Source organism: Flagellimonas hadalis (genome assembly GCF_007785775.2).
GTDB lineage: Bacteria > Bacteroidota > Bacteroidia > Flavobacteriales > Flavobacteriaceae > Flagellimonas > Flagellimonas hadalis.
The window spans coordinates 1-88,783 of the sequence record NZ_VNIK02000015.1 but is presented as its reverse complement, the minus strand read 5'-3'; the positions used below and the strand labels follow the sequence as shown (position 1 = coordinate 88,783).

Sequence of the window (88,783 nt, the reverse complement as noted above, 5' to 3'; positions counted from 1 at the left end):
TCAGGACGACTTCCCGAAAGATCCCTCCGAGGACTCTGATGTAGATGGTGATGGAATTGGCGACAATGCCGATGATGATGACAATAATGATGGCGTGACCGACACCGACACCGATGGCGATGGTCTTGGCGATGAAGTTGACAATGACGATGACAACGACGGTATTCCCGATGATCAGGATGACTTCCCTACTGATGCCAATGAAAATACCGACACCGATGGTGATGGGATTGGGGACAATGCCGATACCGATGATGATGGCGATGGATATTCCGACGATATCGAAGAGGTAGAAGGGACCAATCCAAAGGATCCCAACAGCACCCCATTGGACACCGATGGTGATGGTCTGCCCGATAGCATGGACGACGATGATGACAATGATGGTGTTTTGGACGGTGATGATTACTTCCCGACCAGCGATGAACCCAAACTCGTTCCGGCGCAAGCCTTTACACCCAATGGGGACGGAAACAACGATGCGTGGGTCATCCCGGGCATAGACAATTACCCCAACAATAAGGTTTCCGTTTACAACCGATGGGGGCATGAGGTCTTTGCGACAAGGTCATACAAAAATGACTGGGAAGGCTTCTACAAAAGCAGGAACGAAAAACTTCCCGCCGGCTCCTATCTCTATATCATCGATTTGGGAGATGGCAATGCCCCGTTGCAAGGCTGGATTTTCATCAACTACTAAAAACGACAAAAACAGAATCAAAGACATGAATATCATACATAAAATACAGATTTTGATAGTTGCCATGGTACTCTGTTCCACAGTCAGTGGCCAGCAGGACCCCAACTACACCTTTTACAGGTACAACATGAACATCTACAACCCTGCTTTTGCCGGTAGTTCCGAAGCCGCAGAATTTTCGTTGGGGGTACGTAGCCAATGGGCGGGCATTGAAGGTGCCCCTGAGAGCCAGAGCGCCATTTTTGGAATGCCCGTGGGCAGAAACTTGGGGCTGGGCGTGTCCATCCTCAACGACCGAACGTTCATTGAGCAACAGACATGGATGGCCATTGACATCTCCTATCACATCCAATTGGACGGGGAGCATCAACTTTACTTTGGCCTCAAGGGAAGTGCCAACTCCTATGATGCCAACACCAATGGCCTGATCACCTATGGTGTGGGACAGGATGGCTCGCTAATGGACTATGAGAGCAGGTTCACCCCCAATGTCGGCGCCGGGGTATACCTAAAGCACGATAGGTACTTTGCATCACTATCGGCACCCAAGTTGTTGACGCCCGATCGTCTTCAGGAACGCAATGGAAATGCCTATTTGGGCGTGGACCGCATGCACGCTTATCTAAGCGGCGGGTACACCTTTTTGTTGGGAAGGACATTGGACCTCAAGACCATGGGCATGCTACGCTATGTGGATGCTTCACCTGTATCGGTAGAGTTGACGGGCATGTTGGATTTTGGGGAGCGTTTTGAATTTGGTGCCAGTTATCGTCACGACGAGAGCATCAGCGGATTGTTCCTTTTCAACATTAGCCATGGCTTGAATCTGGGCTATGCCTATGAAACCTCCATCCAAAATTCCATCGATGGGTTGGACAACAATACCCACGAACTGTTCATGAGGTTAAAAATGTAACGATTTACCAAAATAGCAGCATCCAGGGTTTCAAACCCGGTGCGCCGCCAAACATACCAAAGGGCCACTCGGAATTTTCCGGATGGCCCTTATTTTTTCAAGAAAAGGGACAGATCATGACAACCGTCAATTGGAGAACCATTCCTATTTTTTACCTTGCACACCATCAACATTTTGAACCATGAAAGGAAATTTTTCCGCTTTGATAGAATCGGACCAATTGGTGCTCATCGACTTCTTTGCAGAATGGTGTGGCCCCTGCAAAATGCTTGCTCCCATCCTCAAAGAGGTGAAGGATGAACTGGGGGACTCGCTAAAAATCGTAAAGATCGATGTGGACAAAAACCAATCCCTTGCCGGCACCTATCAGGTAAGGGGCGTGCCCACCATGATGCTCTTCAAAAACGGCAAACAGCTCTGGAGACAGTCAGGAGTGCTCCAAAAAACAGAGCTGTTGCAGGTGGTGAGGTCCTATTTGTGATGCCCGATTGGTTTGGATTCAGGTACCTATTCGAACAAATGGATGACCAAAAAGGGGACTTTGGAATTGAAGGAAACTTTTTGGACCACTGGCTCACGGGTCAACCGCTCAAAGAAACCACGGTCCCGATTGATCATGGCCACCATTTGAATGTCCCCGTTCCCTTCCACCGTTTTTTGGATGGTATGGTAGATGGATGTGTCCTTTTCCACAGCCACAAAATCATAGGGCACCGATCTCAACTGTTTCTTGATGATATTTCTTGATGCCTCCTGCTCCGGGGTCAGTTCCTCCAAATTGCCCACAAGGGTTATGCTGATCTTGGAACCATGGAGTTTGGCAATCTGTAAAAGGGGTCTGAGTTCGTAGGCTTCAAAAAGATGCTCATATCCCGTGGCCAATAAAATGGTATCGATGTCACCTTCACTTTTGAAATCCTCGGGAACAGCAATTATGGGGCAAAAATCAATTTCCTTGATAATCTTGTACGTATTGCTCCCCATGAACACTTCCTTAAGGCCGGTTGCACCCTTGGTACCCATGATGATATAGTCCATACCTTTATTATAGACGGTCCTCCCAATGGCATTGACAAGGTTGTCCGCAATGGAAAGGGTCTCAAAAGTGTGTTCAGGGTTGCCATCCATCTCCTTCACCTGCTGCAAAACCTTTTCCAGGTCACGCTCCGATTGCTCCTTCAGCAAATGGAACAAACGGGTGTCGTTCGCCTGGCCCATTCTGGTACTCAGCCCAGAAGTACCCACTTGAAAGGCATTCAGGAGAAAGAAATCGCAGGGCACATCCTTGAAGAGGGTAAGCGCATATACGATCGCATTCCAGGCATTTTTTGAAAAATCGGTGGGCAGCACCACCTGTTTCTTATCCTTCTTTTTCATCTGTTCAAATTTTGCATTACCAAGAACGGTATCTTCAATTTCAAGCTCAAAAGGTCCACCGTGGACCGATAGAGCATATCCTCAAAAAAGGAATGTCGGGAGTTCACCATGACAAGCAGGTCGGCCCCTTTCTGCTCTAATTTTTCCAGAATGGCCTCTGCCCTGTTTTTGATGGGCATGGTTTCAAAATACAGATAGGATCGGGAAAGTGTGCCTTCCAAGAAACGTTTGTTGTCCTCTTGTCGTGGACTGAGTTCATCAAAATCCGTAATGTAAAGGCAGTGCACTTCCGATTTGAACTTACTGGCCAGATCGTCCAAAAGTTTCAGCTCCCTCCGCTTGTAAGGTAGCATGTAGTCGGTAGGAAAAAGGACAGACTTGGGCCGCCTATATTCAAAACCCTCGGGAACGGCCAGTACAGGACACTTCACATACTTGAACACTTCAATGGTATAACTTCCAAAAGTGGTCTTATGGTCACTGGTTCCCCCTTTGGTCCCCATGATCACCAAATCTATGTTCATTTCATCCACCACATCGTTTATCCCGTCCACCAAGCTGTCAAAACAGGCGATGGTCTCAAAATTGTGCAAAGGGTTCGGGGGCGTACCCATGATGGGTTCCAGCATTTGGTCCAGTTTCTTCTGTGTTTGCTCCCTTGTTTTCTTTTTGAGGGCATCCACTTCTTCCTTCGGATTGGCACCAAACTCCCCGTATACCTGTTCCGCATAGGCATGCAGGACAAAAAAACAGGCCCGCTCACATTTGTAGAGCTCTTGGGCATATTGGAGCGCTTGGAGCGCATTCGCTGAAAAATCTGTAGGGATCAATACGGTTTTCATTTCAATCACTGTTTCTCCAAAGATAGACGCGCCACTCCGGGCATAAAATGATATTGGTCAATCCAGTATCATAAAAAATTAACACTTGAACCCCTAAAATGCGGTTTGCGCCCTTGTATTGGTCGTTAAGCCATAACAAGTGGACGTTCAAAGGTTTCCTGTGTTAAAATACCCTTATCAAACTATACGGAACAATCGGTAAACTTTATCTTTGGCTGACACTATTTTAAAAAAAATAGTGCCACCATCCACCAAACCAAAATGAAAGTAAGAACTATAGTTTACATCCTATTTGTCATTGGAATAGGTGCGCTCATCGCCTACAGAATCAAATCCAATGCAGAAGTGGGGAAATCCGGCGGCGGCGGCCCCAGCATCCCCACAGTCTCCGGCATGGTCCTAAAACCACAGACCTTCAAGGACAACATTTCCATTGCCGGAACCTTGGAAGCCAATGAGCAGATCGAGATACGGAGCGAAGTATCGGGAGTCGTAGAGAGTATCAATTTCAAGGAAGGGAGCAAGGTGTCTCAGGGACAAGTGTTGCTAAAAGTAAACGACATTGAGCTACGTGCCCAGCTTTCCAAGGCACAGACTGCAAAAAAACTGGCCTCTGAAAATGAGCGAAGAGCAAAGCTCCTCTTGGAAAAACAGGCCATAAGCCAAGAAGAATATGACATTGCCAGCGCGGACTATCAATCGGCCAGTGCCGAAGCCGAGCTGATTGAAGCGCAATTGTCCAAGACCACACTTAGAGCGCCCTTTTCCGGGACCATCGGCCTAAGGGCCATTTCCAAGGGAACTTATGTGACCCCTACCAGCGTTATTGCCAAATTGGTCAATACCGACGAACTGAAGATCACCTTTTCCGTTCCAGAAAAATATGCCGCCCAAGTAAATGTGGGCACGGCACTGACCTTTACCACTTCAGATTCAAAGGAAGAATACAGTGCCACCATCTATGCGATAGATCCTGAAGTGGACATCACCACCAGGACCCTCAGGATGCGGGCCATCATGGACAATCGGGACAACAAGCTCTACCCTGGTGCCTATACCAGTGTCCAATTGCCTTTGGAAACAGTGGACAATGCCCTTTTGGTACCCTCTGAGGCATTGATCCCCGTACAAAATGGAAAGAAGATCTTTATCCTTGAGAATGGCAAGGCCAAGGAAGTGGATGTGGAAATCGGGGCACGTACCGGAAAAGTGGTACGCGTACTGACCAACCTTCATCCTGGAGACACCATACTTACCTATGGTGTGATGGCACTACAGAATGGTTCGCCCGTGCACGTTGTTCTTGAAGAACCCGAACCCTTGATCCAAGCGCCATGAGCCTCTCTACCATAAGTATCAAAAGACCTGTTCTCACCATTGTGATGAACATTTCCATTATTCTTTTTGGGATCATTGGCTATACCTTCTTGGGTGTTCGGGAGTTCCCGTCCATTGACCCTGCTGTGGTCTCCGTTCGCACCAGTTATTCCGGAGCAAATGCGGATATCATTGAATCCCAGATCACCGAGCCCTTGGAAAAGGCCATCAACTCCATTGATGGAATACGCAACATTACATCTTCCAGTGTTCAGGGTTCCAGTTCCATCACCATCGAATTTGAACTGGACAAAGACCTGGAAGCCGCCGCAAATGACGTGCGTGACAAAGTTTCGCAGGCCCTGCGGAGTCTTCCCGAAGATTTGGATGCCCCTCCCGTGGTTTCAAAAGCAGATGCCGATGCCGACAGGATCATTTCAATGACCGTTCAGAGCAACAACAAGAACATCCTGGAACTTTCGGACTATGCGGAAAATGTAATCGCCCAACGGATCGAGACCATTCCCGGGGTGAGCGGGGTGCAGATTTGGGGACAGCGTAGGTATGCGATGAGGCTTTGGATAGACCCCTTGAAACTGGCATCCTACGGACTCACCGTGGCCGATGTGCGTGCCGCACTTTTGGCCCAGAACATCGAATTGCCCTCTGGCAAACTTACAGGAGACAATACAGAGTTGAGCGTAAAGACCCTCGGAAACCTGAACACCGAGGAGGAGTTCAACAACATCATCATATTGGCCGACGGGGAAAAATTGGTACAGCTGAGCGATATTGGCCGTGCTACCCTTGAAGGCGAGAACATGGAGACCAAAATGAGCGACTCAGGACAGCCCATGGTCGCTGTTGCTGTGGTCCCACAGCCGGGAACCAACTACCTGGAAATTGCCAATGCCTTCTATGAAGAATACGAAAAACTTCAAAATGACCTTCCCGAAGATTTTAAACTAAATGTTGTCATTGATGATACGGTCTTCGTGAAAAGAGCCGTCACCGAGGTTGCGGAGACCATTTTGATATCCATCATTCTCGTGATCTTGGTCATCTACCTGTTCTTTAGGAACTGGTCCCTCGCACTGCGTCCATTGTTGGACATTCCCGTTTCATTGATCGCCACCTTCTTTTTTATGTGGATGCTGGGATTCTCCGTGAACGTACTTACCCTATTGGCCATCGTTTTGGCCACAGGACTGGTGGTGGATGACGGTATTGTGGTCACCGAGAACATCTATAAAAAAATTGAGGAGGGCATGAATCCCATAGAGGCGGCCATCAAAGGGTCCAACGAGATCTTTTTTGCGGTCATCTCCATCTCCATCACCCTTGCCGCGGTGTTCCTGCCCGTTATCTTCCTCGAAGGTTTTGTGGGCCGGTTGTTCAGGGAATTTGGTGTGGTATTGGGAACAGCAGTACTGGTCTCGGCCTTCGTTTCCCTTACGCTCACGCCCATGCTGAATGCCTATCTGACCAAGCCCGGGAAACAGAGCAGATCCAAATTCTATCAGGTCACCGAAAAATACTTTGTGGCCATGAACGAGTCCTACAAAAGTGCCTTGGAAAAGTTCATCCAGAAGAAATGGCTCAGCTTCCCCATTCTCATCGGATGTTTGGGATTGATCGTACTCTTCTATTCCCTACTTCAAAAAGAGACCGCGCCCTATGATGACCGTAGCTTTGTAAGCATGAACGTTTCGGCCCCCGAGGGATCGTCCTATGACTATATGGACAAACTGATGACCGACATCACCAAATTGATCAATGACTCCATCCCCGAAAAAAAGGTCAGCCTTATCTTGACCTCGCCCGGGTTTGGTAGCTCATCGGTGAACAGTGGGCGTGCCAATGTGGCTTTGGTAGACCCTAGCGAACGAGAACGTTCCCAACGTGAGATTGCCCAAGATCTAGGTCGCTGGTCCAAAGCCTTTGTTGGGGGAAGATCCAACGTTTCAGAACGACCCACTATTTCTGTGAACCGACGTGGTGGACCTCCGATCCAGTTCATCATCCAAGCAAAGAATTTTGAAAAACTACAGGAAAAAGTCCCTGAATTCATGGCCGAGGCAGAAAAAGACCCAACCTTCTCCTTTGTGGATGTGAACCTCAAGTTCAACAAACCTGAAATCTATGTGTCCATCGATAGGGAAAAGGCCCAAAGTCTTGGGGTTTCCGTTCGGGATGTGGCACAGACCCTCCAGCTATCCTTGAGCGGGCAACGCTTCGGTTACTTTTTGATGAACGGAAAACAATATCAGGTGATAGGTCAGTTCGACAAACAAGATCGGAACGATCCTACGGACCTCACCTCCATTTTTGTAAAGAACGACAAGGGGCAATTGATCCAATTGGACAATTTGGTCACCACCGAAGAACACAGCAGTCCACCACAATTGTTCCACAACAACCGATATATGTCTGCCACGGTTTCCGCCAACTTGGCACCGGGCAAGAGTATCGGTGACGGAATTGATGCCATGAACGCCATAAAGGAAAGGGTCTTGGACGATACCTTCACTACGGATCTTGGCGGTGAATCCCGCGACTTCGTGGAAAGTAGTTCCAATACAGCATTTGCATTTGGTCTGGCCTTCCTGTTGATCTTTTTGATCCTCGCTGCCCAGTTTGAAAGTTTTATTGACCCCATCATTATCATCCTCACCGTGCCCATGGCCGTTGCAGGGGCAATGTTCTCTCTGTGGCTGTTCGGTGAAACCTGGAACATTTTTAGCCAGATTGGTACCATCATGCTGATAGGTTTGGTGACCAAGAACGGTATCCTGATCGTTGAATTTGCCAATCAGCTACAGGAAGAAAACCAGGAACTATCCAAAATGGAGGCCATAATGAAAGCGTCCGTATCGCGATTGCGACCTATTTTGATGACCAGTCTTACCGTTGCCCTGGGTGCATTGCCCATTGCATTGTCGCTTGGCGCAGCATCCTCCAGCCGTACCGGTATGGGTGTGGTGATCATTGGTGGCACCTTGTTTTCCTTGGTACTCACCCTGTTCATCATCCCGGCACTGTATCTCATGTGGTCCAGAAAAAAAGTCATACGTCCTGAATTCAAAAACCTAGAAATTTCCTCACATGGGCATTAAAAAGCGAATAAGCATTTTTATATTCGTATTGAACGGCATTGCTTTGACCAATGCACAGGAAGTCCTTACGGTGCAAGATGCGGTCAAAATAGCTCTGGAAAACAATTTTCAGATAAAAACGGCCCGAAACGAACTGAAGATAGATGAGTTGGGCACCACTCCCGGACAGGCTGGAATGCTTCCCCAGGTCGGGGCCAATTTGGCCGATAACAACAGTATACAAAGTTTGACCCAAGTCCGTAACGATGGAACCGTTCAGGACCGGGACAATGTAAAGAACAGTAGTTTCAATTATGGTGTGGCCTTGGAGTGGACCGTTTTTGATGGTCTGCGTATGTTCGCCAACTACGAACAGTTGAAGGAAACCAAAAAACTGGGTGAAGCCGAACTGAAACAGGCCATATTGACCACCGTAGGCGAAGTCATGATCACCTATTATGACCTAGTCCAGCAACAGCAACAACTATCGGCCCTGGACAGTACCCTTATCATCTCGGAGCAGCGCGTGGAACTTGCCCAAAACCGATTTACCATAGGTAAGGCATCCAAACTGGAAGTACTGAACGCCCAAGTGGACCTCAATACGGACCAGACCCTGATGCAGCGCCAGCAGGAACTTTACAAGAACACCAAGACCCAACTGAACGAGCAATTGGCCCGTGACCTCAAGATCGATTTTAGGGTGATTCCTGAGATATTCGTGGACCAAAAACTGATTTTGGACGAACTGGAGGCCAAAGTAGCCGAGGAAAACCCGCAATTGCAGGCCGAAAAAATCAACAAGCGCATCAGTGAACTGGAACTGAAACAGATCAAGGCGGCCCGCTACCCGTCCATATTTGTGACCTCGGGGTACAACATTGGCAATTCCAAATCAGAGTTGGGCTTTGCCACAAGTTCGGACTCAAAGGGGTTCAGCTACGGTTTTGGAGCTACGCTTAACCTGTTCGATGGTTTTAACCAGAACAGGAACGAAAAAATGGGGAAAGTGGCCTTGGAGAACGCTGAAATTGCCATTGCCCAACAAGAACAGGCATTGACATCTTTGGTGAACACCACGTACCAAACCTATCTGACCAACATCAGCCTTATGGAACTCGAGGAAAGGAACGAGGCCATTGCCAAGGAAAATTTGGAAATCACCGTGGAAAAATACCGGATCGGCATCATTCCCACCATAGAGTTCAGAACGGCACAATTGAACTATATCAACGCCAGTGTGCGGCTCAGCAATGCTAAATTCCAGGCCAAACTCTCCGAAATTGTCCTCAAACAATTGGCCGGAAACTTGGAGATATAAAAATCAAAATTACTGCCTTGAATGCAGGGCATACAAAGTATCAGAACTAAGACCGCTGTGCTTTTGGAGTCAAAAAAATGGACTTTTGTCTTAATTCCAAAAGTCAGTTAGATGCCAATCTTCGGAAATTCCCGCAGATCAAATTCAAGTTTTGTCGGGTTGAGTGCAGTCGAAACCTATTGGTTTTGATACTGATTTAGTTCTCGACTGCACTCGAACCGAGGTTTATTAGTTTCCATTGAACCATACCATCACATAGATGACAATGGCCACTATCACCAAGGAAATGACAATATCCTTCCAGTTGTAACTGCTCTTGTTCTTTCTTTTTTCCTCTTCGGAAATGGTGGCATAGGTAAGGTTCCTCAGTTTTTCTTCCGAAGGGGCTTTCGTAGCATAGCTCACCACCACAATCAATACAATACAGAACAAGAAGAACCAAGAGGCGAAGGACAAAAAGTTCATATCGCCCAAAAGGAACCAAAAGCTTCCGGGGTCCAAAGATTCTTTTACCAATTCCAAAATGATCCGGAGTGCTCCCACGATAAATCCGACCACAAGTGTGACGAATGCGCCCTGGGCATTGATACGCTTATGGAATATCCCCAAAAGGAACACCGCGGTGATCGGTGGGGCTATGTAGGATTGCACACTTTGGAGGTATTCATAGAGCACTCCCGATATGTTGGCCATGATAGGGATCCAGATGATACCGATGATGACCACCACCACTGTAGCGATCTGTCCCGTCCTGACCAGTTTCTTCTCAGGGGTATTTGGCCTCAGTTTTTTGTAGATATCGACCGTGAACAGGGTAGAACATGAATTGAACACAGAGGCCAATGAACTCATCAATGCCGCCAACAGGCCTGCCGCGACCAGACCACGCAGTCCGGATGGCAAGAGGTTGCTCATCAAAACGGGGAAAGCTTCATCCGGGCTGTCCCAATGCAGTTCACCACGCATTTTCAAGGTCAGCGCTATCACGCCCGGGATCAAGAACAAGAAAACTGGGAAAAGTTTTAACAAGGCACCAAAAATGGTCCCTCTCCTACCCTCTTTAATATTCTTTGCCGTCAATGCACGTTGCACGATGTATTGGTCCGTACACCAATACCAAATTCCTGTGATCGTACTTGCAATCAACAGGGAAGGCCATGGAAAATCGGGATCGGAAGCGGAACGCCACATATTGAGGTATTCCGGGGTAACGGTCTCTTTCATGCTCTGCCACCCCCCTACATGGTCCAAACCGATGAGGGTAAGGGCAGCGGCGCCCACCACAAGTATAATGGCCTGAAGTGTTTCCGTATAAACTACTGCCCGCATTCCGCCCAGAACGGTGTAAACCCCTGTCAAGACCACCGTGGCAATGGCCCCGGTCCAAAAATCAATGCCCAACAAGGCAGAGACCACAATCCCACCCGCATAGATGGTCACCGATATTTTAGTGAGCACATAGGCCACAATGGAGAATACGGAAAGAATCCATCGGGCACGGGCATCAAATCGTTTTTCCAAAAATTCCGGCATGGTGAAGACCCCTGCCCGTGCATAGAAGGGTAAAAACACCCATCCCAGAATCAGCACCACCCATGCTTGTATCTCATAGATCAACATGGGCAAACGGTTCCCGGCTCCTGCACCTGCCAGTCCCACCACGTGTTCCGAGCCAATATTGGAGGCAAAAATGGAGGCCCCGACCACAAACCATCCCACGTTTCTGCCGGCAAGGAAATAATCTTCCGTGCTTTCTTTTTTCTTGCGTATCACCCAAACGGCAATTCCCAAAAGCACGACGAAGTAAGCGGATATAGTAATCCAATCAAAAGTATCCAATGTCTTCATGTCGTGCTTATTTGGTGGATAGTTTAAACAAAGTTCTGGAAGAATAGGTCTCCCCCGGATTCAGCCTAACAGAAGGAAAATTTTCCTGATTGGGGGTATCGGGATAGTGTTGGGTCTCCAGACAAAATCCTGATCTTTGCCCATAAGTACCTCCTTTTTGGGCGGGCAAGGTGCCGTCCAAAAAGTTTCCACTATAAAATTGGATGCCAGGCTCGTCAGTGTAAACTTCCAAAAAACGCCCTGTTTTGGGATGATATGCGGATGCCGCCAGGCCATAATTACCTGCTTCTTGATTGAGTACCCAACAGTGATCATATCCTTTGCCCAATTTCAACTGCTCATCTTCGGCATTGATCTCCTTGCCCATCAACTTGGGTTGTTTGAAATCGAACGGAGTCCCAGCGACCTTACGCAACTCCCCGGTCGGAATAAGGCCTGAATCCACAGGAAGATAGGCATCGGCATCCAAGAAAAGTTCGTGATCGAGTATGCTTTGGGTAAAATTTCCAGAAAGATTAAAATAACTATGCTGGGTAAGATTTAGGATGGTAGGTTTGTCCGTTGTGGCCTCGTAATATACATCAAGCTCATTGTTGGCCGTCAAGGTATAGGTGACCTTTACTTCCAATTTTCCGGGATATCCTTCTTCCCCATCTGCACTGGTATAGGTAAGCTCTAGGGAAGCGCCATCGGCGGTACTTTCCGCTTTGGCTTGCCAAACCACTTTGTCAAAACCTTTTTCTCCCCCGTGAAGGTGGTTTTCGCCATCATTGGTGGCAAGGGTATAGGTCTCGCCGTCCAATGTGAACTTGCCCTTGGCGATGCGGTTGCCATATCGCCCTATCAAAGCTCCAAAATAGGGGTTGCCGTCAAGGTATTGCTGCAAATCGTCAAATCCGAGGACGATATCCTCGTAGTTCCCTTCCTTGTTGGGGGCCGTCCAGCGGGTGATGATACCACCATAGGTGATCACATCGATTTCCATGCCTTTTGTATTCTTCAAGGTATATTTTTCCACTTTGGTGCCGTCCGGCATTTCGCCAAAAATGGTTTTTTGAATCGGGTCGTTTCCTTGTTCGGTCTTGACGGTTTCCATGCCTGATGGGTTTTCTTTTTTGTTCTCCTTGCAGCCCAAATTTAGAAGTGTTAGGAGAAAAACAAAACTAATAAGGGAAGGTTGTGCTGTCTTCATGATATTTAGATGGTTTGTTTGTTAATTTAGCCAAAGGTGTTTACATCACTTGCTGAAACAAGTGATAATAGGCTTCATTGGCATGCAATTGATCCTTGAAGCTTCTTATTTTGGTGTCCGCGTCAATGACCAAGAGTTCAATTCCGAAAATATCGGCAAAATCTTCCATATACTCGGTATTCAATGCTTGGGAATATACGGTGTGGTGCGCCCCGCCCGCATAGATCCATGCTGTTGCGGCAACATCCAGATTGGGTTTCGGGTCCCAAAGCACCCGTGCCACTGGAAGTTTGGGCAAATCGGCCATCGGCTCTACGGCTTCCACCTCGTTCACAATCAGGCGAAACCTGTTGCCCATATCCACCAAAGAAGCATTCATGGCACTACCTGCCGGGGAATTAAAAACCAGTCTTACAGGGTCTTCTTTGCCGCCGATACCCAACGGATGCACTTCGCAAGATGGTTTGGCATTGGCAATGGACGGACAAATTTCCAACATGTGGGAGCCGAGGACATAATCTTTTTGAGGGGTGAAATGATAGGTGTAATCTTCCATGAAAGAGGTCCCTCCTTCCAAACCTTCTGCCATCACTTTCATGGTTCTGGTCAAGGCTGCGGTTTTCCAATCGCCTTCGCCCCCAAAACCATATCCATCAGCCATCAAGCGCTGTACAGCAAGACCTGGCAATTGTTTCAGCGTCCCCAAGTTCTCGAAGGTATCGGTGAATGCTTTGAACCCGCCTTCAACCAAGAAGGTTCTTAGTCCCAATTCAATCTTGGCAGCCTCTACCAATGATTGCCGCTTTGCCCCATTTTTTTGAAGTGATCCCGACAAATTGTAGCTGGCTTCGTATTCCTCAATTAGTTGATCTACAGCTTTTTGGTCCAGCCTCCCAATAATGTTGGTAATGTCCGATGAATCGTAACCGTTCACTTCTACACCAAAGCGCATCTGCGCGGCCACTTTATCGCCTTCGGTCACGGCAACCTGGCGCATATTGTCCCCGATACGGGCCACTTTTAGGTGCATCAATTCATCGGCGCCCAACGCCACACGCGCAAAAACGCCCAGCTTTTGTTGTACTCTTTCACTTTTCCAGTGACCTACGACCACTTTTCGGTTCTTTCGCATTCTGGACATCATATAACCAAATTCTCGGTCCCCGTGGGCCGATTGGTTCAGGTTCATAAAATCCATATCAATGTTTTCCCATGGAATTTCGGCATTGAACTGCGTATGCAAATGGCATAATGGTTTGCTCAATATTCTAAGGCCTGCTATCCACATTTTTGCAGGAGAAAATGTATGCATCCATGTTACCACACCTATACAGGCCGGGGTATTGCTGGCTTCGCGACAAAGTGCCGTTATTTCATCCGGCGTGGTGACGATTGGCTTAAAAACCAAGGAAACAGGCAGTTTTCCCCCTTCATTCAATCCATCCACTATTTCTTTGGAATTGCTGGCCACTTGTTTCAAAGTTTCCGGTCCGTACAAATGTTGGCTCCCTGTTACGAACCAGATTTCTTTTGTAGTCATATTCATTGAACTGTAGTTTATTTATTGACCGTAATAGGCATTTTTACCATGTTTACGTTCATAGTGTTTTTTTATGAGTGATTCTTTTAATCTCGGTGCATCGGGATTGATCTGTAGGGTCAAATAGGCCATTTGGGCCACTGTTTCCAACACTTTGGTGTTATACACTGCCTTTGCGGCATTTTTGCCCCAAGCGAACGGACCATGGTTTCCGATCAGAACCATTTCCACCTCGTTGTAATCCAATTTTCTTTCCTTGAAACAATCCAAAATCTGAATCCCTGTGTTATGCTCGTAATTCCCCTCGATGAGTTCGTCCGCCAAAGGCGGGGCGCAAGGAATATCGTGGGTAAGATGATCGGCATGTGTGGTCCCGAAAATGGGGATGTCCAGTTGGGCCTGCGCCCAAGCCACGGAATACATGGCATGGGTGTGTGCCACTCCACCGATTTCTTTCCAGTTTTTGTAGAGATAACTATGGGTTTTGGTGTCCGACGATGGCCTAAGGTCACCCTCGACCACCTTGTTGTCATAATCCATGATGACTATATCTTCAGGTTGAAGCATTTCATAGGGCACACCGCTGGGTTTTATGGCAAAAACGGCACTGTCCCTGTCCACGGCACTTACATTACCAAAGGTATATATGACCAGCCCAAGGGCATTGAGTTCCATATTCGCTTCGTAGCATTCCTCTTTGAGCGATTTGTATTTTGAGCTCATGGTTTATTTTTTTTGTTGGTTTGTTCTTCCACAAAACTTCCAAGTTGTTTGTAGTCTTCCAATAATTTGGCATACACTTCCACTTGGGAAGATTGTGGGAAGTATTCTGCTTCAAAGTCACTTCCCATGACCTTGCTGGCCTCAATTACATTTTCATGGATTCCAGATGCCACGGCCGCATATATCGCCGCTCCCAGAGCGGGAGCCTGATCGGACTCCGCCACTTTGATGGGCATGTTGAGCACATTGGCCAAGGTCTGCATGATGAACGGGGACTTTCTCGCCACCCCACCGATACCGATCACGGTCTCGATTTTCACTCCTTCCTCTTCAAAACGGTCCACGATCATTTTGGAACCAAAACATATCGCATTGACCAACGACTTGAAAATATGGGGGGCCTTGGTGCCCAGTGATATTCCTGAAATGGCACTTTTCAACTCTTGGTCGGCATCGGGCGTTCTCCTACCGTTCACCCAATCCAAAGCTACCGGGACCACTTCAGACAAAGGAATGTTCTCGGCCTGTTCTGCCAAGCTGCGGATAAATTTGGATTCCACCTCAGCCTTAAGCTCTGCTTTTTGTTCTTCTGATAATATTTTGGAGTTTAAAACAAGGTTATCGATTGGCCACTGCAATACACTTTTGAACCATGCCAACACATCGCCAAATGCAGACTGTCCGGCTTCGAGACCAACCATGCCCGGAATTACCGAACCATCCACCTGTCCACAAATTCCTTTAACGGTTTTATCGCCAACAGCTTCGTTGGAAGACACCATAATATCGCAGGTAGATGTCCCCATGACCCTTACAAGTGCATGATGGTCCACTTTGGCACCTACTGCTCCCGCATGGGCATCAAAAGTTCCTACGGCAATGACCGTGTTGGTGGTCAAACCCAGTTTACTTGCCCATTCTTTATTTAGATGGCCTGCCACCTCATCGGAAGTATAGGTTTCATCATATAGGTTTCCGCGAAGCGATGCCAAATATGCATCCAGTTTTGCTAAAAATGCTGCATCGGGAAGTCCGCCCCAACTCTCGTGCCACATGGCTTTGTGCCCTGCTGCGCACCTACTTCTCTTGAATTTTTCTAGGTCTTTTTCATCGGCCAGCAGATAGGTGACATAATCACAATGCTCCATCCAAGTATGGGTGGCATCGATGACGGTTTTGTCCTCCCTGGCCACATGAAGTATCTTGGCCCAGAACCATTCCGAAGAATAGATCCCGCCTTCGTACTTGGTGTAATCCTCTCCACCCCAGCTTCTCGCCAACTCATTGATCTCGTTGGCTTCCTTCACGGCGGTGTGATCTTTCCAAAGCACCATCATCGCATTCGGGTTTTCCTCAAAGCCCGGCACCATGGCCAATGCCGTTCCATCCTCAGCTATTGGCATTGGGGAGGAGCCTGTGGTATCGATACAGATTCCCTTTACGGTTTCCGGGGAGACACCACTTTGCTTCATCACGGCCCGTATGGTATGCTCCAATCCTTCGATATGGTCCAATGGGTGTTGGCGGAACTGATTGATTTCCGGTCTGCAATATTTTTGTGCCCTCCATCTGGGATACCAAAATACTTCGGAGGCCAGCTCTGCACCATTTTTTGTGTCGATCAATACAGCCCTTACCGAGTCGGAACCATAATCCAGTCCTATTACGTATGCTTTCATTCTGTTGGTCAGTCTTCAAAAAGCATTTTTCAATGCTCGAGTGTTGTATATATAAATTTCTGTTTTTTAAGCTATTATTCTGTTTTTTCTTCTGCTTCCTTCACCGGCAACCACACTTTCATTTTACCCACTCCCCTATTGGACCAGGCATAATAGGGTATGGCGGTCAAATTATCGTTGGAAATGGTGTTTACGCCCCCCAATAGATCGGGCTGCATCTCCACCTTGAATTCTTCATTTGCGGTGAGTTGGATGTCATCAAATTGGCCTTTATTGTCGATTTCCTCTACCGCATACACTATGGGACCATATTCGAGTGACATTTTCCCTTTGTCTTCCTCCACTTTTGGATTGGCGATCACCTTTCGGACGGACATTGGAAATTCGAGTTCCACCTCATCCCCAGGTTCCCATATTCTGGTCACTGTAAAATAGCCTTTATCGACACCCTCTTCAAGCTTCTCCCCATTCAGGAAAATCTTGTTACCGGCTTCATCTTTGGATGCATAATGATACAAATCTCCCGGTAAGACTTCATTTCTGGCCCATCCGGGTATTCTAAGTTTGATGGTGAACTCACCTGCCTTTTCAGGTTTTACCGTGAGCTTTACCTTGCCATTCCAAGGGTAAGAAGTTTCTTGTTCCACCTCAACTTTATGATCATTGAGTTCGACTTTGGCAGTGTTGGCCGAATAAAGATTTACAAACAGGGTGTTATCGTCTTTGGAATATATCAAACCTGGCATAGCGGGAATAAAACGAATCACATTGGTGGGGCAGCAGGAACAATCGAACCAGTCTTTTCGGGTGCATGCCCCCTGATTGAATTTATACACCCCATCCGATTCCAACGCATTGGGATAAAAGAATTGTTGGCCATCTAGGGACAATCCAGAAATCAATCCATTATACAGTGTCCTCTCAATGACATCGAAGTATTTCACATCTCCTGTCAAATTGTGCAACCTATGGTTCCAGTATACATCGCCGATTGATGCGCAGGTTTCGTTGTAAGCGGTCAGGTTGGGCAATTCATAATTTTCGCCAAAGGCCTCCCCATCATGTTTGGCCCCTATTCCTCCTGTGATGTACATTTTTTTGTTCACCGTATTGTCCCAAAGGGCGTTTACCGCCTTTAGGTAGGCAGAGTCCTTCTCAATGGCGGCAATGTCCGTCATGGCGGCATACATATACACGGCCCTTACGGCATGGCCAACCACTTCATCTTGATCTACCACGGGCAGATGGTCTTGGGAATAGGCCCCAAAAAGTTCATGGTGGTCCGGTTTTCCCCTATGGTCCAAGAAATATTTGGCGAGGTCAAAATATTCCTTTTTTCCTGTGGCTTGATATAATTGGATCAGGCCCGTTTCAATGATCTGGTGTCCGGGAACGGCGGCAATTTTGCCCTTTCCTTCACCAAAGGTCTCCACCATCAGGTCTGCATTTTTGATGGCGATGTCCAAAAAGTTGCGTTTGCCCGTGGCCTTATAATGGACAGCGGCAGCCTCGTACAAATGGCCCGCGTTATAAAGTTCATGGCTTGCTTCCAAGGATTCCCAACGCTCGCCCTTGTCCACCTTTACCCAACTTGCCGGAGGTTTTGCGGGATTTATGGTCCGCCAAGTGGTCAAATAACCATCGGCTTCCTGCCCCACTTCTATGATGGTCACCAAGGAATCCAATAGCTTTTCCAATGTTGGATTGGGTGCGCTGATCAAGGAATTGGAGGCCCCTTCTATAATTTTGTAAACGTCTGTGTCGTCAAAAGGCATTACTCCCTTTGTCCCACCTTCCATTTTGCCTCCTGCAATCAGAAAGTTGTCGAAACGTCCCTCTTCCCTGCATTTTTCCAAGGCATATTCAATGGTTTTTTCTTGAACACGCTGTATGATCGGCAACCAGAATTCATCCTTGATCTTTACATTTTGAATGTTCACCGGTTCAATGGGATAACCGGATTCCGCATAGATCGTATCTTCGGCATCCGATGGCTTTTCCGCTTCTTTTTTGCATGATGCCACCATCACCAATACACTGGCGGCCATCCATATCAGTTTCTTCATCTGCGTTTATTTTCCTTCTAAAACAATTAGTGAATGTGCCGGGATGGTAAGGGAAATCTTCCCTTTTCTGAGTTTGGCATCCTTAAATTCCTTTGGTATCACTTTTTCTGGGTTGTCAAAGGAATTATGGTCCTGCAACTTGTCCGATGTCAAAATTTGTCCTTCAATATCCTTGATGTCCAAGTTGGGCATATCCAATTCCACAGCGATGTCATTTTCTGGGTCGATGTTTACCAAGGAAATATGTATTTTCCCCGTTTTGTCTTTCGATGCCGACACCGATATGGTCGGCAGGCCCCTGAACTGGCCATTCCCATCTATTTTTGAAGGCAACAATTGTGCATCCTGATGGACTTTGTACATGTGCATGACGTGATAGGTCGGAGTCTTTATCATTTTCTCCTTATCGGTGAGGATCACGGCCTGCAGCACATTGACCATTTGGGCCAAGTTGGCCATTTTCACTCGTTTTGCATGGTTGTTGAAGGTATTGAGCACCGTTCCGGCAATCATCACATCGCGGATGGTGTTCTGCTGGTAGAGCACCCCGTTCTTCACCTCGGGTTCGGCATCGTACCAACCGCCCCACTCATCCACAAAAAGGGCCACCTTGTTCTCGGGATCATATTTGTCCATGATCTCGATGTGCTTGGTGACATATTCTTCCATTTTCAGTGCCTGTTCCATCGACTTGAAGTAGATCTCATCATCAAAATTGACGGACGGCCCTTTGTCGGACCAATCAAAAACGGCATAATCGTGAAGGGCCACGGCCTCCATCAAATGATAAGGTACATTCTTCATCAAAGTCTCCGTCCAGTGGTAGTCATCTTCGGAAGCACCCGAGGCTATTCTGTAGATTTCCGTTTCCCCGGACCATCCGGGCATGAAAGTGGCGTACTGACGGTAGATGTCCGCATAGTATTCTGCGGTCATGTTTCCACCACACCCCCATGTCTCGTTGCCCACACCCCAGTATTTTACTTTCCATGGGGCTTCGCGGCCATTTTCCCGGCGCCAATCGGCCATGGGACTCACTCCATCATGGTTGGTGTACTGTACCCAGTCTATCAGTTCCTGCACAGTGCCACTGCCCACATTGGCAGAGAGGTAAGGTTCTGCCCCAAGCACCTCGCACAGGTTCAAAAAGTTATGTGTCCCAAAACTATTGTCCTCGGTAGTCCCGCCCCACCAACGGTTCACGATGGTCGGTCTTTCTTCCTTCGGCCCCACTCCGTCCTTCCAATGATAGGTATCGGCAAAACAACCTCCAGGCCATCTCAGGTTGGGGATGTTAAGTTCCTTTAGTGCCGCAATGATGTCATTCCGCACCCCTTCCGTATTGGGGATGGTCTTGTTTTCTTCACCAACGTACAAACCTTCATAGATGCAACGCCCCAAGTGTTCGGCAAAATGTCCGTAAATGTGCCTGCTGATCTGTGGAGACTGGGAATCCTCATTTATACTGATCATCACAGCCTGCTGTGCAACTATGTGTGATGACAATATCATGGTCAAAAGTAAGGTCAGGTATCTCATATAAACGATTTTTCAATGGTTGCAAAAGTCAAAAGGCCACTTATCGGCCATGGCCTTGAACTATAATTACTAAACTTAAATTCACCCAAATAGGTCAACCCAATATGCAAATGACCCCAATATTCAAGTGTTGTTTTTACATTTATAAATAAACAAAAGTTTGATGGTTAAAACAAATTTTATTTTAAATTTTATGTGTCGATTATACACCATCATTAAAATAATATAAACATCTCATTTTTAGCACAAAAAAAATTATCTGTTTTACAAAACCTGATCGCTCAACCATCTATATCGGATTTCATGTACCTTTTTGGAGTTTTTCATCAAAAGATATTTGTTTAAAAAATTTAGTTTTAGGACTTTAGCCCCATGGAAATACCCAAAGAAGCAGATTTGTCCACCGACATCAACAGGCAGCTCAATTTTTACCAAAAAGAGGATCAGGCCCTATTGGCCGTGGACTGTATTATTTTCGGTTTTGACAAGACCAACCTGAAAATATTGCTCATCAAACGGAATTTTGAGCCCGAAAAGGGAAAATGGTCCCTGATTGGCGGATTCTTGAAGAAAAATGAGAACCTGGACCAAGCTGCCACACGGGTGTTGAACACCTTGACCGGCCTGAGCGATATCTACATGGAGCAATTGTACACCTACAGCAAGCTGGACCGTGACCCAGGCCAACGTACTATTTCCGTATCCTATTTTGCACTGATCGATGTGGATTCGCACCAGTTCGATGGCATCCAGATCGAGTCGGCCCGCTGGTTCGACCTCAACGAGGCCCCCAGCCTGATCTTTGACCACGATGAAATGATCCAAAAGGCCATAGCCCGTTTGCGACGTAGGGCCATGACCATGCCCATCGGTTTTGAACTACTCCCTGAAAAATTCACCATGCGCCAACTCCAAAACCTTTATGAATCCATTTTGAACAAAAAACTGGACAAGCGCAACTTTATCAATAAGGTCAATTCTTTGGATGTCTTGGTAAAATTGAACGAGAAGGACATGACCGTTTCCCGAAAAGGAGCCTATCTTTTTGTTTTTGATAAGGAAAAATACAGAAAAAAGGTCGAGGAGGATGGATTCAGTTTTAAGCTCTGATGGTTCGCTCGAAAGCGTAATCAATTTTTAGCTCTTTTTGGTTCTGTTTGCTGCATCAATTCTTGGATTTTCTTTTCAGTCAAGGTATGGTCATATAGCCGCAAAGAGGCCATATGGCCAGAAAAATTCTCGCCCACATCCGATGCCCCTATGCGTATTTTGGCATTGGCTATCTGTGAGGCCAAGGTCATGACCTGGGAATTATCCAATTTGCCATCCACATATATTTTCTCGACCACCCCATCAAAAGTCAGTACGATATGGTGCCATTCATTGGGCAAGGGAAGATTGTTGTACTTCATATCAAAATGGCCATCCAAATGTGCAGCTGCGCCATAATGACCGCTATTGAAATGCAAAGCATTATAGGAATTGGCCAGATTGAACCTGAACCTATCGCACCATGAGAACAAACATTCCCCTTCTTTGGCTATTTGCGGGTTTTTTACCCAAGTGGCCACAGTGAAGGACCCGTTCCACTCCAAACTCTTTGGAACAGCTTGATCCAAAACTAGTGCTCCCTTGGTAAAATGAAATGCCTTTACTCCTTCCCCATCATCAGTTACACTGACCTGTCCTTCTTTTTCAAAATTTCCTCCAATGTTCCCTTTGTTGGGCAAACTTACAAAGTCTTGGCCCAAGGAAGCATCCTCGGCATCAATGGCCACCAATTTACCATTTGAACTTTTTGCGGCTGGTCCTTCTTTTGATGGTTTGCTTTGCAATGACAAAGGAATTTCAAACAGTGAACCAAATACCTTGATGTTCCAAACTGCTGCGTAAAGCCCGGTTTTTTCAACATCCAAGACCGTTAGTTTCAAATAACGGGCCCTGACCTCCTTGTCATCGACCATGGGACTTCCCGGTGTTTTGTTGCCGGAACGGTCTGCAAAAAGGTCCCAGTTTTGTCCATCCGCGGAATATTCCAGTTTGTATTGGTAATAGTACCCGGCAAACTCAAATTGCGTCATCACCCTTTTTATACGGGTCGTTTTTCCCAAATCAAGGGTCAAATGCTGTGGAAATGAATTGTCCCCAGCCTTCCACATGGTCGCATTGTGGTCGTCCGTGGCAAAAGAAGGCTTGTAGGCATAGTCGTACTGAAGGGATTGCAAATGGTAAAAGGAAGAGGCCGTGGACGTGGCTCCAAACGCCAAGTTCTTCGGAGCATTGGATTTTACCAAATATTGAAGGTCCTTGCTTCCCGGAACCACTTTCCGTATGGTGGAATCGTTTTCAAAGACCATTTCATCCACAGCAACTTGTCGGGATAGGCCACCCCTTGTCATGGGATAATCGTGTTTGTGATAGACGATGTAATACCTCCCATTTTCTTCCAGCACCGAATGGTGTCCCGGACCATGCACCGTTCCTTCTTCATTGGTGGACAAGATGGGGTTGTTCTCCCCTGGAACAAATGGCCCATAGGGTGTATCGGAATAGGAATACCTCACATTGTAGGTTTCATCATGGCAGGAGCCACCGGAGTACATCAAAATGTATTTGTCGCCTTTTTTCATCATATAGGCCGCCTCAAAAGGTTCTGGGGTCTCTCCCAAAGGAATGTTCTTCGCATTTTTGACCTTGGCCATACTCGTGTCCAATTCGCCTACGGCATATCCACCATTGTAATGCACCCAAGTGCCCCAATAGGCATAAATTTTACCATCGTCATCCTTAAAGAATTGGGCATCAAGAGACGGGAAACCTTTTCTGGGATAGTTGTGTGCGATTACCGGAGTATCTTCCTTGTTCAATTTTTCCCAAGGTCCCACAGGGGTATCGGACACATATCCATAGATATTGCACCCGGCCTGGCAATTGCCAAAATACAGGTAATATTTGCCATCATCGCCTTCGATAATATCCGGCGCCCAAAAATTCCTAAGGTTGACGGATTCCAAGGAGGGAACTTCCATGGTGCAATTGTACCAATGCCTGAAATCCTTGCTATACCAAACGGTAGGAACCCCGGATGCCAACATTTCATTATCTGTAGTGGCATAGATGTAATAGGTATCCCCAAATTTCTTGATGGTGGGATCGGCAAAATATCCAGGAAGAATGGGGTTTATCCTCTCCATGGGAAGCTGTCCCATCTTTTGCTGTCCAAAGGCATTTCCCCATGCCAAAATCAACAACAATATGTTCAGCACCCTATTCTTCATTCAATTCCCCGGCTTAATCCCTCTATTTATAGTTTGATTATAGTTTCTTTCTTGCTCAACTCAATCCGGTATGCCCCCCTCACTTTTTTGAAAGGAAGTTCAGCTTCGCTTCCGTCCACACGTAAATAAGCGTAAGGAGTATGCTCTGTCTTGCCATTCAAGGTCAAGGTCACTTCACCGGTCTTGTCATTGTAGGTCACTTTTTCAAACGAGCCTGCATCCAGGGTCAACCATAACTTTTTAGGCGCTATGAATATTTTTGATTTTGCGGCCGTGGTCAACTCCACTTCCACCTCATCCCCTTTTTGGGATAGATTTCCTCCAAAGGCCAACCACCCCAAATCCTCATTATTGGTGAGGTATGTGGCCTCGTTCATAGCGTAACCATAAAATCCTGGACCATTGTCTCCCGATAGATCATCTATACGCAATGTAGATGGATATGAATGAAATGCAGCCGGCATAAAACCATCTTGGGTAATATTTGAAATTGCCCCCAAAGCGCCGCCATATCCAACTTTAAGCAAATGAAAATCAGGACTTTTTCGATATGCCTCCAACACCGGAATAGCATTCATTCCACTACCGTAATGATGGATTTGCCGTTCAATGCGCGAGGTCTCCCCCGCTTTTCCTCCATATAGGAAATCCCAATACCTACGGGCATTACCATTATAGCCCCAGTGCGGCATGGTGGGCATATAGGCCAAAATGGCATTTAGGGTAACCTGTGCCTTGTGGTCAAAACCAAAGTAAGAACACCAGGTATAGACTTCCTCTTGACCTGTTGAATCCCATGGCATTTCACTGCCAAAAGGATAGTCCAGTGCTTTCCAGTGATCGGCTCGCTGTTTCATGGTGTTTTCCAAGGATTCTGCCATTTCTGCCAGTTCCTCTCGTTTTAAATCTTTTAAAATTTCCAGAAACACAGAACCTTCCATGTTACCAAATTGCGCATAGTAAGGTGCTAAATCCACCATGGCCATGGTAGTATGATAAGCGCGTTCCAAATACCACTTCCAATCATGGTTTTCAACCAGACCTTCGTGATACCTTGCCAATCTGTACATGACCCAATATGCAGCGGCCACATGCGGGTAATTGAAAGACCTTCCCGTATCGTTGGCATGCTTGTTGTCCCAAGCTGCCCATGTCTTATAATTTAAAGTATCGCTATATGTGCCTTTTGGCATTTTATCGGGCTCGTAATAAAACAAACTCTTCTTTACCCCATACTTTTCATCTCCGGAACTGTATTGCAATCCTCCCCAAAGGGTACTGTCAATAAACATTTCAAACTTTTCTATCTCGGATTTTTTAGGCTGAAGATGTTGCTTCATTATTGCAGTAAGCCAGCTACCCGCTCCCCCTTCGTCACTAAGGCCGGCGATCCAGACACGACCATCTTGGGTCACTTGTCTCTTGTTCCCATAATCATATGATATGACCGAGTATGTCCTATTAAATGGGTCACTCTTGTCATCGTACCATTGTTCGTTGAACAAGAATTCCCCTAAATTACCAACAACGTCTTTCCTTGCATCGATTACTTTGTAATTGATGCTCTGTTCCATTCCATCCGAATATGTAATAATGGCCCTGGCCCTGCCCCATTGTTTTCCTTCTATTTGATATTCTTTATAGTTTGATGCGGTAGTCCCCACCTCTGTAAACTCTATAGCTCCCTTGGGCTCAATGTGAATTGATTCGATCTCCTTGGAATACTTTAAAAACAGTTTTGCCCTGTCGCCCTTTGGCAACACATAACCGGGAACCCCGACTGCAACTGGATGCTCTTCCTTGACCAAGGTCTCCTGAATATTTTTGATCCCTTCAGAAAGGACAAATTTCAAAGAAAAGCTTTTAGTTTCCTTTGGTCGGAGTGTGAGCGAAGTAGGCTCGTTCCACTGCTCCACACCTTTCCATTCTTTATCTGCATAAGCTTTGCTATGGACCATCCACTCGTGAAAACCTTCAAAAACGATACTCTTGGGCGTTGGGTCGTCCAATAAGGGTCTGTACGCCTCAAATCCCATGTTCTCCTTGGGCAGTACCAAAAGTGCCGGGCCTCTTCCGCTCAGTCTTTTCACTTCCAGATAGCCGGCATCCTTTCCAATGTAGGGATCAAAAAATACGTTTTGCGCATGGGTCTCCGTCAATGACTTGCCTTCAAGAATATTGTTGAAGATCATCGGGATACCCAATGCCCCGATTTCCACAGGAGCATTTTGCTTGTTGGTAATCTCAAAGCGCATGACCAACTGATCATGGTCCAATTCATAATACCTTTTTACCGAAACAGGGATGTCATTGGGCAAGGTATTGGCCAAATCGGCAGCGGCAAGAATAGTGCCCGTTACTTCCAAAGGACTTACCTCTGCACGATGGGTAGCCGTGGAATACGATTTCCATGTTCCACTGGCATCCTTAATCCGAAGGTTGATGTCTCCCAAATGATAAAGACTGTCCTTGTCCCTAATCTCGAGGCGCTCCCCGGGGGTAAAATCAAAATAAGGTTCGCTATTGGGCCTGAGGGCGGCAACGGTCTGCGAAGCCTTGACCAATTTCAACTGAAAATCTGGGGTGCTGAATTTCTGATAGACATTGGCAACCCCCAAGGTCGATTCCCTATTTTCTACCTTGCTCCAATAAGTGCGTTGTGCTTTCATACCTGATATGATCATAAAAAAGCATACCAAGGCCAACCCATATTTGTTGTACTTCATTTTCATAACTATTTCTTTTGTTTTTAGCCCGTTTATTTCAGTGTAACATCCAAATAGACCGAATGACGCCCATAGGTTTCATAGAACGGTTTGAAGACCACTCCATCAATGGTAAACTCCAATGTTTTAGGGTCGCCTTCAATGGTCTTGCCAATATCGTTGGCATCCAAGGTCACTTTACGCCAATCGTTCCTGGCTTCAGGTTCTTGGGCCACCAATAGGATGGGGCCATAAAATAGACTGGCAATGTTCTGTTGGTCCATCACAGGGTCCAAATGGAACTGGAACGGCATTTGGATATCGACTGTGTCGCCATCTTTCCATTTGCGGCTCAAGGTCAGGTAAGTACCCGGTTGGGCCTCCACCTTTTCTTCTTTTCCATTCACTTTTACAAGAAAACCTTTGGTTGCCCACTGTGGCACTCTCAGGTTCAGGTCAAATTTTCCTTTGCCTTTGATGATCAATTGGGTTTGGTCCGCTTTCGGGAAAGCTGTTTTCTGTTGAACCGTAATATTTTTCTCTTCCCAGTTCAAGGTGGAGGGCACATAGAGGTTCACATACAGGGCATCTTCTTCCAAACTTTTGAAATAAATGGAATTTTGGAGTTTGGTGCTGCTCTCCAGAGCGGTACCGTTACAACAGGTAAACCCCGTCATATCGGCATTCCCAAATCTTTTCACTGAACCCGGTCTCAATGGCACGTGGTAGGTGTTTGCGGGGCTGTCCTCGGCCACGGAGGCAAGGATGTGGTTGTACAGTCCACGCTCGTAATAGTCCATCAACTCTGTCCTTTGATCAAAAAGGAAGAGGTTTTTGGTCAATTTGAGCATATTGTATGTCGCACAAGTTTCATTTTGCCCTCCTGCAGAAAACCCATTTTCGTACAATGAGGCCGGTTGGGCGATAAAGCATTCCGCATTGGTGGGGTTTCTCGCGCCAGCAACCCCGCCTATACTGTACATGTAATCGTTCTTCGCCTTGTACCAGAAATTATCCGCAACTTGATAATATTCAGGGGATTCGGAATCACGGTATATTTCCAGTGCCCCCACAATTTGGGGAATGTGCTGATTGGCATGCAAACCTCGGAACGAATCCACATTTTTGGCCAATCCGTGGGAATGTCCTGCATCACCAAAGAACATTTTGATGTTGTCGAACAATTGGGCCACCTTCAGGTAGCGTGGTTCATCGGTGATCCTGTCCAAACGGGCCATGGCCTCGTTCATGCCCCCGAACTCCCCTGCAATGTAGGTATTCCACATGCTGATCAAGGTCTCTGTGGGCACTTGGCTCAAACGGGCATAAACCCAATCGCCCATTCCCTTGGCAATTTCGAGGGCTTTCGTATTTCCGCTGACCTCATAAATGTCCATCAAACCGGCCAAAATCTTGTGTAAGGTGTAGTAAGGCGCCCAAACCTGGGTAGGCTGGGTACCGTACGTGGCCCCTTTTTCCAACATGATGAACTGATCGGGCGGATAGGCACTGATGAATCCTTTTCCCCAATTCCAGTAATCGGTACGGATACCATTTTCACTAATATCGGAATCATAGGTGGACTTGCCTGGACCCGGTGGAACCGCCGTTGGGTCGGCGACATGCTCCCCGCCAGATTTGGTGGGCTGTCCGGACATTTGGGACAATTGGTAGAGTACTTCCACCATATAGTCCATCTTATCAGCAAAATTGGCCTGCAATTCCTTGTCATAACCTGTACTGGCATACGCCTGTGCAAGGGCTGTGAGGTAGTGGCCCGTGGCGTGTCCCCGCAATTTGGTTTCCTGGCTGTCCCAGACCCCCAAGGGTTTTGCCCCTTCAGGCTGTTGTTGTCCAAAGGCATTTCGGAACATGTACAGAAAGTTATCCGGGTTGGTCTGCGCCAAGGTGTTTATAAACTTGTCACGATTTTCAATGAATTTTGTTTGTTGACCATGGGCATCGGTGTTGAGTGTCACTTGGTCCAACCCGAAAACATCCAATTTGAGGCTTGGCGTACCCGATTCCTTGCTTGCTTTAACAGTAACCCTGGCCTTGGGTTGAAAATCCGTACCGGAAACCTTACCTGCGACCACGTAGCTTCCAGGTTTTGAAACATCGGAATTGTCGGTTGGGGCCGGCCAAAGCACCCTTACTTTTGGACCTTCGATCCCATTTCGGTACCTACCTTGGACAAAGCGGGGCAATCTTGGCAAAAAGCCCACTTCTGTTTCGACCTCCACATCGGACACTGCCGTTAGATATGCATTATACAGTTGAGGGGTATTGGGGGCGAATTTCGGTAGATCGTTCTCTGGTTTTTCCCTTTGCGCCACGCCATCTCCCCCACGAAGGGCAATGTAGCGGATCCTGGCAATCTGTTTTTCGCTCAGGGGGGTCCGGTACAATCTAAAATCATGGATCTTGGCATTGAGGTAGGTGACACCGGATGCTATCGACTTTCCAATGTAGAGTTGGTTTTCATGGGTGAACAATTGCCCCAGTTCCATCTCCATGTTCTCCGCTTTTCCTACTTGCTCCCCGTTGATGTATGTGACCATGGATTTTGAAGGAATGTCCAGAACCACGGCAATATGTACCCATTGGTCAGTATCCATTTTTGTTGCAGGCGAATTTGCCTCGTATGCTTTTTTATCATCTTTGATGATAACGGCCTGAAACCCTTCTTTTTCCTTAGTGCCCAATGGTGCCACGAAAAGATGCGTTCTGTCGTCCTTTCCAAAATCAAACAACCGTTGGCCTGATGCTGTGGATTGCATATTCACCCAAGCGGTGATGCTCAGTGACTCTTCCCCTTCCAAAGATTCATCTGGAATTGAAACATAAGATTGGCCATCGCCTGGCAAAACCAGTACCCTACCGAACTTTTCATCCTCGGCAAACCTAACATTGGGGCCGTGAATTCTCCCATGCAAGTTGTTTCGCGACCAATCCTTGGCATCACCATCAAAAATGTACCTGGAAATCATTGCGGTCTCACCGATTCCATCCAAAATCTGATTGCCGCTCTGTGCTTGCAAACCGTTCAGGCCCAAAGCTCCATAACTCAAAAATGCACAAATGAATAACTTAGTTAGTCTCATAATAAAATCTTCTCCCTCTATAAAATTAATTGGTTTTCTTACCATAGATGACTTCCCATGAAGGCGGGTCCACTCCCATCAAGTGTTTCACAAAAAAGTCCTTGCGTTTACGTTCCCCAAAATCCCCTCCGGAGGAATGGCCCATTCCGGGTATGGTGACCAATTCAAAATCCTTGTTGGCCTTGATCAGGGCATTGGCAAACTGCATGGTGCTGGCCGGATCTACGTTGTCGTCCACCTCGCCCAAAATGAGCATGAGGTTACCGCCCATCCGATCTGCATTTTCTACGTTGGAACTGGCTGCGTAATGGGGGCCAATGGGATAGCCCATGAACTGTTCGTTCCACCAAATTTTGTCCATCCTGTTGTCGTGGCACCCACAGGAAGAAACCGCCACGTCATAAAAATCCGAATTGAAGACCAAGGCTGCGGCCGCATTCTGACCCCCGGCCGAAGTTCCGAAAATCCCCACTTTATCCGCATCCATGTAAGTGTATTTTTTTGCGGCTTCCTTGATCCATATCTTCCGATCAGGGAAACCGCCATCCTTCAAGTTTTGCCAACATATATCGTGAAAGGCCTTGGATCGGTTGGAAGTGCCCATTCCATCGATCTGCACCACAATAAAACCCAACTCGGCCAAGGAGGACATGGACCAATAATAGGCCCTGAAATCCTTGGGGACAAAGGAACTGTGGGGTCCAGCGTAAATATATTCAATGACCGGATAGGTCTTGTTGGGGTCAAAGGATGTCGGCCTGATGATGATGCCCCAAATATCGGTGATACCATCCCTGCCCTTTGTCGTGAAAACTTCGGGCGCGATCCATCCTTCTTTCAGCAAAGCGGAATGGTCCGCCTTTTGCAACTGCATGATGGTCTTGCCGTATTTTGATGATTTCAAAAGCGTTACAGGCGGTGCATCCACTCTGGAGAATTGATCCACATAATAGGCAAAATCCTCGGAAAAGGTGACGTCATGGTTGGCATTTTCCTTGGTGAACCGGGTGAGGTTCTTTCCGTCAAAACCAACTTTGAAGTAGTGCAGGAAGTAAGGGTCCTGATCTTTGTCCAGTCCACTTGCCGCAAAATAGACTTCCCTGTTCTTTTCATCCACATGGATGACCTCACGAACGACCCACTCACCTTTGGTGAGCTGTTTTTTCAACTGTCCGGTAACCCCATCATAAAGGTAGATATGGTTCCAACCGTCCCGTTCTGAAGTCCATATAATTTCCTTACCATCGGCCACATCGTATCGGTACTTTTTGCTGCTATAGTCAATGAAGGTGTCACTGGTCTCGTTCACCAAAACTTTCAGGTTCCCCGTCAAAGCGTCCACCTCAATCACTTTGTAGGCCTGATGACCCCGTTGGTTGTATTCAAAGGAAAAGGCGCGGCTGTCCTCCCTCCAATCGATTCGGTTCAGGCCAAATTGATGGCTGAATTCGTCCGTGGGGATTTGGATGTGCTTTTTGGAGTCCACCAAGAACAATTGCGGACTCTTGAAGGGAAGTTCATCCCCTGGTTTCAAATAGTCCCTGGATTGCAGTTTGGGCTGGAACTGATCTGCTGGACTGGATTCCACAAAATAGATTTTTCGGTCATCGCCCGGGCGCACTTTATAGGCCATGATTTTTTTGCCATCTGGGGACCATTTGATGTAACTCGAATAGAAAAAACCGGGCGCACCGTCATAACTCAGGCGGGTTTCCTCTTCGGTCTTATTGTTCTTGATGTACAGGTTGCTGTTTTTGATAAATGCGGTCATGGTGGAGTCTGGCGACATCACGGGCGGGTTGGTCGTTTCATCGAACTTACTGCCCCAATACCCCCTATTTTGGTCCCTATCACTTGGATTTGCATCAATAATGGTCAGCGTGTTGGTGCTTGGACTGTAGGAAATTTTCTTCTTGTCAAAAATGAACTTAATCTCTTCCATATCGGCATCAAACTTCAGATCGGCAATATCGATATGGTCCGCATCGATTTCTTTATCAAATGTTTCGGACAATAATTTGGCCAAGGCTGTATGGTCAAAACATGGTTGTTGCGTTTCACTGGAAGGGTCCACCCATAAGTATTCCTTTCCATCAGAAGTATTGTTCACATACCACAGCAATCCATTTTCCAACCAATGAAAACTGGAAGGCGAATTGATGACTTTGTCACGAAAGAGGGAATCGAGGGCAATTGCCTTTTTATATTCCGCTAAAGTTCCTTGGGCAAATGCTGCTCCCGAAGTTACAAGTATAAAAAATACACTTATTTTTTTGACAAAAAATCCCATAGTATACATAAGGTTAAAACTAGAGATAATCTCTTATTCCCCATCTGTTCATATTACCTTATACTGATACTATATTACCCTAAATGCTTCTTTGAGCGTGAAAAAAGGTGAGAATTGAACAGTACCTATTGGTCAATGGAACCGATCGGGGGAAAGTGGAGAAAGGTCGATCAAGGGTTTTGTATTTGCCACCTCTTGTGCCACCAACTTGCCGGTTATGGGGCCAAGGCTCCATCCCATCATGGCATGTCCCGATGCGATGACAAGATTATTATACTTGGAGGTTTTTCCAATATATGGCAATCCATCCGGGGATACCGGTCTCAATCCTGAAGTCGCCCTATCCTTTTCTGCTTGCAGTATCTCAACATTTTGATAATGTGTTTTTACCGCCTTTGCCAAGGCCTCGACCCGTTCTTTTTGGATGGTATCGTTGTTGCCGGAGAATTCCATCGTCCCGGCAAAACGTGTAAAGCCGTCCATTGGGGTGATTGCCATTCGGGCATCCACCAATATGGTCGGTAATGTAATGCCGGTGGGGCGCTCCACATCCATGCTATACCCCTTCCCGCCTTGGATAGGAACATTCAATCCCAAAGTGGATGCCAGTTTTGAGGTCCAGCTTCCACAGGCCAGAACAAATCCATCGGCCTCAAAAACCGTATTGTGGGTTTTCATGGCCACTATTTTTTTGCCCTCAACAATGACATCTTCTACCCTTTGCCCCATTCTGAACCGTACTCCCTGCAACTGCAACCAATCCTTTAGTTGCTGCATGAAATGGTGTGGGGTCATATGGGCGTCACATTTATAGTGTACCGCTCCCTTTACCTTGTCTGAAAAAACTGGTTGGATTTCGTGCAGTGCTTCTTTGGTAAGCACCGAAACATCCAGACCTTTTTTTATGGCCTGTTCGGCCACTTCGTGTTCCTCCTCTTCGGCCTTGTCCGAACAATAGGCCATCAGTACCCCTTTTCTTTCGTAATGGAAGTCAAAATGCTGGGCGGACAGCATTTCTTCGTACAAATCCCTACTCTTCAGGTTGAGTTCCATGAGCACAGGCATTGCTTTTTTTACTTTGGAATGGGTGGCCGATTTCTTGAAGAGCAAGGTCCATTTGAAGAATTCCACATCCCATCTGGGCTTGATGTAGAACGGACTGGAACTGTCCAGCATCCATTTGAGGCCTTGGGTGATGATGCCTGGGGCGGCCAAGGGTATAAAGTGGCTCGGGGTGATGTATCCTGCATTGATGTAAGAGGCCCCACTGGTCATATCGGTCTGGTCCAATACCGTTACCTCATACCCTTCCTTTACCAAATAATAGGCACTAAAAAGTCCGGAGATGCCTCCCCCCACAACAATCACTTTCTTCATTTTGGAACGATTTAAATCACTTGGAACCCGTGTGCGTACGGGTCGTCATCATCTATGATGATGTTGTTGTATCCTGTGACCTGGGCCCATCCTTGGATACTGGGCACAATGGCCATTTTGTCCGCCAATGTGGTTTCTTTTACCACCTTTCCAACAAACTTGCTTCCGATAAAACTTTCATGGATGAAAGGCTCCCCAACACCCAATTTCCCCTTGGCATACAATTGGGCCAAACGAGCGGAGGTCCCTGTGCCACATGGGGAGCGGTCGATGGCCTTGTCCCCGTAAAAAACGGCATTCCTCCCGGATGAGGTCGGGTCAATCGGATTTCCTGTCCAAAGCATGTGACTGACATCCCTGATGGTACTGTTTTCAGGGTGGATGAACATATCCGGGTATTTTTCATTGATCCTTTGTCGCACCACTTGGGAATACTGGATGATCTGTCCCGCAGAAAAATGGTGCACTCCCTTGAAATTTTGTTGGGGATCCACAATGGCATAATAATTTCCGCCATAGGCCACATCAAAAGTGATCTCTCCCAACTCGGGGCACTCCACGTTCAGGTTTTCGGCGGCCAGATAGGATTTCACATTGACCAGACGCACCCAATCCACTTTTTTTCCGGTCTGTTGGTATTCGATCTCCACCAATCCGGCCGGTGCTTCCATCCGTATTTTTCCAGGTACTTTGGGAGCGATCAATCCTTCTTCAATCGCCACCGTGATAGTCCCAATGGTCCCGTGCCCGCACATGGGCAAACAGCCAGAGGTCTCGATAAAAAGGATGGCGAAATCATTTTCGGGTTCATGGGGCGGGAACAGAATGCTCCCGCTCATCATGTCATGTCCCCGGGGCTCAAACATCAACCCTTTTCTTATCCAGTCATATTCCTTTAGGAAATGCTGTCTTTTTTCACTCATATTGGACCCAACCAGATTGGGACCTCCGCCTGCCACAACCCTGACCGGATTGCCACAGGTATGTGCATCAACACAAAAAAATGTTTTTCTTGCCACTGGTAGCTCTTTAAAAAACCATCCTATTTTTAATGATCAGTCTGCAATTAGTTTCCCTTGAGGTGTTCCGGCAACAGTGACTGTGGAAAGGACTGATAGCTTACCGGCCTCACCCATCTTTTAATGGCATGTATGCCCACCGCGGTGAACCTCGAATCCGTAGATGCCGGATAGGGCCCACCATGTTGCATGGACGGACAGACCTCGACTCCTGTGGGGACACCGTTATAGATCACCCTACCTACCCTGTTCTGAAGGGCATCCACAATTTCTGCCAAATCCAAGGCATCATCATCTTCTGCAATGAGGGTCCCTGTCAATTGCCCTTCCAACCCTTCTATGATCTGAAGGAGTTCGGCTTCGTCCTTGGACTGGACCACCATGGAAAAGGGCCCAAAAACTTCTTGGTGCAATTTTGGATTGGCCAAAAATTCAGTTCCCGAAACCGTTGCCACCACAGAGGCCGCATAATTGGGTTCCAGTGTTCCTTCGACTTTTCCAACGACCTCCACACCTGTTTGGGAGGTTACATCGGCACCTTTTTTGTCATATCCGCTTTTGATATTGGGGTGCAGCATGCACTGGGGGTCCAAAGCAATGGTCTCTTTGGCGAGTTCGTTTACAAAATTCTCCGTATTATCATCCTTCACGGTCAACAGCAAACCGGGATTGGTGCAGAACTGACCTGTTCCCAAAGTGATGGAACCAGCATAAGTCTTTGCGATTTCATTTCCTCTTTTGGAAATGGCATTTGGCGTAATGATCACTGGGTTAATGCTCCCCATTTCCGCAAATACGGGAATAGGCTCTTCTCTTTTTGCTGCCAAATCGAACAGGGCCCTTCCTCCGCCAATACTTCCTGTGAATCCCACGGCTTTTACCTTGGGATGGCTCACTAGATCGACCCCGGCCTGAATGCCCCCGTTGATACTGGAGAACACTCCCTTCGGCATCCCGGTCTTTTCGGCCGCTTTTACAATGGCAGAAGCCACAAGTTCGGATGTTCCGGCATGCATGGGGTGCGATTTCACGATTACGGGGCAACCTGCGGCCAAGGCGCTGGCCGTATCACCACCCGCCGTGGAATAGGCCAATGGAAAATTACTGGCCCCAAATACGACCACAGGTCCCAAGGGAATCATCGTCTTTCTCAGATCATCCTTTGGCAACGGTTTTCTGTCCGGTTGGGCGGCATCGAAGGTGTTTTCCCTCCAATCGTCGTTGGCGACCAGTTCGGCAAAGGTCCTCAATTGGAACACCGTCCTACCTCTCTCGCCAACGGCCCTTCCTTCAGGAAGCCCGGATTCCATGGTGTAGGTATCCACCAATTCTTGGTCCAGGGCCAACAACTCATCGGCAATGGCATTCAAAAAAGCTGCACGTTTTGCCCCCGGCAGCTTTCTATAGGCTTTAAAGGCGTTCCATGCCGCGGAAACGGCCTCCTCTATTTCTTCTTTTGTGGCCTCCACAAAAGTCGTTGGGTTTTCACTGTTCAATTTGGGGTTAACGGTCTTGAACTCGACGTTCCCCTTTCCGCTAAAATCTCCTGCAATACAGTTTTTACCTGTAATCATACTGTGCTTTTTATATTCTTATATTCTGGGAGCACTGGCCTGCTTTTCATAGCTGTTTCTATAATATTGAGAACACGCTCCCTTTCTTTTCCTTGCAATTGCAACCTTGGTGCCCTTACATTTTCGGTGCCGATTCCAGTGACCACTTCCGCCAATTTGATGTTCTGTACCAATTGGGGGCTTATGTCCAACTCCAACAAAGGCATAAACCATCTGTAGATTTCAAGGGCTTCATTGATTCTTCCCGCTTTCACCAATTCGTATATGGCAACGGTCTCCGCTGGATAGGCACACACCAATCCGGCCACCCAGCCATCGGCTCCACTTACCAAACTCTCCAGTCCCAAAGTATCTACTCCTGTGAACACCTTCAAGCGGTCACCAAAACGGTTCCTCAACCTTATAATATTGGTAATGTCCCTTGTGGATTCCTTTATGGCTTGGATATTATCGCTTTTCAACAGTTCTGCCATCATATCCAAAGTTACCTCAATTTTATAATCTATGGGGTTGTTATAGATCATAATGGGAAGCGAGGTGCTGTTGGCGATGGACTGAAAAAACACAACGGTTTCGTGATCTGTCGCCTTATATCGCATAGGAGGCAACACCATTAGTCCCTGCGCACCTGCCTTTTCGGCTTGTTGGGCCATGAAAATGGCGTCTTTGGTGCTTTGTTCGGCTATGGTCATCACAACTGGAATCCGGCCCCCTACCATTTCAAGGGTGGCCTTGATCAGGGTTTCCTTTTCACTCTTGGTAAGTGTACTGGCCTCACCTAGGGAACCTCCTAGAATGATCCCGTGGACTCCGGCATCCATTTGGGCCTTGATATTTTTCTCGAACATAGCAAGGTCCAGTTCGTCCTCGCTTGTGAATTTTGTCGTAACAGCAGGCATGATGCCTTCCCATTGTATCATATTGCTAATATTTTGGTTACAAAAATAAAAGACCATTCAGCAAGATGCGGTCTATTTATTAGCCTTTTATGATACTATATTGACAGAAGAATAAGACATAGTCCATCCAATCGGTGAAGTTTAGTTCATAAAAGGACCATTCACAAGGCCTTAAAGGATGTCTTTCTCCATTTTCTTGATTTTTATTACCTAAGATCTATACTATATTACCTTAACAGATTGATTTCACCTATAAAGTTAGTAATTTCATACAAAAACCTCGTAAGCCATGAAAGTTCTCCCATTCAAAATCCCCAAGCCCGAACAAGAGGCACTGGTCTATCAAGAAGATTGTGGCATCATCTTTTATGACAAGTTGCACCAACATGAAGAAATACAGATAAGCTATGTTGCCTCCGGGGAAGGATCCCTCATTGTGGGTGACACCGTCAACGATTTCAATCCGGGTGATGTGCTGGTCATAGGGGAAAATGTACCCCATGTGTTCAGGAGCGATCCCAAGAACTCCTCCAAATCCATCATGTATACCTTGTTCTTCACCAAAAAATCCTTCGGGAAGGATTTCTTCAGCCTTTCGGACATGACAAGGCTGCAGCTCTTTTTTGAGGAATCGGGATATGGCATCAAAATATTGTCGAACCTGGAAAGGTTGTCGTCACATTTTGGACATCTCAAAAACCAGAGCCGCATCCAACGGATCGCAACCTTACTGCACATTCTCGACATCATGATATCCTCTGAAAAGCAACCCTTGTCCACTTTCGTATACCGAAAGACCTATACGAACGATGAGGGTAACCGAATGAACAATGTGTTTGAATTTGCCCTGAACCATTTCCACGAACCTTTTTCATTGGATACCGTGGCGGATAGGGCCAACATGAGCAAGAATGCTTTCTGCCGTTATTTTAAGAAACGGACCAACAAGACTTTCTTTCAGTTTTTGATAGAGATCCGAATAGAACATGCCTGCCGACTGCTCTTCAAGAACAATGATCTTTCCATAGCCATGGTCTCCGAACAATGTGGCTTTCTGAACATTGCCAACTTCAACAGAAAGTTCAAAGAACTAAAGGGCTCCACGCCCACCCAGTACAGAAAATACTCCATCGAAAAATGGAACAACCAATCCAAGGCCTCCTGATGATTCAAAATGAAACCACACGGAGGCATTGTTCAGTTGCGCATTTTATTCGTAGAACTTCCAATTGGTCTTAAAGTCCTTGGTCAATTCTTGACCTGTAATGATGGCCCTAACCATTTCCATGGGCATGGCATTCAATCGAATGGCCTTGTCATGGAATTCCTTTATTCCCATTTTTCCGCTGTCCACCATTTCTTTTTTCAAGGCATAGAATTGACGCCCTCCGGTCAAGTAGCCCACTTGGTACAGCGGGTTGCTATTGCTTGATAAGGGTCCACGGATCTCGCTTTCGGCATTGATGCGCTCATGGCCCACCTTATCCACCAGAAAATCGATACACTGCTGTGGCGTCCATTCGCCCATGTGGAAATTGAAGGAAAAGATGATGCGAGCGCAACGGTGCATATGCCAGAACAACATTCCTATCTTTTCCTCAGGAGTGGTTGGAAAATCCATGTCCCACAGCAAGAGTTCCCAATACAATGCCCATCCTTCCATCCAAAACGGAGTCCCAAAATTGCGATAGGTTCTGTAGCGCTCATTCATGAAATATTGCATGTTGTGCCCTGGGATCAACTCATGGTGCACGGTAGCGAACGAAAAATTGGGATTGTTGCCCCGCATGCTCATCATCTTGAACTCATGGTCCATGGTGTTCGTGGGATACGAAATGGTGATGTTGGTCCCCCCCGTAAAGAAGGCGTTGGTACGCTGTCTTTCGGGCGACATCATATACATCCCCCAAACTTCTTCTTCCAAAGGTGGAATGGTGACCAAATCATGCTTTTTTAAGAACGCCACGGATTTTTCATATAGATCCAATATTGCCTCTGGTTGCTTTCCAGGGGGCACATAGGTCTCTTTCACAAACTCCAGAGCAGCCTTCCAATCGTTTCCAAATCCCAACTCTTGCGACGCCTTCAACATTTCCTTTTCACACCAGGCAAATTCCTCATTGGCAATTTTGGTGAGCTCTTCGGGTGTATAGGGCACCATTTGGTATTCCAGCAGGCGGATAAGTTCCTCTCTTCCCACAGGTTTCCGGGAAACGATGCCATTTTTGTCAGGGGTTTGTTTTTGCTTGAACAATTCGGTGTATTCCTTCAGGGATGCATCCAGATCTTCATAGGTTTTGGAAGTCCACCACGTGAACATGGGATCATATCCATTATAGAACCCATGAACGTCCGCTAGGGCCTGTTGGAGTCCATTGCCCACATCGGTTGCTTTTCTGATGACCAATACACTTAGGTCGTCTGATTCCTTAAGCATTGTTTTTAGCGAATCAATCTGATCAAAGATTCCAGACCATTCCTTTGCCACTTGTTGTGCATCGGGCTGGATCCCTCTTCTTCTCAATTTGAACAAATCGTATACTGTGTCGCTGAAAGGGAACCATTTGGCCACACTGTCCAACTCGCGTCGTTCCACTTGGGATTGACGCAAGTTTTCGTTCAGGTCCCTTTTGAGCAGAATATAATCCACCTGGCATTCCTGGGACAATGCTTCAAAGTCCAAGGCACCCAACTTGTCCAAATATTCTTTGTACAAGCGGTCCATGCGTTCCAACTTTTCTGGGTATGAGGCTGATGGACCCCTCCTTCCAAAACCGTAGAACGATCCTGTGGAAGGGCTGTAAAAATTATCCAACACCCTGGAGTCTGCCTGAAAATTCTCCATAATATAGGGCATCTCCTGACAGGGAACAAAATCGGCTACTTGGGCAAAACCTGATGCTATCGTTACAAGACCTAAAAGTGCTCCAATAAAAGTGCCTATCATTTTTATTGTTTTGGTGGATCGTAGAATTTCCATTTGGCCTTGTAGTTTTTGCTGATTTTCTGATCGGTCATAATGGCCTTGATCATTTCAACCGGCATGGCGTTCATGGTGATGATCCTGTCGTGGAATTCCTTGTTGGTCATTTTACCGCTATCCACAAGCTCTTTGTGCAAGGCATAGAACTGACGACCTCCTGTGAGGTAGGCCAGCTGATACAATGGCGGGTAGTTGCCCACAAAGGAACGTCTTACCTCTCCCTCGGCGTTGGCACGCTCATGCCCTACACGGTCTACCAAAAAGTCGATACATTCCTGTGGTGTCCATTTGCCCAAATGATAGTTCAAGGAGAAAATGATACGTGCACATCGGTGCATGTGCCAGAACAACATACCGATTCGGTCTTCCGGCCCTTGTGGGAAACCTTTGTCCCACAATAAAAGCTCCCAGTACAAGGCCCATCCTTCGGTCCAAAACGGAGTGCCGAAGTTGCGGTAGGTACGGTGGCGACTGTTCATGAACCCTTGCAGGTTGTGACCCGCAAGCAATTCGTGGTGTACCGTGGCCATAGAGAAGTGCGGATTGTTGCCGCGCATGCTCATCATGCGTTGCTCATAGGTCATGGCATCAGTGGGGTATGAAATGCTGATCGAAGAGCCACCGGTAAAGAATGGATTTACCAATTGACGCTCGGGGGACATCATGCCCATACCCCATACTTCTTCTGCCAAAGGGGGAAGTGTGATCAAATCGTTCTTTTTGAGAAAATCAACTGCCTCTGTGTAGAGACGAAGTATCAACTCGGGTTGTTTGCCAGGCTCAACATATGCGTTCTTCACTTTTTCCTGGGCCGCTTGCCAATCATTGCCAAAGCCCATTTCTTGGGATGCCTTTAGCAGTTCGGCATCGCACCAAGCGAATTCTTCATTGGCCAATTTTATCAATTCTTCTGGAGTATAGTCGATCATTTCATACTCCAACTGCTTCATCAATTCTTCCCTGCCCACAGGGTTGCCCACAATACCACTTTCGTCCACAGGTTTTCCTTTATCAACCTTGTTGTTGAAGGTTTTGACATACTCGTCAAAGCTTTTGTCCATCTCTTCGTAAACCGTTGGCATCCACCATGTGAAGAGCGGGTCATATCCATTATAGAAGGAGTAAACGTTCTCCGCAGAATTTTTAAGGTCTGTGATGACAAGAAGTGCTTCTTCCACCTCATCCTTCGCCAAGGTGGTTGTTTCCTCAAGTTGGGTTTTAAGTGTTTTCAACTGCACAACGACATCGTTCCATTCCTTTGCCATTTTGGTGGCATCAGGTTGATGACCTCTTCTTCGTAATTCTAGATAGGAATAGATGTTGTTGGAAAACGGAAACCATTTTTTGATCTTTTGATAGACGACCTCTTGTTCTTTGGCCTCTGCATTTTCCATTTCCAAGTCCCGTTTGAACAGCACATAGTCGGCCTTACATTCTTGTGGCAGTGAATTAAAGTCCAGTTTTTCCAATTTCGCCAAATAGTCGTTCCGCAATTTGGTCATTCTGGCCCTTCGTTCTGGAGAGCCTCCGGGATCGTTTGTCCTTCCCCAGAATCCACGGGCACCGGGCGCATAAAAACGGACCAATGAACCATAATCCGCATTGTATTTGGTCATTAAATCCGGCATCTCCTCACAGGGCACATATAGCGCTTCTTGTTTTGCCTGTGCATTCAAGCGCATTGAAATTGACCCCATAAAAAGAATGGCCGAGGCAATCCATACTATTTTTTTATTTCTCATCCTGATAATTGGTTTGGTTAAAAAAATTATCCAATACCGAAAGAAAATGACAGCTGTAGCGCATTGGACCGAGTCATTTAGGGCATTGCAAAAAACTTGTGTTCTTATAGAACACTTTAAAGGTATTGCAGTTTTATGCCGTCCCGTAATCGCATATTAACTGTAATTGATATTATATTATCAAATGCGGTTTCAAGCTGATATCCCTGGAACAGAACCCCTTGGTCAGGTTTATCAGGCTCCCAGAAAATCCTAGGGCCATCATTTAATGATGGCCCTAGGAGACTAAACTCAAAACAATTAAAAACAACTATTATCTATCATAAAACTTCCATGAAGTTTTATAATTTTTGTCCAAAGGTTGATTGGTGAGTATGGCCCTGACCATTTCCACAGGCATGCTGTTCTCCCGCAAAACGGCATCATGGTATTCCTTGTAGGTCATTTTCCCTGAGTCCACCAATTCTTTTTTGAGGGCGTAGAACTGCATTCCACCGGTCATGTAAGCCAATTGATATAATGGCCCATATCTCGCCGTAAATGAACGTCTTACCTCTCCTTCCGCATTGGCCCTTTCATGCCCGACCCTATCCACCAGATAATCTATGCACTGTTGTGGGGTCCATTTGCCCAAATGGTAGTTGAGGGAAAAAATGATCCGGGCACAACGGTGCATTCTCCAGAACAACATTCCTATACGGTCTTCGGGAGATCTTGGAAAATCCATGTCCCAAAGTATCAATTCCCAGTACAACGCCCATCCTTCGGTCCAAAAAGGGGTCCTAAAGTTTCTATAGGTCTTGTGCCTCCTGTTCATGAATCCTTGTAAATGGTGTCCCGCAATCAGTTCATGGTGCACGGTGGCCCTTGAAAAATGCGGGTTGTTCCCCCTCATGCTCATCATTTTGTCATCATGGTCCATGGTGTTCGTAGGGTAGGAAATCATCAAGGTTTCACCGCCAAGAAAGAAAGGGGCAATTTTTTGACGGGCTGGGCTCATCATCTGCATCCTCCAAGTTTCTTCTGCCACGGGCGGGATGGTCAATAGATCATTTTTCTTTAGAAAATCTATGGATTGATTGTACAGATCCAGCATTGCTTCGGGCTGTTGGCCTTCTGGCACATAGGATTGTTTTACTTTTTCTTGGGCCGCCTTCCAGTCATCACCAAATCCCATTTCACGGGATGCTTTTAAGAGTTCCTTATCGCACCAAGCGAATTCCTTATTGGCTATTTCCACCAACTCTTCTGCGGAATAGGGAATGAAGGCATCCTCCAATAGGTTCTTCAACTCTTTGGCGCCAACTGGATTACCAATAATTCCGCTGCCATCGTCCTTTGAAAGTGTATTTTCATCCACTTTGGTCGCAATGAGTTCTGAGTATGCCTTCAACTGTTCCATTAAATTGGCGTAGGGCTTCTCCATCCACCATGTAAAGTCCGGATCATACTCATTATAAAACTCATAGACGCTTTGTAGTGCTGTTTGATGTCCTTTGACCACATCGAGTGCCCTTCTGGACAAGTTTTGCTCAAGGAAAGGTGGGGTTTTCCCCAACTGCTCGGTCAATTCCTTTAATCTTTTGCTTGTCTCGTTCAGTTGGGCAGCCACTTTGGCTGCATCCAAATGTGTTCCCCTCCTTCGAAGTTTCTCCACTTCATAAATCGGAGCTGAATAGGAGACCCACTGTTCTATTTTTCCATATTCTTCTTTCTCTTCATCTAGACCTCGCAATTCCCTATTGATATCCCCTTTAACCAAAAGATAATCCACCCTACCGTTCACCGACAATTGATTGAATGTGAAGTCTTCCAGTCTGGACAAGTAGCTTTGGTAGAACTCCCTGAAGCGCTCTCTTCTTTCGGGGGAACTCTCCACAATATAGAACCTGCTCAGGCTCCCATGATCGGCGGACATCTCGTTCATGAGCTGATAAAGTTCGCTCACCGGAGGTTCGTTCCCTACACTGTTCTGGGAATGTGCGGTCCATGCGATGACCAAGGCCAACAGTAGTGCCTTGAGATGCATTCTGTAAAATTTCCTCATGCTTTTGTTCATTTTTATGTGTTATTGGTCAAGGTCGATTTAACAACAGACCCAACCAAAAATACCCAATCCATTGTTATACCTTGCCCAAAAAAGGAAAAAGGGGTCATTGGCCCGGCCCCTTTTTCGTATTTATTGGTCGGTTATTTATTGTCCCAAGTGGTTCCCTTGGCAAACCAATCCGGTTGACCAACAGCGGCAACGTTCGGATTTCGTTCCACCTCATTGAGCGGATAGGGAAATCTTCTGGGAAACGTTTCCGTGTTGTACACGTTCAACAGCATATAATCAAAATCAAACTCCGGATACCCGGTCCTCACAAAATCAAAATAGGTTTCGTGGGTCCTGAACACATTGGCAATATATTTTTGCTCTATGATGAGTTGTTGGGCATCTTCCACATTGGTTGGCATGGTCAATGAGGGTTGGGTCAAATAGGTGCCGATCTCTGCTGAATCTACCCCGATAAATTCCATATCCGCCCTTGCTCCGGCTTTCATGGCCTCCTCTGCCAATGCCCATTCTCCTTTAAGCGCATGGGCCTCGGCCTTGATGAACTGGGTTTCCGAATACAGCATGATCTGTGCGGGATAGGACATGGAAATATAGGTATACCTGTAGTGACTGGGCGTTTGCCCTGGTTGGACAACGGCCCCGGACTGCAAGCCTACAAATCCATCGGGAAACTCCTCTGAATAGGTGAACATGATCGGTCTTCTGGGATCGTTGTAGGAGTTCATCAGGTCGATCAAAAAGTTGCCCGGTGTCAATCCAAGGCCACCGGAGTATGCCCTGTTCATATAATTGAACAATGGATTTGCATTGGCCAATTCCTCCAAATGCCTCCACATGACGCTATCATCATTGGATGTCATCCCATTTTGAAGGTATGATAGGGCCAGATCGGCCTGTGCCGTTGGAGTGGTACCGGGAGCATAGGACAATCTTAGAGCTTGTCTGGCCTTCATCGAGTATGCATACCTGATCCATTTGTCCATATCCCCTCCAAGAAGGTAATCGTCTGTTCCCGGAACCCGGTCTCCTTGGTTAGCGGCACCCAAAAGGCCTATCGCCTCATCCAAAAGTCCGTTGGCATGGGCATATAGTTCTGTTTGGGAGACCAGGGCGGGTTGTACCACATCCAATCCTTTGATGGCGTCTTCCAAGGGTGCCTGATCGTAGACATCGGCAATATAGAACCAATGAAAGGCAGCGATGATCCCTGCCACACCTTGGTAATGGGTATTGCCATTTTCCTGGGCCTTGTCATACAGTTCCACGGCATGTTTCAATGAAATGGAATAGGAATTCCAAACTTCATTGCCATAACCGGCATTGATGTCCATGGATCTTGAGGTTGACCCCTCAATGGAGTGCCAGGACAACCATTGGGCAAAACCTTCCCAGGTATCCATCTGATTGGTGGCCAAAGCGGCCCATTCGGCCTCTAGGCCTATCAGCATCACATTTTCCGTGATCAGCGGGCCATCAACAATACTATTGGGATCTTGATCGACATCCATCCAACTGTCACAACCTATCAAAAGGGTGATCATGGCGACCAAAATAGTGTAGTGTTTTATATATGTTCTTTTCATCGTCTTTATGTTAAAATTTGGCGGTTAAGGTGAGTGTATATGTCTTGGTGGCCGGCATACTATACCCCAAGTAGGCATTCCCGTTGGTAATACCATCTGTATTCACTTCAGGATCCGCTCCTTCAAAACCGTCCTTGAACTTTCTCCAAAGGTTCCTTCCGGAGAGGGAGATGTCCAAAGCGGTTAGGCCGATATTCGACAACATGTCCTTTGGGATCCTGTAGGACAGGTTCGCTTCCCTTAACTTGATATAGTCCCTTGGCATAATGTTGTCTTCCCAGACGTTCTGTGCCACGGTCTGCCAGTATAGGTCATATCGGGTCGGTTCGGGTGTCTCACTGGTCACCACAACTTCTCCATTTTCAACATGGCCCATAACCCCATCAAAGGTGATCATGTTATCCTCAGGTCTGTTCTCTTGGTGCTTGGCCATACCATAATAGGTAAGGTAATGGTCGTTCAAGCTGTACAGATAACCTCCAACGCTGACATCCAACAAAGCAGAAAATGATAGATTCTTGTACCGGAACGAGGTCCTAAAACTTCCAATCCAATCGGGCACGGTCTGTCCCAATATCTGGTTTTGGGAGTTGTCCGCCAATGGGCGTCCGTACCCTGTTCCAGGAGCGTCACTCAACACCAATCTGCCTTGATCGTCACGCAGGAAACCAGGGCCATAGATCACAGGGTAAGGCTGGCCCACAACTGCAGTACCGTATGATCCCACACCGATGGGCTCGTCAGTGTTACCCAGATTGTCGACCATGGGGTTGTCCTTGGAGAAGTTGATATTGACATCCCATTCAAAATCTTCTGTTTGGATAGGTGTTGCATAAATTCCCAATTCGACACCTTTATGGGTTATGCCTCCAATATTTACATTTCCATAGGTATATCCGGTAGAGGCAAGGAACTGTTCGCCCAATATCTGGTTGTCACTCCAGTTGTGGTAGTAGGCAAAATCGATTCCCAATCGGTTTTGGAAAAACTTCAATTCGGCACCCAATTCCACCTCACTCTTGAACTCATTGGTCAATCCAAAGTTTGCAATCTGTGTTGTGGACAAATAGCTTTGCTGACCATTGAATGGCCATAGAACACCATCACTGGCAGGACTTCCAAGCACTACGTTGCGAGTATATGGGTCGGCTGGAGCTCCTACTTTTGCATAACTGGCCCTCAATTTACCATAGTTGAACACATCTGATTTCGGCAACAATTCACTGAACACAAAGCCCAAGCTATGACTAGGATAGAAAAAACTGTCCGCCAAGCTCGAAGCCCAATCATTTCTACCAGTTACGGTGTAGTATAAAAAGTTTTTGTACCCTATCACAGCTTGACCAAAGTAAGAATAGGCCCTAAACATCCTTTTATACTCACCTGATGAATACCCACTCACATTGGCCGTATTATAAATGCCGGGCAGTACCAGCCCTGTACCATTAAAATATACCTGACGCCTTCTCTCTTCGGAAATGTTATGTCCCACCAAGGCCATTACACTAAAATCCCCAAAATCATTGTCATAGGTCAATGTTTCTGTCGATTCTATGTTTCTATCAAATCGCTCACTAGTTGAATAGGATCCTTGGACAGATGCGTAACCTCCCTTGTTATAATGGGCATCTTCATGCAAACTAGAGGCACTTATACCCGTCACCGATCTGAACCTCAGTTTAGGAACAATTTCATATTCTATAGTGATGGTGCCATTAAAACGATCTCTTACATTGTTGTCACCAACATTGTTCAACAGCCATAGATAGGGGTCCCTAGAACCTCCACGATAGGATCTCAAATTACCTTCCTCGTCATATAAAGGATAGGGGTTCCATGTATTGGGTGCTGCCAAGATTGTATTCATGAACGCACTGTTTGAACTGTCCTCATCCAAGCGGGAATTCTTTTGGGTAGTATATAAAATACTGGATGATACGGTCAGCTTTGGTGTGAACTTAAAGGAGGTATTGGCATTGATGGAGTTTCTTCTAAACTTCAAGGGGTCCAATATACCATCGTTCATCAAGTTGCTGTAGCTCACAAAATAGGATGCTTTTGAGGTTCCTCCAGAGGCACTGATCGTACTTTCGTTGGTGAAGGCCGTCTTGAACACATCCCATCTGTCATAATATTGCGCACCGGGCACATCTGAGATTCTTGGGCCAAAACTTGTAGAGGTGAACGATGTTTCCCCATCCACATAGCTCCAATCCGTACCGTCCCAAAAACCTTGTGACCATTCTTTCTGCAATGGAATTTCATAAATTCTGTCAAAGCTCACGGAGTTGGAAAAAGTGATCACTGGTTTGGATTCGAATTCCCCAGATTTGGTGGTGATGAGCAACACACCATTTGCAGCACGGCTCCCATAAAGTGCCGCTGCCGAGGCCCCTTTAAGGACACTAAGGCTCTCAATGGAATTGGGGTCAATATCCCCAAGACCTGATGATGTGCTGGAGTTGGCCGCATCAAAAGGCACGCCGTTCACTACGATCAAAGGTTGGTTGTTCCCCGTTATGGAAGACCCGCCCCTGATCACGATACGGGTACCACTACCTGGCTGACTGGAGGTGCTGGAAATCTGTACCCCGGCCACTTTACCACTCAAGGAATTGACAAAGTTATTGGTCGCTTTGACCCCACTTATATCGTCCCCGTCCACTTGGGCAGTGGCATAACCGAGTGCCCTCTTGTCGCTCTTGATGCCCAAAGCAGTAACAACCACTTCGGAAAGGGCCTGCGCATTTTCTTGTAGCACTACAGAAATACTGGTCCGGCCATTTAGGGCAACCTCTTGGGAATTGTACCCCATGTATGAGATTTCCAAAACGGCATTTTGACCAGACACTTCAAGGGTAAAGTTCCCATCAAAATCGGTCTGGGTCCCATTTTGGCTTCCCTTCTCCACAATACTGGCGCCAGGAAGGGGCGTTCCTGTTTCGTCCACAACGTTCCCGCTCACCGAGAACTGGACCCCGTCCGAAACTCTTTCGGCGCCTGTCATCTTGGCCATTTCATTTCCATCTTCCCCCCTAGAAATGGAAGGGTCCATGGCATTGGTTTCTGTGGTCCCTACGAAAAAGCAAATCATATACGTACAGACCAACAACAATTGGTTTGTTATCCTTTTGGACAACTTTATCAGGTTTTTCATATTCTGAATTAGTGGTTTAAGTTTAATTGGTTTTCCATGGTTACCTACAATTTTTTTTAAACTGCCTGTGACCTTGTTTTACTCTTTTGTTCTTTTTTTCATGTAGTCTTTATAGTTTGTTGTTTTGTTTTAAACCTTGGTCTCATTTAGAAAAAGTCCCAAGTTTGAAGTTCCGCCTATTCTCAGTGGATCTTGGGCCATAAATCCACCTGCCACGGTAGGTTCATCTAAACCCATGGAGGGCACCATGAACATTTTCCATTCATTACACAGACATCCTTTATCGACTTATTCAAAAGGACTTAACGTTTTGGTTACTGAAACTTAAAAAAAATTTGAGGAGGTAAATTGGAGCGGGATAATATAATATGCATATGCGATAATATCTTATTACAAACGCCATTTTTTAACTATAAAAGACCTTTATGCGTCCCCTTAAACGGGACGTTTGCGGCATAAAACCAAAGGGGGCGAAGTAGAAAAGTGGACTTATATACACACCATTGTACAGCTATTTGGCCAGAAGAAAAAACTATCCTAAAAAGAAAGCGAACGGAAATCCGTTCGCTTTCAACTAACTACTAACTCAAAACAATTAATGAAAAATGTGGCTTTATTTTCCCATTAGTTGGGGTATCCTGGGTTCTGTTCCAAATTGGTATTGGTGTTCCTTTCTTCCAATCCTATGGGGAAGAGTATGGTATGGTCGCCCTGTGGGGTATGGTTGTACCAGTTTTTGGTCTGGTAGACCCCAAAACGTATCAAATCTGTCCTTCTTCTGGCCTCGGCTGCAAATTCCCAACCAAGTTCGTCCAAAAAGCGTCCGTAGGGCACTACAGATTGATCTCCTGGTTGATCGATGGTCCCATCCTCGGCCAAAGTTCCGTACTGGACCGTGGTATCCCCTTCCAATTCTGCCCCGGTGACCGTTGCATCGGCCGGGTCATCAAAGGATCGTTGGCGCACTTGGGTCACTATTATGGCTGCATCATCGCTTCTATTGGTACGGAGCAATGCTTCTGCTTTCATCATCAGGACATCGGTATATCGAAGAAATGGAAAGTCAACGCTGAGACCTCCTGTTGCTCCTGGCTCTATTTCATATTTTGCGCATCTGAACCCTTCGGTGAAATCACAATCGTAAATGCTTGGCATTTCCTTCACCAAGGTCATCACAACGCTTCCGTCCGAATAGTTCAACTGATCGCCCATCAACCAAGTGTCAGCCAAACGGTTGTCCGTAGGCTCATAACTGTCTATGAATTGTGGGTTGCAGCTAGATCCGCCCCATGGCTGTGCCTGCATCCCAAAGACCAATCGGTGATCGGGCAAGAGCATTTTCATGTGGGCACTCCATTGTCCCGCAAAAATCTGATCATAAGGAATGGCAAATACCATTTCAGGATTGCCTTGGTTCTCTGTAGCGAATATATCGGAATAATTGGACGAGAGTGTGAAAGCCCCACTACCAATGATGGCATCACAGGCCGTGATCACATTGGCCCATTGTGGAGTACCTGTATAGACTTCGGCGTTCAGATAGACACGTGCCAAAACATGGTAGGCAGCCCATTTGGTCATACGCCCATAGGTGGACTGATCTACTGTTTCGGTAAGGTTTGGGATCACTTCGTTCAATTCCGACACGATGAAATCATAGACCTCGGAGCGAGTGTTTTGGACGGGAAGTTCATCACTATAGCTGGCAATGATGGGTACATTTCCGTGCGTGTCCACCAACATGGAATAGTACAGTGCCCTCAGTGCCCGCATCTCGGCAATGATGGATGCCGCTTGGGCCTCGCTCACAGGTAGTTCCCCAGACTCAATTTGAAGAATGACCCTGTTGGCACTGTTGATGCCATTAAAACAGGTTATCCAGGTATTTCTGGGCTGCCACTGGGTCTCTGTCCATTGGTGGAAATGCATTCGTTTATAAGTTCCCCCATCATCCCATCCGTTAGGTCTTGTTGGGGTCACGAACATGTCCGCGGGTTCTTCCTGAAGGTCAAAATAACCTTGCCACCCCATCACAAACCGCATGGGCGTATAGGCCGAGGCCATCACTGAAATAATGTCCGACTCGGCTGGCACGAAGGAGGATTCTGTCACTTCGGAAAACACTTCCTCTTCAAGGTCGGTACAACCTATCGGCAGCAAGATCACACTGACCGACAGTACCAAAAATCTCAATCTAAGTGAAATCACTTTGTTTCGTATATTTTTCATAGTCTTTTGTTTTAAAATGTGAAGTTGATACCCAGTGTAAATGTCCTAATGGTGGGATATTTATCCCTTTCATCATTGCCAGGCGCCAATCCATCCCGGTTTACTTCTGGGTCGATTCCCTTATATTTTGAAAAGGTCGCCAAGTTCAGGCCAGAGGCATAAATGCGGAAGGTCTGGGCAAACTTGACCGCATCCTTGGGAAGGGTGTACCCTAACGTAACGTTGTCAATCTTCAAAAAGTCACCATCTTCCACATAATGGCTCACAAAACGCTGTACGTCCTGGAGAACCGCCTTGCCATAGACCAAATCGTAGGCAGAATCCAAGGTGTTGTAACCTATGGTCGGGTTCTCATAGAACATACGGGAGAAATTCAAGATCTGGTAATCCAATGCCCCTCTCAGGTTGAACATAAGGTCCCAGTTCTTGTATTTCATGGTGTTGTTCCAGCTATAGTATGCCTTGGGGAGTCCATTGCCCAACACCTGACGGTCATCGTTGGTGGCCTCTGTGGCAGGCACCCTTGTGCCATCCGGCCTCTCAATGATCCATATCCCATCATCCGTGATGTCCACACTCTTCAATCCGAAGAAATTACCGATGGGCTGCCCTTCCTGGACCCTGTGGGTCGCAATCTGAATGGGCTCTCCCGTATATCCTTGATCGAAGAAATCGTTGGTCAATTGGAATTCATCATTGGATAGGGAAACAATCTCATTGGAATTGGTGGAATAGGTCAAGTTGGCCGTCCATTGGAAATTCTCAGTTTGGAACGGGGTCACGTTCACCAGGAATTCCAGACCGGAGTTCTTGATCTGTGCGACGTTGGCCGCAATGCTGCCATAAAAATAAGGGGGAGTGGGAACGCTATAGTTGAACAATGCATCCTTGGTTGTCCTATTATAATAGTCCACGGAACCATTGATGCGTCCATCCAAAATCCCAAAATCCAGACCGACGTTAAATTCCTCTTTCTTTTCCCAACGCAAATTGGGGTTGGCATTACGGGAAGGCACCAACTGTCTTACCCATTCGCCATTGTTCAAGAAATAGTCCCCATAGGTAAGGCCGCTCAACGACTGGTATCTGGCCCCTGCATTGGTACCGGTCACACCAAATCCTGTCCGTAGTTTCAAGTTGGACAACCAATCCCAATTATCTGCAAAGGACTCTTGGTCAATACGCCATCCCAAAGAAATACCGGGGAAATTACCCCATTTGTAATCCTCACCAAAACGGGTGGACCCTTCACGGCGCATACTGGCCATCAAAAGATAGCGGTCATCATAATTATAGGTGACCCTGGAGAAGAACGCAATCAACTTATCCGCATTCTTGTAACTGCCCATACCACCTTCTCCAAGCTGGAGGCCTTGTCCACTGCCCAGGTTATTATAGGTGAATCCATCGGTGGGAAACCTACGGTTGGTGGCCCAGAAACCTTCGTTCATGTTGTCCTCGTAGTTATACCCCACCAGTGCCGTTACCTTGTGGGCACCAAAACTGTTGTCGTAATCCACGGTGAACTGACCATAGTTCCCTACGTAATTATCCGTACCCCTTGAGGCGAATCCCCCTTGTCCATTTTCAGTGGTGGACACGTGGTTCTTGGTCTGGTAGAAGCCCCTGATATTGGTCTCCCCTTTTCGGGTATACAGACCTTTTACGGTAAGATGGTCCCCAAAATCATAGCTCATGGATAAATCTATCCTACTGGTTCGGTATCGGTTCTCCCCAAAGGTTTCCTCAATATAGGAAACCGGGTTGTCATAGAAATATACGGCCCTTTCAAACCAGCTCCCGTCCTCGTTACGGATGGGCTCCGTTGGGTTATGGATAATGGCCTGACGGTAAATGTAGGGGTTGAAGCTATCCCCATCACCCAATGCATTGTATACCTGCTCACTCAAGATGACACCAACATTGGTCTTCAATTTGTTGTCGAACATGGCATGGTTCACATTGATCCTGCCTGTATATTTTTCATTGTTGGATTTCAGAAAGATTCCTTCAATATCCCTATAGTTGATAGAGGCGGTCATGTTCGAAGTGGAATTGCCCCCCCTGAAGATAATGTTGTGTACTTGGCTGAAGGCATCCCTGGTGATTGCATCCACCCAATCCGTATCGTCTCCAAAATCCTGTAGGTTGGCACCGGTAAACGTGTAGCCCTCATTGAATTTTTCCCTGAGCTCGGACGCGTTCAAAAAGTCCATCCTATCCGCAATGGTGGCCAAGGAAGCATAACCATTGTATTCAATGGTGGATTTCATGTCATTGGTTCCTTTTTTGGTCGTAATGATGATCACCCCATTGGTTCCCCTTGTACCATAGATTGCAGTGGCGGAACCATCCTTTAGGACATCGATGGATTCGATATCCTCAGGCGCAACTGTGTTCAAGCTGCCCGGAACGCCATCCACCAACACCAAGGGATTGGATCCTCCAGATGATAAAGTCGATATACCCCTCAAACTGATCTGCGTACCTTCTGTCGGGTCCCCTGAAGGTGCCGAAACGGACAGACCCGCCACCTTACCTTGGATCAGTTGTGCCGCATCCCTAACGTTGCCCTGCACAAAATCCTCTGCCTTTACCGTGGCCACCGAACTGGTCACGTCGGCACGTTTTTGGGTTCCATAACCGATTACCACCACTTCCGAAAGTTGCTGAAGATCCTCTTTCAGCATCACATTTATAGTGGCTCCCCGAACGGGAATCTCCTGGGCCACAAAGCCCAAATAGGAAAACACCAACACCGCATTGGATTCCGTAGTGGTGATCTCAAAGTTCCCATCAAAGTCCGTGACGGTACCATTGCTGGTGTTCTTTTGCATAACCGCCGCCCCTGCAATGGGGATTCCCTGCTCATCAGTAACAGTACCGGAAACCCTCTGTTGGGAGAATCCGGCATGTACCGCAAAAAGGCCGAACATGGCAAACAAAACCAGTTTTTTGAAACGATTTGTTCCCTGACATTCTTTGAATAAAAAGCTAGCCAATTTCATAAATACATTTTTAGTTTGTTTAGTTAATTCCTCGTACGAAAAACACCGTTCTTAATTTTCAAAATTCATCAAAAATTAATAAGCGTTGTTTTTACACTTGTAAATGTAACTTTATGAAATTGAAGATTAGTGGAAATATTATCCTGTTTTGATACTATATTGATCTTTTAAGGTGTTTTTTGGGGATTTAGCCAAAAAATTCTATCAAAAACTGAGTTACAAGTATATTTTTTACACTTTTTATAGTGCCGCAAAAATTCAATTATCCACCTATCATTCCAAGGTTGATGGAACATTTACTGGCGGAATGAGCTAACTTTGACCAATGAGCATCCTCTCCCTATTCAAAAAGATCCTTCCCTTCATAAAACCCTATAAGTGGTTATTGATCGCTACATTGTGCCTGACACTCATAGGCTCGGTGATGGCACAGGTGAATGCCTACATCTTGCGCTACACAGTGGACGAACTCACCGTCATCACCCAAAACCCCGACCCCATGCAACAAGGGGCGCGTCTCCTGCTTATTATCAGTATAATACTTATTGCCAAGGAACTCATCTATGCAGCTATACAGTTCGGTCAAAAATTTTATGGTGAAAAACTGCGTATTTTTATTTCAAGGGACTTTGCGCAATTGGTGGTCGATAAGATCCTATCTTATCGCATGGCCTTCTACACGGCTTCCAACAATGAAAGTGGCAAGCTGCAGACCAGGATAGACATGGGCATCTCCAGCCTTACCCGATTGGTCAGGAATTTTTTTATAGACATTCTCCCTCTTTTTGCCAATGCATTGCTCGCACTCATTGCCATGTTCAATGCCAATGTTTGGGTGGGACTGGTGAGCCTCAGTATCATCCCCATCTACTTTTATGTGAGCAACCTACAGGCCAAAAGGTTGAGCGGTTTCCGCCGTTCCCTTCGCAACTATAGGGAAACCAAGAGCAATGCCATCATCAGCATCATCAATTCCATAACGGTCATCAAATCCTTTACACGTGAGCCGCTTGAGGCGGACAAACATGAAAAGATCCAGTTTGACATGACCGAGAACCAAATGAAGACCAGGCACACCAGTTTCATGTTCGACAGCATCAAATCCATGCTGGAGCAGGTCGGGGTCGTCGTAGTCATTATTCTCACCGCTTTTTTTGTATTGAACGGCACCATGAGCATCGGTGCCATTATGTTCCACATCATGCTGTTTGGCAATGTCACCAGCCCCATCCGACAACTGCACCGAATCTATGACGAGATCAACGATGCGCTCATCTACTCCGAATCGTTCTTCGAGATCATGGAAGCCGATGACGAAAAGGAGACTTCGGGGAGCTACATCCCCTCGGAACTGAAGGGCAACATCGAACTGAAAAATGTCGATTTCACGTATCCCAATGGCACCAAGGCACTGCACAATGTTTCCATGACCATTCCTGCCAATACCATCACTGCCCTGGTGGGACTCAGCGGGGCCGGAAAAAGTACCGTGGTGAACCTGTTGGACAAATTCTATCAACCCCAGTCGGGAAAAATCCTCTTGGACAATGTAGATTTAATGGAGTATGACACGAATTGGCTCAGGAACAATATCGGATTGGTGCTACAAAGAAACCATATTTTCCATGGCAGCATCAAGGAGAACATCCTGTACGGAAAACCCAATGCCACCGATGACGAAGTGTTCTTGGCTGCAAAAAAGGCACATATCCACGATCAGGTCATGGAATTGCCCAAAGGGTATGACTCCGAGGCCAACCTACTTTCGGGCGGACAGCAGCAACGCATTTCCATAGCCCGAATGTTCCTAAAAAATCCTCCCATCATCTTTTTGGATGAGCCCACGGCCAGTTTGGACGCCATTGCCACCCAAGAGATCAAGAACAGTCTGGACGCCATCAAAAAAGACCGCACGGTGATTATTATCTCGCACAGCATCTCCCAGATCATTGATGCGGAAAACGTGGTCGTAATGGACAAGGGCCGGGTAATGGAACAGGGTACCCATGAGCAGCTCTATGCCCAGAACGGCAAATACCACGAGATTTTCAGTGCCATGGCCAGCAGTCTCAACCTCGACAAAATCTCTGACACCTTGAACGATCAACAGTAATGGCCCATCCGTTTGGTAACTGTTTACTTTATATCTAATTTCAGGGTCGATTAGGAATCATCGTTTTGTACACCATCATCGACATAGAGACCACGGGGAACGGTATCAAAGGCAACAAGATCACCGAAATCTCCATTTTCAAACACAATGGAAACCAGGTTGTGGACGAGTTCACTTCCTTGGTGAACCCTCAATGCCACATTCCGCATTTTATTACCGGCCTCACGGGTATCGATGACCAAATGGTACAGGATGCACCCACTTTTTCCGAAATAGCAAACAACGTTCTGGACATGACGGAAAGCTGTGTCTTTGTAGCCCACTCCGTAAATTTTGACTATGGGGTGATCAAGGAGGAGTTCAGGCAGATCGGGGTCGATTTTACAAGAAAAAAACTGTGTACCGTCCGATTGTCCCGAAAGCTCATCCCCGGATTGCAATCCTACAGCTTGGGAAAACTGTGCTCTGCCATCCAGATTCCGTTGGTGGACCGGCACAGGGCCCGGGGCGATGCCCATGCCACCGTACTGCTCTTTCAAAAATTGATGGCCTTTCCAACTTCCGAAAGTGTCTTCAAGCAATTTTTGAACGCCCGGAGCCAAGAGTCCACCCTCCCACCCCACCTGCCCAAATCCGTTTTTGAAAAGATTCCCCCAAAACCGGGCATCTATTATTTCAAGAACCAAGAAGGCAAGATCATTTACGTCGGAAAGGCCATCAACCTGAAAAAAAGGGTGCTCGGACACTTTTATGACAAAAGCGTGAAGGAAACCCAGATGTGCAGTGAAACGGCCGATATCGACTTTAAACTTTCTGGCAACGAACTGGTCGCCCTGTTGATGGAATCCGCCGAAATCAAACGGCTTTTTCCGCCCTACAACCGCGCCCAAAAACGCACGGTTCGTCAATATGCGATTTTTGCCTACGAGGACAGGAACGGTATTGTGCACTTGGCCTACAACACCATCAAAGGTGTTCCCAACCCGCTAAAGATTTTCTACAACCAGACCGATTGCAGGGCTTATTTGGAAGAATTGTGCAAAAATTTTGCGCTTTGTCCCAAGTATTGCCATTTGCAGCAGACGAACGCCGCCTGTTCCCATCACCAGATCAATACCTGTGAAGGCATCTGCAGAGGCGAGGAAGCCGTGGCATCCTACAACGAAAAAGTACAGGAAGCCATTGACCACATGAGGATGTTGGCCTCTGAAGTGAAGATCATCAAGGAAAAGGGCAGGGATGAAACTGAAAATGCCGTAGTGCTCATCTCTGAGGGAATATATAGAGGCTATGGCTTTATTGACAGTGATGTGGAGATCAATTCATTTGATGATATCGAGGCATTCATCACCCCACAAAAGAATACGGTGGAAACGGACAGCATTTTGGCCACCTATTTGTTGAAACACGCCAAGACCAACGTTTTGATCCCTTAAAATAGTTTTGCTAAGCCCCTGGTTTCAAGCTGACCTTAAATGTTGCTGTTCCGTCCAAATGCAGAAAGCCTTCGTGCAGGTGGGATTGTTCCACATCATAAGGATAAAACGAAATCGGCTCGATGCAGACCATATTTTTTACCTCTGTCCAGCACATGAAGTTTCCAAAGCCTTCCGTCTCTATGGTGATCTGCTTGCTATCCTTTAGGGTGATGGAAGTGCAATCGGGCACTTTTAGTGCCCTGTTCCCAACGGCCAAAACCTCATCCAGGGAAATTTCCCTGTCCTTGGCCACGATCTTTGGGGAACTGGAATGCAGCTTAAAAGCGGGATGGTACCCCAACATGAAGGGCATTCCCTTTTCGCCCGTGATCTTGAAGGTAATTTCCAGCCCGTCATCCTTCAACTGAAAGGATTTTTCAAAAACAAAATCGTAGGGCCACACCAATTGGGGTTCAGTGGATTTATCGGGGTATTTGGAATTGTTTACGGTCGTGCCCGCATGGTATCGCTTTGCAAAAACTGCCGAAGTTTCGGTTTGCGATTCTAATCCGTATGGCATTTGGCGCAATAATCCATGTTGATCCTGCACTGGCTCCCCTTTGGGTGTCTTCACCCTGAAATTGGCCTCGTTCACTGGGCCGATGATGGGGAACATCTCCGTATCGGAACTCCCCCAACCCGGACTTCCCTTTTGGTGGATGAACTCATGCCCCTCGACCACAAAACTCACCAGTTCGCCTGCATCGATTCCCACAGTATATGTATTGTTCTTAAGTTGTGTCATGGTATGGTATAGATCAATCTAGATTTCAAATACTACTCAAACTGTATGGCCTTCACCGGAGTTATCTTGGTGATGATGTAGGATGGCACCAAGAGCATCAATAGACAAAGGAGCATCACCCCAACATTCAGTAGCAAAATGGTCGGCAGATCAATGCTCACGGGGATATATTCGATGTAATATTCTTCTGGATTGGGAAACTTGAACATGCGATACTTGTCCTGAAGAAAAATGAACCCCAACCCTATTGCATTGCCCCAGAAAAGTCCGATGGCGATCAAATAGGCCGCATTGTAAAGGAACACTTTTCTAATGCTCCAATTGGCAGATCCCAAAGCTTTCAAAATCCCAATCATTTGGGTGCGTTCCAAGATCAAGACCAAAAGGGCCGTGATCATGTTGATCCCCCCCACTATGATCATGATCCCGATGATGAGGGCAATGTTGAAGTCAAAAAGGCCCAACCATTCAAAAATCCGATAGTACTTCGTTTGGATGTTCTGGGTGTCCAAGCTCGAAACCGTTTTGCCGTAGATTTCATTGCTCTTTTCCTCCAGTTGGTCAAAATCATCCAAGAAAACCTCAAAATTACCGATTTGGTCCTCTTCCCACTTGTTCATTCGCTGGATGTGACGGATATCCACAAAGACATAGGTGGCATCGAACTCCTCAAAGCCACTGTCATAGACCCCCACAATCTTGAACCGTCGGTTGTTGGGTATTTGCGAAGCATCATCATCTTTCAGAAAAAAGGAAAAAAAGGTATCCCCCACTCCCAATTGCAAACGATTGGCCATTCGTCTGGAGATCAAAACCTCATCGTTCAGCTTCCCGGAATAATCTGGCAACCTACCCTCCACGAGAAAATCCTTAAAGGCAGTCCAATCATAATCTGTGCCCACTCCCTTGGCCAACATTCCTTCAAAAGTATCTTCCGTGCGAATGATCCCACCTTTGGTGGCCACTGCTTGGACATGGCGTACCCCATCCACATTTTTGAATGTGGGATAAAAATCCTGATGGATGGAGATGGGTGAGACCGAAACCTCTGAACTGTTGTTGTCGTAGTTGGAAACTTGGATATGCCCGTTGAAGGCCGCGATTTTCTCCCTGATTTTTTGTTTGAGCCCAACACCAGTGGCAATGGCAATGAGCATCATCACCACGCCGATGGCAATCGCCGCTATGGCAATTTTTATTATCGGGGCGGAAATACTAATTTTATGCTCCTTCCCTGTGATCAGGCGCTTGGCAATAAACAATTCTAAATTCAACGAATGCCCATTTTATCTAAATTCAAAAGTACAGTTTTATTGTTGTTTTTGATGCTTTCCTCCTGCAAGGGCCAACAAAAACAGGATGAGGTTTCTGCAAACCCATCAAAAACGGAACCCCTTCCTGAAATAAAAGTCGCAGCGAATCGGACAGAGATTTATCTCCCCATGCTCCAAGGGAAAAAAGTCGGTGTGGTGGCCAACCCCACCAGCGTTGTGTTCCATGGAAATGGGCATACCCACTTGGTGGATTCCCTGCTTTCGCACCAAATTGATGTAAAACAGGTTTTTGCGCCCGAACATGGTTTTCGGGGCACGGCCGATGCAGGGGAGCATGTAAAGGATGGTGTGGATTCACAAACAGGTCTTCCCATTGTTTCATTGTACGGAAAAAACCGAAAGCCCTCCAAAGCGCAATTGGAAGAATTGGATGTGGTGGTATTTGACATTCAGGATGTGGGCGTACGGTTCTATACCTATATTGCCACATTGCAATTGGTGATGGAAGCCTGTGCGGAAAACGGAACCCCTATTATTGTGCTGGACCGGCCCAACCCGAACGGACATTACGTGGATGGCCCCACCATGATGAAAGAACACGCAGGCTATCTTGGTCTGAACCCAATACCTTTGGTGTATGGTATGACGATGGGCGAATATGCTCAGATGCTCAATGGGGAAGGATGGTTGGAAAACGGCCTAAAGGCCGACCTTACCGTGGTTCATTTGGAGAATTATACACATGCCTCCGAGTACCATTTGCCCATTCGGCCTTCGCCCAATCTGCCCAATGATGTTTCCATTACCCTTTATCCCAGTTTGGGGCTTTTTGAAGGCACCAACGTGAACGCGGGTCGCGGCACCGAGTTTCAGTTCCAGCGTTATGGAGCTTCCTTCATGGACAGTACCCAGTATGATTTCAAATATGTGCCAGAACCCAACTTCGGTTCCAAAAGCCCGAAAGAGCAAGGCAAGGTCTGTTATGGCAAGGATCTTTCCCAAACACCACGAATGAACGAAGTGACCATGGAATGGATCATTGATGCGTATGAAAACACCATGGATAAATCCAAATTCTTTTTAACGGATGGATTTACCAAACATGCTGGAACTCCCCTACTCCAAAAACAAATTGAACAGGGCATGACCAACGAAGAAATCAAGGCCACTTGGCAAGATGACCTGGAAAAATTCAAAAAAATCAGGGAGAAGTATTTGATCTATAATTGATTTTCGGTAGTCGGTCTCCGGTATTTATGAAATGGCTGTTTTAAAAGTCCTTTGATGCTGCTGTTCTCTTTTTCGTCCGGGAATGTATCCACGCCATAGACAATGTCCTTTACGTCCAAGGTCATGTAGGTCCCGAAAAGTCGGTCCCAGATGGAGAAAATATTGCCATAATTGGAATCTGTGTAGGGCAACTGGTAATGGTGGTGCACTTTGTGCATGTCCGGGCTCACCACAAACCAACTGATGGCATTGTCCACCTTTTTGGGCAAACGGATATTGGCATGGTTGAATTGCGAGAACACCACGGAAAGACTCTGGTAGAGCATGATGATGCCGATGGGTGCACCCACGATCAAAACACCTATTAATGTAAAAATATATCGGATCAAGCTTTCCAGCGGATGGTGCCTGTTGGCCGTGGTCGTATCCACATTATGGTCGGAGTGGTGCACCAAATGGACCATCCAAAGCGGCTTTACCTTATGCTCCACCCAATGTGCCGTGTAGGCGCCGATCAAATCCAAGAGCATTACCCCCAAGAGCACGTAGAGCCACAAGGGCATTTCCGGCAACCAATTGATGATCCCAAACTGGTTTTCCACGGCCCAATCCGAGGATTTCAGCAAGAGAAACGCCAACGGAAAGTTTACGATGATGGTGGTCAGGGTGAAAAAGAAATTGGGAACGGAATGCCTCCATTTTTTATAGGGCACATTGAACAAGGGCACGATTCCTTCCAAAACCCAGAAAAGAGTGATGCCACCCACCAAAATCAAGCTTCGGTGCAAGGATGGGATGGTCTCAAAATAGGATATGATCTGCTCCATATCCCCAAATATAAAAAATCGTCAAATTTTTATGCTTTTTTTCATCGCTTCCACAATGTTAAAAGCTGCGGGGCATATGGCAACGTTCTTCAACGTGAGATTACTGATCTGTTGGAACTTTTTACGGTCGGTGTGTGGAAATTCGCGACAGGCCTTTGGCCTTACCTCATAAATGGAACAATAATTATCGGCACCTAAAAAAGTGCAGGGAACCTCTTGGAGCACATGGTCGTTCTCTTCGTCGATCCTCAAATACCGATCTATGAACTGGGAAGGTTTCATCCGGAAATGTTTCGCGATGCGTTCAATATCGGCATTGGTGAACAGCGGACCCGTGGTTTTGCAGCAGTTGGCACAGGTGAGGCAGTCCGTGCGCTGGAACTCATCATCATGCAGTTCCTGCATCATGTAGTCAAGGTCCTTGGGCGGCTTTTTTTTCAGCTTCGCAAAAAACTTCTTGTTTTCCGCATGCTTTTCCTTGGCCCTTTGCGGCATTTCTTCCAAAAATTCGTCCATAACAGCACAAACTTATCCATTTTAAACCTTTCCAAGCAATTAAAGTCAGACCTTTGCAGAAACTATTCCGACCCATGGCAGACGTTTTTGGCAAGGCGTTGATGGACTTTCAACACGGCAAATATACCGAGGACATAAAAACCTATTCCTCTTTGGATGAAGAGGATATCATTCCCATACCCTATCTGTTCCGCGATTTTGACGAGATGCCCAAAATGGAGCAAATGGCCCTGCAAATGGCCCGTGGAAAGGTACTGGACGTTGGTGCTGGTTCGGGAAGCCATGCCCTTTATCTTCAACAAAAAGGTCTTGACGTTACCGCTCTGGACAACTCGGAGGGATGTATCTCTGTGTGCAGGGAACGTGGCATAGCCAACACCGTAAAAAGTCCCATCTCGGAGTATAGCAATGATAAATTCGATACCCTCCTTTTGCTGATGAACGGCATAGGATTGGCAGGAACTTTAAATCGATTAGATGTTTTTTTGCTGCATTTGGCCTCATTATTGCGGCCCAATGGACAAATCCTATTGGACAGTAGCGACATCATCTATATGTTCGATCAAGATGAAGATGGTGGGTACTGGATTCCTGACAATGGTGGGTATTATGGCGAAGTGAACTTTACCATGGAATACAAGGGATTGAAAAGTGAGCCTTTTGACTGGGTCTATGTGGATTTCAATACCTTGCAGAATGCTTGTTCGGCAAACCATCTAAATTGTGAGCTTGTTATGGAGGGCGAACATTATGATTACTTGGCCAAACTTACCGTAAACCCATAATAGATTCCATTGCGCAACGTTTTTATTTCATATTGAAGATGATGAAAAAGAAAATTATCCTTTACCCTTTCCTTGCCCTTCTCGTGTTTATGGGCTGTTCCAAGGATGCAGAAAATCCCTCTGGTTCGTCGACGAGTGTCGATAAATCGGCCAATTTGTTGACTACGGGGGCATCTGCAAATGATATTTTATCGAACAACACCTTTGACAAGCTACTCATTGAAATTGCCTATGTATCAGGTTTTCAGCCCACAGTAGATGGCATTGACACCCTGGAGGAATTTATTAAGGCTAGGACCTTTAAGGAAGAGGTGGAATTCAAATATACCCCGCTTTCTTCTCCCAACGAGGAAACCCTTACCCTGAATGAGGTGGCCGAATTGGAAAGGGACAACAGGACAGCTTATAATGATGGCAGCACCCTGGCCATTTACATTTATTTTGCCGATGCCCCCGCCGATAGTGATGACGAAAGTGAAAATCTGGTTACTTTGGGTGCAGTTTATCGCAATACATCCATGATCATCTACGAATCTACAGTGCGGGACTTGGCTAGCAGAAGTGCGGTCATTTCCGTTGCTGACCTGGAAGCAGCAACACTCAACCATGAATTTGGACACCTATTGGGCCTTGTGGATTTGGGCACTGACCCTGTCCATCCTGAACATGAGGATACAGAAATTGGTGAAAATGATGTGGAAACCGGCAACAACCACTGCAACGTGGAAGGCTGTTTGATGCGAGCCGAGCTCCAGTTTGGAGGTCCCATGATGAAAGCCATGCAAAGCAATGTTTCCAAAGGACTGACCACCGTGCCCCAATTGGATGCCGAATGTCTTTTGGATCTTCAGAACAATGGAGGGCGTTGAGTTCTTGGTATTAAGGAATGTTCAAATACTTATGGGTCTGCAATGAAACCTTCCACTTGGGGTTTTTCATAACGTAGTCCACGATCAAGGGAACCATCTTATCGCGAACACTCCATTCCGGTTGTAGATAGAGAATACAGTTTTCACCCACTTCGGCCGCCTGTTCTTCCGCGAATATGAAATCGTGCTTGTTGTACACGATCACTTTGAGTTCATCCGCTTTTTTGGCGATATCCCCCACGGGCAATTTGTTCTTTTTGGGAGAAAGACAGATCCAATCCCAAACTCCCGTCAGCGGGTAGGCACCCGAAGTCTCGATATGGGTTTTCATCCCTTCTTTCTTGAGGCCTTGGGTCAAAGGTGCCATATCCCAGGTCAAGGGTTCACCACCTGTTATGACAATGGTATCTGAATATTTTTTTGCATTGGCAATAATACTGTCAATAGCCGTGGGTGGATGGGTCTCCGCATTCCAGCTTTCCTTGACATCGCACCAATGGCAACCCACATCGCAACCGCCCACCCGAATAAAATAGGCGGCCGTTCCCTTGTGGAACCCTTCTCCTTGGATGGTATAAAATTCTTCCATCAAGGGAAGCATCAGCCCCTTGTCCACCAATTCCATCACGTTTTCTTCCATCATGGTGCAAAGATAATGCTAAGAAATTGCAATATGATGCAACTTGTCCATTATTGCTTTAAGGTGAAATGTCCTTGCTTATGATGTACCGCTCCATGAACATCCAGCAGTTCCATAACGTACCAATAATCGGAAGGTGGTAAAGGTTTTCCATCATATAACCCATTCCAACCTTCGACCATCGGGTCTCTTTGAGCAAGCAACTTTCCGTAGCGGTCATAAATGTAAAATGCCCCACTCTGATAAAATTCCTCCGTGACCCCCAAAACGTTCAACCGATCATTGACATTGTCATTATTCGGGGTAAAGAATTTTGGGACGCCCGTGACCCCAACTCGGATCATATCCGAACCACAGCCATTCACATCCATAGCATAGAGGGTATAAAGTCCGGGTTCCAAATCGGTAAAAACACCTTCCTGCTGCATGTCACCAAACGGACCATCCAATGAAAACACATAGGATCCCAGACCCAATTGCCCATCTTGGTGCAAAACGGTTATGGTCCCCGTTTCCCCATCATCCTCGACGCGCACATATTGGGGCAACAAGTTGGGAGGTCCCGATTCATGGACTTGAAATAACATAGGTTCCGATGCACATCCATGCTCCGAGATGGCCACTATACTATAGGAGCCTTGTTGCGAAATGGTATTGAAATCGGCATTTCCTATGGGTTGACCATTGGCATCATACCATTCGTATTGATAATCCCCATCCGCGCCGAAGGGTTGCACCGTTACACTACCTCCCGTACAGAAAATATGGTTTTCTTCCACCTCAAAGGATGGGATTGGGTGGACCGTCAACAACAAATGCTGCCCTACCCCATAGCAAGTTCCCGACTGTTCATCTTCCACACGGACATAGACCAGTTCGGAATAAGGTGTTGTATTGGAATGGGTATTGGTTGCGACAATTTTGTTTCGATTCAAATAGGCATCGTCCTCATTTTGGTAAAAGGAAATGGATAGATCTTGACCATTGGGAAACTGCGAAAGAATGGCCCCGGCCGCTTCCTCCAAATCGAATGAAGTTATGCCATCTGCCATACCCTGATCGCAGGATTCCAGTTCAAACTGATAGTCCTGGGGCAGTGAGGTCGTTGTCACATCCAAAAACAACCTGCCCACCGAATGGCAATACTCCCCGGAACCTTCGGCCCTAAAATAAAGTTCATTAGCCGTGCTATTGTTGAAAAGTGTAGCGGTCTGTGGGTTCACATTGTTTTCGGCATCACTTTCGGACAAATGGAATGTGATGTCCAAATTGACGTGGTCCGGCCCGATGAGATACACATATTGGGTAAGGTCGAAATCCATGAAGCCATCGAGCACTCCATCAGAATCACAATTGGTGATGGTAAAGCCATCATTGATGGACGGTCTTTGTTTCACAATCGCCTCCACGGCCACCCGTTCCCCTGTCAGGCATCCATTGTAGGAAGCCAAGGCATAAAAAGTGGTGCTTTGGGTCAACCACGGGGTCTGGAATGTAGTGCCCGTTGCCAAGGGAACCCCTCCATCTTCCACATCGAACCACAAAATATCACCCATGCTCGCTTCGGCCTGCAAAATCACTTCTCCCGGTCCGCAAATAGTGCCTGATGTAACTTCCAGTATTTTGGGCGTGCTTATTTTGGTACTGGCCGAAAGTGTCAGGGTTGGGTCACCCGGAAGTCCCCCATATTCCACAATATACCCCTTGGGCTGAAAATCCCCCATAGTGTCCCCGGTAATGGCCAAATCGTTCCAAGAACCTGTTATGCCAACCCCAGGAGCTGTGATATGGGCATAATCCTCATCTCCCAAATTATTGGGCTCCATGGTGTTCCAAAAAGCAAAGTTTGGACTGCTCCCGCTATAGGCCCCGTTCCAGAAAATCTGCCCTTGCTCAGGACCTGTCATCCACCTCCAGACTCCTTCTGTCTGCTCATCAGATCCTCCGATCCATCCTGTACCTGCAGCTTGCTCCCCAGTAAGTTGGGCCTCTGCATCCGAGGTTATGGTGGCCAAATACCCCTGTAAACCAAAAAAAGTCCTGTTCCCTGCAGCAGTCCTGGCATCGTCCCATCGTATGCCCAGTGCGGGCACATACTCATAGTAATGCTCCGTTTCCGGCAAATAGTTGGCACTCCCAATAGTGAGCGAAAAATATTTTTCTTCCACAGGAGCTTCGGCAGTGCTCACAAAAACGATGTCTTGCACAGCTGCTATCAAATCGGAATAGGAAACTGTCCCTCCAGAGGGTCCCCTTACGGTAAGTTTTCCTTCTTGGGCATCCCATGCCGTAGTCACCAATGGATGATTGTTCGTCAGCTGCAATTGATCATACCCTCTCTCATAGCCCGTGGAAATTTGAATGTAGAATGCATCTATTTCAGTGTCGTCCGGGTCAACTATATTGAAAGAAGTGGCTATTGGGATAGAAGTTTCCGGACAATAGACCTGATCACCGGTCGCAGTTACTTCCGGGGCCACATTGTTCTGTGCTTGAACAAAAGAGAGTAATGGGAACAAGAAAGCAATGATGCCGAACAACCTTACTTTTTGCATACTGATCTTAAAAAACGGTATTCCTTGCATGGACCTCACCTTCTGCTATGAAATTGACAAAGTAAGACAAAGGTTCCAATTTTACCAGTCAATTGCTCCATATCTTCGACCATGCACCCCTAAGAATCACTTTACCGCAATAACATCGATCTCAATTTTTCCATTGGCGGCAATACCACTTGCAGCAAAAGTGGTCCTGGCAGGTTTGTTCGTGAAATGTTTGGCATAGACTTCGTTGAAAGCCGCAAAATCATCCATGTTGGCCAAGATCACGGTACACTTCACCACATTTTTCAGTCCCAATCCATGTTGTGCCAATACCGCCTCAATGTTTTTGATGGTCTGTTCCGTTTCGGCCTGTATCCCACCTTCGACCACTGTGCGCGTGGTATGGTCCATCCCGATCTGCCCAGCCAAAAAGAACAGGTTTCCCGCCTGTACCACATCACTGAAGGGAGCGTCCTGCTTTTTGGGTTCGTGGGATTTGTGAAAAATGACCTCGGTATTTTCCTGGGCATGGGCAGTGGCCAATAACCCACTGACTAAAACAACCAGTAGTGTATGTTGAAAAGCTTTCATGATCTCACTTTCAGTTTTGCTTAAAATTACCCTATTTTTATCGGAAATTGAACAGCATGGGCAACAAAGAAAAATTCTTTGCAGAGATAGAACAAGGCTATGCCATGAAAGGGGATTACATTACCCTTGGTGCTGGCATGCTGGATGGCGAGGCCATCACCAATGCCTTGATAAATGTTCCCCTGAAAACCCTTAACCGACACGGCCTCATTGCCGGGGCCACGGGTACGGGAAAGACCAAGACCCTTCAGGTGTTGGCCGAAAACCTATCGGACAAAGGCATTCCCGTATTGCTTATGGACCTCAAGGGTGATCTTAGCGGCATTGCCCAGCCTGGCCCGGGACATCCTAAAATTGATGAACGTCACCAGAAAATCGGGATTCCCTTTGAACCCAAAAGTTTTCCTGTGGAGATTTTGTCCCTTTCCGAACAAGGAGGCGTCCGCTTGAGGGCCACGGTTTCAGAATTTGGACCCGTGCTGTTGTCCAGGATCCTTGACCTTTCAGAGACCCAAGAAGGCATAGTTGCCGTGGTGTTCAAATATTGTGATGACCACAAACTACCGCTACTGGATCTGAAAGATTTTAAAAAGGTGCTGCAATATGCGACCGAAGAGGGCAAGGACGAATTCCAATCGTCCTATGGGCGCATCTCCACCAGTTCCACAGGTACCATCTTGAGAAAGATCATTGAACTGGAGCAGCAAGGGGCAGACCTTTTCTTTGGCGAAAAGTCCTTTGAGGTGGACGATTTGGTCCGAATTGACGAAAAAGGAAGAGGATACATCAACATTATCCGATTGACGGACATTCAGGATCGTCCCAAACTGTTCTCCACATTCATGTTGAGCCTATTGGCCGAGATTTATTCCACCTTTCCAGAACAAGGGGACAGTGACAGGCCCGAACTGGTGCTCTTCATAGACGAGGCCCATCTTATATTCGACAACGCATCCAAGGCACTTTTGGACCAAATTGAAAGTATCGTAAAACTGATCCGTTCCAAAGGAATAGGGCTCTATTTTGTGACACAGAACCCAACCGACGTTCCCGATGACGTATTGGCCCAATTGGGATTGAAGGTACAGCATGCGCTCCGCGCCTTCACTGCCAAGGACCGAAAAGCCATCAAACTGACGGCACAGAACTATCCCATTACCGAGTTCTATGACACCTCAGAGGTACTCACCTCGCTCGGGACCGGAGAAGCTCTTGTTTCTGTATTGGACGAAAAGGGCAGGCCCACACCGCTGGCCGCGACCCTAATGCGGGCCCCCATGAGCCGAATGGATATCTTGACCGATGATGAGCTCAAAAATGTACTGGAACAATCCAAATTGATCAAAAAATACAATGAGGAAATAGACCGCGAAAGTGCCTATGAAATCCTCAATGAAAAAATTGAAAAAGCCGAAAAAGAGGCAGAAAAAGAAAAAGAACAACGCCCCACCAGCAGGTCTTCATCCACTAGAAGGAGTGCCCGAATGAACCCTGTGGTCAAAGTATTGACCAGTGCCACCTTTATCAGGGGTGTAATGGGCGTGCTAAAAAAAATGATGCGATAATTTTTATGAAAAGAACTACTAAAATACTGGTGCTGATGCTAGGCATGGCATCGATTCAATCCTGTCAAAAAGATACCACATTTTTAATCACCGAAAACAGTGTGGGACCGCTGTTGCAAACCACCAAAGTAAGTGAGTTGGAATCGGTTTTTGCCCATGATTCCATTGTTCAGGACACTACGGCCATAAAACTGGGTGACTCCAACAAGAAAATAGAGGTATTTGAAAAAGGAGGTAAGCATCTTCTGACCCTGACGCCCAGCTCGGACAGCATCCCGACCATTGAAAACATTCGGATCTTAGATCCTCGCTATGTTTCCGAAAACGGTATCGGGCTCCAAAGCACGTTCAAAGACATTGAAAAAATGTACAAGTTCAAGAAAATAGTGACCACTTTGAACAGCATCGTGATTTTCCCAAAGGGAAGCAACCTATATTTCACCATAGATAAACAGGAACTGCCCTCAGAACTCAGGTTTACCACTTCCACCATTGAAGCGGTGCAGATCCCTGAGGATGCCAAGATCAAGTATCTTATGGTCGGCTGGGAATAAACTCCGGCCTTGGGCTATTTATTCCAATCCATATCTCTTTCGATTGGCCATAACTTTGGGGCTGTTGTCGTGCATCCATTCGGCCAGGTCCAAGAGTTTATCCACATACAAGCGGCCAAATTCGGTAAGGTTGTACTCGACCCTGATGGGCACTTCGGGGTAGGCCTTTCGCTCAATATAGCCATCGGCCTCGAGCACTTTTAGGCGTTGGCTCAGCACCTTATTGGAAATGCCATACACATATTTTTTGAGCTTATTGAACCGGAGTACGGAAAAATACCCCAGCCAAAGAAGTATCAAAATGCTCCACTGGTCCGATGCCACGGACATCACATCCCTTACCGGACAAAGTTCGGGCGGGTTTCTGTAATCGATGTGGCCGAACATTTTTTCCAATTTTTTAATAGTCCTAACTTTCTGATTTTCAACAACAGTTTCCATTCCCATACCTAGTTTTGCAACAGTGACTTCTTTTTTGTTCAAAAATGAATCTGTACTTTTAGTATCAAATACAGAGTAAGTTACAAAAAGAAACCTGAATGAAAAAACTGCTCAACAAGATAATGCCGTTGGCCTACGGCCAATACTACAATACCTATTCATTGATCGCCCCAAAAAAAGCGGCCAACCATGCGTTCCATCTGTTCTGCACGGTAAGGAAGGGTCGGGTGCTGCCACAACAGGCCGAATATCTTGAAAAGGCAAAGCTAAAAGTAGAAAATGTGGCCGACCATCACTTGCAGGTGTATCATTGGCCAGGAAGCAAGGAAACCGTTCTTCTGGTCCATGGTTGGGAGAGCAATACCTTCCGTTGGCGCAACCTCATCAAAAAACTTCAGGCGGCCGATTTCAATATCATTGCCTTTGACGCCCCTTCCCATGGCCATTCTTCGGGAAAATATTTGTATGTGCCCCTATATGAGGAGGCAGTGGACCATATGGTCAAAAAGTATGGCCCAAAACACCTCATCGGCCACTCGGTGGGGGGGATGACCATTATGTACAACCAATATAAAAATCCTTGTCCCAATGTGGAAAAAATGGTCACCATTGGCTCCCCTTCGGAGTTTCAAGAGATCATGGATCATTTCCAGACCCTATTGAGGTTCAACAACCGGGTGATGGGCCACTTGGACAATTATGTGATGGACCGGTTCGGTTTTAGGATCCGTGAATTTTCCACTTCAAGTTTTGCGAAGTCCATCGACAAAAAGGGCTTGCTTTTCCATGATCGATTGGATGCGATTACACCCTACCATGCCTCTGTTCAAGTGAACGCCAATTGGAAGGGAAGTTCCTTGGTGAGCACGGAAGGATTGGGACACTCCATGCACCAAGATGATGTGAACGATCAGATCATCTCTTTTTTGGAAGCCTGAAAAAGTTGTCCTACTTTTCAGAAAAATTTTCCATGCAGAACGTAACTCCTTTTCACGTGGCCATTCCTGTGCACAATCTGGATGAGTGCAGGACTTTTTATAGGGAAATCCTTGAATGTGAGGAAGGCCGGAGCAGTGACCATTGGGTAGATTTCAACTTGTTTGGGCACCAACTCGTCATCCACTACAAACCAAAATCCGAAGAGGAACTCCACACCAATCCCGTAGATGGGAAAAATGTGCCCGTTCCACACTATGGCGTGGTCTTGCCATGGGATGTGTTCCAATCCTTTTCCAAAAAACTGGAAAGTAAGGGCATTGCCTTTGTCATTGAGCCCTACATTAGGTTCAAAGGGGAAGTTGGGGAGCAGGCCACCATGTTCTTTTTGGACCCTGCGGGAAATGCACTGGAATTCAAGGCCTTTAAGGATATGGGGCAATTGTTTGCCAAATGATCAGGCCAGCGTGAGCCCCTTTCTACGTACCCAAAAATGGGCAAATATGATATTGGGCACCCAACAGAGCCAGGCCACAATTTTATAGGCCAACAGAAATTCCCCTAAAATAATCGTTAGCAAAGGCAACCAAATACGAAGGGTGACCGCTGCAAAACAGGCTGCATAGCTATAAATCATCATGCCTTGATGAAGGGATACATCTTTTTTTCGTATGGCTGCATACGCTCTGATGGTCGTGAACAGCCAAACGATTCCCAAACTGATAAACCCTAAGGAAGGGACAAGTCCCCCCGAAGCATAAAACCCAATGTACACGCCACAAATTCCACTCACCAAAGCGGATAGGACATAGATTTTTCCCAAGTTTCTATGGAGATCCAGTTTTTTGGTCCTGAGCTTTTTGCTGAATTGGGACCAGCCCGTCAAAAGGGCCAACCCACCAAATACTATATGCCCGAAAAAGCCGATTCTCCAGATTATATTGGCCGATATGTCCTTGGATTTCCCTTGCAAAAGGCCAAATTCTTCTGCCGAAAAGAAGTACATCAACGGGTAGAGCCCTATCCCTATGGCCAAAATGGCAAATACGGCCCAAGCTGTTTTGTTCCTGACGGATCCAGGCATAACGTTATGATTTATAGGTAGGTAAGTTATCGATTATTTGACAACTAAAATAAGATTCTGCAACAGAATTCGTTATGATGTACAGAACAGGCCGCAGTGCCATCCCAAATGTTACCTTTATGAAAACAATTCTACTTTTGATCACCGTGCTTTTTTCGTCCATGGCCATATCCAGTTGCACCAACGATGAAGGTGAGACTGAATTTGACCGCATCACCCCAGAAGAGGAGCAACAGACTGCTTTAGCAAAAACGGAGCAAAAAGAACAGGTGCACTAAGCCTGTTTGGACTTGTGCCTTTCCCTGGCCAATAAGGTGTTTTGGAGGAGCATGGCAATGGTCATAGGCCCCACTCCGCCAGGAACAGGGGTAATATAGGATGCTTTTTTACTTACCTTCTCAAAATCGACATCCCCGGTGATGTAGTATCCTTTTTCGTGGGAATCATCGGGAACACGGGTAATGCCCACATCGATGATGGTGACTCCATCTTTCACCATGTCTTCCTTTAGGAAGTTGGGAACCCCCAATGCCGACACCACAATGTCCGCCTGAAGGGTCAGTGCTTTAAGGTCCTTGGTCCTACTATGGGTAAGGGTGACTGTGGAATCGGCCGCCTTTCCTTTTTGGCTCATCAAAATACTGATGGGCCTTCCCACGATGTGGCTCCTACCGATCACGACGGTGTGTTTTCCTGCAGTTTCCACATTGTACCTGCGCAACAGTTCCATGATACCAAAAGGGGTCGCCGGGATAAAGGATTCCATATCCAAGGCCATCTTACCGAAATTGGTGGGGTGGAATCCATCCACATCCTTATCGGGGTCCACGGCAAGCAGTACTTTCTGTTCATCGATATGTTTGGGCAATGGCAATTGCACAATATACCCATCAATATCAGGATTGGCGTTCAAGTCTGCTACCTGCTTCAACAAAGCTTCCTCGGTGGTATCTTCGGGAAGGTGGATCAAGGTTGATTCAAAACCGATTTTTTTACAGGAGCGTACCTTGCTGCCCACATAGGTGAGACTGGCCCCATCGTTACCGACAAGGACCGCGGCCAAGTGAGGAACCTTCTCCCCTCTTTCCTTCATTTGAGCCACCTCAACGGCGATTTCTTCTTTGATTTGGTTGGATATTTTTTTTCCGTCAAGGATTTCCATACTCGTTATTTGGTTTTGATCATTTTCAACTTGAGCAACTTCCGACTTCCGACTTCCGACTAAAGTTATCTCATGTTCTGCATCATCTGCATCATCTTTTTGCCCCCACCTCCTTGCATCATCTTCATCATCTTGCTCATTTGGTCGAACTGTTTTAGGAGCTGGTTCACTTCCTGAACGGAGGTACCGCTACCGGCAGCGATGCGTTTTTTTCGACTGGCGTCCAATTTGGAAGGTGTGGAACGCTCATCAGGGGTCATGGAGTGGATGATGGCCTCAATGTGCTTGAAGGCATCGTCGTCTATATCGAGACCTTTCAGTGCTTTCCCTGCACCGGGGATCATCCCCATCAGGTCCTTCATGCTTCCCATTTTCTTGATCTGTTGTATCTGGCTCAAGAAATCGTCAAAGCCGAACTTGTTCTTGGCTATCTTCTTTTGGATCTTACGTGCCTGTTCCTCATCAAACTGCTCTTGGGCACGCTCCACCAATGAGACCACGTCTCCCATTCCCAAGATCCGATCGGCCATCCTCGAGGGGTGGAAGACATCGATAGCCTCCATTTTTTCCCCTGTTCCGATGAACTTGATGGGCTTGTCCACCACAGATTTGATGGAAATGGCGGCACCACCTCGGGTATCACCATCGAGCTTGGTCAAGATAACCCCGTCAAAATTGAGGACGTCGTTAAAGGCTTTGGCCGTGTTCACTGCATCCTGACCTGTCATGGCATCCACCACAAAAAGGGTCTCTTGGGGCTGTATGGCCTTGTGGATGTTGGCAATCTCGTTCATCATCTGCTCATCCACGGCCAAACGACCTGCGGTATCGATGACCACCACATTGCATCCCAAGCTCTTGGCGTGTGCAATACCTGCTTTGGCAATTGCCACGGGATCATTGTTCTCCCTATCGGAATAGACATCCACACCAATTTGTTCTCCGACCACGTGCAATTGGTCGATAGCCGCCGGACGGTACACATCACAGGCAACCAAAAGAGGTTTTTTGTTTTTCTTACTTTTGAGATAATTGGCGAGTTTCCCAGAAAATGTGGTCTTACCGGAACCTTGCAGACCCGACATCAAGATCACCGAAGGGTTTCCAGAGAGATTGATGTCTTCTGCATCGCCCCCCATCAGTTTGGTGAGTTCGTCCTTTACGATCTTCACCATGAGTTGGCCGGGCTGCAAGGTGGTCAACACGTTCTGCCCCAGTGCCTTTTCCTTTACTTTATTGGTGAAATCCTTGGCTATCTTGAAGTTGACGTCGGCGTCCAAAAGAGCCCTTCGTACTTCCTTCAGGGTTTCCGCAACATTGATCTCGGTTATCTGCCCATGCCCTTTGAGGACGTGGAGCGCCTTGTCCAGTTTTTCGCTTAAATTATCGAACATAAGTTCTTGTGTTTTAAAGGAGCGACAAATTTAAGAATAATAAAAAAGAAAAAGGACGGCTTTGGGGATGGCCGTCCTCTTAAAAAAAGAATTGGGGAAAAATTTTATGATTTTTCGAACACTAAGGTCTTCAAATTACCTTCTTCACTATCATCTTTGAGTTCTATTCGGGTGGATGTGATGGAAACCACTTTCCAATCATCGGTCAGTTCCAACAGATCTCCATCGGTATCAAAATTGAGGTAGCACTTGAGTCCTTCCTCAGTGTCCCTGAGCACCCTCCATAGTCCAGTTGCAATAAAATCTTGGTTTACGGACACCTCGATTTGGTTCATTGTGGAAAAATTAAACTCCATTCCAGCAAATGATGTGGTAAGGTCCACTTCGGCCTCCTTGTAGAGTGCAATATTCCATGGTCCGTCCATGGCAATATCCCTTATTTCGACGACATCGCCATCATCTGCGTTGTCGTTGCACACGCGGAGCAGTGTCATTTCATGGTCTGTGCCAAACACTTCAAATTTCAATCGGGTATCTGTCAGTTCTCTGAGGGGCCACTCGAAACTGACCTCTGGCTCGTTACTCATGCTGATCATAACGGACAATTGGAGTTGGTTGTTGAGGCCAATTTCCCAAGTACCTTCAGATAGGTTTGTACCATTGCTCAAGGTGACGGTGCCATCTGCCATGAACTGGAACTCGTATCCCAAAAGCCTTCTGACTTCCTCTTCTTGGTTCTTGACCTTTTTGATAACCCAATTACATTCGTTCAAAATGGCCCTTAGGGTATCAGGATCGATTTCTTCGACAGGGTCCACATCACATCTTTTTTTGAGGATGATCCTGTTTCCGGCATCTCTGTACAATTTGATGACACCGGGCTCCCACTCATATACATCCCATGTCATGGAAAAATCCACCAAAGCATTGAAATCCAATGTCAACTGGACACCACTGTCCGTGTTTTGGGTGGTCCATGTACCTGTTAATGGGGCGCTGGTGCCTCCACCGATCACCACGGTCCCGTCTTGGGAAAAGGTCATGATGGATTCAAAGTATTGGTCCGTGCTGTCCACATTATCCCTGAGCACCTCCCTCACTTCCAATTGGCAAGCCAATAGGAAGGCATCCAAAATTTCCTTGTTGAGTGTATTGCGGTCACATTCGTTTCCGGCCGTGCTAAGAATCGAATGCAAATCAGTATTGTTCTCTACGATGATTTCGGTTCCATCGCTTTTCTTGAGGGTAATGGGAAAACTGATGCTGACCAATTCGTTGTCCTCCAATTCAGAGAAGAACCTTCTCATTTGCATATCGCTTTCCACCATAACCTCACCCGTCATTTGATTGTCCACATTGAAAGTGAAAAGGGTGATGGGATACACAAAATCTATGCATCTTATCTTATTATCAGTGGCACTTTCCACACAATCCCTGGCAAGTTCCAAAAGCTGTTCCCTATTTTCCACAACAATTTCGCTATGATCGGAAAGGGTGATAGTGACCGGAAAACTGATTTCCAAAGCACCATTGTCCAACCCCGCCAGGGTTACTTTAATGCCCTGAAGGTCTTCCATGGAAGTAATGGTGATGGCCGCAGTACCGTTGATACTTATGGTATAGGGAAATTTTAAGGCAAAACAGCTTGACTCATCCACGACATCGTCATAAGAGCCGTCAAATGCAGTGGTCTTCTCGATCAAACTTGCTGTTGTCGAATTGGCTTGGATGGTCTGTTGCTCATCGTTCCCATTGACTTCCTCAAATTCGTCTTGGCAAGAGGAAAGAATGGAAACAATTCCGATGAGGGCTACATACCCTATCTTTTTCATCAAATTTTTCATAACTATTTGAACTTTGGGGTTATAATTCAACTTTAGAACAACTCTTTCCAAAAAAACCCTACTTTGGCTCCACAATTTTCAAATATATTTGAACCGAGAAACAATTCTTTCTTTATGGACAATGTTTGTGAAGATAAAATATTCAGCTCCATTTTCAAGACACATTCCAAAACGGTCTTCAACTATATCTATTATAAGTTCGGGAACGAGGAGAAGGCCAACGATGCCGTGCAGGAAGCTTTTGTGAAACTATGGGAGAATTGTGGCAAAGTGAGTCCTGAAAAAGCAAAATCGTTTGTCTATACCGTGGCCAACAATCTCTATCTGAATGTGATCAAAGCGGAAAAGGTTCGGATAAAATATGCGGACAAAGGAAATGATCGATCCAACGAGTCCCCCGAATTTTTGATGGAGGAAAAAGAATACAAGGAAAAATTGGAAAATGCTCTGAATGCCCTTCCGGAAAACCAACGTACCACCTTTCTGCTCAATCGGATAGATGGGAAAAAGTATGCGGAAATTGCAGAAATGGAAGGTGTCAGCGTGAAAGCCATTGAAAAGAGGATGCATTTGGCCCTGAAAAGCCTACGGGAACAGATTGACGGGATTTAATTGCCAGACCAGAGAAAAAAGAAATGAGACAATAAAATACGAAATGGATTTTTGGAATTTCAAAAAGTAGGGTATTGTATAAGTTAGTTGTTGTAATAAGGTAAAGCATAGACCCATGCAAGAAAATTATTTGGCAAAATGGCTGAGCGGAGAACTGTCCGCGGAAGAACTTGCGGAATTCAAAAAATCCGATGAGTATGCTTCCTATGCCAAGTTGTTGGAGGTTTCCAGCACCATGGAAGCTCCCGATTTCGATGTGGACGGCGCGCTTCAACGCATCAAGGACGAGCGCATCGGGAATGCCCCAAAGGTCATCGCCCTGAACCCTTTCAAGAAATTTCTACGGGTGGCTGCCGTTATCGCCGTGCTCATGGTGGGTTCCTATTTCTATTTGAGCACTCTCAATGAATCCATCACTACGGATTTTGCCCAACGTTCCGAAGTGACACTCCCCGATAATTCCGAAATTTTCCTCAATGCAGACTCGCAAGTCTCGTTCAGTGAAAAGAAATGGGACCAAAAAAGAGATGTCTCCCTTAAGGGAGAAGCATTCTTCAAGGTCGCCAAAGGAAAAAAATTCACCGTGTCCACCGAACAAGGAACCGTGACCGTTCTGGGCACCCAGTTCAATGTGGAAAACAGGAAGGGCTTTTTTGAAGTGACCTGTTATGAAGGTCTCGTGAGCGTTACCCACAACAACGCAGAGACAAAATTGCCCGCCGGAACTTCCTTTCTGGTCATCAACGGAAAAATCATCGACTCCGGAAAACCCAACGGAACCCGACCTGCATGGATGGGCAACGAAAGTAGCTTTGAGCGCATTCCGTTGCAGTATGTCTTTGCTGAATTGGAAAGACAGTTCGACATCAAGGTAAAGACCCAAAATGTAAACACCAATCTCTTGTTTACCGGAACTTTCAACAACACAAATCTAGAAATGGCGTTAAAAAGTATAAGTACCCCGTCTCAAATCCAATACAAAATAGAAGGCGACAACGTACTTTTTTATGCTGGGAACACTATTCAATAAGCATTCGGGCCTTTTTCTTGCCCTTTTGTTTTTCCTGTTCCATTCCACACATGCGCAGGAAGAGCAGCAATCCCCTATTGACCTTGTTTCCTATATCAAAAGCTTGGAGAACCGCTTCGAGGTAAAGTTTTCGTACATCAACGAAGATATGGATGGTCTCTCCATCGACCCACCAAAAAATCTTGGTGACCTAGGTGATATCCTAAGTTTCATAGAATCCCAGTTCCAGATAAAGGCAGAAAAACTGAGCGCCCGTTACTACACGCTCACCAAAAGTTCAGTGGTGGATATATGCGGCATTGTGCTGGACAACTTTGCCGAAAATACCATCCCAGGCGCCACTGTGGAAATTCTAGGAACAGATATGGCCCAGATTTCAGACACCAATGGCGTTTTCAACCTGAGACAGGTGCCCAGAAAAGCATCGCTCAAGATCAGATACTTGGGCTACCTCACCAAATATATCAGTGTGGAAGAGCTTTTGCAACAAGGCGAATGTCCTAGGATCCTCTTGGCACAACACTATGAAGAACTGGATGAAGTAATTGTGTACAAGTTCCTTACCTCGGGCATCATCAAGGAAAAGGATGCAAGCATAAGCCTGAACACTTCGGAATTTGGCATCCTCCCCGGACTCATCGAACCTGATGTTTTACAGACCGTTCAGGCCCTTCCGGGCATCAAGAGTATTGACGAAACGGTATCCGACATCAATGTGAGGGGCGGCACCAACGATCAGAACCTTATTCTCTGGAACGGTATAAAAATGTATCAATCCGGCCACTTTTTTGGGTTGATTTCCGCCTTCAACCCCTACCTGACCGATAAAGTGACCATTTACAAAAACGGCACCCCAGCAGCTTTTGGCGACGGGGTCAGCAGTGTGATCCAAATGGAGACCAGCGACCACATAGCCAACACATGGACGGGCGGGGCCGGTTTCAACCTCATCACTGGCGATATGTATACCGAGGTTCCCATCAACGAAAAACTGGGCGTCCAATTTTCAGCAAGGCGTTCGATGACCGATTTCTTGAGCACCCCCGCCTACAAACAGTTTTTTGACCGTGCATTTCAGGACAGTGAGATCACTGACGAGAACAACAATACCGTGGATGATGAAATCACCCGCGAAGAGGATTTTTTCTTCTATGATTTCGGAGGAAAGCTCCTGTACGACATCAATGACAGACATAAGGTCAGGTTGAGTTTGATCAACATCAAGAACAACCTAAAATATGTGGAGCACAATGTGACCGACAATGAAAGGACCGTCAGCCTATTGAAGCAGGACAATCTGTCAATCGGGGGACAGTTCCAAAGTCAATGGTCCGCCAGGTTCTCTTCCCATCTGAACATCTATTATTCCCGATACAACCTGGATGCCCAAAACCTTTTTGGGAACCAGGTGCAACTGCTCTTCCAGAACAACAAGGTCATCGAAAACGCTTTGAAACTGAGCACGGACTATGGGATCAGTGAGCATTTGGATTGGAACAACGGTTACCAATACATCGAAACAGGAATCACCAATGCCACCGAGCTCAACGAACCTGAATTTAGCAGTGAGATCAAAGGAGTCATCCGAATCCATGCTCCTTTTTCACAATTGAACTATGCCTCATTGGACAATAGGTTCATGGCCAAAGTGGGCGCACGGTTCAATTTTATTGAAAACTTGAACACTTTTTCCAAAGTTTTGATAGAACCAAGGCTCAACCTGAACATCAAACTGGCCAATTACTTAAGGGCTGAGATTTTGGGCGAGTTCAAGAGCCAAACCACCAATCAGGTCGTTGATCTGGAACAAAACTTTTTGGGCGTTGAAAAACGCAGATGGGTCCTCTCCAACGATACCACCCTTCCCGTCACCAAGAGCAAACAAGGCTCCGCGGGCATCAATTATGAAAAGAACAACTTTTATGTGGGCGTGGAAGGTTTCTACAAAAATGTGGACGGCATCAGTACCAATACCCAAGGATTCCAGAATCCACATCAATTTTCCGGGGAAATAGGCAGTTATCAGGTCAAGGGCATCGAATTTCTCATCAACAAGAAGAGTGATCGGTTCAGTACCTGGTTGAGCTATTCCTTCAACAAGAACGACTACACCTTCGATTCCATAGTGCCCCAAAAATTCCCCAATAATCTGGATATCCGCCACACGCTCACATTTGCTGGGGCCTATACCTATAAAAACCTGAAGTTGAGCCTTGGGGTGAACTATCGCACCGGAAAACCGTTTACCGAGCCCTTGGACGGCGCTGATGCACTTGACAACGATTTCACCCCGGCACGAATCAATTACAAGGCACCGAACAGCAGCAGGTTGCCGGAATATTTCAGGGCGGATGCCTCGGCCATTTATAGTTTCAAACTGGGTTCGGGCATCAATGCCAATGCCGGACTCTCCCTATTGAACATGACCAATCGGAAGAACAGCCTGAACAAATACTATCGTGTGAACGAAAATGATGAGATCGAGGCCGTGGAAAATCTTTCCTTGGGCATTACCCCTAATTTCAGTTTTCGGGTGAGTTTTTAATTTTTCCTATATTCAAGGTATCAATCTCCCCGGTTCAGCATGGCTGAATCACCCCTCTTACGAAAGAGGGGAGCTTTTTAAATGAGATTGATGAAAAAAAGAATCCACAACAGGAAGGAACTCATCCAATTCCGAAAAAAATTAAGGAACAACGCCACTCCTGCCGAAGCATTCCTTTGGAGGTACCTAAAGGCCAAAAAATTATGTGGCAGACGGTTCAATCGGCAACACAGCATCAAAAACTACATTGTTGACTTCTACTGTGCCGCGGAAAAGCTTGTCATTGAATTGGATGGGGCTGTCCATCAGTCGCCCAAAGCCCAAGAATATGACAAAAAGCGCACAGAAATCTTGAATGAATTGGGATATACCGTAATTCGGTTTGAGAACAAAATGGTATTTGAAAACTTGGAATCGGTACTCTCGGAAATCTCGGAACATTTTAAACAAACCCCATGAGTATCTCCCTTTTTAAAGGGAGGTGTCCTTTGACAGATGGTCAAAGGACGGAGGGATGGATGCTACATCCGCTCAGGCACATCGATGCCCAAAAGCAGAAACGCGGATTTGATCACTTCCCCTACTTTTTTGGACAACAATACTCTAAGCTTTTTCTTCTGTTCATCGGGTTCGCCCAATATGGAAACCTGTTGGTAGAACGAATTGAATTCCTTCACCAAATCATACGTATAATTGGCAATAAGTGCCGGGCTGTAATTTTCCGCCGCCAACTGCACCGTTTCCGGGAACAGTTGCACCTGCTTCAACAACTCCTTTTCCTTTTCGTGCAAGGCAAGTGTCATGTCGAGCGCAGTCGAGACATCAAAATCCGCCTTCCGGAGGATGGATTGGATCCGCGCATAGGTATATTGGATAAACGGTCCCGTATTTCCTTGAAAATCGACCGATTCCTCTGGATTGAACAAGATCCGCTTCTTCGGGTCCACTTTTAGGATGTAATATTTAAGTGCGCCCAGACCAATGGTACGGTAGAGCTCCTTTTTTTCAGCATCGGAATAACCGTCCAGTTTGCCCAGTTCCTCGGAAATGGTCTCGGCAGTATCCTCCATGCTCTGGATAAGGTCGTCCGCATCCACCACGGTGCCCTCCCTACTCTTCATCTTGCCACTGGGCAGGTCTACCATCCCATAGCTGAGATGGTACAACTGTTCGGCCCAGGTGTAGCCCAGTTTCTTCAAAATGAGGAACAGCACCTTGAAGTGATAGTCCTGTTCGTTCCCCACGGTATAGACCATTCCATTAATGTCGGGAAAATCCGTAACCCGTTGGATGGCCGTACCGATATCTTGCGTCATGTAGACCGCAGTGCCATCGGAACGGAGCACGATTTTTTCATCCAATCCGTCCTCGGTAAGGTCGATCCACACGCTGCCATCTTCTTTTTTAAAGAAGACCCCTTTTTCCAGACCATCCTTAACCACATCACGACCCAACAGATAGGTATCGCTTTCGTAGTACAGTTTATCAAAATCGACCCCAAGGTTTTTATAGGTAACATCAAACCCCTCGTACACCCAACCGTTCATCTTTTTCCAAAGGGACACCACCTCCGCATTGCCAGCTTCCCACTTACGGAGCATTTCCTGGGCCTCCAAAAGGATCGGGGCTTCCTTTTCGGCCTTTTCCTTTTCCACACCACCGGCCACAAATTCGGCAACCTGTTCCTTGTAAGCCCTATCAAAGGCCACATAATATTTTCCCACCAAATGGTCGCCTTTCATGCCAGAGGTGCCCGGGGTTTCCCCATTGCCAAATTTTTCCCAGGCCAACATACTCTTGCAGATATGGATACCCCTATCGTTAATGATCTGCGTCTTATACACTTTCTTGCCCGATGCCTTTAAAATTTCAGCTACGGAATAGCCCAGAAGGTTGTTTCGGATGTGCCCCAAATGCAGCGGTTTATTGGTATTGGGTGAAGAATATTCCACCATCACGGCCTTGTCCGAAACGGATTTCACGTACCCAAAATCCACCTCATCTTTGATGCTGTTGAAAAAATTGAGGTAATAGCTATCCGCGATCACAATGTTCAAAAAGCCCTGTACCACGTTGCACTTGGTCACCTCGGCCACATGTTCCTGCAGATAGTCCCCGATCTGGGCCGCAATCTGGGCAGGATTACCCTTCACATAGCGCAACATGGGAAACACCACCACCGTGATGTCCCCTTCAAAATCCTTTCGGGTCGGTTGGAACTCCACTGTGGGCAGGTCCACTTGGTACAGTTCCTTTACCGCCTCGATCACTTTTTGGGTCAAATCGTTCTGTAAACTCATCTCATAGGCTTTCAGCCCGCAAAACTACATATTTTTTGCCCTTTTATGGCAATTCAGGGCTGTGTTGCGCCGATAGAAACCGTAATTTTATGGAAAACTCCCAAATGGAACATTTACAACGTGCCTCTCCAGTTCTGGCCTCATTGAACATTCGAAAATCAGTGGCCTTTTACCAAGACAAAATGGGGTTCAACAAAATTGGTTGGGTGGACGACCATTATGCCGTGATCGGTCGCGATAAGGTTGAACTACATTTTTGGAAATGCGACAACAAGATATTTCCAGAGAACACCAGTTGTTATCTTTATGTGGACAACGTGGACGACCTTTATGCGGAATTGAAAGAGGCAGGGGTAATCCATCCCAACGGCCCGTTGGGCGACAAACCATGGGGGCTTCGCGAATTCTCCGCACTGGACGGCGACGGCAACCTGCTGCGCTTCGGACAAAAATTGTGACCATGCTCCTGAACGTCTCCTATTCCGACAAGAACATCACCCGTAAAATAGACGAGGCCGTGGGCAAACCTTTTACCCTAAAGGAACGTTTTGCCATGAACGGTATCGGTTCCCCAAAACTGCACATTGCCCAGGCCAGTGTGGAAATCAACAACCTGCTCCTTTTGGACAACAACCTCAACACCTGCAATATCGAGATCAGGCCCAAGGGCATTATCGTGCGCTTCCGTTCCCTGTTGGAGACCTACGGACTCGTCATCCCCTATTACAAATTGAACCTCTTCAAGGGGGATTTGGCCATCCATTCCATTTATATGGACCATTATTTCATCAAGGTGCATTCCGACACCAAGGCCATTCAAAAATTCTTCAAAAAACTGTTGGACCATCGGACGGACAACATGCCAACCTCCATTGAAGACCTATGAAAATCTTGCTGACAGGAGCCAATGGCTATATCGGAATGCGTCTGTTACCAAACCTTTTGGAGTTGGGACACGAAGTGGTGTGCGCCGTTCGGGATGAAAAACGTCTTTCGGTGGATGCCAAGACAAAGGCCAAGATCGACATTGTTGAAATCGATTTCTTGGAAGACCCAGAAACCCAAGCACTGCCCAAGGATATTGATGCCGCTTATTACCTCATCCATTCCATGACATCCTCGGTCACCGACTTTGATGAGAAAGAATCCATGGCAGCAAGGAACTTCAATACCTTAATGGCCCAGACCCATTGCAAACAAGTGATCTATCTCAGTGGCATCGTCAACGACAAACAGCTTTCCAAGCACCTCAGTTCCCGTAAAAATGTAGAGGACATTCTCTATCAAGGTCCTTTTCAGCTTACCGTACTCCGTGCGGGCATCATTGTCGGTTCTGGCAGCTCCTCCTTCGAGATCATTCGTGATCTCTGTGAAAAACTGCCGGTGATGATCACCCCAAAATGGGTGCTCACCAAGACCCAGCCCATTGCCATCCGCGATGTGATCCTGTTCCTCACCCATGTTCTGGGGAATCCGGGCACCTATGATCAATCCTTCGATATCGGCGGCCCCGATGTGCTCACCTACAAGGACATGCTGCACCGTTACGCCAAGGTCCGGGGTTTTAAGAACTGGATTTTCACCGTTCCCGTGATGACCCCCAAGCTCTCTTCCTACTGGCTCTACTTTGTCACTTCCACATCTTATAAATTGGCGACCAACCTGGTGGACAGCATGAAAATGGAAGTGGTGGCACAGGACAACCGTTTGCAAAAAATGCTGGACATCCATACCCACACCTACGAAGAGGCGATAGACATGGCCTTTAAAAAAATAGAACAAAACCTTGTGGTGAGCAGTTGGAAGGACAGTATTGCCAGCGGACAGATCAAGGACGATCTGGAAAACTACATCCAGGTGCCCAAATATGGTGTTCTTCAGGACAAAAAGACCCTTGCCATCACCGATGAGGCCGGCGTTCTTGAAAACATCTGGCACATCGGTGGGGAAACGGGCTGGTACTATGGCAACTGGCTATGGAAAATCCGCGGTTTTTTGGACAAGCTCGTTGGCGGGCCGGGCCTTCGGAGGGGGCGCACCCATCTGGACAAACTGAACCCAGGGGATGCACTTGACTTTTGGAGGGTGCTCTTGGCCGATAAAAAAGCAAAGCGCTTGCTCCTTTTTGCCGAAATGCGCACACCCGGTGAAGCTTGGCTGGAATTTAAGATCGAGGATGGCGTGCTCCATCAAACAGCGACCTTTCGTCCAAAAGGGCTGTTGGGGAGGCTGTATTGGTACTCTGTCCTTCCTTTCCACGTCTTCATCTTTGGGGGCATGATCCGGAATTTGTCCAAAACCTAACAAGGTCTCGATACATTCCAAACAAGTTTGGAACCCTCGACCTGACAAAACCATCATTCGTGAAAATTGGTGGAATTCGTGTCAAGAGCAGAAAAAAGAAAATAGAACCAAGACATAAGACTTCAAATCCATTGGAATTTGGAGATTGTCATTTGGAATTTGTGTTCCATCCACAGAAATAACAATCCTTTAAAACGCTTTGTCACAAAATTCGGCTAAGTTCGTCATATGACCGAAGCAACCCTCGCCGCTTAAATGGCGTCTTTATAGTAAAACACAAAACCATGGCATTCCACAAGATCCTGACCCTCTGTTCCCTTTTTATGTTGATGGCCCCCTCCCTCAGCGCCCAGACCATCAGCTCCCGCTTGGTGGACGCCAAGACCCAAAAGGGCATCCCCTACGCCACCGTACAATATGGCGAACACCAAGGCGTGATCACCAACGATGAGGGCCGTTTCAGTTTTGTGCTGCAAGAAGGTGCTTCGCTCCCAGATTCCATTTACATCTCTTCCATGGGATACGAGAAAAAGGGCTTTGCCCCACAACAACTTCAGGACAGTCTCGTGATGCTCACCCCAAAGGCCATCGAACTCAGTGGCGTGTATCTGTTTGACAAGGAACTGGAGGTGGACGACATCATCGAGAAAATGAAGGAACGCCTGCCCCAGAACATCAACAACGGCCCCGTGAAGCAACGGTTTTTCCTGCGGCGGTCCGAGTTCGCCACCATCACCAAGGTGGATTTCGGGTTTGAAAAGTCCACCATCAAGGAACTGGACAAGGAACTCATGGACAGCATTGCGCGCTCCGTGCCCAAAAATGCCCATCACTATACCGAGAGCCTGGGCGACCTCTACAAAAAGGGAACGGACTACAAACTGGCCATCGTCAAGGCTGCCGACCTGTACGACAAGAACAATGTGGGCTCTTTTGAGGACCTCGGCAAGCGCATGGAGGCCATTTTCAAAAAGAACATCAAGCCGGATTCCTACCTGAAGATCAAGTCGGGTATTTTTAGCCAAAAGGTGCAGGTGGATTCCATTTTGGACGAAATGGACGAGGAACAGGCCCAAAAGGTGAAACAACAGGTAAAAAAGGACAGCACTTCGGGGCTGTTGGACTCGCAACGGCACACCATCAAGGAGCTGCTTTCGGAGCTCTACTACCAAGAGGACAGCAAGCTGGACCTTATCGAAAAAACGAACCGCTACGACTTCAAACTGGCGGGCTATGCCGATATCGATGGTATGGGGGTGTATGTGGTGGACTTTTTCCCCAAGCGCAGCAGTGCCGATTTCAAGGGGCGGCTCTACATCAACATCGAGGATTTTGCGGTGATGCGGATGGATTTTGAGAACACCGACCGCCTGCGCAATTTCCGGTTGCTGGGCATTACCTACCGTGAGGTGCTCTACAAGGGCACGGCACGTTTTGCGAAACTGCCCAACAGCCGGTACGACCTCAAGTTCATGGACCTTACCTTTGGGCGCTACTTTGCCGTGGACCGCCCCCTAAAAGTGGTGGAAAAGAACAAGCACGTAAAGGGCCGCCGCAAGCAGAACGAGCTACTGCTGAACATCGACTTTCGGATGAGCCCCACCGAAAAGTGGGAACTGGTGGTGTTTGGGCAGGACCTCGTGGACGAGCCGCAGTTTGCCAACTTCAAGGAGGACAAGACCGTGCGGGCCACCTATATGCCGCGCTACGACCCGGGGTTTTGGCAAGGCCACACCATTATGGAGCCCAACCAGGCGATACGGGAATTCACCGTAGAGGAATAGGGAGATGTCTGGTGTAATATTAGTTTGAGGAATTGACCCATTCTATTAGGTACCGCATAAGAATATCAACATCACCTTTTTGGGGTTCATTAACGTATTTTTCCTTTAAATCCTTATTATCCCCAATATATTCCAAAATGTCTTCTTCGGAGACAATATAAACTTCTTCACTTTTCTTGTCTAAGATATAAGGCAATCTGATCAATGCCCTTTTGGCCGCACTGATTCCTGAAATGATACCACCAAACATATAAGGAAGGTTCGAAGCCTCTAACCCGTATCTTTCGAAATTGGAAGGTAAGCCAGCTCTAAAAACAAAATAGTTATCATTTTCGGCCTCTATCTTGCTATACCAAAATTGAATCTCATATTTTTTACAGTTAAGCAGCAAAATGGATCCGTCGGAATAGGCGTATAGTTCATTCTTTAAAAACTTATTTTTTACTAATTTATCGATTGGGTTTAGTTGATAATCGTTACCGGCTACCATTTTAATTTTTCCTTTGGAGCGTCTTTCAATCTCAACATTGAATTCTGAGGATGGGGTTTTATCAAAAACTTCTTGAAGATTGGCGTATCCACCTTTAGGGTAGCTTTCCATTTGTGCAAAAGTAATATTGCAAAATAGTGCAAGGATAAAGAGGCTGATAGAATTTCTCATATACTTTTTAGAGGTCTTTAAAACAAAAGTACAGATTATTACTGTTGAAGATTACAAATGTCAGATAAAGGCACATCCAAAGCCTGACTGATGCGGTACAAGGTATGGATGGTGGCGTTGGTTCTTCCCCGTTAACCCTTTACCCAAAACCCTTCACCCCTATTGTCATATATGACATGTACCCGTTGGCAAAAAACGCTTTTCTTGCTCCTATTATGGAAAAAGCGGAGATTTTATTGAATTGGATTGAAGATACCTATGGTAGTCCCGAAGAACTGGCTAAAATTCTGGATTTTGGTATTGAAATGCTATTTTATTTGGAAGAAGATGCTTTTGATCGCAAAGAGGTGCAACAGGTAGTGGCTGCGATAAGGGGGATTGTGGTGGGGTTGAGGGGGTAATGATGAAATTTATAATCTTGGCACTTTATTCATTGTCATAATTTTCGATTGTTGCCAATAATTGCTTTTCAAATCTATAAATGTCATCAACAGATTCAATTTTATGTTTGGTTTCGTTCTTTGATTCGTCAAATAAACTGATATACTTAGTACCTGCGTTCAAATGAAGCCGACAGATTGGTTTTCTGTTGTTGTCATCCAACAGGATTCCAAAATATGACTGTGTATCTCTGTGTACAATTCTCCCTTTCTCTATTTTTCTTCGGAGAATTGCTAGTACAATTTGAAAACCTTCCATTTCTTCCTCTGTTGTATCAACTTTACTTTTTGGCTGTTCCTCAATTTTATCTTCAGCAAGTTGCTTTTCCTGTTCAGTACTTAGAGCAGAATTAAGCCTGTCATTTACTTTTTCACTGATAGTTTGGTTGAAAGCCTTACCAACTATCTCAGTAAATTCATTCATAACCTTAGCAGTAAGACGACCATTATATGCTCGATTAGCAAATAATTTGACAAAGTCCTGAGAAGGCTCGGTAAGTTCTTGGTCAATTAATGATTTTACTTCGCGAGTATATTTTAGATTACTGGCATTATCAACAATTTTAGAAATGTCAAATTTTGATTTGTGAAATTTTTCGATCTCTTTGACTGTGTTCTCTTTCAGTTTTGTAATGTCAAATTCCAAAAATGGCTTTTCGTCCATTTTATTGGTTTCTTCCAAATCAGTATAAAATCTGTAAACGATTCCATTTGTCAAAAGAGCAAAGCGTGTTTTGGTTACGTGAAAATACCTGAAAAGTTGGGAGTTAAAAACATTTAAATTTTGTTTCCAATGCTTGCATTCAATAATCAAAATTGGGTTGCCTTCCTGAAATATCGCATAATCAACTTTCTCTCCCTTTTTCAACCCTAAATCAGCAGTAAATTCTGGAACAACCTCTGTAGGATTAAAGGTATCATATCCTAAAATATTGATGAACGGAAGAGTAAATGCATGTTTTGTTGACTCCTCTGTATCAATTTTGTCCTTTAATTGTTCAATTTTGTCAGCAAGACCTTTGAGTTGATTATATAACTCCATATTAATTCTTGGTTTTCAATTATTGAAAAAATCTTTAAAAAGAATCTTTTAGACAAAGAATCAGGGGGAGTAAAACTGCTAAAAGTCAACCTAATATACACTATTTTGCCAAAATATCTTACAATGTCAATAGAAAAGCTTTCAGGGGTTGACAATTGTCAATGGGGCATTTAACCGAGGAGAAAACCAAAGAGGCAAAGCCTCGTCGCGCTGGCCGAACGACAGATGGCTTTTGCTGTCAGACTGTGCGCAGTCGAAGTCCAAGCAAAAGAAGTGCCCAAAAGCATTCGTGAAAATTCGTGGAATTCG

General features: G+C 46.4%; 66 protein-coding genes. 27 read left to right on the top strand and 39 right to left on the bottom strand.

Annotated features, from left to right (window positions below):
* From FOT42_RS18150 to trxA, 3 genes are all read left to right on the top strand, one after another.
* Nucleotides 1-700, top strand: a 700-nt coding sequence (locus tag FOT42_RS18150) for a gliding motility-associated C-terminal domain-containing protein (protein ID WP_192938425.1), incomplete at its 5' end; no start/stop codon positions are given.
* Between the two features lie 25 nt (nt 701-725).
* Nucleotides 726-1,616: a PorP/SprF family type IX secretion system membrane protein gene (locus FOT42_RS16460; RefSeq protein ID WP_192938424.1), complete on the top strand. Its 891-nt coding sequence runs from the start codon at nt 726-728 to the stop codon at nt 1,614-1,616.
* A 181-nt stretch (nt 1,617-1,797) separates the two neighbouring features.
* Nucleotides 1,798-2,097: a thioredoxin gene (gene trxA / locus FOT42_RS16455; RefSeq protein WP_151891613.1), complete on the top strand. Its 300-nt coding sequence runs from the start codon at nt 1,798-1,800 to the stop codon at nt 2,095-2,097.
* Between the two features lie 26 nt (nt 2,098-2,123).
* Here the strand turns inward: trxA and FOT42_RS16450 are convergent, their stop codons facing one another.
* Nucleotides 2,124-2,993: a universal stress protein gene (locus FOT42_RS16450; RefSeq protein ID WP_151891612.1), complete on the bottom strand. Its 870-nt coding sequence runs from the start codon at nt 2,991-2,993 to the stop codon at nt 2,124-2,126.
* Nucleotides 2,990-3,835 (bottom strand): universal stress protein, encoded by an 846-nt coding sequence (locus tag FOT42_RS16445; RefSeq protein WP_151891611.1) that lies wholly within the window; start codon nt 3,833-3,835, stop codon nt 2,990-2,992. Before FOT42_RS16445 ends, FOT42_RS16450 begins: the two co-directional genes overlap by 4 nt.
* A gap of 261 nt (nt 3,836-4,096) precedes the next feature.
* On the opposite strand from FOT42_RS16445, the gene FOT42_RS16440 reads away from it, so the two are divergent.
* From FOT42_RS16440 to FOT42_RS16430, 3 genes are read left to right on the top strand one after another with little or no spacing between them, the layout of a single operon-like run.
* A complete protein-coding gene (locus FOT42_RS16440) occupies nt 4,097-5,173 on the top strand; it encodes an efflux RND transporter periplasmic adaptor subunit (RefSeq protein WP_151891610.1) in 1,077 nt (358 codons plus the stop codon).
* Nucleotides 5,170-8,268, top strand: coding sequence for an efflux RND transporter permease subunit (locus FOT42_RS16435; protein ID WP_151891609.1), 3,099 nt, complete (start codon nt 5,170-5,172; stop codon nt 8,266-8,268). The genes FOT42_RS16440 and FOT42_RS16435 overlap by 4 nt, the downstream gene beginning before the upstream one ends.
* A complete protein-coding gene (locus tag FOT42_RS16430) occupies nt 8,258-9,568 on the top strand; it encodes a TolC family protein (RefSeq protein WP_151891608.1) in 1,311 nt (436 codons plus the stop codon). The genes FOT42_RS16435 and FOT42_RS16430 overlap by 11 nt, the downstream gene beginning before the upstream one ends.
* A gap of 228 nt (nt 9,569-9,796) precedes the next feature.
* Here the strand turns inward: FOT42_RS16430 and FOT42_RS16425 are convergent, their stop codons facing one another.
* The 7 genes from FOT42_RS16425 to FOT42_RS16395 form a co-directional block, all read right to left on the bottom strand.
* On the bottom strand, nt 9,797-11,416 hold the full coding sequence (locus tag FOT42_RS16425) for a sodium:solute symporter (protein WP_151891607.1): 1,620 nt from the start codon (nt 11,414-11,416) through the stop codon (nt 9,797-9,799).
* Between the two features lie 7 nt (nt 11,417-11,423).
* Nucleotides 11,424-12,608, bottom strand: a complete 1,185-nt coding sequence (locus tag FOT42_RS16420) for an aldose epimerase family protein (protein WP_151891606.1) — start codon at nt 12,606-12,608, stop codon at nt 11,424-11,426.
* A gap of 40 nt (nt 12,609-12,648) precedes the next feature.
* Complete coding sequence (gene araA, locus FOT42_RS16415; protein WP_151891605.1) at nt 12,649-14,154, bottom strand: L-arabinose isomerase; 1,506 nt, start codon at nt 14,152-14,154, stop codon at nt 12,649-12,651.
* Nucleotides 14,155-14,169: 15 nt separating this feature from the next.
* Complete coding sequence (locus tag FOT42_RS16410; RefSeq protein WP_151891604.1) at nt 14,170-14,871, bottom strand: L-ribulose-5-phosphate 4-epimerase; 702 nt, start codon at nt 14,869-14,871, stop codon at nt 14,170-14,172.
* Nucleotides 14,868-16,550: a ribulokinase gene (locus FOT42_RS16405; RefSeq protein ID WP_151891603.1), complete on the bottom strand. Its 1,683-nt coding sequence runs from the start codon at nt 16,548-16,550 to the stop codon at nt 14,868-14,870. Before FOT42_RS16405 ends, FOT42_RS16410 begins: the two co-directional genes overlap by 4 nt.
* A 74-nt stretch (nt 16,551-16,624) precedes the next feature.
* The gene (locus tag FOT42_RS16400) at nt 16,625-18,616 is read right to left on the bottom strand and encodes a glycoside hydrolase family 127 protein (RefSeq protein WP_151891602.1); all 1,992 of its coding nucleotides are present in this window, start codon (nt 18,614-18,616) and stop codon (nt 16,625-16,627) included.
* Nucleotides 18,617-18,622: 6 nt separating this feature from the next.
* Entirely contained in the window at nt 18,623-20,155 is a 1,533-nt protein-coding gene (locus FOT42_RS16395; protein ID WP_151891601.1) for an alpha-N-arabinofuranosidase, read from the bottom strand.
* A gap of 372 nt (nt 20,156-20,527) precedes the next feature.
* On the opposite strand from FOT42_RS16395, the gene FOT42_RS16390 reads away from it, so the two are divergent.
* On the top strand, nt 20,528-21,265 hold the full coding sequence (locus tag FOT42_RS16390; protein WP_151891600.1) for an NUDIX hydrolase: 738 nt from the start codon (nt 20,528-20,530) through the stop codon (nt 21,263-21,265).
* 20 nt (nt 21,266-21,285) lie between these two features.
* On the opposite strand, the gene FOT42_RS16385 is transcribed toward FOT42_RS16390, so the two are convergent.
* From FOT42_RS16385 to FOT42_RS16350, 8 genes are all read right to left on the bottom strand, one after another.
* Nucleotides 21,286-23,433: a family 43 glycosylhydrolase gene (locus FOT42_RS16385; RefSeq protein ID WP_151891599.1), complete on the bottom strand. Its 2,148-nt coding sequence runs from the start codon at nt 23,431-23,433 to the stop codon at nt 21,286-21,288.
* A gap of 26 nt (nt 23,434-23,459) precedes the next feature.
* Entirely contained in the window at nt 23,460-26,159 is a 2,700-nt protein-coding gene (locus FOT42_RS16380) for a DUF5695 domain-containing protein (protein ID WP_151891598.1), read from the bottom strand.
* 32 nt (nt 26,160-26,191) lie between these two features.
* Nucleotides 26,192-29,242: a beta-L-arabinofuranosidase domain-containing protein gene (locus FOT42_RS16375; RefSeq protein WP_151891597.1), complete on the bottom strand. Its 3,051-nt coding sequence runs from the start codon at nt 29,240-29,242 to the stop codon at nt 26,192-26,194.
* Nucleotides 29,243-29,267: 25 nt separating this feature from the next.
* The gene (locus FOT42_RS16370; RefSeq protein WP_151891596.1) at nt 29,268-31,532 is read right to left on the bottom strand and encodes a S9 family peptidase; all 2,265 of its coding nucleotides are present in this window, start codon (nt 31,530-31,532) and stop codon (nt 29,268-29,270) included.
* A gap of 132 nt (nt 31,533-31,664) precedes the next feature.
* Nucleotides 31,665-32,909 carry an NAD(P)/FAD-dependent oxidoreductase gene (locus FOT42_RS16365; RefSeq protein WP_151891595.1) on the bottom strand — a complete coding sequence of 415 codons (1,245 nt, stop codon included), beginning with the start codon at nt 32,907-32,909 and terminating at the stop codon, nt 31,665-31,667.
* A gap of 11 nt (nt 32,910-32,920) precedes the next feature.
* The gene (locus FOT42_RS16360) at nt 32,921-33,928 is read right to left on the bottom strand and encodes a 4-hydroxyproline epimerase (protein WP_151891594.1); all 1,008 of its coding nucleotides are present in this window, start codon (nt 33,926-33,928) and stop codon (nt 32,921-32,923) included.
* 47 nt (nt 33,929-33,975) lie between these two features.
* Nucleotides 33,976-35,502: an aldehyde dehydrogenase (NADP(+)) gene (locus FOT42_RS16355; RefSeq protein ID WP_151891593.1), complete on the bottom strand. Its 1,527-nt coding sequence runs from the start codon at nt 35,500-35,502 to the stop codon at nt 33,976-33,978.
* Nucleotides 35,499-36,422, bottom strand: coding sequence for a dihydrodipicolinate synthase family protein (locus tag FOT42_RS16350; RefSeq protein ID WP_151891592.1), 924 nt, complete (start codon nt 36,420-36,422; stop codon nt 35,499-35,501). The genes FOT42_RS16355 and FOT42_RS16350 overlap by 4 nt, the downstream gene beginning before the upstream one ends.
* 268 nt (nt 36,423-36,690) lie before the next feature.
* Between FOT42_RS16350 and FOT42_RS16345 the strand changes: the two genes are divergently transcribed.
* A complete protein-coding gene (locus FOT42_RS16345; RefSeq protein WP_151891591.1) occupies nt 36,691-37,566 on the top strand; it encodes an AraC family transcriptional regulator in 876 nt (291 codons plus the stop codon).
* A gap of 45 nt (nt 37,567-37,611) precedes the next feature.
* On the opposite strand, the gene FOT42_RS16340 is transcribed toward FOT42_RS16345, so the two are convergent.
* The 7 genes from FOT42_RS16340 to FOT42_RS16310 all read right to left on the bottom strand — a co-directional run bounded on the left by FOT42_RS16340 (nt 37,612) and on the right by FOT42_RS16310 (nt 53,093).
* Complete coding sequence (locus FOT42_RS16340) at nt 37,612-39,381, bottom strand: DUF885 family protein (RefSeq protein WP_226789928.1); 1,770 nt, start codon at nt 39,379-39,381, stop codon at nt 37,612-37,614.
* Nucleotides 39,351-41,126, bottom strand: a complete 1,776-nt coding sequence (locus tag FOT42_RS16335) for a DUF885 family protein (RefSeq protein WP_151891590.1) — start codon at nt 41,124-41,126, stop codon at nt 39,351-39,353. The genes FOT42_RS16340 and FOT42_RS16335 overlap by 31 nt, the downstream gene beginning before the upstream one ends.
* A gap of 313 nt (nt 41,127-41,439) precedes the next feature.
* The gene (locus FOT42_RS16330) at nt 41,440-43,173 is read right to left on the bottom strand and encodes a DUF885 family protein (RefSeq protein ID WP_192938423.1); all 1,734 of its coding nucleotides are present in this window, start codon (nt 43,171-43,173) and stop codon (nt 41,440-41,442) included.
* Nucleotides 43,174-43,316: 143 nt separating this feature from the next.
* Complete coding sequence (locus FOT42_RS16325; protein WP_151891589.1) at nt 43,317-44,771, bottom strand: SusD/RagB family nutrient-binding outer membrane lipoprotein; 1,455 nt, start codon at nt 44,769-44,771, stop codon at nt 43,317-43,319.
* A 10-nt stretch (nt 44,772-44,781) separates the two neighbouring features.
* Nucleotides 44,782-47,928: a SusC/RagA family TonB-linked outer membrane protein gene (locus tag FOT42_RS16320; RefSeq protein WP_151891588.1), complete on the bottom strand. Its 3,147-nt coding sequence runs from the start codon at nt 47,926-47,928 to the stop codon at nt 44,782-44,784.
* Nucleotides 47,929-48,552: 624 nt separating this feature from the next.
* Nucleotides 48,553-50,157 carry a RagB/SusD family nutrient uptake outer membrane protein gene (locus FOT42_RS16315; protein ID WP_151891587.1) on the bottom strand — a complete coding sequence of 535 codons (1,605 nt, stop codon included), beginning with the start codon at nt 50,155-50,157 and terminating at the stop codon, nt 48,553-48,555.
* A gap of 11 nt (nt 50,158-50,168) precedes the next feature.
* Nucleotides 50,169-53,093, bottom strand: a complete 2,925-nt coding sequence (locus FOT42_RS16310) for a SusC/RagA family TonB-linked outer membrane protein (protein ID WP_226789927.1) — start codon at nt 53,091-53,093, stop codon at nt 50,169-50,171.
* A 397-nt stretch (nt 53,094-53,490) separates the two neighbouring features.
* On the opposite strand from FOT42_RS16310, the gene FOT42_RS16305 reads away from it, so the two are divergent.
* Together FOT42_RS16305 and FOT42_RS16300 are read left to right on the top strand one after the other, a co-directional pair.
* On the top strand, nt 53,491-55,278 hold the full coding sequence (locus FOT42_RS16305; protein WP_151891585.1) for an ABC transporter ATP-binding protein: 1,788 nt from the start codon (nt 53,491-53,493) through the stop codon (nt 55,276-55,278).
* Between the two features lie 65 nt (nt 55,279-55,343).
* Nucleotides 55,344-56,714 carry an exonuclease domain-containing protein gene (locus FOT42_RS16300; protein WP_151891584.1) on the top strand — a complete coding sequence of 457 codons (1,371 nt, stop codon included), beginning with the start codon at nt 55,344-55,346 and terminating at the stop codon, nt 56,712-56,714.
* A gap of 10 nt (nt 56,715-56,724) precedes the next feature.
* Here FOT42_RS16300 and FOT42_RS16295 read toward each other — a convergent pair whose 3' ends face one another.
* Nucleotides 56,725-57,501, bottom strand: a complete 777-nt coding sequence (locus tag FOT42_RS16295; protein WP_151891583.1) for an aldose epimerase family protein — start codon at nt 57,499-57,501, stop codon at nt 56,725-56,727.
* Between the two features lie 32 nt (nt 57,502-57,533).
* Complete coding sequence (locus tag FOT42_RS16290; RefSeq protein WP_151891582.1) at nt 57,534-58,775, bottom strand: ABC transporter permease; 1,242 nt, start codon at nt 58,773-58,775, stop codon at nt 57,534-57,536.
* Nucleotides 58,776-58,778: 3 nt separating this feature from the next.
* On the opposite strand from FOT42_RS16290, the gene FOT42_RS16285 reads away from it, so the two are divergent.
* Entirely contained in the window at nt 58,779-60,005 is a 1,227-nt protein-coding gene (locus FOT42_RS16285; protein ID WP_151891581.1) for an exo-beta-N-acetylmuramidase NamZ family protein, read from the top strand.
* Here the strand turns inward: FOT42_RS16285 and FOT42_RS16280 are convergent.
* The gene (locus FOT42_RS16280; protein ID WP_151891580.1) at nt 59,996-60,832 is read right to left on the bottom strand and encodes a sterol desaturase family protein; all 837 of its coding nucleotides are present in this window, start codon (nt 60,830-60,832) and stop codon (nt 59,996-59,998) included. The genes FOT42_RS16285 and FOT42_RS16280 overlap by 10 nt on opposite strands.
* A gap of 21 nt (nt 60,833-60,853) precedes the next feature.
* On the bottom strand, nt 60,854-61,348 hold the full coding sequence (locus FOT42_RS16275; RefSeq protein WP_151891579.1) for a YkgJ family cysteine cluster protein: 495 nt from the start codon (nt 61,346-61,348) through the stop codon (nt 60,854-60,856).
* A 74-nt stretch (nt 61,349-61,422) separates the two neighbouring features.
* Here FOT42_RS16275 and FOT42_RS16270 point away from each other — a divergent pair, with 74 nt between their 5' ends.
* Together FOT42_RS16270 and FOT42_RS16265 are read left to right on the top strand one after the other, a co-directional pair.
* Nucleotides 61,423-62,133 (top strand): class I SAM-dependent methyltransferase, encoded by a 711-nt coding sequence (locus tag FOT42_RS16270; protein WP_151891578.1) that lies wholly within the window; start codon nt 61,423-61,425, stop codon nt 62,131-62,133.
* 41 nt (nt 62,134-62,174) lie between these two features.
* Complete coding sequence (locus FOT42_RS16265) at nt 62,175-63,002, top strand: hypothetical protein (protein ID WP_151891577.1); 828 nt, start codon at nt 62,175-62,177, stop codon at nt 63,000-63,002.
* A gap of 10 nt (nt 63,003-63,012) precedes the next feature.
* Here the strand turns inward: FOT42_RS16265 and FOT42_RS16260 are convergent, their stop codons facing one another.
* The 3 genes from FOT42_RS16260 to FOT42_RS16250 form a co-directional block, all read right to left on the bottom strand.
* Entirely contained in the window at nt 63,013-63,645 is a 633-nt protein-coding gene (locus FOT42_RS16260) for a 7-carboxy-7-deazaguanine synthase QueE (RefSeq protein ID WP_151891576.1), read from the bottom strand.
* 47 nt (nt 63,646-63,692) lie between these two features.
* Nucleotides 63,693-66,197, bottom strand: a complete 2,505-nt coding sequence (locus FOT42_RS16255; protein WP_226789926.1) for a T9SS type B sorting domain-containing protein — start codon at nt 66,195-66,197, stop codon at nt 63,693-63,695.
* Between the two features lie 126 nt (nt 66,198-66,323).
* On the bottom strand, nt 66,324-66,776 hold the full coding sequence (locus FOT42_RS16250) for a RidA family protein (protein WP_151891574.1): 453 nt from the start codon (nt 66,774-66,776) through the stop codon (nt 66,324-66,326).
* A 56-nt stretch (nt 66,777-66,832) separates the two neighbouring features.
* Between FOT42_RS16250 and FOT42_RS16245 the strand changes: the two genes are divergently transcribed.
* Both FOT42_RS16245 and FOT42_RS16240 read left to right on the top strand, forming a co-directional pair.
* Nucleotides 66,833-68,341, top strand: a complete 1,509-nt coding sequence (locus FOT42_RS16245) for a helicase HerA-like domain-containing protein (protein WP_151891573.1) — start codon at nt 66,833-66,835, stop codon at nt 68,339-68,341.
* Nucleotides 68,342-68,346: 5 nt separating this feature from the next.
* Entirely contained in the window at nt 68,347-68,895 is a 549-nt protein-coding gene (locus tag FOT42_RS16240; protein WP_151891572.1) for a hypothetical protein, read from the top strand.
* 18 nt (nt 68,896-68,913) lie between these two features.
* Here FOT42_RS16240 and FOT42_RS16235 read toward each other — a convergent pair whose 3' ends face one another.
* Entirely contained in the window at nt 68,914-69,336 is a 423-nt protein-coding gene (locus tag FOT42_RS16235; RefSeq protein ID WP_151891571.1) for a winged helix-turn-helix transcriptional regulator, read from the bottom strand.
* A gap of 98 nt (nt 69,337-69,434) precedes the next feature.
* On the opposite strand from FOT42_RS16235, the gene FOT42_RS16230 reads away from it, so the two are divergent.
* Together FOT42_RS16230 and FOT42_RS18145 are read left to right on the top strand one after the other, a co-directional pair.
* Nucleotides 69,435-70,274: an alpha/beta fold hydrolase gene (locus tag FOT42_RS16230; RefSeq protein WP_151891570.1), complete on the top strand. Its 840-nt coding sequence runs from the start codon at nt 69,435-69,437 to the stop codon at nt 70,272-70,274.
* 32 nt (nt 70,275-70,306) lie between these two features.
* Complete coding sequence (locus tag FOT42_RS18145) at nt 70,307-70,729, top strand: VOC family protein (RefSeq protein WP_192938422.1); 423 nt, start codon at nt 70,307-70,309, stop codon at nt 70,727-70,729.
* Here the strand turns inward: FOT42_RS18145 and FOT42_RS16220 are convergent, their stop codons facing one another.
* Entirely contained in the window at nt 70,730-71,356 is a 627-nt protein-coding gene (locus FOT42_RS16220) for a DUF2306 domain-containing protein (RefSeq protein WP_151891568.1), read from the bottom strand.
* Nucleotides 71,357-71,475: 119 nt separating this feature from the next.
* Between FOT42_RS16220 and FOT42_RS18140 the strand changes: the two genes are divergently transcribed.
* Complete coding sequence (locus FOT42_RS18140; RefSeq protein WP_192938421.1) at nt 71,476-71,634, top strand: hypothetical protein; 159 nt, start codon at nt 71,476-71,478, stop codon at nt 71,632-71,634.
* Here the strand turns inward: FOT42_RS18140 and FOT42_RS16215 are convergent.
* From FOT42_RS16215 to FOT42_RS16205, 3 genes are all read right to left on the bottom strand, one after another.
* Entirely contained in the window at nt 71,631-72,518 is an 888-nt protein-coding gene (locus FOT42_RS16215; protein WP_151891567.1) for a bifunctional 5,10-methylenetetrahydrofolate dehydrogenase/5,10-methenyltetrahydrofolate cyclohydrolase, read from the bottom strand. The two genes, FOT42_RS18140 and FOT42_RS16215, sit on opposite strands and share 4 nt — an antisense overlap.
* A gap of 65 nt (nt 72,519-72,583) precedes the next feature.
* Nucleotides 72,584-73,912, bottom strand: coding sequence for a signal recognition particle protein (ffh, locus tag FOT42_RS16210; protein WP_151891566.1), 1,329 nt, complete (start codon nt 73,910-73,912; stop codon nt 72,584-72,586).
* A gap of 104 nt (nt 73,913-74,016) precedes the next feature.
* The gene (locus FOT42_RS16205) at nt 74,017-75,756 is read right to left on the bottom strand and encodes a hypothetical protein (protein ID WP_151891565.1); all 1,740 of its coding nucleotides are present in this window, start codon (nt 75,754-75,756) and stop codon (nt 74,017-74,019) included.
* Between the two features lie 114 nt (nt 75,757-75,870).
* On the opposite strand from FOT42_RS16205, the gene FOT42_RS16200 reads away from it, so the two are divergent.
* From FOT42_RS16200 to FOT42_RS16185, 4 genes are all read left to right on the top strand, one after another.
* The gene (locus FOT42_RS16200; RefSeq protein ID WP_151891564.1) at nt 75,871-76,368 is read left to right on the top strand and encodes an RNA polymerase sigma factor; all 498 of its coding nucleotides are present in this window, start codon (nt 75,871-75,873) and stop codon (nt 76,366-76,368) included.
* 115 nt (nt 76,369-76,483) lie between these two features.
* Nucleotides 76,484-77,398, top strand: coding sequence for a FecR family protein (locus tag FOT42_RS16195; protein ID WP_151891563.1), 915 nt, complete (start codon nt 76,484-76,486; stop codon nt 77,396-77,398).
* Nucleotides 77,376-79,943: a TonB-dependent receptor gene (locus tag FOT42_RS16190; protein ID WP_151891562.1), complete on the top strand. Its 2,568-nt coding sequence runs from the start codon at nt 77,376-77,378 to the stop codon at nt 79,941-79,943. The genes FOT42_RS16195 and FOT42_RS16190 overlap by 23 nt, the downstream gene beginning before the upstream one ends.
* Nucleotides 79,944-80,033: 90 nt before the next feature.
* The gene (locus tag FOT42_RS16185; protein WP_151891561.1) at nt 80,034-80,402 is read left to right on the top strand and encodes an endonuclease domain-containing protein; all 369 of its coding nucleotides are present in this window, start codon (nt 80,034-80,036) and stop codon (nt 80,400-80,402) included.
* A 62-nt stretch (nt 80,403-80,464) separates the two neighbouring features.
* Here FOT42_RS16185 and argS read toward each other — a convergent pair whose 3' ends face one another.
* Nucleotides 80,465-82,243 (bottom strand): arginine--tRNA ligase, encoded by a 1,779-nt coding sequence (gene argS / locus FOT42_RS16180; RefSeq protein ID WP_151891560.1) that lies wholly within the window; start codon nt 82,241-82,243, stop codon nt 80,465-80,467.
* Nucleotides 82,244-82,332: 89 nt separating this feature from the next.
* On the opposite strand from argS, the gene FOT42_RS16175 reads away from it, so the two are divergent.
* From FOT42_RS16175 to FOT42_RS16160, 4 genes are all read left to right on the top strand, one after another.
* Nucleotides 82,333-82,701: a bleomycin resistance protein gene (locus FOT42_RS16175; protein WP_151891559.1), complete on the top strand. Its 369-nt coding sequence runs from the start codon at nt 82,333-82,335 to the stop codon at nt 82,699-82,701.
* Nucleotides 82,702-82,703: 2 nt separating this feature from the next.
* Nucleotides 82,704-83,129: a hypothetical protein gene (locus FOT42_RS16170; RefSeq protein WP_151891558.1), complete on the top strand. Its 426-nt coding sequence runs from the start codon at nt 82,704-82,706 to the stop codon at nt 83,127-83,129.
* The gene (locus FOT42_RS16165) at nt 83,126-84,547 is read left to right on the top strand and encodes an SDR family oxidoreductase (RefSeq protein ID WP_151891557.1); all 1,422 of its coding nucleotides are present in this window, start codon (nt 83,126-83,128) and stop codon (nt 84,545-84,547) included. Before FOT42_RS16170 ends, FOT42_RS16165 begins: the two co-directional genes overlap by 4 nt.
* A gap of 284 nt (nt 84,548-84,831) precedes the next feature.
* Nucleotides 84,832-86,331, top strand: coding sequence for a peptidase associated/transthyretin-like domain-containing protein (locus tag FOT42_RS16160; protein ID WP_151891556.1), 1,500 nt, complete (start codon nt 84,832-84,834; stop codon nt 86,329-86,331).
* Nucleotides 86,332-86,350: 19 nt separating this feature from the next.
* On the opposite strand, the gene FOT42_RS16155 is transcribed toward FOT42_RS16160, so the two are convergent.
* Nucleotides 86,351-86,992 carry a DUF6563 family protein gene (locus FOT42_RS16155; RefSeq protein ID WP_151891555.1) on the bottom strand — a complete coding sequence of 214 codons (642 nt, stop codon included), beginning with the start codon at nt 86,990-86,992 and terminating at the stop codon, nt 86,351-86,353.
* Nucleotides 86,993-87,207: 215 nt separating this feature from the next.
* On the opposite strand from FOT42_RS16155, the gene FOT42_RS16150 reads away from it, so the two are divergent.
* Nucleotides 87,208-87,393, top strand: a complete 186-nt coding sequence (locus FOT42_RS16150) for a hypothetical protein (protein ID WP_151891554.1) — start codon at nt 87,208-87,210, stop codon at nt 87,391-87,393.
* A gap of 25 nt (nt 87,394-87,418) precedes the next feature.
* On the opposite strand, the gene FOT42_RS16145 is transcribed toward FOT42_RS16150, so the two are convergent.
* The gene (locus FOT42_RS16145) at nt 87,419-88,474 is read right to left on the bottom strand and encodes a type I restriction endonuclease (protein WP_151891553.1); all 1,056 of its coding nucleotides are present in this window, start codon (nt 88,472-88,474) and stop codon (nt 87,419-87,421) included.
* Nucleotides 88,475-88,783: the final 309 nt, after the last annotated feature.

What these genes read in the sequence shown, in the direction of transcription:
- FOT42_RS16460 (WP_192938424.1), top strand. Translation starts at nt 726, where the DNA reads ATGAATATCATACATAAAATACAGATTTTGATAGTTGCCATGGTACTC.
- trxA (WP_151891613.1), top strand. Translation starts at nt 1,798, where the DNA reads ATGAAAGGAAATTTTTCCGCTTTGATAGAATCGGACCAATTGGTGCTC.
- FOT42_RS16450 (WP_151891612.1), bottom strand. Translation starts at nt 2,993, where the DNA reads ATGAAAAAGAAGGATAAGAAACAGGTGGTGCTGCCCACCGATTTTTCA.
- FOT42_RS16445 (WP_151891611.1), bottom strand. Translation starts at nt 3,835, where the DNA reads ATGAAAACCGTATTGATCCCTACAGATTTTTCAGCGAATGCGCTCCAA.
- FOT42_RS16440 (WP_151891610.1), top strand. Translation starts at nt 4,097, where the DNA reads ATGAAAGTAAGAACTATAGTTTACATCCTATTTGTCATTGGAATAGGT.
- FOT42_RS16435 (WP_151891609.1), top strand. Translation starts at nt 5,170, where the DNA reads ATGAGCCTCTCTACCATAAGTATCAAAAGACCTGTTCTCACCATTGTG.
- FOT42_RS16430 (WP_151891608.1), top strand. Translation starts at nt 8,258, where the DNA reads ATGGGCATTAAAAAGCGAATAAGCATTTTTATATTCGTATTGAACGGC.
- FOT42_RS16425 (WP_151891607.1), bottom strand. Translation starts at nt 11,416, where the DNA reads ATGAAGACATTGGATACTTTTGATTGGATTACTATATCCGCTTACTTC.
- FOT42_RS16420 (WP_151891606.1), bottom strand. Translation starts at nt 12,608, where the DNA reads ATGAAGACAGCACAACCTTCCCTTATTAGTTTTGTTTTTCTCCTAACA.
- araA (WP_151891605.1), bottom strand. Translation starts at nt 14,154, where the DNA reads ATGAATATGACTACAAAAGAAATCTGGTTCGTAACAGGGAGCCAACAT.
- FOT42_RS16410 (WP_151891604.1), bottom strand. Translation starts at nt 14,871, where the DNA reads ATGAGCTCAAAATACAAATCGCTCAAAGAGGAATGCTACGAAGCGAAT.
- FOT42_RS16405 (WP_151891603.1), bottom strand. Translation starts at nt 16,550, where the DNA reads ATGAAAGCATACGTAATAGGACTGGATTATGGTTCCGACTCGGTAAGG.
- FOT42_RS16400 (WP_151891602.1), bottom strand. Translation starts at nt 18,616, where the DNA reads ATGAAGAAACTGATATGGATGGCCGCCAGTGTATTGGTGATGGTGGCA.
- FOT42_RS16395 (WP_151891601.1), bottom strand. Translation starts at nt 20,155, where the DNA reads ATGAGATACCTGACCTTACTTTTGACCATGATATTGTCATCACACATA.
- FOT42_RS16390 (WP_151891600.1), top strand. Translation starts at nt 20,528, where the DNA reads ATGGAAATACCCAAAGAAGCAGATTTGTCCACCGACATCAACAGGCAG.
- FOT42_RS16385 (WP_151891599.1), bottom strand. Translation starts at nt 23,433, where the DNA reads ATGAAGAATAGGGTGCTGAACATATTGTTGTTGATTTTGGCATGGGGA.
- FOT42_RS16380 (WP_151891598.1), bottom strand. Translation starts at nt 26,159, where the DNA reads ATGAAGTACAACAAATATGGGTTGGCCTTGGTATGCTTTTTTATGATC.
- FOT42_RS16375 (WP_151891597.1), bottom strand. Translation starts at nt 29,242, where the DNA reads ATGAGACTAACTAAGTTATTCATTTGTGCATTTTTGAGTTATGGAGCT.
- FOT42_RS16370 (WP_151891596.1), bottom strand. Translation starts at nt 31,532, where the DNA reads ATGGGATTTTTTGTCAAAAAAATAAGTGTATTTTTTATACTTGTAACT.
- FOT42_RS16365 (WP_151891595.1), bottom strand. Translation starts at nt 32,909, where the DNA reads ATGAAGAAAGTGATTGTTGTGGGGGGAGGCATCTCCGGACTTTTTAGT.
- FOT42_RS16355 (WP_151891593.1), bottom strand. Translation starts at nt 35,502, where the DNA reads ATGATTACAGGTAAAAACTGTATTGCAGGAGATTTTAGCGGAAAGGGG.
- FOT42_RS16350 (WP_151891592.1), bottom strand. Translation starts at nt 36,422, where the DNA reads ATGATACAATGGGAAGGCATCATGCCTGCTGTTACGACAAAATTCACA.
- FOT42_RS16345 (WP_151891591.1), top strand. Translation starts at nt 36,691, where the DNA reads ATGAAAGTTCTCCCATTCAAAATCCCCAAGCCCGAACAAGAGGCACTG.
- FOT42_RS16340 (WP_226789928.1), bottom strand. Translation starts at nt 39,381, where the DNA reads ATGGAAATTCTACGATCCACCAAAACAATAAAAATGATAGGCACTTTT.
- FOT42_RS16335 (WP_151891590.1), bottom strand. Translation starts at nt 41,126, where the DNA reads ATGAGAAATAAAAAAATAGTATGGATTGCCTCGGCCATTCTTTTTATG.
- FOT42_RS16330 (WP_192938423.1), bottom strand. Translation starts at nt 43,173, where the DNA reads ATGAGGAAATTTTACAGAATGCATCTCAAGGCACTACTGTTGGCCTTG.
- FOT42_RS16325 (WP_151891589.1), bottom strand. Translation starts at nt 44,771, where the DNA reads ATGAAAAGAACATATATAAAACACTACACTATTTTGGTCGCCATGATC.
- FOT42_RS16320 (WP_151891588.1), bottom strand. Translation starts at nt 47,928, where the DNA reads ATGAAAAACCTGATAAAGTTGTCCAAAAGGATAACAAACCAATTGTTG.
- FOT42_RS16315 (WP_151891587.1), bottom strand. Translation starts at nt 50,157, where the DNA reads ATGAAAAATATACGAAACAAAGTGATTTCACTTAGATTGAGATTTTTG.
- FOT42_RS16310 (WP_226789927.1), bottom strand. Translation starts at nt 53,093, where the DNA reads ATGTTCGGCCTTTTTGCGGTACATGCCGGATTCTCCCAACAGAGGGTT.
- FOT42_RS16305 (WP_151891585.1), top strand. Translation starts at nt 53,491, where the DNA reads ATGAGCATCCTCTCCCTATTCAAAAAGATCCTTCCCTTCATAAAACCC.
- FOT42_RS16295 (WP_151891583.1), bottom strand. Translation starts at nt 57,501, where the DNA reads ATGACACAACTTAAGAACAATACATATACTGTGGGAATCGATGCAGGC.
- FOT42_RS16285 (WP_151891581.1), top strand. Translation starts at nt 58,779, where the DNA reads ATGCCCATTTTATCTAAATTCAAAAGTACAGTTTTATTGTTGTTTTTG.
- FOT42_RS16280 (WP_151891580.1), bottom strand. Translation starts at nt 60,832, where the DNA reads ATGGAGCAGATCATATCCTATTTTGAGACCATCCCATCCTTGCACCGA.
- FOT42_RS16275 (WP_151891579.1), bottom strand. Translation starts at nt 61,348, where the DNA reads ATGGACGAATTTTTGGAAGAAATGCCGCAAAGGGCCAAGGAAAAGCAT.
- FOT42_RS16270 (WP_151891578.1), top strand. Translation starts at nt 61,423, where the DNA reads ATGGCAGACGTTTTTGGCAAGGCGTTGATGGACTTTCAACACGGCAAA.
- FOT42_RS16265 (WP_151891577.1), top strand. Translation starts at nt 62,175, where the DNA reads ATGAAAAAGAAAATTATCCTTTACCCTTTCCTTGCCCTTCTCGTGTTT.
- FOT42_RS16260 (WP_151891576.1), bottom strand. Translation starts at nt 63,645, where the DNA reads ATGATGGAAGAAAACGTGATGGAATTGGTGGACAAGGGGCTGATGCTT.
- FOT42_RS16255 (WP_226789926.1), bottom strand. Translation starts at nt 66,197, where the DNA reads ATGCAAAAAGTAAGGTTGTTCGGCATCATTGCTTTCTTGTTCCCATTA.
- FOT42_RS16250 (WP_151891574.1), bottom strand. Translation starts at nt 66,776, where the DNA reads ATGAAAGCTTTTCAACATACACTACTGGTTGTTTTAGTCAGTGGGTTA.
- FOT42_RS16245 (WP_151891573.1), top strand. Translation starts at nt 66,833, where the DNA reads ATGGGCAACAAAGAAAAATTCTTTGCAGAGATAGAACAAGGCTATGCC.
- FOT42_RS16240 (WP_151891572.1), top strand. Translation starts at nt 68,347, where the DNA reads ATGAAAAGAACTACTAAAATACTGGTGCTGATGCTAGGCATGGCATCG.
- FOT42_RS16235 (WP_151891571.1), bottom strand. Translation starts at nt 69,336, where the DNA reads ATGGAAACTGTTGTTGAAAATCAGAAAGTTAGGACTATTAAAAAATTG.
- FOT42_RS16230 (WP_151891570.1), top strand. Translation starts at nt 69,435, where the DNA reads ATGAAAAAACTGCTCAACAAGATAATGCCGTTGGCCTACGGCCAATAC.
- FOT42_RS18145 (WP_192938422.1), top strand. Translation starts at nt 70,307, where the DNA reads ATGCAGAACGTAACTCCTTTTCACGTGGCCATTCCTGTGCACAATCTG.
- FOT42_RS16220 (WP_151891568.1), bottom strand. Translation starts at nt 71,356, where the DNA reads ATGCCTGGATCCGTCAGGAACAAAACAGCTTGGGCCGTATTTGCCATT.
- FOT42_RS18140 (WP_192938421.1), top strand. Translation starts at nt 71,476, where the DNA reads ATGAAAACAATTCTACTTTTGATCACCGTGCTTTTTTCGTCCATGGCC.
- FOT42_RS16215 (WP_151891567.1), bottom strand. Translation starts at nt 72,518, where the DNA reads ATGGAAATCCTTGACGGAAAAAAAATATCCAACCAAATCAAAGAAGAA.
- ffh (WP_151891566.1), bottom strand. Translation starts at nt 73,912, where the DNA reads ATGTTCGATAATTTAAGCGAAAAACTGGACAAGGCGCTCCACGTCCTC.
- FOT42_RS16205 (WP_151891565.1), bottom strand. Translation starts at nt 75,756, where the DNA reads ATGAAAAATTTGATGAAAAAGATAGGGTATGTAGCCCTCATCGGAATT.
- FOT42_RS16200 (WP_151891564.1), top strand. Translation starts at nt 75,871, where the DNA reads ATGGACAATGTTTGTGAAGATAAAATATTCAGCTCCATTTTCAAGACA.
- FOT42_RS16195 (WP_151891563.1), top strand. Translation starts at nt 76,484, where the DNA reads ATGCAAGAAAATTATTTGGCAAAATGGCTGAGCGGAGAACTGTCCGCG.
- FOT42_RS16190 (WP_151891562.1), top strand. Translation starts at nt 77,376, where the DNA reads ATGCTGGGAACACTATTCAATAAGCATTCGGGCCTTTTTCTTGCCCTT.
- FOT42_RS16185 (WP_151891561.1), top strand. Translation starts at nt 80,034, where the DNA reads ATGAAAAAAAGAATCCACAACAGGAAGGAACTCATCCAATTCCGAAAA.
- argS (WP_151891560.1), bottom strand. Translation starts at nt 82,243, where the DNA reads ATGAGTTTACAGAACGATTTGACCCAAAAAGTGATCGAGGCGGTAAAG.
- FOT42_RS16175 (WP_151891559.1), top strand. Translation starts at nt 82,333, where the DNA reads ATGGAAAACTCCCAAATGGAACATTTACAACGTGCCTCTCCAGTTCTG.
- FOT42_RS16170 (WP_151891558.1), top strand. Translation starts at nt 82,704, where the DNA reads ATGCTCCTGAACGTCTCCTATTCCGACAAGAACATCACCCGTAAAATA.
- FOT42_RS16165 (WP_151891557.1), top strand. Translation starts at nt 83,126, where the DNA reads ATGAAAATCTTGCTGACAGGAGCCAATGGCTATATCGGAATGCGTCTG.
- FOT42_RS16160 (WP_151891556.1), top strand. Translation starts at nt 84,832, where the DNA reads ATGGCATTCCACAAGATCCTGACCCTCTGTTCCCTTTTTATGTTGATG.
- FOT42_RS16155 (WP_151891555.1), bottom strand. Translation starts at nt 86,992, where the DNA reads ATGAGAAATTCTATCAGCCTCTTTATCCTTGCACTATTTTGCAATATT.
- FOT42_RS16150 (WP_151891554.1), top strand. Translation starts at nt 87,208, where the DNA reads ATGGAAAAAGCGGAGATTTTATTGAATTGGATTGAAGATACCTATGGT.
- FOT42_RS16145 (WP_151891553.1), bottom strand. Translation starts at nt 88,474, where the DNA reads ATGGAGTTATATAATCAACTCAAAGGTCTTGCTGACAAAATTGAACAA.